Source organism: Streptomyces kaniharaensis (assembly GCF_009569385.1).
GTDB classification, from domain to species: Bacteria; Actinomycetota; Actinomycetes; order Streptomycetales; family Streptomycetaceae; genus Kitasatospora; species Kitasatospora kaniharaensis.
In genome coordinates this window covers 3226933-3340321 of the sequence record NZ_WBOF01000001.1, presented here as the reverse complement: position 1 = coordinate 3340321, position 113389 = coordinate 3226933, and the positions used below count along the sequence as shown (strand labels likewise).

105 protein-coding genes and 1 tRNA gene (2 of these 106 running past the window's edge) are annotated in these 113389 nt (G+C 72.7%); 42 read left to right on the top strand and 64 right to left on the bottom strand.

Features of this window, described 5'->3' with window-relative positions; genetic code table 11:
* Together F7Q99_RS15325 and F7Q99_RS15320 are read left to right on the top strand one after the other, a co-directional pair.
* A protein-coding gene (locus F7Q99_RS15325; protein WP_195911074.1) for a helix-turn-helix domain-containing protein crosses the window boundary here: on the top strand, positions 1 to 509 show its 3' portion. Its footprint begins 361 nt before the window's first position; the window shows 509 of its 870 coding nt (coding positions 362-870); the start codon falls outside the window, past its left edge; the stop codon is at positions 507 to 509.
* A gap of 2 nt (positions 510 to 511) precedes the next feature.
* Positions 512 to 706 (top strand): DUF397 domain-containing protein, encoded by a 195-nt coding sequence (locus F7Q99_RS15320; RefSeq protein WP_153461954.1) that lies wholly within the window; start codon positions 512 to 514, stop codon positions 704 to 706.
* A 258-nt stretch (positions 707 to 964) separates the two neighbouring features.
* Here F7Q99_RS15320 and F7Q99_RS15315 read toward each other — a convergent pair whose 3' ends face one another.
* From F7Q99_RS15315 to F7Q99_RS15290, 6 genes are all read right to left on the bottom strand, one after another.
* The gene (locus F7Q99_RS15315; protein ID WP_326846692.1) at positions 965 to 1333 is read right to left on the bottom strand and encodes a VOC family protein; all 369 of its coding nucleotides are present in this window, start codon (positions 1331 to 1333) and stop codon (positions 965 to 967) included.
* Between the two features lie 59 nt (positions 1334 to 1392).
* A complete protein-coding gene (locus F7Q99_RS15310; RefSeq protein WP_153461952.1) occupies positions 1393 to 1740 on the bottom strand; it encodes a DoxX family protein in 348 nt (115 codons plus the stop codon).
* Between the two features lie 96 nt (positions 1741 to 1836).
* The gene (locus tag F7Q99_RS40415) at positions 1837 to 2298 is read right to left on the bottom strand and encodes a hypothetical protein (protein WP_195911073.1); all 462 of its coding nucleotides are present in this window, start codon (positions 2296 to 2298) and stop codon (positions 1837 to 1839) included.
* A gap of 312 nt (positions 2299 to 2610) precedes the next feature.
* Positions 2611 to 3084 (bottom strand): diadenosine tetraphosphate hydrolase, encoded by a 474-nt coding sequence (locus tag F7Q99_RS15300; protein ID WP_326846691.1) that lies wholly within the window; start codon positions 3082 to 3084, stop codon positions 2611 to 2613.
* A gap of 2 nt (positions 3085 to 3086) precedes the next feature.
* Positions 3087 to 3983 (bottom strand): menaquinone biosynthesis prenyltransferase MqnP, encoded by an 897-nt coding sequence (mqnP, locus tag F7Q99_RS15295; RefSeq protein WP_407697785.1) that lies wholly within the window; start codon positions 3981 to 3983, stop codon positions 3087 to 3089.
* The gene (locus F7Q99_RS15290) at positions 3980 to 5431 is read right to left on the bottom strand and encodes a menaquinone biosynthesis decarboxylase (protein ID WP_153461950.1); all 1452 of its coding nucleotides are present in this window, start codon (positions 5429 to 5431) and stop codon (positions 3980 to 3982) included. The genes mqnP and F7Q99_RS15290 overlap by 4 nt, the downstream gene beginning before the upstream one ends.
* Positions 5432 to 5540: 109 nt before the next feature.
* On the opposite strand from F7Q99_RS15290, the gene F7Q99_RS15285 reads away from it, so the two are divergent.
* The 4 genes from F7Q99_RS15285 (at position 5541) to F7Q99_RS15270 (ending at position 9195) form a co-directional block, all read left to right on the top strand.
* Positions 5541 to 5957, top strand: a complete 417-nt coding sequence (locus tag F7Q99_RS15285) for a PLD nuclease N-terminal domain-containing protein (RefSeq protein ID WP_326846690.1) — start codon at positions 5541 to 5543, stop codon at positions 5955 to 5957.
* A 451-nt stretch (positions 5958 to 6408) separates the two neighbouring features.
* Positions 6409 to 8010: an acyl-CoA carboxylase subunit beta gene (locus tag F7Q99_RS15280; RefSeq protein WP_153461946.1), complete on the top strand. Its 1602-nt coding sequence runs from the start codon at positions 6409 to 6411 to the stop codon at positions 8008 to 8010.
* Between the two features lie 105 nt (positions 8011 to 8115).
* Entirely contained in the window at positions 8116 to 8325 is a 210-nt protein-coding gene (locus F7Q99_RS15275) for an acyl-CoA carboxylase subunit epsilon (RefSeq protein WP_153461944.1), read from the top strand.
* Between the two features lie 243 nt (positions 8326 to 8568).
* Positions 8569 to 9195 carry a ScbR family autoregulator-binding transcription factor gene (locus F7Q99_RS15270; protein WP_195911072.1) on the top strand — a complete coding sequence of 209 codons (627 nt, stop codon included), beginning with the start codon at positions 8569 to 8571 and terminating at the stop codon, positions 9193 to 9195.
* A 50-nt stretch (positions 9196 to 9245) separates the two neighbouring features.
* Here F7Q99_RS15270 and F7Q99_RS15265 read toward each other — a convergent pair whose 3' ends face one another.
* Positions 9246 to 9875, bottom strand: coding sequence for a ScbR family autoregulator-binding transcription factor (locus tag F7Q99_RS15265; protein ID WP_326846689.1), 630 nt, complete (start codon positions 9873 to 9875; stop codon positions 9246 to 9248).
* A gap of 354 nt (positions 9876 to 10229) precedes the next feature.
* Between F7Q99_RS15265 and F7Q99_RS15260 the strand changes: the two genes are divergently transcribed.
* Positions 10230 to 11312 carry a ScbA/BarX family gamma-butyrolactone biosynthesis protein gene (locus F7Q99_RS15260; protein ID WP_153461938.1) on the top strand — a complete coding sequence of 361 codons (1083 nt, stop codon included), beginning with the start codon at positions 10230 to 10232 and terminating at the stop codon, positions 11310 to 11312.
* A gap of 23 nt (positions 11313 to 11335) precedes the next feature.
* On the opposite strand, the gene F7Q99_RS15255 is transcribed toward F7Q99_RS15260, so the two are convergent.
* The 7 genes from F7Q99_RS15255 to hemL form a co-directional block, all read right to left on the bottom strand.
* On the bottom strand, positions 11336 to 11740 hold the full coding sequence (locus F7Q99_RS15255; protein ID WP_153461936.1) for a hypothetical protein: 405 nt from the start codon (positions 11738 to 11740) through the stop codon (positions 11336 to 11338).
* Between the two features lie 125 nt (positions 11741 to 11865).
* Entirely contained in the window at positions 11866 to 13056 is a 1191-nt protein-coding gene (gene ccsB / locus F7Q99_RS15250) for a c-type cytochrome biogenesis protein CcsB (protein WP_326846688.1), read from the bottom strand.
* 3 nt (positions 13057 to 13059) lie between these two features.
* Complete coding sequence (gene resB, locus F7Q99_RS15245) at positions 13060 to 14829, bottom strand: cytochrome c biogenesis protein ResB (protein ID WP_326846687.1); 1770 nt, start codon at positions 14827 to 14829, stop codon at positions 13060 to 13062.
* A gap of 2 nt (positions 14830 to 14831) precedes the next feature.
* Positions 14832 to 15605: a cytochrome c biogenesis CcdA family protein gene (locus F7Q99_RS15240; RefSeq protein WP_326846686.1), complete on the bottom strand. Its 774-nt coding sequence runs from the start codon at positions 15603 to 15605 to the stop codon at positions 14832 to 14834.
* Positions 15602 to 16216, bottom strand: a complete 615-nt coding sequence (locus F7Q99_RS15235; protein WP_230210227.1) for a TlpA family protein disulfide reductase — start codon at positions 16214 to 16216, stop codon at positions 15602 to 15604. The genes F7Q99_RS15240 and F7Q99_RS15235 overlap by 4 nt, the downstream gene beginning before the upstream one ends.
* 142 nt (positions 16217 to 16358) lie before the next feature.
* Positions 16359 to 17006, bottom strand: a complete 648-nt coding sequence (locus tag F7Q99_RS15230; RefSeq protein ID WP_153466212.1) for a histidine phosphatase family protein — start codon at positions 17004 to 17006, stop codon at positions 16359 to 16361.
* Positions 17007 to 17072: 66 nt separating this feature from the next.
* Positions 17073 to 18401 (bottom strand): glutamate-1-semialdehyde 2,1-aminomutase, encoded by a 1329-nt coding sequence (gene hemL / locus F7Q99_RS15225; RefSeq protein WP_153461934.1) that lies wholly within the window; start codon positions 18399 to 18401, stop codon positions 17073 to 17075.
* Between the two features lie 450 nt (positions 18402 to 18851).
* On the opposite strand from hemL, the gene F7Q99_RS15220 reads away from it, so the two are divergent.
* Positions 18852 to 19340: a hypothetical protein gene (locus tag F7Q99_RS15220; RefSeq protein WP_063348869.1), complete on the top strand. Its 489-nt coding sequence runs from the start codon at positions 18852 to 18854 to the stop codon at positions 19338 to 19340.
* A gap of 25 nt (positions 19341 to 19365) precedes the next feature.
* Here F7Q99_RS15220 and F7Q99_RS15215 read toward each other — a convergent pair whose 3' ends face one another.
* The 4 genes from F7Q99_RS15215 to F7Q99_RS43150 form a co-directional block, all read right to left on the bottom strand.
* The gene (locus tag F7Q99_RS15215) at positions 19366 to 19854 is read right to left on the bottom strand and encodes a MarR family winged helix-turn-helix transcriptional regulator (RefSeq protein ID WP_153461932.1); all 489 of its coding nucleotides are present in this window, start codon (positions 19852 to 19854) and stop codon (positions 19366 to 19368) included.
* Between the two features lie 71 nt (positions 19855 to 19925).
* A complete protein-coding gene (locus tag F7Q99_RS15210; RefSeq protein ID WP_153461930.1) occupies positions 19926 to 21218 on the bottom strand; it encodes a glycosyltransferase family protein in 1293 nt (430 codons plus the stop codon).
* A 185-nt stretch (positions 21219 to 21403) separates the two neighbouring features.
* A complete protein-coding gene (locus tag F7Q99_RS15205; RefSeq protein WP_326846685.1) occupies positions 21404 to 23080 on the bottom strand; it encodes an RICIN domain-containing protein in 1677 nt (558 codons plus the stop codon).
* Between the two features lie 282 nt (positions 23081 to 23362).
* Complete coding sequence (locus F7Q99_RS43150; protein ID WP_153461927.1) at positions 23363 to 23584, bottom strand: chaplin family protein; 222 nt, start codon at positions 23582 to 23584, stop codon at positions 23363 to 23365.
* A 236-nt stretch (positions 23585 to 23820) separates the two neighbouring features.
* On the opposite strand from F7Q99_RS43150, the gene F7Q99_RS15195 reads away from it, so the two are divergent.
* The 3 genes from F7Q99_RS15195 (at position 23821) to F7Q99_RS15185 (ending at position 26429) form a co-directional block, all read left to right on the top strand.
* Positions 23821 to 24057: a chaplin gene (locus F7Q99_RS15195; RefSeq protein WP_153461925.1), complete on the top strand. Its 237-nt coding sequence runs from the start codon at positions 23821 to 23823 to the stop codon at positions 24055 to 24057.
* A 373-nt stretch (positions 24058 to 24430) separates the two neighbouring features.
* Complete coding sequence (locus tag F7Q99_RS43145; protein ID WP_153461922.1) at positions 24431 to 24859, top strand: chaplin family protein; 429 nt, start codon at positions 24431 to 24433, stop codon at positions 24857 to 24859.
* Positions 24860 to 25166: 307 nt separating this feature from the next.
* Positions 25167 to 26429 carry a S53 family peptidase gene (locus tag F7Q99_RS15185; RefSeq protein ID WP_230210226.1) on the top strand — a complete coding sequence of 421 codons (1263 nt, stop codon included), beginning with the start codon at positions 25167 to 25169 and terminating at the stop codon, positions 26427 to 26429.
* An 85-nt stretch (positions 26430 to 26514) separates the two neighbouring features.
* On the opposite strand, the gene hemB is transcribed toward F7Q99_RS15185, so the two are convergent.
* From hemB to F7Q99_RS15150, 7 genes are all read right to left on the bottom strand, one after another.
* On the bottom strand, positions 26515 to 27495 hold the full coding sequence (gene hemB, locus F7Q99_RS15180; protein WP_326846684.1) for a porphobilinogen synthase: 981 nt from the start codon (positions 27493 to 27495) through the stop codon (positions 26515 to 26517).
* Positions 27496 to 27565: 70 nt separating this feature from the next.
* A complete protein-coding gene (locus tag F7Q99_RS15175) occupies positions 27566 to 29233 on the bottom strand; it encodes a bifunctional uroporphyrinogen-III C-methyltransferase/uroporphyrinogen-III synthase (protein WP_230210225.1) in 1668 nt (555 codons plus the stop codon).
* On the bottom strand, positions 29230 to 30240 hold the full coding sequence (gene hemC, locus F7Q99_RS15170; protein WP_153461920.1) for a hydroxymethylbilane synthase: 1011 nt from the start codon (positions 30238 to 30240) through the stop codon (positions 29230 to 29232). Before hemC ends, F7Q99_RS15175 begins: the two co-directional genes overlap by 4 nt.
* Before the next feature lie 41 nt (positions 30241 to 30281).
* Positions 30282 to 31646 (bottom strand): glutamyl-tRNA reductase, encoded by a 1365-nt coding sequence (locus F7Q99_RS15165; protein ID WP_326846683.1) that lies wholly within the window; start codon positions 31644 to 31646, stop codon positions 30282 to 30284.
* A 31-nt stretch (positions 31647 to 31677) separates the two neighbouring features.
* Positions 31678 to 32574: a redox-sensing transcriptional repressor Rex gene (locus F7Q99_RS15160; protein ID WP_326846682.1), complete on the bottom strand. Its 897-nt coding sequence runs from the start codon at positions 32572 to 32574 to the stop codon at positions 31678 to 31680.
* 101 nt (positions 32575 to 32675) lie between these two features.
* Positions 32676 to 33422 carry a 3'-5' exonuclease gene (locus tag F7Q99_RS15155; RefSeq protein ID WP_153461916.1) on the bottom strand — a complete coding sequence of 249 codons (747 nt, stop codon included), beginning with the start codon at positions 33420 to 33422 and terminating at the stop codon, positions 32676 to 32678.
* Positions 33423 to 33571: 149 nt separating this feature from the next.
* Complete coding sequence (locus F7Q99_RS15150) at positions 33572 to 33856, bottom strand: glutaredoxin family protein (protein ID WP_326846681.1); 285 nt, start codon at positions 33854 to 33856, stop codon at positions 33572 to 33574.
* Positions 33857 to 33976: 120 nt separating this feature from the next.
* On the opposite strand from F7Q99_RS15150, the gene F7Q99_RS15145 reads away from it, so the two are divergent.
* The 3 genes from F7Q99_RS15145 (at position 33977) to F7Q99_RS15135 (ending at position 37931) form a co-directional block, all read left to right on the top strand.
* Positions 33977 to 34963 (top strand): HAD family hydrolase, encoded by a 987-nt coding sequence (locus F7Q99_RS15145; RefSeq protein ID WP_153461914.1) that lies wholly within the window; start codon positions 33977 to 33979, stop codon positions 34961 to 34963.
* Between the two features lie 595 nt (positions 34964 to 35558).
* Entirely contained in the window at positions 35559 to 36344 is a 786-nt protein-coding gene (locus tag F7Q99_RS15140) for an ECF subfamily RNA polymerase sigma factor, BldN family (protein ID WP_407697855.1), read from the top strand.
* 291 nt (positions 36345 to 36635) lie between these two features.
* Positions 36636 to 37931, top strand: coding sequence for a DUF5667 domain-containing protein (locus F7Q99_RS15135; protein ID WP_153461912.1), 1296 nt, complete (start codon positions 36636 to 36638; stop codon positions 37929 to 37931).
* Between the two features lie 87 nt (positions 37932 to 38018).
* Here F7Q99_RS15135 and F7Q99_RS15130 read toward each other — a convergent pair whose 3' ends face one another.
* From F7Q99_RS15130 to proC, 8 genes are all read right to left on the bottom strand, one after another.
* Positions 38019 to 39029 (bottom strand): lysophospholipid acyltransferase family protein, encoded by a 1011-nt coding sequence (locus F7Q99_RS15130; RefSeq protein WP_230210224.1) that lies wholly within the window; start codon positions 39027 to 39029, stop codon positions 38019 to 38021.
* A gap of 9 nt (positions 39030 to 39038) precedes the next feature.
* Positions 39039 to 40148 (bottom strand): NAD-dependent epimerase/dehydratase family protein, encoded by a 1110-nt coding sequence (locus F7Q99_RS15125; protein WP_153461909.1) that lies wholly within the window; start codon positions 40146 to 40148, stop codon positions 39039 to 39041.
* 157 nt (positions 40149 to 40305) lie between these two features.
* Positions 40306 to 40404: a 30S ribosomal protein bS22 gene (locus F7Q99_RS15120; RefSeq protein ID WP_003948845.1), complete on the bottom strand. Its 99-nt coding sequence runs from the start codon at positions 40402 to 40404 to the stop codon at positions 40306 to 40308.
* Positions 40405 to 40593: 189 nt separating this feature from the next.
* On the bottom strand, positions 40594 to 40803 hold the full coding sequence (locus tag F7Q99_RS15115; RefSeq protein WP_045937940.1) for a helix-turn-helix domain-containing protein: 210 nt from the start codon (positions 40801 to 40803) through the stop codon (positions 40594 to 40596).
* A 227-nt stretch (positions 40804 to 41030) separates the two neighbouring features.
* Positions 41031 to 42227: an acetoin utilization protein AcuC gene (locus F7Q99_RS15110; RefSeq protein ID WP_153461907.1), complete on the bottom strand. Its 1197-nt coding sequence runs from the start codon at positions 42225 to 42227 to the stop codon at positions 41031 to 41033.
* Positions 42228 to 42485: 258 nt separating this feature from the next.
* Complete coding sequence (locus F7Q99_RS15105; RefSeq protein ID WP_230210223.1) at positions 42486 to 43685, bottom strand: MFS transporter; 1200 nt, start codon at positions 43683 to 43685, stop codon at positions 42486 to 42488.
* A gap of 137 nt (positions 43686 to 43822) precedes the next feature.
* Positions 43823 to 44473 carry an HAD family hydrolase gene (locus F7Q99_RS15100; protein WP_153461905.1) on the bottom strand — a complete coding sequence of 217 codons (651 nt, stop codon included), beginning with the start codon at positions 44471 to 44473 and terminating at the stop codon, positions 43823 to 43825.
* 22 nt (positions 44474 to 44495) lie between these two features.
* Complete coding sequence (gene proC / locus F7Q99_RS15095; RefSeq protein ID WP_153461903.1) at positions 44496 to 45323, bottom strand: pyrroline-5-carboxylate reductase; 828 nt, start codon at positions 45321 to 45323, stop codon at positions 44496 to 44498.
* Positions 45324 to 45610: 287 nt separating this feature from the next.
* On the opposite strand from proC, the gene F7Q99_RS15090 reads away from it, so the two are divergent.
* The gene (locus tag F7Q99_RS15090) at positions 45611 to 46060 is read left to right on the top strand and encodes a hypothetical protein (protein ID WP_153461901.1); all 450 of its coding nucleotides are present in this window, start codon (positions 45611 to 45613) and stop codon (positions 46058 to 46060) included.
* Between the two features lie 183 nt (positions 46061 to 46243).
* A complete protein-coding gene (locus F7Q99_RS15085) occupies positions 46244 to 47596 on the top strand; it encodes an SCO2583/SCO2584 N-terminal domain-containing protein (RefSeq protein ID WP_153461899.1) in 1353 nt (450 codons plus the stop codon).
* Between the two features lies 1 nt (position 47597).
* On the opposite strand, the gene F7Q99_RS15080 is transcribed toward F7Q99_RS15085, so the two are convergent.
* The 6 genes from F7Q99_RS15080 to F7Q99_RS15055 all read right to left on the bottom strand — a co-directional run bounded on the left by F7Q99_RS15080 (position 47598) and on the right by F7Q99_RS15055 (position 54182).
* Complete coding sequence (locus tag F7Q99_RS15080) at positions 47598 to 48104, bottom strand: hypothetical protein (protein WP_195911070.1); 507 nt, start codon at positions 48102 to 48104, stop codon at positions 47598 to 47600.
* A 76-nt stretch (positions 48105 to 48180) separates the two neighbouring features.
* On the bottom strand, positions 48181 to 50025 hold the full coding sequence (gene ilvD / locus F7Q99_RS15075; protein ID WP_326846680.1) for a dihydroxy-acid dehydratase: 1845 nt from the start codon (positions 50023 to 50025) through the stop codon (positions 48181 to 48183).
* Positions 50026 to 50173: 148 nt separating this feature from the next.
* Entirely contained in the window at positions 50174 to 50944 is a 771-nt protein-coding gene (locus F7Q99_RS15070; RefSeq protein ID WP_153461895.1) for a class I SAM-dependent methyltransferase, read from the bottom strand.
* Between the two features lie 46 nt (positions 50945 to 50990).
* The gene (locus F7Q99_RS15065) at positions 50991 to 51794 is read right to left on the bottom strand and encodes a sugar phosphate isomerase/epimerase family protein (protein WP_195911225.1); all 804 of its coding nucleotides are present in this window, start codon (positions 51792 to 51794) and stop codon (positions 50991 to 50993) included.
* Positions 51795 to 52265: 471 nt separating this feature from the next.
* Positions 52266 to 53228, bottom strand: a complete 963-nt coding sequence (locus F7Q99_RS15060) for a Ppx/GppA phosphatase family protein (RefSeq protein ID WP_153461893.1) — start codon at positions 53226 to 53228, stop codon at positions 52266 to 52268.
* A gap of 96 nt (positions 53229 to 53324) precedes the next feature.
* Positions 53325 to 54182, bottom strand: a complete 858-nt coding sequence (locus tag F7Q99_RS15055; RefSeq protein ID WP_153461891.1) for a glycerophosphodiester phosphodiesterase — start codon at positions 54180 to 54182, stop codon at positions 53325 to 53327.
* Positions 54183 to 54319: 137 nt separating this feature from the next.
* On the opposite strand from F7Q99_RS15055, the gene F7Q99_RS15050 reads away from it, so the two are divergent.
* Positions 54320 to 55201, top strand: coding sequence for a hypothetical protein (locus F7Q99_RS15050; RefSeq protein WP_407697784.1), 882 nt, complete (start codon positions 54320 to 54322; stop codon positions 55199 to 55201).
* Between the two features lie 46 nt (positions 55202 to 55247).
* Here the strand turns inward: F7Q99_RS15050 and F7Q99_RS15045 are convergent, their stop codons facing one another.
* Both F7Q99_RS15045 and F7Q99_RS15040 read right to left on the bottom strand, forming a co-directional pair.
* Positions 55248 to 56417, bottom strand: coding sequence for an NADH-quinone oxidoreductase subunit D (locus tag F7Q99_RS15045; protein WP_153461889.1), 1170 nt, complete (start codon positions 56415 to 56417; stop codon positions 55248 to 55250).
* On the bottom strand, positions 56414 to 57430 hold the full coding sequence (locus F7Q99_RS15040) for an SAM-dependent methyltransferase (protein WP_153461887.1): 1017 nt from the start codon (positions 57428 to 57430) through the stop codon (positions 56414 to 56416). The genes F7Q99_RS15045 and F7Q99_RS15040 overlap by 4 nt, the downstream gene beginning before the upstream one ends.
* Positions 57431 to 57559: 129 nt before the next feature.
* Between F7Q99_RS15040 and F7Q99_RS15035 the strand changes: the two genes are divergently transcribed.
* The 16 genes from F7Q99_RS15035 to F7Q99_RS14960 all read left to right on the top strand — a co-directional run bounded on the left by F7Q99_RS15035 (position 57560) and on the right by F7Q99_RS14960 (position 76344).
* Positions 57560 to 58789, top strand: a complete 1230-nt coding sequence (locus F7Q99_RS15035) for a sensor histidine kinase (protein WP_326846679.1) — start codon at positions 57560 to 57562, stop codon at positions 58787 to 58789.
* 32 nt (positions 58790 to 58821) lie between these two features.
* On the top strand, positions 58822 to 59511 hold the full coding sequence (locus F7Q99_RS15030; RefSeq protein ID WP_153461885.1) for a response regulator: 690 nt from the start codon (positions 58822 to 58824) through the stop codon (positions 59509 to 59511).
* 199 nt (positions 59512 to 59710) lie between these two features.
* Positions 59711 to 60562 (top strand): Rossmann-like and DUF2520 domain-containing protein, encoded by an 852-nt coding sequence (locus tag F7Q99_RS15025; protein WP_326847205.1) that lies wholly within the window; start codon positions 59711 to 59713, stop codon positions 60560 to 60562.
* On the top strand, positions 60562 to 61467 hold the full coding sequence (panC, locus tag F7Q99_RS15020) for a pantoate--beta-alanine ligase (protein ID WP_153461883.1): 906 nt from the start codon (positions 60562 to 60564) through the stop codon (positions 61465 to 61467). Before F7Q99_RS15025 ends, panC begins: the two co-directional genes overlap by 1 nt.
* 57 nt (positions 61468 to 61524) lie before the next feature.
* Positions 61525 to 62004 carry an aspartate 1-decarboxylase gene (gene panD, locus F7Q99_RS15015; protein ID WP_153461881.1) on the top strand — a complete coding sequence of 160 codons (480 nt, stop codon included), beginning with the start codon at positions 61525 to 61527 and terminating at the stop codon, positions 62002 to 62004.
* Between the two features lie 16 nt (positions 62005 to 62020).
* Positions 62021 to 63694 (top strand): L-aspartate oxidase, encoded by a 1674-nt coding sequence (locus F7Q99_RS15010; RefSeq protein ID WP_153461879.1) that lies wholly within the window; start codon positions 62021 to 62023, stop codon positions 63692 to 63694.
* 4 nt (positions 63695 to 63698) lie between these two features.
* Positions 63699 to 64661, top strand: a complete 963-nt coding sequence (nadC, locus tag F7Q99_RS15005; protein WP_153461877.1) for a carboxylating nicotinate-nucleotide diphosphorylase — start codon at positions 63699 to 63701, stop codon at positions 64659 to 64661.
* Between the two features lie 29 nt (positions 64662 to 64690).
* Positions 64691 to 65476, top strand: a complete 786-nt coding sequence (locus tag F7Q99_RS15000) for a type III pantothenate kinase (RefSeq protein ID WP_153461875.1) — start codon at positions 64691 to 64693, stop codon at positions 65474 to 65476.
* A gap of 79 nt (positions 65477 to 65555) precedes the next feature.
* A complete protein-coding gene (locus F7Q99_RS14995; RefSeq protein ID WP_230210222.1) occupies positions 65556 to 66299 on the top strand; it encodes a hypothetical protein in 744 nt (247 codons plus the stop codon).
* 62 nt (positions 66300 to 66361) lie between these two features.
* Positions 66362 to 67135, top strand: a complete 774-nt coding sequence (locus F7Q99_RS14990; protein WP_153461873.1) for a hypothetical protein — start codon at positions 66362 to 66364, stop codon at positions 67133 to 67135.
* A 99-nt stretch (positions 67136 to 67234) separates the two neighbouring features.
* Positions 67235 to 68794 carry a bifunctional lysylphosphatidylglycerol synthetase/lysine--tRNA ligase LysX gene (gene lysX, locus F7Q99_RS14985; protein WP_326846678.1) on the top strand — a complete coding sequence of 520 codons (1560 nt, stop codon included), beginning with the start codon at positions 67235 to 67237 and terminating at the stop codon, positions 68792 to 68794.
* 252 nt (positions 68795 to 69046) lie between these two features.
* Positions 69047 to 69499: a BlaI/MecI/CopY family transcriptional regulator gene (locus tag F7Q99_RS14980; protein WP_153461871.1), complete on the top strand. Its 453-nt coding sequence runs from the start codon at positions 69047 to 69049 to the stop codon at positions 69497 to 69499.
* 9 nt (positions 69500 to 69508) lie between these two features.
* Entirely contained in the window at positions 69509 to 70045 is a 537-nt protein-coding gene (locus tag F7Q99_RS14975) for an amino-acid N-acetyltransferase (RefSeq protein WP_153461869.1), read from the top strand.
* A 91-nt stretch (positions 70046 to 70136) separates the two neighbouring features.
* Positions 70137 to 70487, top strand: coding sequence for a histone-like nucleoid-structuring protein Lsr2 (locus F7Q99_RS14970; protein ID WP_326846677.1), 351 nt, complete (start codon positions 70137 to 70139; stop codon positions 70485 to 70487).
* Between the two features lie 632 nt (positions 70488 to 71119).
* The gene (locus F7Q99_RS14965) at positions 71120 to 73639 is read left to right on the top strand and encodes an ATP-dependent Clp protease ATP-binding subunit (protein ID WP_153461867.1); all 2520 of its coding nucleotides are present in this window, start codon (positions 71120 to 71122) and stop codon (positions 73637 to 73639) included.
* A gap of 350 nt (positions 73640 to 73989) precedes the next feature.
* The gene (locus tag F7Q99_RS14960) at positions 73990 to 76344 is read left to right on the top strand and encodes an immune inhibitor A domain-containing protein (RefSeq protein ID WP_230210221.1); all 2355 of its coding nucleotides are present in this window, start codon (positions 73990 to 73992) and stop codon (positions 76342 to 76344) included.
* Between the two features lie 98 nt (positions 76345 to 76442).
* On the opposite strand, the gene F7Q99_RS14955 is transcribed toward F7Q99_RS14960, so the two are convergent.
* Positions 76443 to 77612, bottom strand: a complete 1170-nt coding sequence (locus F7Q99_RS14955) for a threonine aldolase family protein (RefSeq protein WP_153461863.1) — start codon at positions 77610 to 77612, stop codon at positions 76443 to 76445.
* Positions 77613 to 77848: 236 nt separating this feature from the next.
* On the opposite strand from F7Q99_RS14955, the gene F7Q99_RS41165 reads away from it, so the two are divergent.
* Positions 77849 to 78757, top strand: a complete 909-nt coding sequence (locus F7Q99_RS41165; RefSeq protein ID WP_153461861.1) for a M23 family metallopeptidase — start codon at positions 77849 to 77851, stop codon at positions 78755 to 78757.
* A gap of 79 nt (positions 78758 to 78836) precedes the next feature.
* Here F7Q99_RS41165 and F7Q99_RS14945 read toward each other — a convergent pair whose 3' ends face one another.
* Complete coding sequence (locus tag F7Q99_RS14945) at positions 78837 to 79472, bottom strand: TetR/AcrR family transcriptional regulator (RefSeq protein WP_195911069.1); 636 nt, start codon at positions 79470 to 79472, stop codon at positions 78837 to 78839.
* 218 nt (positions 79473 to 79690) lie between these two features.
* Between F7Q99_RS14945 and F7Q99_RS14940 the strand changes: the two genes are divergently transcribed.
* Entirely contained in the window at positions 79691 to 81289 is a 1599-nt protein-coding gene (locus tag F7Q99_RS14940) for an MDR family MFS transporter (protein WP_153461857.1), read from the top strand.
* 103 nt (positions 81290 to 81392) lie between these two features.
* On the opposite strand, the gene F7Q99_RS14935 is transcribed toward F7Q99_RS14940, so the two are convergent.
* Positions 81393 to 82298, bottom strand: a complete 906-nt coding sequence (locus tag F7Q99_RS14935) for an HhH-GPD family protein (protein ID WP_153461855.1) — start codon at positions 82296 to 82298, stop codon at positions 81393 to 81395.
* A 191-nt stretch (positions 82299 to 82489) separates the two neighbouring features.
* Here F7Q99_RS14935 and F7Q99_RS14930 point away from each other — a divergent pair, with 191 nt between their 5' ends.
* A complete protein-coding gene (locus tag F7Q99_RS14930) occupies positions 82490 to 83371 on the top strand; it encodes a hypothetical protein (protein WP_153461853.1) in 882 nt (293 codons plus the stop codon).
* Between the two features lie 82 nt (positions 83372 to 83453).
* Here F7Q99_RS14930 and disA read toward each other — a convergent pair whose 3' ends face one another.
* Together disA and radA are read right to left on the bottom strand one after the other, a co-directional pair.
* Entirely contained in the window at positions 83454 to 84563 is a 1110-nt protein-coding gene (disA, locus tag F7Q99_RS14925; protein WP_326846676.1) for a DNA integrity scanning diadenylate cyclase DisA, read from the bottom strand.
* A 150-nt stretch (positions 84564 to 84713) separates the two neighbouring features.
* Positions 84714 to 86213, bottom strand: a complete 1500-nt coding sequence (gene radA, locus F7Q99_RS14920) for a DNA repair protein RadA (RefSeq protein ID WP_153461851.1) — start codon at positions 86211 to 86213, stop codon at positions 84714 to 84716.
* Positions 86214 to 86362: 149 nt separating this feature from the next.
* On the opposite strand from radA, the gene F7Q99_RS43140 reads away from it, so the two are divergent.
* Complete coding sequence (locus tag F7Q99_RS43140) at positions 86363 to 88216, top strand: BACON domain-containing protein (protein ID WP_153461849.1); 1854 nt, start codon at positions 86363 to 86365, stop codon at positions 88214 to 88216.
* A gap of 2 nt (positions 88217 to 88218) precedes the next feature.
* On the opposite strand, the gene F7Q99_RS14910 is transcribed toward F7Q99_RS43140, so the two are convergent.
* Both F7Q99_RS14910 and F7Q99_RS14905 read right to left on the bottom strand, forming a co-directional pair.
* A complete protein-coding gene (locus F7Q99_RS14910; protein ID WP_153461847.1) occupies positions 88219 to 89553 on the bottom strand; it encodes a DUF1254 domain-containing protein in 1335 nt (444 codons plus the stop codon).
* A 68-nt stretch (positions 89554 to 89621) separates the two neighbouring features.
* Positions 89622 to 91016, bottom strand: a complete 1395-nt coding sequence (locus F7Q99_RS14905) for a DUF1254 domain-containing protein (protein WP_153461845.1) — start codon at positions 91014 to 91016, stop codon at positions 89622 to 89624.
* 133 nt (positions 91017 to 91149) lie between these two features.
* On the opposite strand from F7Q99_RS14905, the gene F7Q99_RS14900 reads away from it, so the two are divergent.
* Positions 91150 to 92190, top strand: coding sequence for an NAD-dependent epimerase/dehydratase family protein (locus F7Q99_RS14900; protein ID WP_195911068.1), 1041 nt, complete (start codon positions 91150 to 91152; stop codon positions 92188 to 92190).
* Positions 92191 to 92349: 159 nt separating this feature from the next.
* On the opposite strand, the gene F7Q99_RS14895 is transcribed toward F7Q99_RS14900, so the two are convergent.
* The 9 genes from F7Q99_RS14895 to F7Q99_RS14855 form a co-directional block, all read right to left on the bottom strand.
* Positions 92350 to 93399 (bottom strand): family 2 encapsulin nanocompartment cargo protein polyprenyl transferase, encoded by a 1050-nt coding sequence (locus tag F7Q99_RS14895; protein WP_153461841.1) that lies wholly within the window; start codon positions 93397 to 93399, stop codon positions 92350 to 92352.
* A 145-nt stretch (positions 93400 to 93544) separates the two neighbouring features.
* Entirely contained in the window at positions 93545 to 94972 is a 1428-nt protein-coding gene (locus F7Q99_RS14890; RefSeq protein ID WP_153461839.1) for a family 2B encapsulin nanocompartment shell protein, read from the bottom strand.
* A 254-nt stretch (positions 94973 to 95226) separates the two neighbouring features.
* Positions 95227 to 95772, bottom strand: coding sequence for a methylated-DNA--[protein]-cysteine S-methyltransferase (locus F7Q99_RS14885; protein ID WP_326846675.1), 546 nt, complete (start codon positions 95770 to 95772; stop codon positions 95227 to 95229).
* Positions 95773 to 95891: 119 nt separating this feature from the next.
* Positions 95892 to 96125 (bottom strand): hypothetical protein, encoded by a 234-nt coding sequence (locus tag F7Q99_RS14880; protein WP_153461837.1) that lies wholly within the window; start codon positions 96123 to 96125, stop codon positions 95892 to 95894.
* Positions 96126 to 96212: 87 nt separating this feature from the next.
* Entirely contained in the window at positions 96213 to 97034 is an 822-nt protein-coding gene (locus tag F7Q99_RS14875; RefSeq protein WP_326846674.1) for a serine/threonine-protein kinase, read from the bottom strand.
* Between the two features lie 76 nt (positions 97035 to 97110).
* On the bottom strand, positions 97111 to 98943 hold the full coding sequence (locus F7Q99_RS14870) for an ABC transporter ATP-binding protein (protein ID WP_326846673.1): 1833 nt from the start codon (positions 98941 to 98943) through the stop codon (positions 97111 to 97113).
* A gap of 392 nt (positions 98944 to 99335) precedes the next feature.
* Positions 99336 to 100925, bottom strand: a complete 1590-nt coding sequence (locus F7Q99_RS14865; RefSeq protein ID WP_153461833.1) for a serine/threonine-protein kinase — start codon at positions 100923 to 100925, stop codon at positions 99336 to 99338.
* Positions 100922 to 101338, bottom strand: a complete 417-nt coding sequence (locus tag F7Q99_RS14860) for a hypothetical protein (protein ID WP_153461830.1) — start codon at positions 101336 to 101338, stop codon at positions 100922 to 100924. Before F7Q99_RS14860 ends, F7Q99_RS14865 begins: the two co-directional genes overlap by 4 nt.
* 151 nt (positions 101339 to 101489) lie before the next feature.
* Positions 101490 to 103511, bottom strand: a complete 2022-nt coding sequence (locus F7Q99_RS14855; protein WP_326846672.1) for an N-6 DNA methylase — start codon at positions 103509 to 103511, stop codon at positions 101490 to 101492.
* 148 nt (positions 103512 to 103659) lie between these two features.
* Between F7Q99_RS14855 and F7Q99_RS14850 the strand changes: the two genes are divergently transcribed.
* Positions 103660 to 104349, top strand: a complete 690-nt coding sequence (locus F7Q99_RS14850; protein WP_153461828.1) for a hypothetical protein — start codon at positions 103660 to 103662, stop codon at positions 104347 to 104349.
* A 258-nt stretch (positions 104350 to 104607) separates the two neighbouring features.
* Here the strand turns inward: F7Q99_RS14850 and F7Q99_RS14845 are convergent.
* Positions 104608 to 104681 (bottom strand) — tRNA-Thr (locus F7Q99_RS14845).
* 282 nt (positions 104682 to 104963) lie between these two features.
* On the opposite strand from F7Q99_RS14845, the gene F7Q99_RS14840 reads away from it, so the two are divergent.
* From F7Q99_RS14840 to F7Q99_RS14830, 3 genes are all read left to right on the top strand, one after another.
* Positions 104964 to 106055 carry an ABC transporter ATP-binding protein gene (locus F7Q99_RS14840; protein ID WP_153461826.1) on the top strand — a complete coding sequence of 364 codons (1092 nt, stop codon included), beginning with the start codon at positions 104964 to 104966 and terminating at the stop codon, positions 106053 to 106055.
* 181 nt (positions 106056 to 106236) lie between these two features.
* Entirely contained in the window at positions 106237 to 106683 is a 447-nt protein-coding gene (locus F7Q99_RS14835) for a hypothetical protein (RefSeq protein WP_326846671.1), read from the top strand.
* Positions 106684 to 106803: 120 nt separating this feature from the next.
* Positions 106804 to 107598, top strand: coding sequence for a nucleotidyltransferase family protein (locus tag F7Q99_RS14830; RefSeq protein ID WP_153461822.1), 795 nt, complete (start codon positions 106804 to 106806; stop codon positions 107596 to 107598).
* Between the two features lie 99 nt (positions 107599 to 107697).
* Here F7Q99_RS14830 and F7Q99_RS14825 read toward each other — a convergent pair whose 3' ends face one another.
* From F7Q99_RS14825 to ispD, 6 genes are all read right to left on the bottom strand, one after another.
* Positions 107698 to 109356 (bottom strand): DoxX family protein, encoded by a 1659-nt coding sequence (locus F7Q99_RS14825; RefSeq protein WP_326846670.1) that lies wholly within the window; start codon positions 109354 to 109356, stop codon positions 107698 to 107700.
* A gap of 201 nt (positions 109357 to 109557) precedes the next feature.
* Positions 109558 to 110547 carry a 23S rRNA (guanosine(2251)-2'-O)-methyltransferase RlmB gene (gene rlmB, locus F7Q99_RS14820; protein ID WP_153461820.1) on the bottom strand — a complete coding sequence of 330 codons (990 nt, stop codon included), beginning with the start codon at positions 110545 to 110547 and terminating at the stop codon, positions 109558 to 109560.
* Between the two features lie 135 nt (positions 110548 to 110682).
* Positions 110683 to 112077: a cysteine--tRNA ligase gene (gene cysS, locus F7Q99_RS14815; protein ID WP_326846669.1), complete on the bottom strand. Its 1395-nt coding sequence runs from the start codon at positions 112075 to 112077 to the stop codon at positions 110683 to 110685.
* A gap of 92 nt (positions 112078 to 112169) precedes the next feature.
* Positions 112170 to 112565: a PPOX class F420-dependent oxidoreductase gene (locus tag F7Q99_RS14810; protein WP_153466191.1), complete on the bottom strand. Its 396-nt coding sequence runs from the start codon at positions 112563 to 112565 to the stop codon at positions 112170 to 112172.
* 148 nt (positions 112566 to 112713) lie between these two features.
* On the bottom strand, positions 112714 to 113214 hold the full coding sequence (ispF, locus tag F7Q99_RS14805) for a 2-C-methyl-D-erythritol 2,4-cyclodiphosphate synthase (protein WP_153461818.1): 501 nt from the start codon (positions 113212 to 113214) through the stop codon (positions 112714 to 112716).
* A protein-coding gene (ispD, locus tag F7Q99_RS14800) for a 2-C-methyl-D-erythritol 4-phosphate cytidylyltransferase (protein WP_153461816.1) crosses the window boundary here: on the bottom strand, positions 113204 to 113389 show its final stretch. 570 nt of this gene lie beyond the right edge of the window; only the last 186 of its 756 coding nucleotides appear in the window; its start codon lies beyond the right edge, outside the window; the stop codon is at positions 113204 to 113206. Before ispD ends, ispF begins: the two co-directional genes overlap by 11 nt.

Here is a 113389-nt window from a genome sequence, read left to right as displayed (position 1 = left end):
CGGGCCTGCTCCAGACCAAGGCCTACAGCGAGGTCATCCTCGAATACGCCGAGAAGAAGGTCGAGTTCCGCCGCAAGCGCCAGCAGGTCCTGGACCTTGAGAACGGGCCACCGCTCCGGGTCGTGATCCACGAAGCAGCGCTGCGAACGAACTACGGCGGGCCGAGAGTGATGAGGAACCAGCTGAACCACCTCGTCGAGGTCGGACACCTGCCCCACGTGACGCTCCAGGTCCTTCCATTCGACTGCACCGTGTATGCGGACACCGATACGCCGTTCATGCTGGTCGCAGGCCAACATCCCCGACTGGACACCGTCCTGCTGGAACACCCGCACGGTTCGTTCTTCATGGGCGATCCTGAAGGAGTGGCTGTGTTCCGGCGGAAGTTCGAGCAGCTCAGAAGCCTGGCGCTACCTCCGCTGGACGCCGCCAACCCCGCGCCGTCGCCGGCCTTTCGCGACTCGTCGGGTTTGATCCAGCACATCCGATACACGATCCAAGGTAGGTAGCCATGAGCCAGTACTCCTGGCAGAAATCGAGCTTCAGCGGCACCAACGCCAACTGCGTCGAGATCGCGATAGACGGCGACCACATCTACATCCGCGAATCCGACGACCCCACCACCATCGTCACCACCACCCGCGCCAAGCTCCACGCGTGGCTGCGCGGTGCCAAGGCCGGCGAGTTCGACCACCTCACCGCCTGACCCTCACCAGATAAGGACCTCGGGCCAGGCGGCGTTGAGGCCCTCGCCGCCGTCGCGCGACGGAATCGTGCGCCAGGTGACATTGCCAAGCCGGGCCTGCGCGGAGAGCGCAGGCCCGGCTTCCCCCAGAACACTCCGCACCATTCGGCCCTCCAACCCCTGCGCAGGAAGTCGACATCGCCGACTTCCTGCGCAGGGGGTAGGGAAACAATCGTTGCCGCTTCGGGCGGAGCCGAAGCGGCAACGGGGTGCGAGATATCAGGCGCGGATCAGGCAGAACGGGTGACCGGCCGGGTCGGCGAAGATCCGCCAGCGGCCGGCGTCGCGCAGCCGGACGGCGCCGAGTGCGAGCACCTCGCGTTCGACGTCGTCCAGGTTCTCGACGTCGACGTCCAGGTGCGCCTGCTGGGGGTGCTCCGCATCCGGCCAGCGTGGTGGTCGGTGGTCGGCGACGCCCTGGAAGCAGAGCACCATGCCGCCGTCGAGGTGCAGGGTGGACCACGCATCTCCGAGCGACCAGCGCGGGTCCGGCCGGTCGATCTCGCCGCCCAGCAGCCCCGCGTAGAAGCGGGCCAGCGCGGCCGGTTCCGGGCAGTCGAGCACGAGGCACTGCAGTCTGCCGATCACGGTCTTCTCCTTCGGCGAGTCCTTCTGCTGAGCCCGATTCTCGCCGGTGGTACGGAGGTTCAGGCGGCCAGCCCGAGCACGAGGGAGGCGGCAGCCGGGACGGCATAGATGATCGGGAACGGGACGTGCGCGTACGCGCGGGCCCGCAGCACGGTGATGACGGCGCCGGTGAAGTACAGCACCAGCCCGATCGCTGCCAGTTCGCCGATCACCGGAACGACGAACCCGACCAGCAGGCCGATCGCACCGGCTGCCTTCGCCACGCCCAGCCAGGTCCACCAGGCGCGCGGCACGCCGTACTCGGCCAGCGGGCCGACGACGAACTCGGCCTTGAAGAAGACGGCACCGGCGGAGAAGCCCGCCATGAGGGCGCCGAGGACGGTGACGATGGTGTGGGCGACGGACATGTGAGGCTCCCTCATGCGCGGCGTTGCTCGGTCACTTCACTGACCCGGCCCACCGCCTACGTGTGACAGCTCCCGCGAAAAATCTTTCGGGCTGCGTTAGGGCAGGACGACCGCGCCGACGGATGCCTCCCCGAACCGCTCGGTGGACTCGTCCGGCGCCGAAGGAGGCACGCAGCCGTCGCGTGGCTCCCGGCGGGCCGCCACCGGGGTGAAGTAGGCCCAGCCGTCCACCTCCACTGCCGCCGGGCCAGCGGCATCCCAACCGCGGGCGACCGCCTCGTCGAGCAGGGCCCGGGCGGTGCCGGGCTCGTTCAGGTTCAGCCAGTGGCCGCCCGTGCCGACGACCCCGGACGGGCCGTAGCCGTCCGGCACCAGCCGGCCTTCGCCGCCCAGGAAGACGAGCAGGAGCCGCCCGTGTGCGCCGTGGCGGCGGAGTGTGAGGATCTCGCGGCAGTCCCGGTAGTGGTACCCGTCCTCGACGTCATGGGCGTGCCGAACGGTCCAGAGGTACGTCTCGTCGCCGACGACGAGACGCCGGGCCTTCCTGCTCCTGCGCACAACTCCCCCTCGTTCCTGCTCGGCCCCCACGCTCTCACAGATCGACGACGGGGGAACCGAGATCCCCGCCGAGTGGAGTCAGTGAACTTCTGTGAAGGGAACGGCAGTTCGACGCACCGGGCACGATGAATCCGCGAGGACGACAGCTTTCGACGGCTCCGGGGGCACACTGATCGAACGAGTCCCGGCCAGGGCCCACCAACGGGCGAACTACCTCGCCAAGTGCCGCGGCAAGCCACCGAGGGCGCCGCGCTCTACCGGTCCGCCTTCTCGGCGGTGAACGGGTGAGCCGGAGCTGAGAAGCGAACCCGCTCAGCTCAGCGCGTCGAGCTCGCTCGTGATCGCCGCGCGAAGCCGGTCGTGCGACGGGGTGAGGGCGTGCCGGGGGTCGTACCAGCGGTCCGGGGGGTAGAGCCAGACGGGCTTCTGCATGAGGTGCTCGGGCTCCCAGTCGTAGCGGGGCCAGATGTGGGCGTGCAGGAACGGGTCCTTGTTGCCGAGGATCTCCAGGTTGACCCGGCGGAAGTCCGGGTCGGCGGCGCGGCAAGCGCGTTCGACCGCCTCGCCGAGCCGGTCGAGGTCGGCGAGGTACGCGAGGCGGCGCGGGCGGGGCAGGTCGGAGAGGCGCTCGACGCCCGGCTCGTCGGTCAGCAGGACCGAGTAGCCGGGCAGGAACTGGATGTCCCCGATGACGGCGAACCCGGCGTCCAGCCGCCGCAGGACGGTCGGGTTCGCACCGCGCAGCGCACTGCCGACGCGGTCGGCCTTCCAGTCCGTCGTCGTCACCGTCAGATTCCGAGCCCGCGGATGATCAGGTCCACGAGCGCGAAGAAGAACAGCGAGATCCCCACGAAACCGTTCGTCTGGAAGAACGCCCGGTTCAGCTTCGACAGATCGTTCGGCTTCACGATCGTGTGCTCGTAGACGAACGCGCCCGCGACGACGACCAGCCCCACCCAGAACGCCGCACCGGCGCCCGTGAGGACCGCGTACCACCCGAGCAGCAGCGTCGTCACGACGTGGCAGACCCGCGAGCCCCGGATGGCGGCCGGAACGCCGAACCGCGCCGGCACCGACCGCACGCCGCCGTGCCGGTCGGACTCCACGTCCTGGCAGGCGTAGATGAGGTCGAAGCCGCCGATCCAGATGCCCACCGCGGCGCCGAGCACGACGGCCTCCCACGACCAGCTCCCGGTCACCGCGAGCCAGGCGCCCACCGGGCCCATGGCCTGAGCCAGCCCGAGGATCGCCTGCGGGAAGTCCGTGAACCGCTTGCCGTAGGGGTAGACCACCATCGGCACCACGGCCACCGGCGCGAGCACCAGGCACAGCGGGTTCAGCAGCGCGGCCGCGCCGAGGAACACCACCAGCGCGACCGCGGAGCCGACGTACGCGGTCTTCAACGAGACTGCCCCGGTGACGAGTTCACGCCCCGCCGTACGCGGGTTCCGGGCGTCGATCTCGCGGTCGATGATCCGGTTGGCGGCCATCGCGAAGGTGCGGAGCCCGACCATGCACACGGTGACGATGAAGAGCTGGCCCCAGTGCACCCGCCGGTCGGCGAGGAACATGGCCGTCAGCGCGGCGATGTACGCAAAGGGCAGGGCGAAGATCGAGTGCTCGATCATCACCAGGCGCAGGAAGGCCTTCGTACGGCCCGGGGTCTCGACGGCAGCCGTGCTCACAGCCCGTATTCCTTCCAGCGACGCGACACCAGTGCGGCGGTGGCAGGGTCCGAGGACACCATCTCCGGCCAGCCGCCGTCCCGGGTGTACCCCTCCTCCGGGAGCTTGCGCGTCGCGTCGATGCCCGCCTTGCCGCCCCAGAACTGCTGGTACGAGGCGTGGTCGAGGTGGTCCACCGGGCCCTCCACGACCGTCAGGTCGCGGCTGTAGTCGACGTTCCCGAAGGCCCGCCACGCCACTTCCCGGTAGTCGTGCACGTCGCAGTCCGCGTCCACCACGATGATCAGCTTGGTCAGCGACATCATGTGCGCGCCCCAGATCGCGTGCATCGTCTTCTGGGCGTGCTTGGGGTACTTCTTGTCGATCGAGACGATGACGCAGTTGTGGAAGCCGCCGGCCTCGGGCAGGTCGTAGTCGACGATGTCCGGGATGATGATCTTCAGGAGCGGCAGGAAGAACCGCTCGGTGAACTTGCCCAGCGGGCCGTCCTCGGTCGGCGGGCGGCCGACCACGATGGACTGCAGGATCGGGCGGCGGCGCATCGTGACGCAGTCGATCTTCAGGGCCGGGAACGGCTCCTGCGGGGTGTAGAAGCCGGTGTGGTCGCCGAACGGGCCCTCGGGGAGCATCTCGCCGGGCTCCAGCCAGCCTTCGAGCACCACCTCGGCGTCGGCCGGCACCTGGAGCGGCACCGTCTTGCAGTCGACCATCCGCACCCGCTCCCCGGCGACGAAGCCGGCGAACAGGTACTCGTCGATGTCCCCGGGCAGCGGTGCGGTGGCCGCGTACGTGACGGCCGGCGGGCAGCCGAAGGCGATCGCGACGGGCAGCCGCTCGCCCCGGCGGGCGGCCACCGCGTAGTGGTTGCGGCTGTCCTTGTGGATCTGCCAGTGCATGCCGATGGTCCGGCGGTCGTGCCGCTGGAGCCGGTAGAGGCCGAGGTTGCGGATGCCGGTGTCCGGGTCCTTGGTGTGGGTGAGGCCCAGGTTGAAGAAGGAGCCGCCGTCGAGCGGCCAGGTGAAGAGGGCGGGCAGCTCGTCCAGGTTGACGTCGTCGCCGGTGAGCACGACCTCCTGGACCGGAGCGTCCTTCACGTGCCGCGGCGGGACGTGCGCCATCGAGGCGAGCTTGCCGAAGGCGTCGCGGAACCCGGTGAAGCCGTGCGGCAGTTCGGGCTTGAGCAGGCCGGCGATCTTCTCCGAGATGTCGTCGGGGCCCTTGAGTCCGAGCGCCTTGGCGAGGCGCCGCTCGGTGCCGAAGACGTTCATCGCGAGCGGCATCGACGAGCCCTTGACGTTCTCGAAGAGCAGCGCGGGGCCCTTGGCCTTCTGCACGCGGTCGACGATCTCGCCGATCTCCAGGTGCGGGTCCACCTCCGCCTTGATGCGCTTGAGGTCGCCCTCGCGGTCGAGGGCCCGGAGAAACGAGCGGAGATCGTCGTATGCCATGCCTGTCAGTATCCGCCACCCGATAGCCTGGCTCCGTCAAGGGCCCGGGGAAAGCAGCCCGGGGAACGTAGCCCGTCCCAACCGCCGTCGCCCGGGGGAGACCGCCGCCGTGCTGAGGATTCTGACCTTCGTCATCCCGCTCGCCCTGTGGGTGTGGGCCTTCATCGACTGCCTGACCACGCCCGAGGACGAGGTGAAGCACCTGCCCAAGGTGGTGTGGGTGATCATCGTGCTGCTGTTCCCGCTGGTGGGCTCGATCGCCTGGCTGGTGGCCGGCAAGCAGCGCGGCGTGCCGCGGGCCGCGTCGACGGGGGCCCGGACGCCCGGCCGTCCGGAGCACGAGCGCCCGCGCGGCGGCCGCCCGCTCGCACCGGACGACGACCCGGAGTTCCTCGCCTCGTTGAACTCGTTGAAGAAGAACAACAAGGACCACGAGGACATGCTCAAGCAGTGGGAGGCGGATCTGCGCCGCCGCGAGCAGGAGCTGCGCGGCAAGGACGAGCCGGAGGACGGCCGCAAGAGCTGACCCGCGCCGTTCCACGGCTCCCCCGGACAGCCCACCCGGCAGGCCCCGGGTGGGCCTCGGTGTTTTTGGCGCTTCCCTACGACTGCGAGGTCTTAGGCCTGACTCTCCATCGCTACTGTGCGGGGCTTGAACGGAACTTAAGCACGGCCCTAGCGGCCGGGCGTACCGTCGTGTTCGACGGCCCTGACCTGCGTTTTTCTTAACGCTCAGATCATCGGACCATCATCTGCCCGACAACCCCCGGTATTCGAACGGACACCGAGCGCAGCGGATTCGACCCCGTCGCTTCTGTGCAGGCCTGACAGCTAAACGAAGCCGACCTTGTACGGAATCGACGCCGAAACCAGCGCACGGCCCCTCGTACAGTCATAAGTGAAGAAAGTGATTCGCAGCCGGGGGCACAGCAGACGTTGGCTGTCGGACAGTTCCCTCACGCTTGGAGTGGTTCGAGATGACGGTTGTGCATGAGGCGCCGGTCGGCGGCGAGGTCCCCGAGATCCCGGCCGATGCCCGCGGGCGGGTCGCCGAGCTGCACGAACTGCGCGAGAAGGTTCGGCGCGGCCCCAGCGAGAAGGCCACCGAGGCGCAGCACGCGAAGGGCAAGCTGACCGCCCGCGAGCGCATCGAGCTGCTGCTGGACGAGGGCTCCTTCCGCGAGGTCGAGCCGCTGCGCCGGCACCGCGCCACCGGCTTCGGCCTGGAGGCCAAGAAGCCGCACACCGACGGTGTCATCGTCGGCTGGGGCACCGTGCACGGCCGGACCGTCTTCACCTACGCGCACGACTTCCGGATCTTCGGCGGCGCCCTGGGCGAGGCCCACGCGCAGAAGATCCACAAGATCATGGACATGGCCATCGCGGCCGGTGCGCCCCTGGTCTCCCTGAACGACGGCGCCGGCGCCCGCATCCAGGAGGGCGTCACCGCCCTCGCCGGCTACGGGGGCATCTTCCAGCGCAACACCAAGGCCTCGGGCGTCATCCCGCAGATCTCCGTCATGCTCGGCCCCTGCGCCGGCGGCGCCGCCTACTCCCCCGCGCTGACGGACTTCGTCTTCATGGTCCGCGAGACCTCGCAGATGTTCATCACCGGCCCCGACGTGGTCCAGGCCGTGACCGGCGAGAAGATCAGCCAGAACGGCCTCGGCGGCGCGGACGTCCACGCGGGCGTCTCCGGCGTCTCGCACTTCGTCTACGACGACGAGCAGTCCTGCATCGAGGAGGTCCGCTACCTCCTGTCGCTCCTGCCGCAGAACAACCGCGAGATGCCGCCGACCGTCCTCAGCGACGACCCGGTCCAGCGCCGCAACGACAGCCTGCTCGACCTCGTGCCCGTGGACGGCAACCGGCCGTACGACATGCGCAAGGTGATCGAGGAGATCGTCGACCACGGCGAGTACCTGGAGGTCCACGAGCGCTGGGCGACCAACGTGCTGTGCGTGCTGGCCCGGATCGACGGCCACGTCGTCGGCATCATCGCCAACCAGCCGCAGTCGCTGGCCGGCGTCCTCGACATCAACGCCAGCGAGAAGGCCGCGCGCTTCGTCCAGATGTGCGACGCGTTCAACATCCCGCTGGTCACCCTGCTGGACGTGCCCGGCTTCCTGCCCGGCGTCGACCAGGAGCACGGCGGCATCATCCGCCACGGCGCCAAGCTGCTGTACGCGTACTGCAACGCCACCGTCCCGCGGATCTCGCTGATCCTGCGCAAGGCCTACGGCGGCGCCTACATCGTCATGGACTCCCAGTCCATCGGCGCCGACCTCACCTACGCCTGGCCGACCAACGAGATCGCCGTCATGGGCGCCGAGGGCGCCGCCAACGTGATCTTCCGCCGCGACATCAACGGCGCCGAGGACCCGGACGCCATGCGCGCCCAGAAGATCAAGGAATACAAGAACGAGCTGATGCACCCGTACTACGCGGCCGAGCGCGGCCTCGTGGACGACGTCATCGACCCCGCCGAGACCCGCGAGGTGCTCGCCTCGGCACTCGCCATGCTCCGCACCAAGCACGCCGACCTGCCGAGCCGCAAGCACGGCAACCCGCCGATGTAACGACCCGCGGCAGCCGGCGTCGCCGCAGCAGCCGGTACCGCGCGAACCCACAGCGCGCGGTACCCCGCGAGACCACACACCACAGCCCGGGGGAGAAACCAGACAATGACCGCTTCCGCCGAACCCCTCGTCCGCATCGTCCGCGGCTCCCTCACCGACGAGGAGCTGGCCGCCCTCACCGCCGTGCTGATGGCGCGCGCCGCCGCCGCTCAGCAGGCCGCCGCCGTCGCGCCGGTCGAGCCGATCGCCAACTGGCACCGCCTGGAGCGCCGCCCGGCCTACTTCTCGCCGGTCAGCTGGCAGCAGGCCGCCTGACGGCCCGAGCGTCCTTCGACGGCCGGTCACCCCACCCGGGTGGCCGGCCGTCCGGTTTGCGCCGACCTCGCGGCTCCCGACCCGTGGTGCGGGCCCGCCCTGCCGTACGGGCCCGGCTTCGGCCCGGACCCGGCCCAGGGCGGCTCGGTAGAATACCTACTGGACGGTATGCGGCCCGCCCGCCCGTCGGCCCCCATAGGATCGGCCGCTGCCGAGGGACCAGAACTATCCAGGGAGGCTGCGATGGCCAGGCAGGCACGTGCACTGGCGACCCGCCAGGCGGTACTCCTCGCGGCGGCCGAGGTGTTCGACGAGCGCGGCTACGCGGCCGCCACGATGGCCGAGATCCTGGACCGGGCCGGCGTCACCAAGGGCGCGCTGTACTTCCACTTCCGCTCCAAGGAGGAGCTGGCGCTCGCCGTCATCAACGAGGGGCAGGGCGCCTGGCTGGCCACCTGGGAGCCGTCCTCCGAGAGCGCGATGCAGACCATGATCGACCTCGGCTACGCCTTCGCCCACGCCCTCCTGGACGACCCGCTGGTCCGCGGCAGCATCCGGCTGACCATCGAGCACGGCAGCTTCACCCAGCCCCAGATCTCGGCCTACCAGGGCTGGGCGGACGTGGTGCGCGAGCTTCTGGAGCGCGCCGAGGGGGCCGGCGAGCTGCACCCCGGGATCGATCTGACGGCGGCGGCCGAGGTGATCACGGGGGCCGTCACCGGCATCCAGCTCAGCTCCCAGGTGCTGACGGCCCGCCAGGACCTGGTCCAGCGGATGGCCCACCTGTGGACGCTGCTGCTGCCCGGCCTGGTCCGGCCGCACGCGCTGACCCGGCTGAGCGTCGCCGAGCACGTCCCCGCCGGCCTCTGAGCACGATTCGGCCGAGCACGATTCGGCGCGGCCGTCAGGCCTGACGGCGGTCAGATCCGGTAGGCGGCGCAGCGCCCGTCCGGCACGAGGGCCGGCAGCACGGCCGTCCAGATCCCGCGGACGGCCTCCGGCCGGAGCCGGCCGACGTCCTCGGCGGCGAGCAGCACCTGGCCGGCCGCGACCGTGGTGAGCAGTTCGGCGGCGGCCCGCCGGTCGGTGCCGGGCCGCAGCTCGCCCGCCTCGGCGGCCCGGCCGAGCAGGCGGCGGACGACGGCGGTGAGGCTGCGCCAGGTGGCGTCGGCGTCCGGGAGGTCCGCCGGGCCGGTGCGGCGCGGGCCGTGCCCGAGGCGGCCGAGCTGGACGCCGGCCCGGACCACGACGTCCTCGCGCAGCAGGCGGGCGAGTTCGTGCGTGAAGTCGATCAGGTCCTGGAGGGCGGGGCCGCCGGCGCGCAGGGCGCGCAGCGCGGCCGAGCCGATCTCGCGTCCGGCGGCCGCGCGGACGCCGTCGGCGAGGGCCTGCTTGGAGACGAAGTGGAAGTAGAGCGCGCCCTTGCTGACGCCGGCCCGGCGGCTGATGTCCACCAGGCTGGCCGACTCGAAACCCGTGTCCGCGAACGTGCCCGCCGCGGCGAGCAGCACGGCCCGCCTGGTCCGCTCCGCGCGTTCCTGCTTGACCACTGGGCCCCTCCGGACTCGGCCGGCCGCGGCCCCCGCCGCCCCGGCTGCTGTCAGGGCGCCGCCGACGTGGGGTGCGACGCCTCGCATGCGTACGGCACCGGCCGAAACCGCATGGTTGGTATCTAATCTACCGCCTGCGCCAACCCCGCCGTCCAGCGGGGACCCACCCCCGCCCAAGGTCAGGACTACCCACCCAACGGCATTCCCGCAGCCCAGAGGCCAGGTAGCGTGGTCCTGCCCGGCCGCTTCGCGGGGACCACCCCGAGCACGCGACACAAACCGGGTGGTCTGTATGTTTTCCATACAGGCGTCCGCACCGGCCGCTCGACCGACACCCTGGAGTGGGGGCCCGTCATGCCACTGATCGTAGAGCCGGATGCCCTCGACCCCTACGCCCACCCCGGGACCGGTTACGACTTTCACGAACGGACGGTCTCCCGCCACCTCGTGCACCGCACCTCGGTGTCCGAGGTGTTCCTCACCGGCTGGCAGGCCACCGGCCCGTACGAGTTCCGGCTCGGTGCCCAGTGGCCCCGGATGCACGGCTTCTACCGGCTGCCCGGGGACCGGCACCACGACCCGGTGCTGATGGCCGAGACCCTCCGGCAGGCCGGCCTGCTCGTCGGCCACGCCGGGTTCGGGGTGCCCAACGGCCACCACTTCGCGCTGGACGACCTCGGCTACACGCTCGGCCCGGCCGGGCTGGCCGGCCTCGCCGTCACCGCCGAACCGGCCTCCCTGATGCTCGACGTCGTCTGCGAGGACGTCCGGATGCGCGGCGGCCGGCTGGCCTCGCTGCGGCTGCACGCCGAGGTCTCCCGGGACGGCCGCCCGGTCGGCCGCGGCTCCGGGCAGCTGCGGGTCATCTCCCCCGCCTCGTACGCCCGGCTGCGCGGGCCCGGGCGGCGCACCGCCGTCCCGGTCCGGCCCGGTCCTGCCGCCGCACCCGAACTGGTCGGCCGGGCGCACCCGGCCGACGTGGTGCTCAGCCCGACCCTGCTGCCCGACAGCTGGGTGCTGCGGACGGACGCCCGGCACCCGGTGCTGTTCGACCAGAAGCTCGACCACGTGCCCGGAATGCTCGTCCTGGAAGCCGCCCGGCAGGCCGCCCAGCGGCTGCGGCACCCAGAACCGGTGGCACCGGTCGAACTCGTCTCCTCCTTCGACCGCTACATCGAGCTGGACCGACCCTGCCTGGTCCGGGCCGTCCGCGAGGAGGCGCCGGACGGCCGCAGAGTGCCGGTCCGGGTGCTGCTGATCCAGGACGGGCGCACGGCGGCCGACTGCCGGCTGCTGACCGAGCCGCTCGGCGGACCGATGGGCGGCCCGCTGAGCGGCCCGGCCGGCGGCCCGTCCGTCCCGGCGCCCCGGGACGCCTTCGACGGCCGCCCCGCAGCGCCGGGCCTCGGCGGCACCGGGCTGCCGCTGGCCTCCTGACGCCCCTCGCGTCAGGCCACGGCCTACGCCGCGACCAGCGCGGACGGCCGCCCGGCGTGCATCACGCTGAGGTTGGCGGCCAGCCGGACCGGGTCCTGGGCCAGCCAGAGCCGCAGCGCGGCGCCCAGCATGGCGCTGGCCGACCCGATCCGGACCTCGGTCACCTGGGCGATCCGGGCCGCGCCGGGCACCAGCAGGTCGGCCAGCGGGGTCGGCAGCCACACGGTCAGCGCGCACGGCGCGGGCGCCGTGAGGGCGCCCAGCACGCGGTAGGCGTCCGCCCGCGAGCTGAGCGTGGGGATGATGTCCAGCAGCCCGTCGGCCACCACCTCGGACACGTCACTGCGGTGTCCCTGGGCGAGCCGGCGGAGCAACGTGCGCTCGGCGGCGGTGATTCGGACGGTCAGCATGACCTCGTCGCACTCCATTGCGCGATTTCCTCCTCAGTTCCTCCCCGTGCCGGCATCGGCGGCCGGCACGGACTACCCCTGTCGCACCTCGGCCCGGCTGCCTTCTGGTGGAGTGCCGGGCCGGTGGGTGTGGTCCGCCCCGGTCAGATACCCGCGTACGAGTGCTTGCCGGTGACGAAGATGTTCACGCCGTAGTAGTTGAAGAGCCAGCAGGCGAAGGCCGCCAGCGCCAGGTAGGCCGCCTTGCGGCCCTTCCAGCCGGCCGTCGCGCGGGCGTGCAGGTAGCAGGCGTAGGCGACCCAGGTGATGAACGACCAGGTCTCCTTCGGGTCCCACTCCCAGTACTTGCCCCAGGCCGCCTCGGCCCAGATCGCGCCCGCGATGATGGTGAAGGTCCAGAGCGGGAAGACCAGGGCGTTGATCCGGTACGACAGCTTGTCGAGCGTCGACGCGGCGGGCAGGCGGTTGCTGACGGACACCCGGACGCGGGCCAGGCCGGTCCGGAAGCCGCCGTGCCGCTGCCCGGCCCCGCGGGCGGCACCCGGCTTCAGGTACTCGTACGCGCCGGCCTCGACCCGCTTGTGGTACGAGTCCTGGAACAGGTACAGCAGCGTGGCGATGAACGCCGCGTAGAAGGCGCCGCCGCAGAAGATCGCGGTGGAGACGTGGATCGCCAGCCAGTACGAGTGCAGCGCGGGGACGAGCTGCTCGGAGTCGGTGTAGAGCACCGTGGTGGCGATGCCGAGGGTCAGCAGCACCGCGACGGTGACCGGCAGGCCGAGCCAGCGGACGTTCTTCCTCGCGGCCAGCAGCACCAGGTACGCCGCCGTCATGGCCAGCGCGAAGGCGCAGGAGAACTCGTACATGTTGCCCCACGGCCAGCGGGAGACCGAGAGGCCGCGGGTGATCACCCCGCCGACGTGCAGCAGGGCCGCCAGCACGGTGAGCGAGACCGCGATCCGGCCGGCCAGGTCGGCCTTCTCGCTGCTGCCGGCCGCGCCCGGGCCGTCCACCTCGTCCTCGCCGCGGCCGCTGGTGACCACCGTCGCGCCCTCGCCCGCCAGGGCGGTACGGGTGAGCGTCGTGGTGCCGCCGCCCGCGCCCGCCACGGTGACGGTGACCTTCTTGGCCACGGCCTTCGTCCCGGCCGCGGCGACGGTCTCGGCCAGGCTGCCCGACTGCTCCTTCGAGCGGACGGCGACGGCGCCCTTGCTGCCGAACGTCCACTCGAACATGTGGGCGAACATGGCGATCGTGTAGACCGCCATCGCCGAATAGATCAGCTTGTTGGAGAGGTCGGCCAGCTGTGGGTCGACCCCCGAGGCGAGATGCACCGTCTACTCCTTGGAGTTCTGGTCGGCAGGGACTGTGGGGTCTGAAGGCGCTTCCGGGGCCTCGGCGGCCGCGGGTTCGAGGTCCTCGGTGTCGGGGGCCTCGGCGTCGGGGGCCTCGGCGTCGGGCTCGTCCTCCGTCGCCGGGGCGTCGTCCTGGAGGTCCACGGCGAGTTCGGCCAGCTCCTCGGCGATCTTCGCCGACTCGCTGCGGGCCAGCCCGGCCAGCTCGACCAGGGTGCCGCCCTCCGGCAGGGCGACCGCCCGCACCCAGATCCGGCGGCGCTGCACGAACAGCGAGCCGATCAGACCGACGATCGCCAGCACGGCGCCGGTCAGGGCGATCTCGTTGCCCGGGCGGTGCGAGACGTTGAAGCTCGCCCACTGCTTGTAGCCCTCGAACGTGACGCTGCCGTACCCGTCCGGCAGGGTCCAGCCCTGACCGGGCTTGAGCCGGGCCTTGGCCGGCTGGTCGTCCTGGGTCAGCTGGTGCATGTTCTTCGTGTTGAGCTGGTAGACGTTCTGCGGCAGGCCGGAGTCGGTGCCCAGGTCGCCCTCGAAGGCGTTCAGCACCAGCTCCGGGGCGGCGTCGCCCGGGAACAGCGAGATCGGGCCGGTGCCCTCGAAGCTCACCGGGGCGGTCGGCAGGAAGAAGCCCGAGAAGCCCAGCTGGGTCTTGGTGCCCTTGGGCCCCGTGCCGTAGTCGGAGACCTTCACGACGCCCGTGGAGGTCAGGTTGCCGTCCTGCGGCAGGAACGCCGTCGCGCCCGTGTAGACGACGTCGCCGTTGGCGTTGCGGACAGTGATGACCGGGGCGTAGCCGTGGCCGATCAGGTAGACCTTGCTGTCGCCGATCTCCAGCGGGTGGTTGACCTCGATCGTGCCCTGCTTCAGCTTCGAGGCGTCGTTCCCGGCGTAGTACTCGACGTTCGCGGTGAACTGCCGGGCGGCGCCGATCTGGTCGCCCCGGTCCTGGAACTTGGCGGTGAAGCCCTTCAGCTTGAGGAAGAAGGGGTCCAGGTCGTCGCTGGTGTAGAAGGACGAGCCGGTGAAGTCGTCGAGCTGCGTGATGGTGTTGGAGTAGCCCTCGCCCGCCACCATCAGCTTGCCGCCCGTGCCGCTGGCCAGGCTCGCCCACCCGAAGCCACCGAGCAGCGCGAACAGCGACAGGTGGAACAGCAGGTTGCCGACCTCGCGCAGGTAGCCCTTCTCGGCGGCCACCGCGCCGTCGGCCAGGTTGACGCGGAAGCGGCGCCTGCCGAGCAGCCGGTGGGCGGCGGCGTTCACCGCGGCCGCGTCGGCCTCGGTGCGCCAGGCCGCGTAGACCGGCATCCGGACCAGGTTGCGCGGAGCCGCCGGCGGCTGGGCCCGCAGCACGCCGACGAACTGCCAGGTGCGCGGGATGATGCAGCCGGCCAGCGAGACGAACAGCAGGATGTAGATCGCGGAGAACCAGATCGAGCTGTAGACGTCGAACAGCTGGAGCTTCTCGTAGATCGGCGCGACCGTGGTGTGCTGCGTCTTCCACGTCTCGACCTTGAACTGGTTCTGGCCGTTCTGCGGGATCAGCGAGCCCGGGATGGCGGCCACCGAGAGCAGGAAGAGCAGGATCAGCGCGACCCGCATCGAGGTCAGCTGGCGCCACGTCCAGCGCAGCCAGCCGAGCACCCCCATCGCGGCGGGCCCGTCGGACTCCACCGGCGCGGTGCTGAGCCGCTCGGCCTCCGCGTCGGACGGCACCGGGGGCGCCTCGGTCTCGGTCGTGGTGTTGCTCACGGTCAGATTCCGATCCGGAAGTCGGCGGTCCAGAACTGCAGCTGGCTCATCATCGAGTCCCAGACTCCGGTGACGAGCAGCAGACCGACCGCGACGAGCATGCCGCCGCCGATCCGCATGACGAGCGGGTAGTGCCGCTTGACCCACCCGAAGGCGCCGAGCGCGCGGCGGAAGGCGACGGCGGCCAGGATGAACGGTACGCCGAGGCCCAGGCAGTAGAAGGTGGTCAGCAGCGCGCCACGCTGGGCGTCGGCCTGGTTGAGGGCGAGGTTCTGCACGGCGGTCAGGGTCGGGCCCATGCAGGGCGTCCAGCCGACGCCGAACACGACGCCCAGCACCGGCGCGCCCAGCAGGCCGACGGCCGGGCGGCGGTGGGAGCGGACCTCGCGCATGCTCAGCCCCGGGACGAGGCCCATGAAGGCCAGGCCCATGACGATGGTGAGCCCGCCCAGCACGATGTCGATGGTCCGCTTGTAGCCCTGCAACTCCTGGCCGAAGTAGCCGAACAGCGCGCCGGTGGAGACGAAGACCGCGGTGAAGCCGAGGACGAACAGCAGCACCCCGAGCAGCATCCGGCCGCGCCGCGAGCCGCGGGCGTCGGCGAGGTCGGCGGCGGAGAAGCCCGTCACGTAGGACAGGTAACCCGGCACCAGCGGCAGCACGCACGGCGAGAAGAACGACGCGAGCCCGGCCGCGAGCGCGACCGGCGCGGCGACCAGCAGCGCGCCGCTCTGCACGGTCGAGGTGGTGTCGGCGAGTTGCAGGGGCAGACTCACTGCTTCGGCTCCGCGACCACCGGCTGGAGGATCGACTCCAGGGCGTCCTCGACCGTGCCGCCGACGGCGCGGGCGGCGATCTTCCCGTCCCGGTCGATGATCAGGGTGGTCGGGATCGACTGCGGGTTCAGGCTGCCCTTGGGGAACTTGAGCAGCTGGGTCCCGGCCGGGTCGAAGATGCTCGGGAAGGTGACGCCCTTCTCCTGCTCGAAGCGGACGGCGTTGGCCTTCTCGGTGTCCCTGGTGTTGACGCCGAGGAACTGGACCCCCTGGTCCCTGTACTTCTCCGAGACGGCCTGCAGGTCCTTCGCCTCGCCCCGGCACGGCCCGCACCAGGAGCCCCAGACGTTCAGCACGACGACCTTGCCCCGGTAGTCCGAGAGCTTCACCTGGCTGCCCTCCAGGGTCTCCCCGGAGATGTCCGGGGCGTCCTGGCGCTTGCCGAGCTCCGCCGTCGACATGTTGGTGTTCTTGACGGCGACGAATCCGAGCTGGCCGTCACCGCTGCCCGACGAGCCCGACGACGAACAGCCGGTGAGGACGATCGCAGCGGCGGCGGCGGTGGCGGCGGCTGCGGCGACACGGGGACGGGGGCGCGCCATGGCAGACATGTGAAAAGTTTCGCATGGAGTTCCGGGCAGGTTCGGGGGGGTCCGGCATTGCGCGTCGCACCCCCTCTGACCTGCGACGGGGCCGGACGGCCCGGCGTTCACCGGGCCGTCCGGCCCCATACTTACGCACCGCTTAGCGGCGTTACGCGCCGAAGCTCTTCCCCACCGGCTTGTCCTTGCCGCCCTTGCCGACGAGGTGCGCGGGCAGCAGGTCGCGGGCCGGCTCGCGGTAGCCGACCGAGACGATCTTGTCTCCCTCGAAGGTGAAGCTGGTCAGCGAGGCCAGCGAGCACTGCCGGCGGCGCGGGTCGTGCCAGAGCCGGCGGCGCTCGACGAACGAGCGGACGATCCAGATCGGCAGCTGGTGGCTGACGCAGACCGCCTCGTGCCCGCGCGCGGCGTCGCGGGCGGCGCCGAGCGCGCCCATCATCCGCACCACCTGGTCGAGGTAGGGCTCGCCCCAGGACGGCTTGAACGGGTTGGTGAGGTACTTCCAGTAGCCCGGGTTCTTCAGCGAGCCGTCGCCGACGCCGAAGGTCTTGCCCTGGAAGATGTTGTCCGCCTCGATCAGCCGCCCGTCCACCGCGACGTCCAGGCCGTGCGCCTCGGCGATCGGCTCGGCGGTCTCCTGGGCCCGCTCCAGCGGGGACGCCACCACGTGGGTGATGTCCCGGCCGGCCAGGTCCTCGGCGACCCGCTCGGCCATCTGCCGGCCGAGCTCGGACAGGCGGTAGCCCGGCAGGCGGCCGTACAGGACGCCGTCCGGGTTGTGCACCTCACCGTGCCGCATCAGGTGGACGACGGTGATCTCCTTGGTGCTCACTTCTCGGTTACTCCTGGGGCTGGGATGGGTGGACTAGGCCGTGGCCGCGGCGGCCGCTCGCGCGGCGCCCGGCAGGGCGGCCGCAATCCGCTCGATCGCCCGCTCGTCGTGGGCCGCCGAGACGAACCAGGACTCGAAGGCGGACGGCGGCAGGTAGACGCCCTCGGCCAGCATCGCGTGGAAGAAGGCGGTGAAACGGTACGCCTCCTGGGTCCTCGCCTCGTCGTAGTTGGTGACCGCGGCCTCGGTGAAGAACACCGAGAACATGTTCCCGGCGGTCTGCAGCCGGTGCGCCACGCCCTCCTTGGTGAGCGCCTGCGACACCAGGCCGGAGACCTCCGCGGCGACCCGGTCCACCGTCGCGTACGCCTCGTCGGTGCAGCCGCGCAGCTGGGCCAGGCCCGCCGCGGTGGCGATCGGGTTCCCGGACAGGGTGCCCGCCTGGTACACCGGGCCGGCCGGGGCCAGGTGCGCCATCACGTCGGCGCGGCCGCCGAAGGCCGCGGCCGGGAAGCCGCCGCCCATGACCTTGCCGAAGGTCAGCAGGTCCGGCGCCCAGCCCTCGTGGGCCGCCTCCAGGCCGTACCAGCCGGCCTTGGAGACGCGGAAGCCGGTCATCACCTCGTCCGAGATGAACAGCGCGCCGTTCTCGCGGCAGAGCCGGGCCAGGCCGCCGTTGAAGCCGGGCAGCGGCGGGACGACGCCCATGTTGCCGGGCGAGGCCTCGGTGATCACGCAGGCGATCTCGCCCGGGTGCGCGGCGAAGGCCTGCTCGACCGCGGCGAGGTCGTTGTACGGCAGCACGATGGTGTCGCCGGCCTGGGCGCCGGTGACGCCCGGGGTGTCCGGCAGACCGAAGGTCGCCACACCGGAACCGGCGGCGGCCAGCAGAGCGTCCACATGACCGTGGTAGCAGCCGGCGAACTTCACGACCTTCGCCCGGCCGGTGAAGCCGCGGGCCAGCCGGATCGCCGACATGGTGGCCTCGGTGCCGGAGGAGACCAGGCGGACCTGCTCGACCGGGGCGACCCGGCCGACGATCTCCTCGGCCAGCTCGACCTCACCCTGGCCGGGCGTGCCGAAGGACGTGCCGCGGGCGACCGCCTGCTGCACGGCGTCGATCACCGCGGGGTGCGCGTGGCCGAGGATCATCGGACCCCACGAGCACACCAGGTCGACGTACTCGCGGCCGTCGGCGTCGGTGAGGTAGGGACCGGCGCCGGACACCATGAAGCGCGGCGTGCCGCCGACCGCGCGGAAGGCGCGCACCGGGGAGTTCACGCCGCCGGGCGTCACGACCGAGGCGCGGTCGAACAGCGACTGGGACTGGGGGGCTTCGTAGGGATAGCTCACGGGAGACATGGTCTCAAATCGTGTCCTTGACCTCTGCATGTCGGACCCGATCATCTGGAACGATGATCCGGGTGCCGTTGTCTGTACGGTTGTCCGTGCAGAAGGGGCCGCTGACTGCTCCCGAGCACGGACCAGTCAGACTGTGCACCCAGAGTGCGCAGGCGCTCCGGATGTGTGCAGGGGTGTGGAGAGGACTGCTGTCTTCCGCGAGTGGGTAGGGCCCGCGAGTGGGTAGGGCGGCGCATGACGGGTAAGGAGCACGTCCGGACGGACGCCGGGCGTGCGGGGGTCTGTCGATTCCGGCGAATTCCGGTGAGGATGGTCCGAGTGTCCGAGGCGCAGGACGGCTACGACGAGGCCGCGGGGGGCTCCCGCAGGCCCGCCGAGGCCGCACGCGGGGGTACGGGAGCGGGGACGGGTCGTGGTCGCCGCGGCGGCGAGAGGCGGGGTGAGGGACACGTGGGGGTGACGTACAAGTACTTCGGTGCACCGGACCGCGCGACCGCCGCCAGAGTCCCCACCGCCCTCGGACCCGGCGGACTCGGCCTGGACGCCGGCGAGCTCGGCTCGCTGGGGCGCCTCGGCGACCTGATGGAGACCAGCGGCTCCCCCAACGGCCACCTCTCCACCAAGATCAAGCCGGAGACCATGAGCGCCATGGTCCTCACCGGCATCCAGGGCGTCCCGCTGCACCAGGTCCCGCCGCTGGAACTCGTCGTGCTGCACCCCGACTACGCCGTCGTCCAGCTCCCGCAGAACGTGGTCGAACCGCTGCGCAAGGCCGACGAGACCGAGCTCGGCGCGGCCGCCTTCATCTGGTCCACCGTCCCCGACCGCCGTGGTCCGCGCGACGCCTTCGTGATCTACAGCATGCTCCACGAGTGGCAGGACTTCGCCAACCGGCTGCACGAGGCGGGGCACCAGCTGTACTGCCTGGTCTGGCCGTAGCGGGGAGAGCCGCCGGTTCGGGGGTTCATCCGCGGGCGCGGCGCGCGCGCCGGACCGTCCGCTCGCTCTCGACCGGCTCCGCCAGATGACCCTCCACCAGCCGCGCCAGCGCGGACAGGAACACCGCGCGCTCCGGCTCCGGCAGCGCCTCCAGCACCTCGCGGTGCACCCGGTCGGCGATCTCGGTGCCCTGCTCGACGACGCGTCCGCCGGCCTCGGTGACCGAGATGATCCGGGCCCGGCGGTCGGTGGCGGACGGGCGGCGCTCGGCCAGGCCTGCCTTCTCCAGCTCGTCGACGGTGACCACCATGGTCGTCTTGTCCAGGTCGGCCAGCTCGGCCAGCTGGATCTGGGTGCGTTCGGCCTCCTGCGCGTGGTACAGCACGCAGTACGCGCGGGGCGTGATCGCGAGCTCGGCGAAGGCCGCCGCCATCCGGGTCGCCAGCACGTGGCTCGCGTGGTCCAGCAGGCCGGAGATGTCGCGGATCTGGCGCACGGGCCGGGTCGTCGTCATACGTCCGAGGTTAGCAACGGCCCGTCTCGTGCGGGATGATCCCGTTGCCAACCAACACCGGGTCTCCGGGTCTACGGGATACCCAGCTCGAACAGCGCGTACCCGGCGTACCAGCCCGCCGCGACGGCCGGCATCGCGAACAGCCCGACCAGCGAGGAGAACCGCACCCGGCGCAGCACGACCGCCAGGCCGATGCAGAGCGGGAAGGCCGGCAGCAGGTAGCGCGAGATGTTGTCGAAGATCTGGTTGCTGCTCAGCGCGGTGAAGATGGTCAGCAGCGTGTAGATCACCAGGACCAGCGGCGGCCGCAGCCGCAGCAGCAGCACCAGCAGGCCGGGCAGGGCGATCAGCAGCGCGATCGCGATCAGGTCGGGGGCCGGGTTGGACTGCCAGAAGTTCCAGTGGCCGGTGACCACGTCCAGGATCGTGCGGAAGGTCGAGGCGCCCCCGTCGAAGTAGCGGTTCCAGGCGCCGCGCTGGAGCTTGAAGTAGCCGCCCCAGTCCCCCATCCGGTAGCCGACCCAGGCGACGTACCAGATCAGGCCCCACGGCGTGATCAGCATCGCGGTCAGCGGGCGGACGACGCCGTCGGTGCGCCGGATGAGCGCCACCAGCGCCGCGAGCGAGACGGCGGCGATCAGGGCGGCGGCGGTCGGGCGGTTGAGCCCGGCAGCCAGGGTCAGCAGCCCCGCCACCACCCAACGGCGGGTCATCACGCAGTAGCAGGCCCACGCGGACAGCGCGACGAACAGGGAGTCCGAGTAGACCGCCCACTCGACGCCGGAGCCCGGGAACAGGCCCCAGATCACCGCGGCGACCACGCCCGCCCGCCAGCCGCCGAGCCGCTCGGCGACCGCGAAGATGCCGGCCGCCGCGACGAACGAGGCGAGCACCGACACCACGATGCCGGAGCCGTACGGTCCGAGTCCGGTGACCGTGCCGACCAGTCGCATCAGCCAGGGGTAGAGCGGGAAGAAGGCGGCCGAGTTCTCGTAGTAGCTGGCCAGCGGGAAGCCGTGAAGCGGGATCAGCTGCGGGTCGTAGCCGTTCTCGGCGATCCGCTGGTACCAGATGCCGTCCCAGGTGCCGAGCACGTCCCACGGCTGGGCGCCGCCGCCGCGGCCCGGGTCCTTCCTCAGGTAGTCCCCGGTGTGCGTCAGCAGCATCATGAAGACGGTCAGACCGGTGGCCTTGACCACCGCGTACGCTCCGAGCGCGGGCGCGAAGCGGTCCACCAGGGCGCCGAACCGGCCCGGGGCCGTGGTCCGCTCCGCCCCGGCGCGCTCCCCCGCGGGTCGGCGGCCGGCCGGCGCCGGAGCGCCGGGTTCGGCGTTGGACGACTCGGTACTCGATGCCGTGCTCATCTGCTCTGGCTCTCCCCGCCCGCCTCGTGGTCCGCGCGCCGGCGAACGCGGCGGCATCGTGTGAGCCTACGACACCGACCCACGCGAGCCCGGGCGGCGGGGTCGCAACCCTCGGGCGCGCACCACGACGGCAGGGTCCGCCGCCGGCCGCGCGGGGCGACGGCGGACCGGCCGCACGGACGGGCTCAGCCGTGGAGGTAGACGATGCCGAGCTTGGTCAGCTGCCAGAGCTGGTTGGCGGCGCCGGAGTCGGTGGCGAGCACGACGAGCGGGTTGCCCTGCGCGTCGAGGCTGCCGCCGGCGGTGAGCACCTTGCTCGGGTCCTGCGAGTCGGCCACCGTGTAGCGGCCGCCGCCGGCCGGCTTGAACACCCAGTGCTGGTTGCCGCCGCCGTTGCAGCCCCACTGCTGGATCCGGGTGCCGGAGGCGGTGGAGGCGGCGTTGGCGTCCAGGCACATGTTCCGGTTGCCGCTGAAGTCGAGCTCGTAGCTGCCGCCCGCCTTGGCCTCCAGGACGAACGACTGGTTGAGCCCGCCGGTGGCCGGATAGCCGACGGCGGCCCGTCCGTTGGTGGAGTCGCCGTAGGTGCCGCCGCCGGCGAGGTCGAGCGCGTTGCCGGTGGCCGCGTTGGTGAGCTGGTACCAGGCGCCGTCCTCCGGAAGGTCGTTGAACGGCTGCCCGGGGGTGAGCGGCTGGATAGACGTGGTGTTCTGCTGGTTGAGGGTGCAGTAGGCCTGCTGCTGGTCGGGCCGGGCGAAGAACTGGCCGAGGCAGACGCCCTCACCGCGGTAGCCGGCCACCCGCAGGTGGTACGACTGGCGGACCATGTTCATGCACAGGCCGGGGATGCCGATCTGCGAGTCGCAGCCGTTGCGCACCCACTCGGAGAGGTTGATGACGTCTCCGTTGCTGTACTCGTACGGGGAGCTGGTCCACTCGGCGCAGACCTCGTGCCCGAAGGAGACCCGCCGCTGGTCCAGGTACCGGACGCCCGGCACCTTCTCGGCCGCGGCACGCAGCGCGTCACTGAACGTCGGCACCACCCAGTTGTGGCCCCAGGCGAGGTCCTCGGGGAAGGCCGGGCAGCCGTCGGCGATCTTGCCGAAGTAGTCGTTGCGCCGGATGTCCGGGGTGATCGGGTTGAAGTACGACTGGTAGACCAGCTGGTACGAGGAGTCCGCGTACCCGGCTTTGCGCATGGTCTGCCGGACGTTCTGCAGCGCGGCGACGACCTTGGGCTGGACGCGCTTGGCGCGCTGGGCGATGTCGGCGCTGCCGATGGTGTCCCGGCAGCCCTGGCTCTTCGGGATCGGGAAGTACTGCCCGAGGCAGTGCATCATGATCCCGCTGAAGTCGAAGTCGTCGTTGGCGCCGATCGTGACGACGACCAGCTTGACGTCGTACCTGCTCGCCACGTCGGCGAGTTTGACGTCCTGCTTGGGCTCGCCGTAGTCGCCGCTGCCGGAGCCGGTGATCCTGGCGAGCTCCGGGTCGCTGACCAGGTCGCCGGTCTGGGCGCCGGAGCAGGCGAGGTCGATCGGGGTGACCCCGGGGATGTCGGTGACGAAGATCTCCGACTTCGGGTGCCGGTGGCAGTAGTTGGTGGGGCTGTCGGTCTCCGGGAAGTAGCCGTCGCCGGTGTCGGTGCCGGCGCCCTCGCCGGAGATGGCGCTGTCGCCGAGGGCGACGATCGCGGCCGGGCGGGCGCCGCCGGCTGCGGGGCCGGTGTCGGCGAGGGCTGCGGGGGCACCGGCCAGGCCGAGGGTGGCGACGAGGGCGCCGGTGGCGAGCAGCGCGCCGAGCGGAGAGCGGCGCGCCACCGTCCGGGATCGCCGCACCGCTGACAGTCGTGACCTGATCACACGCGACTCCTTGCGGGGGGTGGGGGCCGCCCGGCCGGGAGCGCCGAGCGGCGCGGAGCAAGAAAGGTGAGCAGGTCTCACATTCTAGGTACTGACAAGTAGTGCAACAAGGCCCGTGACAACACCGGAAGTTGACGTCCGGCAGCACGCTGGACAGCAGCGCCCGACACACGACAGCCGCCGCCCCGCGCTCCAGGAGGGAAGCGCGGGGCGGCGGCTCGCACCGGCCGAACCGGGCGCGGGCTCAGCCCGCGTCGAGACAGTGGCTGCCGAACGCCTAATTCAGCAGAGCGACGCCGGGGTCAGCATGCCGATGACGTTCACGGTGTTGCCGCAGACGAGGGCCGGCGCGTCCACCGGAATCTGGACCTGGTTGCCGGCGACGGCGCCCGACGCGGCCCCGTTGACGGCCTCGGCACCAGCGGTGGCCATCGCGGTACCGGTAGCGGCGGCCACCATGCCCACCACGGCGACACCGACGGCGGCCGACTTCTTGATGCTCATTTCCTGGAGCCTCCTGCACTATTCGACTGACTATTCGACAGAGCTGCACGGGGAGTGCGACATCTCCAACGAAGCCCTTCCGGCGAGGTTGCGACGGCACTCCCGCTGTCACCCGACTGGCGCAATGGTTCGGTGACAGGCATTCGAGTGATCACCGAAGCCGACCGTTTCCCCCGGGGCCCTGCCTCGTTCTCTCTGACGGAACACGATCCAACCTCACGAATCGAGTACCGCACATGCGCAAGCTCGCCCACGGCGTCCTCGGCACCGCGGCCACCGCCGCTCTGCTGGCCGCCGGCGCCGGCGTCGCGTCCGCCAACCACCTGCACAGCACGTCCGCCGACGGCCTCGGCGTCGACTCGTCCGGAGTCGGCTCGGGCGCGTCGGCGCAGGTCCCGGGGCACGCGCCGACCGTCGTCTGCGACAGCACCGTGAACGCCGTCGGCCTGCTGAACCCGGCCTCGATCTGCTGAACCCCGGCGTTCGGTCACCACCGTCCGAACGCCGGACCTGTCCACAACGGCCGCGCGGCCCAGCGCCGACGGCCCGACGAACTTCCGGGAGATCCGCGATTCCGGGTGCCGCCCGCGTTCCGTCAGCGAGCGCAGGAGCTCCGGAATTCCTCCCGGTCACGCCTTCGACCGAACCCTTTCCGACCGTGCGGGAATTGTTCGCGAGGCGCTGGAAACGCGGCGGCCGCGGAAACGCCCGAGCCATGGGCGTGACACGTCGGTGTGCTCCGCCGGAGTGACAATCACGGCATCCCCAGAAGCCCCCGGGTGAGAATTCGTCCTCGCCCGGCTCCCCGACAATTCCCTTCCGTCGGGCAGAAAACAGAGGAAAGACATGCGCAACTTCAAGAAGGCCGCCGCCCTGTCCGTGGTCGCCGCCGGCCTGGTCGTCGGCGCGGCCGGCTCCGCCACCGCCGCCTCGGGTGCCAACGCCCTCTCCAGCGGCGCCAGCGGTGCGCTCGCCGGCAACCAGGTCCAGGCGCCGCTCAACGTCCCGGTCCTGCTGTGCGGCAACTTCGTCAACGTGATCGGCGCCCTGACCCCGGCCGGCAACGCCTGCCCGAGCTCGGCGAACTCCACCGTCGCGAACACCTCGGGTGCCGACGCCATCACCACCAACTCCACCGGCGCGCTCGCCGGCAACCAGGTCCAGGCGCCGCTCAACGTCCCGGTCACCCTGTGCGGCAACTCCGTCAACGCCATCGGCGCCCTGAACCCGATGTTCGGCTGCGCCACCATGGACGCCCCCTCGGCGAACTGCTGATCCCCGATCCGCAACGCGTTCCGGTCGAACTGCCCCCGTCCAGTCGGTCGGGGGCAGTTCGGCGTGCCGTCACGCAACTGACGCGCGCCTCCTGACGCACGGTCGACGCACGTGATGCCCCGCGGGCGCGACTCGCTACGTTCGGTTGATGAGTCATTACTAAGAGTGCTGATAATCTGAGGCTTCGCCGCGCCTCCGTCCGCACGCGCGCGTTCCCCTCCAACTCCGCGGGCCGGTACGTCAACGGGCAGCCCGTGCAGGCCTGCCCGCGTGCCAGGACCCCGACCCTCGCCTGGGAGGCCGTCAGTTGCATACCCCCATCCGCTCCGCACTGCGGCGTCGCAGACTCCGCTCCACGACCGCGGCGTTCGCGGTCGGCGCCGTGGTGGCCGCCGGCCTCGCCACCGCGGCACCGGCCCACGCCAGCGCCACGACCACCAGGGACGGCGCGGCCGTCAAGCAGGTCTGCACGAAGCCGACCACCCGTCACCAGCTGGCCTGCTACGCCCTGATGCGCACCGACGTGACCCAGCCGTCCGTGTTCTCCCTCAACCCGGTCTCACCGAACGCGAACCCCTCCGGCTACGGGCCGAACGACCTCCGCAGCGCCTACAACCTGCCGGCGGGCGGCGGCGCCGGGCAGACCATCGCCGTCATCGACGCCTTCGACGACCCCAATGCCGAGGCCGACCTGGCCGTCTACCGGGCGCAGTTCGGCCTGCCCGCGTGCACCACCGCCAACGGCTGCTTCCGGAAGATCGACCAGAACGGCGGCACCAGCTACCCGACCCCCGACGCCGGCTGGGCGGGCGAGATCTCCCTCGACGTCGACATGGTCTCCGCCATCGCCCCGAACGCCCACATCCTGCTGGTCGAGGCCAACTCGGCGACCATGGAGGACCTGGGCGCCGCGGTCAACCAGGCCGTCGCCCAGGGCGCGAAGTACATCTCCAACAGCTACGGCGGCCCCGAGGACCCCTCCGACTCCACCTCGGACAACCTCTACTTCAACCACCCCGGCGTGGCGATCACCGCCTCCTCGGGAGACTCCGGCTACGGCGCCCAGTACCCGGCGGGCTCCCAGTACATCACCTCCGTCGGCGGCACCACGCTGACCCGCAACTCCAGCGCCCGCGGCTGGGGCGAGACCGTCTGGGGATCCTTCATCGGCGTCTCCGGCACCGGCTCCGGCTGCTCCGCCTACGACGCCAAGCCCAGCTGGCAGACCGACACCGGCTGCTCCAAGCGCACCATCGCCGACGTCGCGGCGGTCGCCGACCCGAACACCGGTGTCGCCGTCTACCAGACCTACGGCGGCAACGGCTGGGTCGTCTACGGCGGCACCAGCGTCTCGTCGCCGATCATCGCCTCCGTCTACGCCGTCGCCGGCACCCCGGGCGCGGGCGACTACCCGGCGAAGTACCCGTACCAGCACACCGGTGCCCTGTACGACGTCACCAGCGGAGCCGACGGCCTCTGCTGGCCGTTCTACCTGTGCATGGCCCGCTCCGGCTACGACGGACCGACCGGCCTGGGCACCCCCAACGGACTGACCGCCTTCAGGTCGTGAGCGGCCGGACCGGCGCCGGCTGACGCCGGCCGAACACGTGAGGCCGGGTTCCCGCGCGGGAACCCGGCCTCACGTACGCGTGCCGCTACTTGAGCAGCGCGGCGGCCTCGGCCGCCCAGTAGGTGAGGATCTGCTCGGCCCCGGCCCGGCGGATCGAGGTGAGCGTCTCCATGATCATCCGCTCCCGGTCGATCCAGCCGTTCGCCGCCGCGGCCTCGACCATCGCGTACTCCCCGGACACCTGGTACGCGGCGACCGGCACCGGCGAGGCGTCGGCGACCTGGCGCAGGACGTCCAGGTACGCCATGGCCGGCTTCACCATCACCAGGTCCGCGCCCTCGGCCACGTCCTGCTGGAGCTCGCGCAGCGACTCGCGGGCGTTCGCCGGGTCCTGCTGGTAGGTCTTGCGGTCGCCCTTCAGCGAGGAGCCGACCGCCTCGCGGAACGGGCCGTAGAACGCCGAGGCGTACTTGGCGGTGTAGGCGAGGATGCCCACGTCCTGGTGCCCGGCCTCGTCCAGCGCCCGGCGGATCACCGCGATCTGGCCGTCCATCATCCCGGACGGGCCGACCAGGTGGACGCCGGCGTCCGCCTGCACCCGGGCCATCTCGGCGTACCGCTCCAGGGTGGCGTCGTTGTCCACGCTGCCGTCCGCGGCCAGCACGCCGCAGTGGCCGTGGTCGGTGTACTCGTCCAGGCAGAGGTCCGACATGACCACCAGCGCGTCGCCGACCTCGGCGACGACGTCCCGGATCGCCTGCTGGAGGATGCCGTCCGGGTTGGTGCCCTCGCTGCCGACGGCGTCCTGCTTCGCCGGCACGCCGAACAGCATGACCCCGCCCAGGCCCGCCTCGGCCGCCTCCACCACGGCCTTACGGAGGGTGTCCCGGGTGTGCTGGACCACGCCCGGCATCGAGGTCACCGGAACCGGCTCGCTGACGCCCTCGCGGACGAACAGCGGCAGGATCAGCTCCGCCGGGTGCAGCCGGGTCTCGGCGACCAGGCGGCGCATCGCCGGACTCTGGCGCAGCCGGCGGGGGCGGACGTACGGGAATTCAGCGGACACGGCTTCTCTCTCCGAACGGTTGTCCAGCGCCGGGGGCGACTGATCGCCGCCCCCGGTTCTCGGGTGGGCCTCAGCGGGCCTTGCGGCGCGAGCCCGGACGGCGCTCGCTGGGCCGGTAGACCGGCTCACCGGCGGCCGTCGCGGCGTCACGGCGCTTGGCCCCGAAGTCTGCCAGCGCCTGGGCCAGCGCCGCCGCCGACGGGGCCGGGGCCATCACGTCGACCCGCAGGCCGTGCTCCTCGGCGGTCTTGGCGGTGGCCGGGCCGATGCAGGCGATGACCGTGACGTTGTGCGGCTTGCCGGCGATGCCGACCAGGTTGCGCACGGTCGAGGACGAGGTGAAGAGCACCGCGTCGAAGCCGCCGCCCTTGATCGCCTCGCGGGTCTCGGCCGGCGGCGGCGAGGCGCGCACCGTCCGGTACGCCGTCACGTCGTCGACCTCCCAGCCCAGCTCGACCAGGCCGGCCACCAGGGTCTCGGTGGCGATGTCGGCGCGCGGCAGCAGCACCCGGTCGATCGGGTCGAACACCGGGTCGTACGGCGGCCAGTCCTCCAGCAGCCCGGCCGCGGACTGCTCGCCGGAGGGCACCAGGTCCGGCTTCACGCCGAAGTCCACCAGGGCCTGCGCGGTGGTCTCGCCGACCGCCGCGACCTTGATCCCGGCGAACGCGCGGGCGTCCAGGCCGTACTCCTCGAACTTCTCCCGGACGGCGCGGACGGCGTTCACCGAGGTGAAGGCGATCCACTCGTAGCGGCCGGTGACCAGGCCCTTGATGGCGCGTTCCATCTGCTGCGGGGTGCGCGGCGGCTCGACCGCGATGGTCGGCACCTCCTGCGGCACCGCGCCGTACGAGCGCAGCTGCTCGGACAGGCCGGTGGCCTGCTCCTTGGTCCGCGGGACCAGCACGTTCCAGCCGAACAGCGGCTTGGTCTCGAACCACGAGTGCGAGGAGCGGTGGACGACCTGCTCGCCCACCACGGCTATCACCGAGGTGGCCGGGTCCACCGGGGCGGAGACCGGCGAGGGCAGCACCCGGGCCGCCTTCAGGTCGGCCGCGATGGTGGCCAGGGTGGCGGTGAAGGTGCGCTGGCGGGTGGTGGTGCCGGAGAGCGTCGCGCTCAGCGCCGACTCCGGCTTGCGGCCGCCCGACACCAGCGCGTTGGCGGTGGCCGGCAGCTGGCCCAGGGTCGTGCGGACCACCAGGGTGGTCTCCGGCGCGCCCAGGTCGACCGGGCTGCCGGCCAGCAGCGCGGCGCCGTCGACGAAGCGCACGTCGGTACCGGCCGCGCCGCGCAGCGGGACGCCCGCGTACGCCGGCACGCCGACCGACTGCGCGACGCCCGGGATCACCTCGAAGGGGATCCCGCCGCCCGCGCAGCGGAGCATCTCCTCGGCGGCGCAGCCGTCCAGGCCCGGGTCGCCGTCGACGGTCCGGACCACGTGCTTGCCGGCCCGCACCGCCTCGGCGACCAGCTTGGCCAGGTCGAAGTCGGTGCCCTCGGCGGCCGGGGAGTGCACCTGCACGCCGGCCGGACAGTGGCTGCGCACGGCGGCGGCGGTCAGCGGGTCGGCGACCAGGACGTCGGCCGAGGACAGCACCTCGACCGCGCGCAGGGTCAGCAGCCCCGGGTCCCCGGGGCCCGCGCCCAGGAAGGTGCACCGGCCGGCGGCGGCCGGCCCGCCCGGGAAGGGGCTGTCGCCCGGGAACGGGGTGTCGGTGGCGGCGGTGGGGCTCATCGGGCTCGCTCCCCCATCAGGGCGGCCGCGCCCGCGTCGAGCAGCCGGGCGGCCAGCGCGCGGCCGAGGGCCGTCGCCTGCTGCTCGGCGGTCTCGTCGAGGACGATCGGACCGTTGGCGGACATCTTCAGCAGGGTGGCGCCGTCGGGGGTACCGACCACGCCCTCCAGCCGCAGTTGGGACGGGTCGCCCCAGGTGGCCAGGCCGGCCACCGGCGCCGAGCAGCCGGCCTCCAGGGCGGCCAGCAGCGCGCGCTCCGCGGCCACGGCGACCCTTGTGGGGGCGTGGTCGAGGGCGGCGAGTGCGGCGGTGAGCTCCGTGTTGCCGGCGGTGCACTCGATCGCGAGTGCGCCCTGGCCGGGGGCCGGGATCATCAGCTCGGGGTCGAGGTGCTGGGAGATCTCGGTGCTGCGGCCGAGCCGGTTCAGGCCGGCCGTGGCCAGCACGACGGCGTCCAGCTCGCCGCCGGTCACGTAGCCGATCCGGGTGTCCACGTTGCCGCGGATCGCGACGGTCTCCAGGGCGGCGCCGCGGGCGAGGGCCCAGGCGTTCAGCTGGGCCATCCGGCGCGGCGAGCCGGTGCCGACGCGGGCGGTGCGCCCGGCGCCGGCCAGCTTCTCCACCAGCTCGTCCAGGTTCAGGCCCTCGCGGGCGACCAGGGCGTCCCGGACGTCCTCGCGCTGGGGGATGGCGGCCAGCACCAGGCCCTCGGGGGCGGCGGTCGGCAGGTCCTTCAGCGAGTGCACGGCGAAGTCGATCCGGCCCTCCAGCAGCGCGTCCCGCAACGCGGAGACGAACACGCCGGTGCCGCCGATCTGGGCCAGCGCCTCGCGGGAGGTGTCGCCGTAGGTGGTGATCTCGACCAGCTCGACGGCGCGCCCGGTGAGCCTGGTCACCTCTCGGGCGACCATGCCCGACTGGGCCATGGCGAGCGCGCTGCGCCGGGTGCCGAGCCGCAGGGCGGGGGCGGCGGCCGGAGCCTGCTCCGTGATCGGTTGACCATTCATGGGGTGATCGTCCCGGTGGTACTCGTGGGATGGCTGACGGTTCATCTGGTGCCCCCGCCCGAGGGCTGGGGCGGGCCGCCGACGGGCGTGCCCGACACGGCGTGCACGGCCGCCGGGTCGAGGTCGAACAGCTCGCGCAGCGCGTCCGCGTAGGAGGCGCCGCCGGGCTCGGCGGCGAGCTGCTTCACCCGCACGGTCGGCGCGTGCAGCAGCTTGTCGACGACGCGGCGGACGGTCTGGGTGATCTCGGCGCGGGAGCGCTCGTCGAGGTCGGGCAGCCGGGAGTCCAGCCGGCCGAGTTCGGCGGCGACCACGTCGGAGGCCATCGCCCGCAGCGCGACGACGGTCGGCGCGATCCGGGCGGCCCGCTGGGCGGCGCCGAAGGCGCTGACCTCGTCGGCGACGATCCGGGTGACCGCGTCCACGTCCCCGGCCCCGGGGGTGGCGGCGTGCGCGTGGGAGAGGCTCTCCAGGTCGACCAGCAGGGCGCCGGGCAGCTCGTGCACGGTGTGGTCGACGTCGCGCGGCATGGCGAGGTCGAGCAGCGCGAGCGGCTGGGGAGCCCCGCGGCGGAGCCGCTGAGCCTCGCTGCGGGAGGCGACGGCGGCGGCCACGTCCTCGGCCCGGATCACCACGCCGGCCGCGCCGGTGCAGGAGATCACCAGGTCGACGTCGGCCAGCGCCTCCGGCACCTTGGCCAGGTCGAGGGTGCGGGCCACGTCGGGTCCGAGGATCTCGACCAGACGCTCGGCGCGCGCGGGAGTCCGATTGGCGACCATCAGGTCGGTGACGCCGGAGCGGATCAGGGTGGCGGCGGCCAGCGAGCTCATCGAGCCGGCGCCGACCACCAGGGCCCGCTTGCCCGCGATGTCGCCGGCCCCGGCCGCGACCTGCTCCAGGCCGAAGGTCACCAGCGACTGGCCGGCCTTGTCGATGCCGGTCTCGCTGTGCGCCCGCTTGCCGACCCGCAGCGCCTGCTGGAACAGCTCGTTCAGGCCGCGCCCGGCGGTGTGCTCCTCCTGGGCCTTGGCCAGCGCGTCGCGCAGCTGGCCGAGGATCTGGCCCTCGCCGACCACCATCGAGTCCAGGCCGCAGGCCACCGAGAAGAGGTGGTGGACGGCGCGGTCCTCGTAGTGGACGTACAGGTGGGAGGTCAGCTCCTCCAGGTCCACCCCGCTGTGGTGGGCCAGCAGCAGCGACAGCTCGGCGACGCCGGCGTGGAACTTGTCGACGTCCGCGTACAGCTCGATCCGGTTGCAGGTGTTGAGCAGCGCGGCCTCGGCGACGGTCGCGGCGGCCGCCGCGTCGTGCAGCAGCCGGGTCGGGACGTCACCGGTCAGCGCGGCGCGCTCCAGCACGCCGACCGGGGCCGTGCGATGGCTCAGTCCTACGACGAGAAGACTCACGCCCGCCCCCAAGTGCCACGATTCTCGGTCTTCATGCGGGCATCACCGCGGAGAGATCGCCCTCGCCGCCCTTGGCGGTCTTGCCCTTGGCCTGCTCGGCCTGGTCCTTGGCCGCGGCCTCGGCGGCGCGGGCCTTGCCGCTGCCGCCGGCCGCGCGGCGCAGCTTGGCGGCTGCCGCCCGGACCGGGCCCGGGGCGCGGTCGAGCACCGACTCGGTGTGGTCGGGCTCCTCGCCGGCCTTGCGCTGCTCGTGGAAGGCGAGGATCTGCAGCTCGATGGAGAGGTCCACCTTGCGCACGTCCACGCCGTCCGGGACGGTCAGGACGGTCGGGGCGAAGTTGAGGATGCTGGTGACGCCGGCCTCGACCAGCCGGTCGCAGACCTGCTGGGCGGCGCCGGGCGGGGTGGTGATGACGCCGATCGACACGTGCTGGCTCTCGACGATCGACTCCAGCTCGTCCATGTGACGCACGGGCAGGCCGGCCGCGCTGGTGCCGACGACGTTCGGGTCGGCGTCCAGCAGGGCGGCCACCCGGAAGCCGCGGGAGGCGAAGCCGCCGTAGTTGGCGAGGGCGTGGCCGAGGTTGCCGATGCCGACGATGACGACCGGCCAGTCCTGGGTCAGGCCGAGTTCGCGGGAGATCTGGTAGACGAGGTACTCGACGTCGTAGCCGACACCGCGGGTGCCGTAGGAGCCGAGGTAGGAGAAGTCCTTGCGCAGCTTGGCCGAGTTCACGCCGGCCGCGGCGGCCAGTTCCTCGGAGGAGACGGTCGGCACCGAGCGCTCGGAGAGCGCGGTGAGGGCCCGCAGGTAGAGGGGCAGGCGCGCGACGGTCGCCTCCGGGATGCCCCGGGCACGCGAGGGTCGGCGCGCGGCGCCCTGGTCGGGCGTCTGCGAACTGCTCTGTGGTGATCGGCCGATTGCCACGGTGCTCCTGTGGGTGAAGCTGGGCTTTGGCAGCCAGGCTATGCGTTTGTGAACGTGTGCACAAAGATGGTGTCCGATTTGTCCCCGCACAGTGATACGCATCACGCCGTCGACCCCATAGCACCGCGCTCCGTCAGCACAAAGGCCGGGGCGGGAACCCCCGGCAGCCAGGGGCCGTGCGGCGTCTCCCGGCGCAGCAGCGGGACGGGCGCCCCGGACGGCCGGGAGCGGGCCCGGCCCAGCCGCGGCCACGGCACCCGGGCCGCGTCGCGCAGCAGGACCGCCCAGTCGTCCGGCGGGCAGGACGGGGCGCTCAGACAGTGGCGCAGCAGCTCGGCGGTCACCCGGGCGTCGCCCAGCGCGGTGTGCGCCGGGTACCAGCCGAGCCCGGCCGCCTCCACGCAGGCCGCCAGGCCGTGGCTGCGGGCCTGCGGCAGGTGCTCGCGGGCCAGCCGCATCGTGCACAGCACCGGGACGGGCGGCAGCGGCACCCCGATCCGGGCGAACTCGCGCTCCAGGAACGCGTGGTCGCAGCTGACGTGGTGCCCCACCAGCACCCGGCCGGTCAGCAGCTCCAGCAGCCGCGGCGCGATCTCCCGGAAGCGCGGGGCGCCCTCGACGTCCGCCTGGCTTATCCGGTGGACGTGCGTCGGCCCGACCGGGCCCAGCGGGTCGAGCAGGGTCGCGAACTCCGCCTCCGGGCGCAGTTCCTCGTCCAGCTGCACCACGGCGATCTCGACCACCCGGTGCCGCCAGGGGCTGCGGCCGGTCGCCTCCACGTCCACCACGGCGAAGCCCCGGGACCCCTCGGGGGCTGGGGGCGTCCCAGGGGTGGGGCCGGGAAGCATGCGGCACTCCTCGCGTGCTCAGCCCCCCATGGGCGCAAACGGGTTCGATGGTAAGCCGCCGGACACGCCCGTTCCCACGCCGAACCGGAGTGTCTTTCGCAACGATTCGGCGTACCGCCCCCGCCGGTCGGCGGGGGTCGACCGGGGGCTCAGGCGCCCAGCGCGGCGCGCAGGCGACCCTCGTCGACCCGCCAGAAGTCGTGCTGGCGGCCGTCGATCAGGGTCACCGGGATCTGCTCCCAGTAGCGGCGGTACAGCTCCTCGTCCCGGGTGATGTCCTTCTCCTCGAAGGTCGCGCCCAGCTCGCCGGTCACCCGGACGATCACCTCGCGGGCGTCGTCGCACAGGTGGCAGCCCGGCTTGCCGACCAGGGTCACGGTGCGGTCCGCCGGCGCGGGCTTCGGGCTCTTGTCACGTCGCAGCAGTGGGCTCACCCGGCCATTGTGCGCCCCTTTCACACCCGTCCCGCCGCAGCCCCGGATCCGTCCGGTGTTCACCGCGCGGGCACGCCGTCGTCACGGGCGCTCCGCGCCCGGCTGGATATGCTCGGTGGCATGGCCGTGCTCCGAAGGCTCACCCAGGCAAGGCGACCCACCACCGAGCGGACCGCCCTGGCCGGCGAGGCCGCGGCCGAGGCGGCGGAGGCCGCGCTGCGCGCCGAGCCCGGCCCGGACACCGCCCCCGCGGAGGCCCCGGCACCCCCGCCCGGCAAACCCGGCAAGGCTCCCAAGGCGCCCGCCGGGAACCACACCCCCGAACCGGGCGACCAGCACGCCGCCGCCTTCTTCGACTGCGACAACACCATCCTGCGAGGCGCCGCGATCTTCTACCTCGGCGTCGGCCTCTACCGGCACGGCTTCCTCACCCGCCGCGACATCGCCCGCTTCGCCTGGCAGCAGACGTGGTTCCGGCTGCACGGCGCCGAGGACCCGGACCACATCTCGGACGCCCAGCACACCGCGCTCGGCCTGGTCGCCGGCAAGCGGACCGCCGACCTGGAGGCGCTCTGCGAGGAGGTCTTCGAGGACGTCGTCGCCGACAAGATCTGGCCCGGCACCCGCGCCCTCGTCCAGATGCACCTGGACGCCGGCCAGCGGGTCTGGCTGGTCACCGCCGCCCCGCTGGAGGTGGCCCGGGTGATCGCCCGGGCGCTCGGCATGACCGGCGCGCTCGGCACCGTCGCCGAGGCACAGGACGGGCACTACACCGGACGGCTCGTCGGCGAGCTGCTGCACGGCCCCGCCAAGGCGGCGGCGGTGCGGGCGCTGGCCCGGCGGGAACGGCTGGACCTCGACCGCTGCGCCGCCTACAGCGACTCGGCCAACGACATCCCGATGCTCTCGCTGGTCGGCCACCCGTACGTGGTGAACCCGGACGGCGCGCTGCGCCGGCACGCCCGCGCGCAGGGCTGGCGGGTGCGGGACTTCCGGACCGGTCGGAAGGCGGCCCGGGTCGGGCTGCCGGCCGCGGCGGCGCTCGGTGTGCTCGCCGGCGCGACGGCGGCCGGCGTCGCCCTGAACCGGCGCCGCCGCTGCGCCTGACGCCGCGGCTCTCGCGCGCCGAACCCCCGCGCGCGGCACTCCCCTTCACGAGTGACCAGCCGTCAACACGGCCTCTGACCTGGCCGCTCGTACGGGCGAACTGCCTCTCGCCGTACGGCCGTCCGGCCCCGCTGCACGAAACTGCCACCCGGTGACCGGTTCCGATCGTTCGCCAGGCCGGGAAAGTCGGCGATTACCGAGCACCATGACTGGGAAACCGCCCGCCGGACCGCCGAATTGGTCACCCTGCGCGCCTGTTCGATCACGTTGGGCCGGATGAACGATGACACGATCAGTCAGTCTCGGCCGAATATGCGCGCGAAATGGATCCCAACCGACCACTTCGACCACACGGTGTAGCTGTCATTGCACAAAGCGTTATTCTCTCCTGGATGCACGTCGCCCGCACGCCTTTCTCGAACGGGCAGCGGAGGCGTGCTCTCCGCGCAGGCGGAGGTGATCCGTCCACAGTTCTGCCTCTGGGAGTCCCGTGTACCCACCCGTCCGGAACGACGTGCCTGCACCCTCCCGCCCGTCGTCCGCGCCCCTGCGCTCCCGCACCGGCCTGCGCGGTCGGCCGGTCACCGCCCGGCAGATCTCCACCGGCCTGGACCTGTTGCGCAGCCTGCTCCGCAGCCAGCTCGCCGCCTCGCCCCAACTCGTCCCGGCCGGCGCGTCGTTCGGGCACGTACCGGCCCCCGGACTCGCGCTGCGCACCACCGCGGCCGGCTCGGCCGGCACCGGCACGAGCACGGGCTCCCGCAGCCGCACCGGTACCACCGGCGTCGGACGCAGCCGGGCCCGCACCGCGCCCAGCCCCGGCTACGAGACCGAGCACAACCCGATCATGGAGCTGGTCGAGCAGGCCCAGGCCGGCGAGAGCGAGGCCTTCGGCCGGCTCTACGACCACTACGCGGACACCGTCTACCGGTACATCTACTACCGGGTCGGCAGCCGGGCCACCGCCGAGGACCTCACCAGCGAGACGTTCCTGCGCGCACTGCGCCGGATCGGCACCTTCACCTGGCAGGGCCGGGACTTCGGCGCCTGGCTGGTGACCATCGCCCGCAACCTGGTCGCCGACCACTTCAAGTCCAGCCGCTTCCGGCTGGAGGTCACCACCGGCGAGATGCTCGACTCCAACGAGTGCGAGCGCAGCCCGGAGGAGTCGGTGCTGGAGTCGCTCTCCAACGCGGCTCTGCTGGACGCGGTGCAACGGCTCAACCCGCAGCAGCAGGAGTGCGTCACCCTCCGCTTCCTGCAGGGGCTCTCGGTGGCCGAGACCGCGCGGATCATGGGCAAGAACGAGGGCGCCATCAAGACGCTGCAGTACCGCGCGGTCCGCACCCTGGCCCGGCTGCTGCCGCCCGACGCGCGATGAGGGCGGCGTGAGCGAGGGCTCCCGGGGCTCCGACCCGGAGATACCCGGCCGGGCCGGAGCCGACCGCCCGTCACCGTCGGCGGCGGGCCGACACGTCCGGGTGAACGGCCGGTCCGGTGATCGGCCGTGCGTAACCGACCGCCCGCACCGCTCGTTGGCCAGCGTGCAAGCCGCCATCAGGCGTACGGTCAAGCCGAATTGCGACCTGTCACCCGATGGAGTGGCTTTGGCCCGCCGAGGCAACCGTCCGGCAGGCCGGGGTGTCGACAACGACGAAGGGAGGTGTGGCCCGTGACGGCAAACGTGCTGGAGCACCGGCGGGCGAAGGCCTTCGCCGAGGTGCTGGAGGCCCACCGGACAGAGCAAGGCGGCACGGCCAACACCGCTGCCACTGGCCAGGGTTCGGCCGCGATGGCCGAACTGGTCGGCCTGGCGGGCGCGCTGGGCGCACTGCCCGGCCCGGCGCTGGACCGGGAGGTCCGGACCGTCCAACGCGCCCAGCTGATGGCCGCGTTCGAGCAGGCCTTCGCCGGCGGACCGGGTGCCACGGTGCCCCGCCAGCGCCGGCACCGGGCGATCCGGACCGCGCCGCGCGGCCGCTGGAGCCGCCGCTTCGCGATCGGCGGACTGGTCGCCGGGCTCGCCGTCGGCAGTCTCGCGGGCGCCGCGACCGCCAGCACCCACGCCCTTCCCGGGGACACGCTGTACGGCATGAAGCGCGGCCTCGAAGGGCTCCGGATCGACCTCGCGGGCTCGGACTCCGAGCGCGGTGAGCTGCTGCTCGACAACGCCTCCACCCGGCTCGGCGAGGCGAGGACCCTGGTCGGCCGCACCGACGGTGGCGGCGCGCTCAGCCCGGGAACCGTCGAGCAGGTCCGTCGCGCGCTGGACGACATGCACGCCGATGCCATCAAGGGCCGCGAGCTGCTGCGCTCGGTCTACCGCAGCAACGGCTCGCTCGACCCGATGCGCACCCTGGCCGGCTTCGCGCAGGACCAGGACGGCCGCTGGACCGAGCTGCAGGACAGGCTGCCGGTCCAGCTCACCCAGCAGGCCCACCTGGTGAACCAGCTCTTCGACGACATAAGCGAGGACGTCGCGCCCCTGCGCCTGGTCCAGGCCCCCGCTGTCAGCGGTGGACCGGCCGGCACCGGGACGAACGGCGACACGCCCGGCCGGGCTGGCGGCGGCACCCCCGCCGACAGCCCGGCGGGGAGCGCCGCGCCGGGCACCCTACCGGCGCAGGGCGGCGGCACGGGCGCCACGGGCGGCAGCCGCCCCGGCGGCACCGAGCGCGTACCGGCCGGCTCCGGGGCGATCACGCCGGGCGGCAGCGGCGCCAACACCGGCGGCCTGCCGAGCACCCTGCCCGGGAACGCCCCCGGCGCGGTCAACGGGCTGGTGGGCAACCTCACCAACGGGCTCCCGGGCGCCAAGCAGCCCTCGCCGAGCGCCGACCCGGCGCCCGGGCAGGCGCCGCAGCCGTCCGTCTCGCCCAGCCCCGCCTCCGGCGGCCAGCAGCCGGGCGTGGACGTGGCCCCGCTGGTCCCGGGCCTGCTGCCCGGGCTGCGGGTCCTAGGCGGCTGACGGAGGCACGGACGGGGACACGAGCGAGGGCCCGGCGGATCTCCCCGCCGGGCCCTCGCTCGGGCCGCACGGATGACCGGACAGATGTCAGAAGAACACCGAACGCCGCTGCACCAGCAGCTTGTAGAGCGTGTGCTGGATGGTCTCCCGCACCTCGTCCGCCAGGTCGAAGACCAGCATCGGATCGTCCGCCGCCTCCGCCGGGTACCCGTCGGTGGCGATCGGCTCGCCGAACTGGATCGTCCACTTGGTCGGCAGCGGCACCGCGCCGAGCGGGCCCAGCCACGGGAAGGTCGGCGTGATCGGCACGTACGGCAGGCCCAGCAGCCGGGCCAGCGTCTTGAAGTTGCCGATCATCGGATAGGTCTCCTCGGCCCCGACGATCGAGCACGGCACGATCGGCACCCCCGCCCGCAGCGCCGAGGCGACGAACCCGCCGCGCCCGAACCGCTGGAGCTTGTACCGCTCCGCGAACGGCTTGCCGATGCCCTTGAAGCCCTCCGGCCAGACCCCGACCACCTCGCCGCGCTCCAGCAGCGCCTGGGCGTCCTCGTTGCAGGCCAGCGTGTGGCCGGCCTTGCGGGCCAGCTCGTTGATCCCCGGGAGGACGAACACCAGGTCCGCGGCGAGCATCCGCAGGTGCCGGTTCCGCGGGTGGTGGTCGTGGATGGCCACCTGGGTCATCAGGGCGTCCAGCGGGATCGTCCCGGAGTGGTTGGCGACGATCAGCGCGCCGCCCTCGGCCGGGATGTGCTCGACGCCGCGCACCTCGATCCGGAAGTACTTCTCGGCCAGCGGGCGCAGCAGCGAGAGCAGCACCTCCTCGGTGAGCTCCTGGTCGAAGCCGAACTCGTCCACCTCGTATTCGCCGGTGATCCGGCGGCGCAGGAACGCCAGGCCCTCGGTGGCCCGGCCCTCCCAGCCCTTGCCGAACAGCCGGGTCGCGGCCGGGCCGAGCTGCCCGGACAGTGCCCCGCCGACGGCCTGCGCGAGCCGGTCGGCCAGCCCGGGGCGGTCCGGCGAGGTCCAGCTGGGGGCGGACTCGATCGGGATGACCTTGGCCTCGCCCGGCGGCGCGTTCTCGGCAGCGGCACTCATCGCGGGTTGTCAGCTCCTCGGTCGGCTGGGGCGTTCGGTACGGGGGTGGCCGCCGCGCGGCAGGGCGCCCTCCGGGCCGAGCAGGCCGGCCAGCCGGTCGGTCACGGCGGCGAGGCGCTCGGGCGGCAGCAGGCCGGGGCCCAGGGCGGCGGCGAAGTCGGCGAAGGCCTCCGGGGTGGTGTACGCCGGGCGGTAGCCGAAGGTCTCCCGCAGCCGGGTGGTGTCCACGACCCGGCCGTGGGTGAGCAGCCGCAGCTGCTCGGACGAGAAGTCCACCAGCCGGGTCTGCCGGGCCAGTCCGGCCATCCAGCTGATCGCGGGCAGCAGCAGCGGCACGGTGGGCCGTCCGAGCCGGCGGGCGCACTGGGAGAGCAGCAGGACGCCCTCTCCGGCCACGTTGAAGGTCCCGGTGTTGACGGTGCCCGGCTCGGGCTCGTCGGCGGCCCGGGCGAGCACGGCGACGGCGTCGTCCTCGTGCACGAACTGCAGCCGCGGGTCGTACCCGAGGACGGTCGGCAGCACCGGCAGCGCGAAGTACTCGCTGAGCGGGGTGTCCGCGCCGGGGCCGACGATGTTGGCGAAGCGCAGGACCGTCACCGCGACGTCCGGGCGGCGACGGGCGAAGCCGCGGACGTAGCCCTCGACCTCCGCCGCGTCCTTGGCGAAGCCGCCGCCGGGCGGGTTCTTGGGCTGGATCCGTTCGGTGAAAACGGCCGGATCGCGCGGCGCCGAGCCGTAGACGCCGGTGGTCGACTTCACCACCAGGCGCCGCACCCCGGGCGCCTTCTGGCAGGCGCCGAGCAGCTGCATGGTGCCGATGACGTTGGACTCCTTCACCGACGAGCGGTTGGTGGAGCCCAGCCCGGTGGCGCTGACGCTGAGGTGCACGACGGTGTCCACCCGGTGCTCGGCGATCACCCGGGAGACGGCCGGGCGGCGCAGGTCGAGCTGGTGGAAGCGGTACGGGGCGGCCGGGCCGTCGGGCTCCTCGACCGGGTGCCGGGGCGGCTGCACGTCCACGCCCACGACCAGGTCCACGCCCGGCCGGCGGCGGATCTCGGCGACGAAGCGGGCACCGAGATGCCGTGCCACGCCGGTGACGAGCACCACGACGCCCAAAGCGCACTCCGTTCCGCAGTGTTTCCCTGGCCGGCCATCCCCGCCTGCACCGTACCGCGCCGCCCCGCCGGGCCGTGAAACGACACCGCCCGCCCGGGCTACGAGGGCCCGGGCGGGCGGTGGAAGCGCGCGGCGCGCTGGGCGCGGCCGGGGGCGCTTACTTCTTGTTGCGACGCTGGACGCGCGTGCGCTTCAGAAGCTTGCGGTGCTTCTTCTTGGCCATACGCTTGCGACGCTTCTTGATGACAGAGCCCACGGAACAACCCTCGCTCACTGAGACTCTCGCCCGTGAGAGACGGAGTCCATACGACTGACGGAGGGCCTAGCCTACCGTCCACGACGCCGGGGCCGTAATCGTGCTCCCCGGGACCGGGAAACTCGCGGGAAATCTGCGGCAAACGGGTGCCGGGTCCACAGCCGCGGACCCGGCACCCGCCGCCCGGTGCTACGCGCTCTCGAGCCGCACGTAGGACTCCTTGAGGTACTCGTGCACCGCCTGCTGCGGCACCCGGAAGGACCGTCCGACCCGGATGGCCGGCAGCTCTCCGCTGTGCACCAGGCGGTACACCGTCATCTTCGACACCCGCATGACCGCGGCGACCTCCGCCACGGTCAGGAAGACGACGTCCTGCAGGGGGCGTTCGCCGGAACTCATGACCATCACCCGACCCTTAACCCGTGTGCAAGGCACCGGCTTCCCCTCCGGTGACTCCACCGGCACACGTGTATCCCCAGAGTAGTTATGGGTGGTACCAGTGGGAAGAGGGGGAAGCGCAGTCCTCGTACGGTGGGAGATAGGACTGTTGCAGTACGTAGTCACTCGGCGGTTCGTAGTAAGCGGCGTGCGCACGGCCGCCCAGGTCAGCGCCGCGGGGGTCGGTTTCAGGCCAGCAGGCCGTGGTGGGGGAAGACCTCGCGGCGGCTGGCGAGGATGGCCTGATCCAGCCGGTCGGCGGGATCGTAGCCCGCCTCGAAGTCGCGCCATGACGGCCGCGCGCCGTCGGTCATCCGCAGCGGGGCGGGGCGGCGGGTGCGGCGGAAGACCTCCGCGCGCCAGGACTCGGGGGTCTCAGTGGCCGGATCGACGGGCCGTCCGGCGGCGGTGGCGACCAGATGGGTCCAGGTGCGCGGGACGACGTCCACGACGGCGTAGCCGCCCCCGCCGGTGGCGACCCAGCGGCCGCCCGCGTGCCGGTGGGCCAGCTCGTGCAGTTCCTCGGCGATCAGCCGCTGGGCGTCCACGGTGACGGCGAGGTGGGCGAGCGGGTCCTCCAGGTGGGTGTCCGCGCCGTGCTGGGTGACCAGGACCTGCGGGCGGAAGGCGGCGAGGAGTTGGGGCACCAGGGCGTGGAAGGCGCGCAGCCAGCCCGCGTCACCGGTGCCGGCCGGGAGCGGCAGGTTGGCGGCGCTGCCGGGGGCGTCCGGGCCGCCGGTCTCGGTGGACCAGCCGGTCTGCGGGAAGAGCGTCGCGGGGTGCTCGTGGAGGGAGATCGTGAGGACCCGGGGGTCGTTCCAGAAGGCCTGCTGGACGCCGTCGCCGTGGTGGACGTCCACGTCGACGTAGGCGACCCGCTCGGCGCCGAGTTCGAGCAGGCGGGCGATGGCGAGCGCGGGGTCGTTATAGATGCAGAAGCCGGAGGCCTTGCCGGGCATGGCGTGGTGCAGCCCGCCGGCGAAGTTGACGGCGTGCGGGGTCTCGCCGCGCCAGACGGCCTCGGCGGCGGCCACGGACTGACCGGCGATCAGCGCGGAGGCCGAATGGACGGCCGGGAAGGCCCAGTTGTCGTCGGTGCCGAGCCCGTGCCGGGGGTCGTGCTGCTCGGGGTGGGCGGCGGCGTGCTTGACCGCCTCGACGTACTCGCGGGTGTGCACCAGGTGCAGGGTGGACTCGCCGGCGGGCGGTGCGGCCTTGACGGTCACGCCCGGTCCGGTGGTCAGCCCGAGGTCCTCGACGAGGCGCATGGTGAGGGCCAGCCGGGTCGGGTCCATCGGGTGGCCGGGGCCGAAGTCGTAGGCGGTGACGGCCTCGTCCCAGTAGAGGTGCAGGCCGCAGGGGAGGTCGCGCTCGGCTTCGGGCATGGCCTCCACCGTAGTGGGTGGCGGTGCGCGGGCCGCTCCCGGGCCGGGGCGAGTCTCAGGCCTCGGCGGGCGCCTCGGTCCGGTCGGACGAGGGGGCGTGACCGGTGGCGGCGGCGCGAGCGGTGGCGGCGGCGCGAGCGGGGCGCCGGCCGGCGAGCCGGCAGCCGAGGCAGTCGGGGTGCCCGCGAGATCCGCACGGACGAGGCGTAGCCCGGCGTCGCCCCGCAGACGGGAGTTTGAAGACGGGCCCTGCTGCGGCTAGGCCTCGGCGGGGGCGGCGAGTGCGGGAGCGGGGGCGAAGCGGTCGGCCAGGGGCAGGACGGCGAGCACCAGCAGCATCGGGGCGAGCAGCGCCCAGCGGTACGAGCTGCCGTCCGCGATCGCCCCGACCAGCGGCGAACCGACCAGGAAACCCACGTAGTTGAAGAGGTTGAGCCGGGCCACGGCGGCGTCCGAGTCGGCCGGGAAGAGCCGCCCGCCGGCCGCGAACACCTGCGGGATGATCGCACAGATGCCGAAGCCGAGCAGGGTGAACCCGGCGATGCCCGCCCAGGCGGCGGGTGCGGCGGCGGCCACCGCGAAGCCGAGCGCGGCCAGCCCGGCACCGCCGCGGGCCACCGGGACGGCGCCGAAGCGCTGCACCGCGCGGTCGCCGAGGGCGCGGCCGAACAGCATCGCCACCATGTAGCCGAGGTAGGAGAGCTTGGCGACGTCCTCGGGGCTTCCCAGGCCGTCCGTCAGGTACTTGACGCTGTAGTTGGAGACCGAGGCGTCCGCGATGTACGCGAAGGCCATCGCCAGGCAGAGCGGCAGCAGCGGCCTCCACGGGACGGACCTGGCGGCGGCCTCGGCGGCCTCCCGTACGGCGTCGCCGAGTTCGGCCGGCCCGGCGAAGAGGGTGCCGGTCAGCACGGCGAGCGGGGCGATCACCGCGGCCGCCGTTCCGAACAGCACCGGCAGGCCGACGCCGTCGTGCGAGCCGAGGCCCGCGACGGCCGCGCCGAGGATGCCGCCCAGACTGAACGCGGCATGGAAGCCGATCATGATCGAACGGCCGTAGCGGTGCTGGAGGCCCACCCCGAGCATGTTCATACTGGCGTCCAGCGCACCCACCAGCAGCCCGAACGCCCCGAGGGCCAGGGCGAGTTGCCAGAGGGTGTCACCGAGGCCGACGCCCGCGAGGCTGAGGCAGACGGCCGGCTGGACGACCCGGAGGACGGCCCGCGCGCTGGTCCGTCTCACCAGTTGCTCGGAGGTGATCGAGCCGACGCCGGCGAGGACCGGCACGGCGGCCAGGAAGACCGGCAGCAGCCCGTCGCCGAGCCCGTACCGGTGCTGGATCTCGGGGATGCAGGTGACCAGCAGCGCGAAGGTGGTGCCCTGAAGCATGAAGGCGACGGCGAGCGCGGTCCGGCCCGCGCGCAGTCCGGGCGGGATCACGGGAGTCGCGGCGCTCATACGGACCTCCATGCAGACCTCAATGCGGACCTCCGGAGACGTCTCGCTACCGGCTGGTAGGACGATGTCGGCGAGAGCGTAGGCGGTGCGCCGCGATTGCGGGAGGGGTCGCGCAAGGACTCCTGGCGTCCGGAGCATCAGAGCAGCGCCGGCACCTCGGCGAGATCGGCTATCAGCCCGATGGCCCCGGCGGCGGTCAGCTTCGCGGGGGCGGTGAGCGCGGTGTAGCCGTAGACGTCCATGCCGGCGGCGCGGGCGGCCAGCACGCCGTTGGGGCTGTCCTCCAGCACCAGGCAGCGGGACGGCTCGACGCCGAGGGTGCGGGCGGCGTGCAGGAAGAGGTCGGGCGCGGGCTTGCCGACGCCGACGTCCTGGGCGCTGAATATTCGCTCCTCGGCGAAGTTCCCGCGCAGGCCGGCGACGTCGAGCGCGGTGCGGATCCACGCGTGGTGCGCCGAGGAGGCCAGGCAGTAGGGCACGGAGCGCTGCCGGAGTTCCTTCAGCAGCTGCTCCGCGCCCCGGACGGCGGTGAGTTCGGCGCCGAACGCGTCGAAGACCCGTCCGTGGAACAGCCCGTCGAAGCCCTCGGGCAGCTTCGCGCCGTCGTACCGCTCGGCGATCACGTCGTGGATCCGGTGGGCGGCGCTGCCCATGAAGTCGCGGTAGGAGTCCTCGATCGTCGTCGGGTAGCCGAGCTCCGTCAGGTACTCGGCCAGCACGCGGTTGGAGAGCGGCTCGCTGTCCACGAGGACGCCGTCGTTGTCGAAGATCACCAGGTCGTAGGGCATGCCGCCGAGCGTACCCAGGCGGCTACTTCCCCCCGGAGGCCAGCTCCCGCGAGCGGTCCCGGGCCGCCTCCAGGGCGCCCAGCAGCGCGGCCCGCACGCCGTGGTTCTCCAGCTCGCGGATGGCCGCGATGGTGGTGCCGGCCGGGGACGTGACGGCCTCGCGCAGCTTCACCGGGTGCTCGCCGGAGTCGCGCAGCATCACCGAGGCGCCGATCGCCGACTGGACGATCAGGTCGTGTGCCACCTGTCGGGGCAGGCCGAGCAGGATGCCGGCGTCCGTCATCGCCTCGACCAGGAAGTAGAAGTAGGCCGGGCCCGAGCCGGAGAGCGCGGTGGCCGCGTCCTGCTGGGCCTCGGGCAGCCGCAGCGCCTTGCCGACCGAGCTGAAGATCTCCTCGGCCCGCGCCAGGTGCTCCTCGGTGGCGTGCGAGCCGCCGGAGATGACGCTCATCCCCTCGTCCACCAGGACGGGCGTGTTGGGCATCACCCGGACCACCGGGGTGCCGGCCGCCAGCCGCTGCTCGAACCACGCGGTGGGGATGCCGGCCGCGGCGGAGATCACCAGCCGGCCGGGGCTGACGTGCGGCGCCAGCTCCTCCAGCAGGGCGCCCATGTCCTGCGGCTTGACCGCGAGGATCAGGGTGTCGGCGAGCTTCGCGGCCTCGGCGTTGGAGACGGCCACGACGCCGTAGCGGGCGGCGAGTTCGACGGCGCGCTCGGGGCGGCGGGCTGTCACCAGGACGTCCGCCGGGTCCTTGCCGGCCCGCAGCAGGCCGGAGAGCAGGGCCTCGCCGATCTTGCCGGTGCCCAGGAAGGCGATCTTCTGTCCGTGTGCTGCGCTGCCGCCCATGGCCGCTCCTAACCTCGGTACTGCGGCCATCCTCGCACCGTGCGGCCGCGCCGGGCGGGACCGTCCAGCCCGTGGTCGAGGCCCTAAGGGGAGAACTCGGGGTTCTCCCCTATGGCCTCCAACGTGGGTGCAGGAGCACCGTGGAGCTGTGACTCCTCCTCTCCGCCGACGGAGAGGCTTCTCACTTGGCCCGATTGGAGGCTCATGACGGCCAAGCCGTGACCGCTGCCCGATGACAGGTCACTGATCTACGCCGCTCCGCAGCGTCGATCACGAAAGGAAGAGAGATGACACACGACGAGATGTCCCGACGTGAGAACCGGCAGCTCGCCGCCGCCTCGGCGACGGTCGGCCCGTGGCGGACGGCCGCGGGAGTGGGTGCGGTGGTGGGGGCGACGGCCCTGGGGATCAACGCGATCTCCGGGAACTGGTCGCTGAGCATGCTGGCCGGACCGGCCGGCTGGGGGCTGTTCTTCTTCTTCCTCGTCGGCACGGTGGGCGGGCAGCTGCGCCGCGACACCGGCGACCGGCGGCTGCGGCGCTGGGCCGACGAGCACCCGTGGAAGGCGGCGCTCCCGGCGGCCGGCGGGCTGCTGGTGCTGAACATGCTGGCGCAGATGGTCCTCGGTGACGCGGGCCTGTTCGGCGCGTTCTTCGAGTCGCTCATCCCGGCCGGCGTCCTGCTGGCGATCGCCGGGGTGGTGGGGTCGGTGAAGCAGGCCCGCGGCAAGGGCTGAGCCCCGCTCCGCCCGGTGCGCGAGACGGGCATGCGCGAGCGGGACATGAGCGAGCGGGACATGAGCGAGCGGGACATGAGCGAGCGGGACACATAGGGCGAAAATGCCTACGCCGCGCACGAGTTCGCCACAGGGTGTGGACCCGACGGAGAAACCGTCACACCCCGTCGGCATACTGGCGCGATGCCGATAGCCGAAGATCCAGAACCGCGCCCTGCCGAGGGCCGTGAGCCGGGCGGGTCCGACCCGTCCGAGGCGGGCGGGAAGGACCCGTTCGCAGGCCTCGTCCTGGACGAGGAGTTCGTCAGGAGTGCCGCCGTCAAGGAGCAGTCCGGCCGTACCCGGGTGCTCGCCGCCCGGTGGAAGCACACCCCGCCGGTCGACCCGGGCGGCCGCCGCTCGGTAAACGAGGGCCCCGCGGCGACGAAGCGCCGGTTCGGCCGCAGGCCCAAGCTCCAGGTGGTCGATCCCTGGGGCAACCCGCGCCCGCCCAAGCGCCGCCGACTGGAGTGGCGCACGCCGCTGTTCATCGTCCTGACCATCGCGGTGCTGCTCGCGGCGCTCAACGTCGACGGGCTGCGCAACTGGTACGCGGATCACTACGGCGAGAGCTCCGGCACCGCGCCCTCGGCGGCCACCACCCCGGCACCCACCGTCGCCCCGGAGACGGCCAAGCCGACGGCCGCCCCGCCGTCCGTCGACCCGAAGCAGCCCACGGTCACGCGCCCCTGGGCGGGCTCCCCCGCCGAGACCTGGCCGACCGGCGCCGCGGGCATCGAGATTCCCGCCGCCCAGGCCGTCGGGGTCTTCGACGAGGACCAGGTCACCGCCCAGTTGAAGCTGGTGAAGGACTTCCTGGTGGCCGCGAACCTCGACCCCCAGGTGATCGCCGGCGGCAAGCCCGACGGCGCCCTGGCCATGATGGACCGCGCGGCCCAGGAGAAGCCCTCCCGCGCCCTCGCCAGCCCGGACGCCGAGCACGACCCGACCTCCTGGTTCCCCCGCTTCGACCCCCGGGAGGCGATCCCGGTCGGCGACACGGTGAAGGTCCAGGGCTGGATGAAGTTCGAGAGCGACGGCGACCGCGGGCTGCTGGTGCACACCGACTACACCTTCGTCTACGCGGTCCGCCCCGGCCCGGAGGCCGAGCAGCGCGCGGCGGCCTCACCGACCGCACGGCCGTCTGCTCCGGACGCCCCTTCCGACGGCACGGCGAAGCCGGTGAGCTGGACGCTCAGTCCGGCCGACGACGTCGCGGGCGACACCTGGACGGCCCGCACCATCGTGCGGCGGGCGACCGACTTCCGGTTCTACGACCCCGGCAAGTACCGCGCCAACCCGCAGAAGATCAACATCAGCATGACCAAGAGCAACTTCGGGAACAGCTCCTGCGACACCACGGACGGCTACTTCCACCCGCAGTTCCGGCAGTTCGCCCGTCCGCACCCGGAGGTGACCGGGCCGAAGGTCGACCCGTACGACCACAGCCAGGAGCTGGAGACCGGCCACGGGTGCCACCAGACCAGCAGGTCCTGAGTCAGCGCCCGCGCTTCGCGCCGGGTCGGCGCCCGCGGCCGGCCCGGCGCTGCTCGTACCGGGCGACGGCCCGCTCGTGGGCGGCCCGCCGGACGGCCTCGCCCGGGGCTTCGGTGAGGCTGCGGACGAAGTAGGCGAGCAGCGCGCCGACCCCGCCGATCATCCAGACCGCGCCGAGCGACCTGTCCTCGGCCATCCAGCCGGTCAGCCGGTCCCTGCCCTCGGCGAACAGCTTCCACGTGCGCAGCGCGGCCATCAGCGAGCAGATCGCGACGGCGCCGACCAGCAGCCCGTCGAGGAAGCCGCCCTCGGCGGAGAGCGCGACGCCCTCGACCCCGAGGCGCAGGACGAACGCGGCGGCCGCCGCGGTGAGCAGGGCCCCGGCCGGCACGGCGACCCGGCGCAGCCAGTAGCCGCGGTCGCGGTGCAGCCAGGTGGTGCCGAACCAGCGGATCGGCTCGGGCTCGGGGGCGCCGACGGGCTCGGGGGTGCGGGGCTGCTCGCTCACGGGACCGATTATCACCCGGCCCCACCGACGACGGAGGAGCCGCCCCGCAAGCCGGGACGGCTCCTCCACACGCGACTCAGCCGAGCTTGGTGACGTCGCGGACGGCGCCCTTGTCGGCGGAGGTGGCCATCGCGGCGTAGGCGCGCAGCGCCTGGCTGACCTGGCGGTCGCGGTTCTTCGGCCGGTAGCCGCCCGCGGCCTCCAGCGCGCGGCGGCGCTCGTCCAGCACCTCGGCGGGGACCTCCAGGGAGATCCTCCGGCCGGGGATGTCGATGGCGATGGTGTCGCCGTCCTCGACCAGGGCGATGGTGCCGCCGGAGGCGGCCTCCGGGGAGGCGTGGCCGATGGACAGGCCCGAGGTGCCGCCGGAGAAGCGGCCGTCGGTGACCAGGGCGCAGGCCTTGCCGAGGCCGCGGCCCTTGAGGAAGGAGGTCGGGTAGAGCATCTCCTGCATGCCGGGGCCGCCCTTGGGGCCCTCGTAGCGGATGACGACGACGTCGCCCTCCTTGACCCGCTTGGCGAGGATCGCCTCGACGGCGTCCTCCTGGGACTCGACGACGACGGCCGGGCCGCTGAACGTCCAGATCGACTCGTCGACGCCGGCGGTCTTCACGATGCAGCCGTCCTCGGCGAGGTTGCCGTACAGCACGGCGAGGCCGCCCTCGACGGAGTAGGCGTGCTCGACGCTGCGGATGCAGCCCTTGGCGGCGTCGGTGTCCAGCGACTCCCAGCGCTCGGACTGCGAGAAGGCCTCCGCGGAGCGGACGCAGCCGGGGGCGGCGTGCCACAGGTCGACGGCCTCGGCGGAGGGCGAACCGCCGCGCACGTCCCAGGTCTTGAGCCACTCGGCGAGCGAGTCGGCGTGGACGGTGTGGACGTCCTCGTTGAGCAGGCCGGCCCGGTACAGCTCGCCGAGGATGGCGGGGATGCCGCCGGCCCGGTGCACGTCCTCCATGTAGTACGAGCCGTTGGGCGCGACCTTGGAGAGGCAGGGCACCTTGCGGGAGACGGCGTCGATGGCCCGCATGTCGAAGTCCAGCTCGGCCTCCTGGGCGGCGGCGAGCAGGTGCAGGATGGTGTTGGTCGAGCCGCCCATGGCGATGTCGAGGGCCATGGCGTTCTCGAACGCGGCGCGGGTGGCGATCGAGCGGGGCAGCACGGAGGCGTCGTCCCCGCCGTAGTAGCGGCCCGTGATCTCGACGACGGTCCGCCCGGCCTTCTCGTACAGGGCCCTGCGGGCGGTGTGCGTGGCGAGCACCGAACCGTTGCCGGGCAGCGAGAGGCCGATCGCCTCGGAGAGGCAGTTCATCGAGTTGGCGGTGAACATGCCGGAGCACGAGCCGCAGGTGGGGCAGGCGTTCTCCTCGATGATCGCGATGTCCTCGTCGGAGACGTTCTCGTTGACCGCCTGGGAGATCGCGTCGACCAGGTCGAGCTTGCGCACGGTGCCGTCGACCAGGGTGGCCTTGCCGGCCTCCATCGGGCCGCCGGAGACGAAGACGGTCGGGATGTTGAGGCGCAGCGCGGCCATCAGCATGCCCGGGGTGATCTTGTCGCAGTTGGAGATGCAGATCAGCGCGTCGGCGCAGTGCGCGTTGACCATGTACTCGACCGAGTCGGCGATCAGGTCGCGCGAGGGCAGCGAGTAGAGCATGCCGCCGTGGCCCATCGCGATGCCGTCGTCGACGGCGATGGTGTTGAACTCGCGCGGGATGCCGCCGGCCTGCTTGATCGCCTCGGAGACGATCCGGCCCACCGGCTGGAGGTGGGTGTGGCCGGGGACGAACTCGGTGAAGGAGTTGGCGACCGCGATGATCGGCTTTCCGAAGTCCTCGCGGGCTACGCCGGCGGCCCGGAGAAGCGCCCGGGCGCCTGCCATGTTGCGACCGTGGGTGACCGTACGGGACCTCAGCTCGGGCACTGTGCTCCACTCCTTCGGGGCTGGCGCGCGGTCCCGCGGGTGGGAGGGTGCGGGCGCCGCTGTGGCTACCGAGCCTACGCCCGCCGTCCGGGCCGCGGACGGTCCGTCCGCGATGCGGTCAGGCGGGCGGGGCGGCGCTCGGCGGGCGTCAGGCGGGCGTGATCGCGACCGCGAGCTCCAGCACGTACGGCTCGACCACCCAGCCGTCGGGGAACTCGGCGGCCATCGCCGCACGCTCGGCGGCCAGGACCGGCGCGCGCTCCGCCGGGTCCATGGAGGCCAGGTAGGAGCGGGAGGTGAGGTCGGTGATCACATGGTCGACGGTGATCCGCCGCTCCCAGCGCAGCACCGCGCGCTCGACGGCCAGGCCGGCCGGGGCGAAGTGACCGATGAACTCGCTGATCCGGCCGTAGCCGTGGTACCGGCCGGGCAGCGCGGCGGCCATCCGCTCGTCCCGGGCCCGGACCCACGGCACGGTCTCGTCGTGCACGTTCCACCAGGTCGCGAGGGCGCCGCCGGGCCGGAGCACCCGGATCGCCTCGGGGATGGCCCGTTCGGGGTGGATCCAGTGGAACGCCTGGGCGTAGGTGATCAGGTCGGCGGAGTCGTCGTGGAAGGGCAGGTCGTCGCCGGTGGCCTTGACCAGCGGCAGGCCGGGCGAGGAGGCGAGGAACTGGGCGGCCATGCCCGCGTTGGGCTCGACCGCGACGACGTCGGCGCCGCGGGCGGCGAGCAGCCGGGTGGCGATGCCGGTGCCGGCGCCGACGTCCAGGACCCGGGCGCCCTTGAGGCTCCGGCCGGACAGCCGCTCCAGCGCGTCGAACAGCTCGTCCGGGTAGCTCGGGCGGCCCCGGTCGTACTCCGCGGCCACCGTGCCGAAGCTCTCGGCGACCTCGCGGAAGTCCCGTTCCTCCGTCATGTATCCCCCTCCGTACGGCCGTTGGCGCCCGGGCGGGCGCGGCGGTTCAGCGTACGCGCGAGGGGGTGGCCAGGTGCAAGCGCGTGAAGGCGAGCGCCTCGGCGAGATCGGCCTCGCGTTCGGCGGGGGACGCGGAGCGACGGGTGTTGACCTCCAGCACCACGTGGCCGTCGAAGCCGGTGCGGGCCAGGTGCTCCAGCAGTTCGGCGCACGGCTGCTTGCCCCGGCCGGGGATCAGGTGCTCGTCCTTGCCGGAGCCGCTGCCGTCGGCGAGGTGGATGTGGGCGAGCCGGTCGCCCATCCGCTCGACCATCTCCAGCGCGTCGATCCGGGAGGTCGCGGCGTGCGAGAGGTCGATGGTGAAGTGCCGGTACTCCTCCTCGGTGACGTCCCAGCCGGGGGCGTAGGCGAGCATCTCGCGGTCCCGGTAGCGCCACGGGTACATGTTCTCGACCGCGAACCGGACGTCGGTCTCGCCCGCCATCCGGTTGATGCCCTCGACGAACTCGCGGGCGTACTGGCGCTGCCAGCGGAACGGCGGGTGCACGACGACGGCGCTCGCGCCGAGCTTCTCGGCCGCCGCCCGGGCCCGGACCAGCTTGGTCCACGGGTCGGTGGTCCAGACCCGCTGGGTGATCAGCAGGCAGGGGGCGTGCACGGCCAGGATCGGCAGCCGGTGGTGGTCGGAGAGGCGGCGCAGGGCGTCGATGTCCTGGCTGACCGGGTCGTTCCAGACCATCACCTCGACCCCGTCGTAGCCGAGCTTGGCGGCCAGTTCGAAGGCGACGGCGGTGCTCGCCGGGTACACCGAGGCGGTGGAGAGGGCGACCTTGGTGTCGGGGATGTGCAGGGCCGGGTGCGGCGGCAGCACCAGCCGGTCGGTGGTGCGCAGCAGCGGCGGGCGGCCGGCTTCGCGCCGGGCAGCCTTCACCGACTTCACGGACTGGACGGCGGCCTTGGCGGCGCCGGCGGCCCGGGCGGTGCGGGTCTGCCGTGGGGACTCGGCGGTGGCCTTCGGGGTGGCCTTCTTCGCGGCGGCCTTCTTGGCGGTCCTGCTCGCGGCCTTCTTCGCGGTGGCCTTCTGCGCGGTCCGATGGGCCGCCTTGACGGCCTTGACGGCCTTGGCGGCCTTGGCGGCCTTGGCGGCCTGCGACGCGGTGGCGCCCTTGACCGCCTTCCCGAGCGCCCGGCGCGGGTCGTCCGGCCGCGGCTGCCCCTCGCCGGGGGCGCGGCCCTCCTGCGTCCCGTCCTCACCCGCTGGTTGCACCACGGGAGCAAGCGTAAGCGGACCGCGCTCCGAACGGGACCGGACGCCGGGCCATCAGGAGGTGAGCACCGGGCCGAGGCGGTCGGCGGGGGTGTCCATGTGGTCCAGGCGACGCAGGATGATGCCCTCGCGCAGCGCCCACGGGCAGATGTCCAGTTCCTCCAGCCCGAAGAGGTCCATCGCGGCGTCGGCGACCAGGGCGCCGGCCAGCAGCTGCTTGGCCCGGCCCTCGGAGACGCCGGGGATCTGCGCCCGCTCGGCGACCGTCATGGCGGACAGCCGGGGCAGCCACGCGGACAGGCCGCTGCGGGTGAGCCGGCGGTCGGCGTACGGGCCGGCGTCGGCGGGGGCGGCGCCGGTCATCCGGGCCAGTTGCTTGAAGGTCTTGGAGGTGGCGACCGCGTGCTGCGGGGCTCCGAGCCGGGAGATCTCGCCGACCACGGTGGCCATCTCGGCCCGGACGTGGCGTCTCAGCTCGCGCAGCCCGTCCGGGTCGGCGACGTCGCCGGGCAGCCAGCGGGCGGTCAGCCGGCCGGCGCCGAGCGGCAGCGAGCAGGCGACGTCCGGCTGCTCGTCCGGGCCGCAGGCGATCTCCAGCGAGCCGCCGCCGATGTCCAGGTTGAGCAGCCGGCCGGAGGACCAGCCGAACCAGCGGCGCACCGCGAGGAAGGTGAGCCGGGCCTCGTCCTGCCCGGACAGCACCCGCAGCTCGACGCCGGTCTCGGCGGCGACCCGGCGCAGCACCTCCTCGCCGTTGGCGGCCTCCCGGACGGCGGAGGTGGCGAACGGCAGGATGTCGACGACGCCCTTGTCCTCGGCGACCCGCAGCGAGGAGGCCACGTGGCCGACCAGCCGCTCGATCCCGGCCTCGCTTATCGCCCCCTCGTCGTCGAGCAGCTCGGCGAGCCGCAGTTCGGCCTTGTGCGAGTACGCGGGCAGCGGGGCGGCACCCGGATGGGCGTCCACCACGAGGAAGTGGACCGTGTTGGAACCTACGTCGAGCACACCGAGTCGCATAACTCTCCACGCTACGCGATCCGGCCGCGCCGACGATCGGCTGCGGCGGTGATCCTGCCGGTCCCGGCGGGTCGGTACGGACCGGCGGGTGGTCCGTCAGTTCCCGCGCGGGCCCACCGGGCGGGCGGTGCGGCAGTTGGCGTCCACCCAGCGGCGGGCCGGGCCCGGGGTGTCGGTGATCAGGCCGTCGGCGTCGCGGGCGGTCATCCGCTGCCAGGACTCCTCGTCGTCGAGGGTCCACACGTACACCTCGCGCCCGGCCTTGCGCTCCGCGGCGATCCGGGAGGCGCTGGCCAGGGAGGCCTCCAGGGCGATGCCGTGCAGCGGCAGGTCGCCGGGGTTCTCGGCCAGCCCCGAGCCCTGGATGAGGACGACGGGCAGCGCGGGCGCGGCCGCGTGGGCCAGGCGCAGGTGGTCGGCGGAGAACGAGTAGAGGACGATCCGGGCACCGCTGGCGGCCGCGAGCCTGGCGATCCGGGTGACGTCCTCGGGCCGGCGCTGCCACTTGATCTCCATCAGCAGGGTGGCGTTGCTGCCGGCCACCCGCTTGAGCAGCTGCGCCAGGGTGGGCACGGGCTCGGCGGGGCCCGGGCCGATCGTCACCCGGAGGGCGGCGATCTGAGCAGCGGTCAGGTCACCGATCGCGCCCTTGCCGTTGGTGGTGCGGTCCACGGTGGCGTCGTGCATCAGCACCGGGACGCCGTCGCGGGTGGTCTGCACGTCGGTCTCCAGCCAGTCCGCGCCCTGCCGGAGCGCGGTCTCGAAGGAGGCCATGGTGTTCTCGGGGGCGTTCTGCGGGGAGCCCCGGTGGCCGATCACCATCGGCGACCCGCACAGCGGCGGCGCGGTCTCCGCCCGGGCCCGCAGGCCGGGCTCGGCGGCGGCACATCCGGCGGCCAGGACCGCGAGGGCGGCGAGGACGGCGGTCCGGGCGGCGCGGGGCGAGGCGGTCACGGCTCGGGGCTCCAGCTCTGGTCGGGCGCCGCGGAGTGCGCGCGCTCGGGAATCCAATACGGGTCGGTAGGAAACATCAAACTGGTCTGACTGCGCGACACCTCCGTCGGTTCCCTCGAAGGCTCTACCCTTGCCGGGTGGCAGCAGCAGAAACGTCCAAGAAGAAGTCCAAGGCGAAGGCCCCGGCCGCGTCGGCCCCGGTCGATCTGGCCATGCCGACCCTGCGCGCCGAGGTCCCGCTGGACTTCCCGCGCGCCTGGGTCGAGTTCAACGACCCCGACGACGAGGAGCAGGTGTTCCGCTGCGACCTCACCTGGCTGACGTCCCGCTGGTCGTGCATCTTCGGCCGGGGCTGCCACGGCATCCGCGAGGGCCGGGGCCAGTCGGACGGCTGCTGCACGCTGGGCGCGCACTACTCGGACGAGGACGACGAGAAGCGCGTCGTCGGGCACGCGGCCCGGCTGACGCCCGAGCTCTGGGAGAACTTCGCCCACGGCACCGACGCCAAGGGCCGGATCAGGACCGACGGCGGCATCACCATGCTCGACGAGGACGGCGACCGCCAGACCCGGCGGGTCGGCGGCGCCTGCATCTTCGTGAACAGCCCCGGCTTCGCGGGCGGCGCCGGCTGCGCGCTGCACGCGCTGGCACTCAAGGAGGGCCGGGAGCCGCTGGAGACCAAGCCGGACGTCTGCTGGCAGCTGCCGATCCGCCGTACCTACGACTGGATCGACCGGCCGGACGACACCCGCTACCTCCAGGTCACCATCGGCGAGTACGACCGTCGCGGCTGGGGCCCGGGCGGGCACGACCTGCACTGGTGGTGCACCGGCAGCCCGGAGGCGCACGACGGCCCGGACCCGGTGTACGTCAGCTACCGCCCCGAGCTCACCGAGCTGATGGGCAAGGCCGCGTACGACGTGCTGGCCGGCCTGTGCGAGGAGCGGATCGCGACCAAGGGCGACCGCAAGGTGGCCCCGCACCCGGCCGACCCGGTCCACAAGCCCAAGAAGGGCTGAACCGGGGCGCTCGTCGCCGCCCGTCGTTACCTGCCGTTACTTGTCGCTACTTGTCGATGTCGCCGACGACGAAGAACATCGACCCCAGGATCGCCACCATGTCGGCGACCAGCGTGCCCGGCAGCAGCTCGGTCAGCGCCTGGATGTTGTTGAAGGACGCCGAGCGCAGCTTGAGCCGCCACGGCGTCTTGTCGCCGCGCGAGACCAGGTAGTAGCCGTTGATCCCGAGCGGGTTCTCCGTCCAGGCGTAGGTGCTGCCCTCGGGGGCCTTGAGCACCTTGGGCAGCCGCAGGTTGACCGGGCCGGGCGCGAGCGTGGCGAGCTTGTCCAGGCAGGCGTCGGCCAGGTCCAGCGAGTTGGTCGTCTGCTCCAGCAGGCACTCGAAGCGGGCCAGGCAGTCGCCCTCCTCGCGGGTGACCACGGTGAGCACCTGCCGCAGCTCCTCGGAGCCGTACGCGAGGTAGGGCTCGTCGCGGCGCAGGTCGAAGTCGAGCCCGCTGGCGCGGGCGATCGGGCCGCTGACGCCGTACGCCTCGGCCTGCGCCCTGGTGAGGACGCCGACACCGGCCGTGCGGGCGCGGAAGATCTCGTTGCCGAGGACGAGCTCCTCGAAGACCGGCAGCTGGGAGCGGACGGTGGCGACGGCGGTGCGGACCCGGCCGAGCCAGCCGGCCGGCAGGTCCTCCTTGAGGCCGCCGACCCGGTTGAACATGTAGTGCATCCGGCCGCCGGAGGCCTCCTCCAGGACGTGCTGGAGGTCCTCGCGGCCGGTGAACGCGTGGAAGATCGGGGTGATGCCGCCGAGCTCCAGCGGGTAGGAGCCGAGGAACATCAGGTGGTTGAGCACCCGGTTGAGCTCGGCGAGCAGGGTGCGGATCCACACCGCCCGCTCGGGGACCTCCATGCCGAGCATCCGCTCGACGCCGAGCACCACGCCGAGCTCGTTGGCGAAGGCGGAGAGCCAGTCGTGCCGGTTGGCCAGCATGATGATCTGCCGGTAGTCGCGGGCCTCGAACAGCTTCTCCGCGCCCCGGTGCATGTACCCGATGACCGGCTCGGCGGTGACGATCCGCTCGCCGTCGAGCACCAGCTTCAGGCGCAGCACGCCGTGCGTCGCGGGGTGCTGCGGGCCGATGTTGAGCACCATGTCGGTGGTGCCCCCCTCGCCCGTGAAGTTCTCGGCTCCCGCCCCGATGCCGACCGTGGTCTCCCTCATGGACCCAGAGTCTGCCATCCCACCAGGGATTCCAAGCTTCCCGGTACCGGCATGCGGACGGCCTGGACGAGCCAGCCGAAGGCGCCGAGCCCGGCCGGGTCGGTGAGCTCGGCGCCCTCGCCGGCGCCGCCGAGCGCCCGCAGGTAGGCCGTCGGGTCGGTGGAGGCGAGGGAGAGCGGCGGGCGGGCGCCGCTCACGCCGAGGGCGTGCAGGGCTGCCCGCTGCGTCGTCCACAGGCTGTGGAGACCGGGGACGGCGACGGAGTCCAGCGCCACGTGCGCGGTGACGTCGCAGGAGCCGTCCGGCACCGGGTTCACCTCGCGGCCGTCCCGGAAGCCGGTGAAGGTGCCGAGCGGCGGGCGCCGGTCGGCGGTGTGCCCGTAGTCGACGGCGACGGCCAGACCGCGCTCCAGCCCGGCGACGGCGTGCGCCCAGGCGGCGTCCCGCGTGCCGCCGAACTCCACCAGGTCCCCGGGGCGCCCGGCCGGCCACCAGCGGGCGGCCCAGGCGGCGTCGGCCTCGGAGACCGGCTCGCCGAGCCGCTGGCAGCCGGTGGCGGTGTCCACCTCGACATAGCGCAGCACGCCGTTCTCGTCCGCCTCGCCGGCGTCCAGCGGCACGTTGTCCAGCCACTCGTTGGCGAACAGCAGCCCGGTGACGCCCCGCGGCACCTCGTCCGTCCACAGGGCTGTGGACGGCAGGCCGGCCGGGCGGTCCGCGATCTCCACGCCGTACGGGCGCAGCCGTGCGCGCACGTCCTCGGGCACGGCGGCGAGCACCCCGGTGAGCAGTTCGCCGCGGCCGGCCCCGACGTCGACGAAGGCCAGCTCCTCCGGACGGCCGAGGGCGGCGTCAACCTCGAGCAGCAGGCGGGCCACCGCGCGGGCGAATCTCGGAGAGGCGTGCACCGAGGTGCGAAAGTGCCCCGCCGGGCCCTCCGGCCTGCGGTAGAACCCGCCGTCCGGGTCGTACAGGGCCTGGTTCATGGCGGCCGCCCACCGCATCCAACTCATGTCGCGCGACGCTACCCGCCCCCGGGCGCGACGTCCCAGTCGGTGCCGGGGGTTCTCCGACCTACGGAGTAGGACGGATCGCCCTACCGGCGGACCTGGACACGTCGTACGACTGCCTACGCTTGAGACGTGCATCGACTCAACGCCTGGCTCCGCCGTCACCCCATGGTGGTCGACGCCGCCTGGGCGGCGATCGTGCTGTTCTTCGGGCTGGTGGGGAGCGACAACTTCGTCTCGGGCTGGAAGCTCGAGGCGCAGATCTCGATCGCGGTGCTGCTGCCCGCGCTGATGGTCTTCCGCCGGCGCTTCCCCGACGTCACCGTGACCGCGGCCGTGGCGATCGGCCTCGGCCAGGTCGCCGCCGACGTCGACCCGGCGTCCTCCTCCATCGCCTACCTGGTGTTCGCCTACACCGGCGCCGCGTTCGGCCGGACCTGGACGTCCCGGCTCGCGCTGGCGGCCGGCCTGGTCGCCGGACCGCTGGCCTTCTGGCGGATACACCCCGTCAAGACGCACATCGCGGACGACGGCGTCACCGCCGTCTCGAACCCGTACACCGCGGGCGAGGCGGCGCTCATCATGCTGCTGATGAGCACGCCGTTCATCCTCTGCTGGGCCTGGGGCCGGCTGACCAGGGTGCGCCGCGCCTACCTGACCGAGCTGGAGGACCGCGCCGCCCGGCTGGAGCGCGAGCGCGACGCCCAGGCCAAGGTGGCGGTCGCCGCCGAGCGCGCCCGGATCGCCCGCGAGCTGCACGACGTGGTCGCCCACAACGTCTCGGTCATGATCGTCCAGGCCGACGGCGCCGCGTACGTCCTCGACAACTCGCCCCAGCAGGCGAAGGAGGCGCTCGGCACGATCGCCTCCACGGGCCGGCAGGCCCTGGTCGAGATGCGCCGGCTGCTGGGCGTGCTGCGCACCTCCGACACCGCCGAGGAGTACGTGCCGCAGCCGGGCGTCGAGGAGCTGCCCGAACTGCTGGAGCAGGTCCGCACCGCCGGCCTCAAGGTGGACTACGCGACCTCCGGGCACCCGCGCGAGCTGCCGCGCGGCGTCGAGCTGACGGTCTACCGGATCGTCCAGGAGGCGCTCACCAACGTCCGCAAGCACGGCGGCCCCGACGTGCACGCCCGGGTCGCGGTCGACTTCGGCGAGCGCGAACTCGCCGTCCTGGTCGAGGACGACGGCCGCGGCAGCACCGACGAACAGCTCGCCGGCGGCGGCGCGGACGGCCTCGGCCACGGCCTGATCGGCATGCGCGAGCGGGTCGGCATGGTCAGCGGCAGCCTCGACGTCGGCCCCCGCCCCGGCGGCGGCTTCCGGATCCGCGCCGTCCTCCCGCTCAAGGCGGCCCACTAGCCTTCTCCGCCGTTCACCCCGAAGGAGCCCCCTTGACCATCCGCGTGATGCTCGTCGACGACCAGGAACTGCTGCGCACCGGCTTCCGGATGATCCTGCAGTCGCAGGGCGACATCGAGATCGCCGCCGAGGCCGGCGACGGCGCCCAGGCCCTGGAGCTGCTGCGGCACACCCCGGTCGACGTGATCCTCATGGACGTCCGGATGCCGCGGCTGGACGGGGTGGAGACCACCCGCCGGATCTGCCTCGCCGCGGACGGCAGCCCGCTGCCGAGCGCCCCGCACGTGCTCATCCTCACCACCTTCGACCTCGACGAGTACGCCTTCGCCGCGCTCAAGGCCGGCGCCAGCGGCTTCCTGCTCAAGGACGTGCCGCCGACCGAGCTGGTGGCCGCGATCCGCGCGGTGCACGGCGGGGACGCGGTGGTCGCGCCGACCACCACCCGCCGCATGATCGACCGCTTCGCCGAGGTGCTGCCCACCCCGCAGAGCGCCCCCGGCCCGGACGTCCTCGGCCCGCTCACCGACCGCGAGCGGGAGGTGTTCCTGCTCGTCGCCCAGGGGCTGTCGAACGGTGAGATCGCCGCCCGGCTGGTGCTCTCCGAGGCCACCGTGAAGACGCACGTCGGCCGGATCCTGGCCAAGCTCGGCCTGCGCGACCGGGTCCAGGCCGTGGTGCTCGCCTACGAGGGCGGCCTGATCCGGGCCGGGGCGGCGGACTGACAGCCCCGTAGACTGGGCCGGTACGTCCGGTACCCGAGGTGGACCGGAACGAGGAGTCGAGGACGAAGGCCGGTCCGTGAACACGTCCGACAGCGCCGACTTCGCCGGTTACGGCGAGTACGGCGAGTTCGCCCCGCTCGCCGACGGCTTCGGCGACCCGACCGACCCCGGCAACCGCCCGGCCCGGCTCGCCGTCGGCGTGGTCGGCACCGGCCGGGTGGGCCCCGCACTCGGCGCCGCCCTGCAGCTCGCCGGCCACACCGTGGTCGCCGCCTCCGGGGTCTCCGCCACCTCCCGCCGCCGCGCCGAGTCCCTGCTGCCGGGCGTACGGATCGTCACCCCGCCGCAGGTGCTGGCCGCCGCCGACCTCGTGCTGCTCACCGTGCCCGACGACGCCCTGGCCGACCTGGTGGCCGGCCTCGCCGCGACCGGCGCCGTCCGCCCCGGCCAGCTGGTCGTGCACACCTCCGGCGCGCACGGCGTCGGCATCCTGGAGCCCGCCACCCGGGCCGGGGCACTGCCGCTGGCCCTGCACCCCGCGATGACCTTCACCGGCACCTCCGTCGACCTGGACCGGCTGGCCGGCTGCCCGTTCGGCGTGACCGCGCCCGAGGAGCTGCGGCCGGTCGCCGAGGCGCTGGTGGTGGAGATGGGCGGCGAGCCCGAGTGGGTGCCCGAGGACGTCCGCCCGCTCTACCACACCGCCCTCGCGCACGGCGCGAACCACCTGGTCACGCTGGTCGCGCAGGCGATGGACCTGCTGCGCACGGCCGGCGTCGCCGAACCCGGCCGGATGCTCGGCCCGCTGCTCGGCGCCGCCCTGGACAACAGCCTGCGCTCCGGCGACGCGGCCCTCACCGGCCCGGTCGCCCGGGGCGACGCGGGCACCGTACGACGCCACCTGGCGCAGCTCAGTACGGTGTCCCCGGACATCCCGGCGGCCTACCGGGCGATGGCCCGCGCCACCGCGCAGCGGGCGCTCGCCAACGGGACGATCGACGAAGCGTCGGCGACGGCGCTGCTGGACGTACTGAACGAGGAGACTCACTGATGGCACGCGGCAAGCAGCCCGGCAAGCCCCAGCGGACACCGAAGGTCCACCGGGCCGTCGTCACCCGCACCGTGGACGACTTCGAGGCCGCGTTCTGGCCCGACGAGCGGCCGGTCGACAACGCCGTCGTGATGACCATGGGCGCCCTGCACGAGGGCCACGCCGCGCTGATCCGGGCCGCCCGCCGGCAGGTCGGGCAGGAGGGCCGGGTCGCGGTGACGGTCTTCGTCAACCCGCTGCAGTTCGGCCCGAGCGAGGACCTGGAGCGCTACCCGCGCGCCCTCGACGCGGACGTCCGGCTGGCCGAGGAGAACGGCGCCGACGTGGTGTTCGCGCCGTCCGTCGACGAGGTCTACCCGAACGGCGAGCCCCAGGTGCGCCTGGCGGCCGGCCCGATGGGCGAGCGCTTCGAGGGCGCCAGCCGGCCCGGCCACTTCGACGGCGTGCTCACCGTGGTCGCCAAGCTGCTGCACATCACCGACCCGGACTTCGCCTTCTTCGGCGAGAAGGACGCCCAGCAGCTGGCGATCATCCGCCGGATGGCCGCCGACCTGGACTTCGACGTCGAGATCATCGGCGTGCCGACCGTCCGCGAGGAGGACGGCCTGGCGCTGTCCTCGCGCAACCGGTACCTCTCCGAGGAGGACCGCTCGCGGGCCCTCGCCCTGTCCAGGGCCCTGTTCGCGGGCCGGGACGTCGCCGCGCAGGGCCCGAAGGCCGTGCGCGAGGCAGCCGCGGCCGTCCTGGACGGCGCCGAAGGTGTCACCCTTGACTACCTCGCCCTGATCGACCCGCACGACTTCAGCGAGGCGGCGGACGACTTCCAGGGCGAGGCGGTGCTGGCCGTGGCCGCGAAGGTGGGCACCACCCGCCTGATCGACAACGTCCGCATCATCGTTCGATAAGCAACACCCGTTCGGCAGGCAACCCCTCAGGCATGCACTCACTGGAGGCGTGACCCCATGCTCCGCACCATGCTCAAGTCCAAGATCCACCGGGCCACCGTGACCCAGGCCGACCTGCACTACGTCGGTTCCGTCACGGTGGACGAGGACCTGCTCGACGCCGCCGACCTGCTCCCCGGCGAGCTGGTCCACATCGTCGACATCAACAACGGCGCCCGGCTGGAGACCTACACCATCGCCGGCCCGCGCGGCTCCGGCGTGATCGGCATCAACGGCGCCGCCGCCCGTCTGGTCCACCCCGGCGACCTGGTCATACTCATCGCCTACGGGCAGATGGACACGGCCGAGGCCAAGGGCTGCGAGCCGAAGATCGTCTTCGTCGACGAGCGGAACCGGATCACCGGCCTGGGCGGCGACCCCGCGGAGGCCCAGGAGGGCACCGGACTGCTCCGCGGCGACCTGGGGGCACCTCCCAGCCGCCAGGCTGGGGGCGCGTACGGTGGCGACAACGGCGCGGCCACCGCCGCCTCGCGCTGAAGGAGTCTTTGACGCCATGTCCGCCACGCATCGCCTCACCGCCCCCGCACCCGGCTGGACGACCACCACCGACGTGGTCGTCGTCGGCTCCGGAGTGGCCGGTCTCACCGTCGCCCTCAACGTCCGCAAGGCCGGCCTGCGGGCTGTGGTGGTCACCAAGGCGATGCTGGACGACGGCTCGACCCGCTGGGCCCAGGGCGGCATCGCCGCCGCCCTGGGCGAGGGCGACACCCCCGAGCAGCACCTCGACGACACCCTCGTGGCCGGCGCCGGACTCTGCGACGAGGAGGCCGTCAGCACCCTGGTCACCGAGGGTCCGGACGCCGTCCGGCGGCTGATCGCCACCGGCGCCGCGTTCGACCGCGGCGACGACGGCGAGATCCTGCTCACCCGCGAGGGCGGCCACCACCGCCGCCGCATCGTGCACGCCGGCGGGGACGCCACCGGCGCCGAGATATCGCGCGCCCTGGTCGCCGCCGTCCGCTCCGACCCGGACCTCGAACTGATCGAGCACGCGCTCGTCCTCGACCTGCTCACCGACGCCGACGGACACGCCGCCGGCCTCACCCTGCACGTCATGGGCGAGGGCCAGCGCGACGGCGTCGGCGCCATCCGGGCCCGCGCCGTGGTGCTCGCCACCGGCGGCATGGGCCAGGTCTTCTCCGCCACCACCAACCCGGCCGTCTCCACCGGCGACGGCGTGGCGCTCGCGCTGCGGGCCGGCGCCGCCGTCACCGACCTGGAGTTCGTCCAGTTCCACCCCACCGTGCTCTGGCTCGGCCCCGAGGCCGAGGGGCAGCAGCCGCTGGTCTCCGAGGCGGTCCGCGGCGAGGGCGCCCACCTGGTGGACGCGGACGGCGTCCGGTTCATGCTCGGGCAGCACGAACTGGCCGAACTGGCCCCGCGCGACATCGTCGCCAAGGCCATCACCCGGCGGATGCAGGCCCAGGGCGCCGAGCACATGTACCTGGACGGCCGGCACTTCGGCGCCGAGATGTGGGAGCACCGTTTCCCGACCATCCTCGCCTCCTGCCGCGCCAACGGCATCGACCCGGTCACCGAGCCGATCCCGGTCGCCCCGGCCGCGCACTACGCCTCCGGCGGCATCCGCACCGACCGGCACGGCCGCACCACCGTCCCCGGCCTCTACGCGTGCGGCGAGGTCGCCTGCACCGGGGTGCACGGCGCCAACCGGCTCGCGTCCAACTCGCTGCTGGAAGGCCTGGTCTTCGCCGAGCAGATCGCCGCCGACCTGACCGACCGCCACCGGGCCGGCGAACTGCCCGAGCGCTCCGTGGACGTCGCCGCCGCCCGCGCCGCCCAGCCGGTGCCGCTGCCCCCGTCCGAGGCGCGGGCCGAGATCCAGCGGCTGATGTCGCGCGGCGCGGGCGTGCTGCGCTCGGCCGCGTCGATGGCCGACACCGCGGCCGGGCTCACGCTCATCGCCGAGCAGGCCTACGCGCACGTCGCCGAGGAGAAGCCGGCCGACCCGCGGGTGGAGACCTGGGAGGCGGCCAACCTCCTGCTGGTCGCCACCGCCCTGGTCGCCGCCGCCGCGCAGCGCGAGGAGACCCGCGGCTGCCACTGGCGCGAGGACTTCCCCGAGCGTGACGACGCCCGCTGGCGGCGCCACCTGATCACCACCCTCACCGCCTCCGGCGACCCTGTCAGCACCCCTGAGGAGCAGTAGAACGATGACCCACTCCCACGAGGAACTCCCGATGGCCGGCGGCTGCGGCGACGGCTGCGCCTGCGGGGACGGCGAGGGCTACGAGACCGGCCTCGACCCGCAGCTGGCCGAGCTGCTGGAGGAGGCCGGGCTGGACCCGATCGAGGTCGAGGACGTCGCCACCCTGGCGCTGGCCGAGGACCTGGCCGGCGGCGAGGACGTCACCTCGGTCGCCACCGTGCCCGCCGACGCCGTCGCCACCGCGGACTTCATCGCCCGCGAGGCCGGCGTGGTGGCCGGCCTGCGGATCGCCGAGGCGGTCGTCTCGCTGGTCTGCGAGGAGGAGTTCGAGGTCGAGCGGCACGTCCAGGACGGCGACCGGGTCGAGGCCGGCCAGGTGCTGCTCTCCGTCCGCTCCCGCACCCGCGACCTGCTGACCGCCGAGCGCAGCGCGCTCAACCTGCTCTGCCACCTGTCCGGCATCGCCACCGCCACCCGCGCCTGGGCGGACGCCCTGGAGGGCACCGGCGCCGTCGTCCGGGACACCCGCAAGACCACCCCGGGCCTGCGCGCGATGGAGAAGTTCGCGGTGCGCTGCGGCGGCGGCGCCAACCACCGGATGGCGCTGTCCGACGCCGCCCTGGTCAAGGACAACCACGTGGTCGCCGCCGGCGGCGTGGCCGAGGCCTTCCGGGCCGTCCGGGCCGCCTACCCCGACCTGCCGGTCGAGGTCGAGGTGGACGCCCTGGAGCAGATCCCGCCGGTGCTGGAGGCCGGGGCGGACCTGATCCTGCTGGACAACTTCACCGTCGAGCAGCTGAAGGAGGCCGTCGCGCTGGTGGCCGGCCGGGCCCGTCTGGAGGCCTCCGGCGGTCTGACCCTGGCCAGCGCGCGCGAGGTCGCCCAGACTGGTGTCGACTTCCTGGCCGTGGGGGCGCTGACGCACTCCTCGCCGATCCTGGACATCGGCCTGGACCTCCGCGCCTGACCCTCGCCCCGACCCGCAGAAAGCGCCCCATGCTCCTCACCATCGACGTCGGCAACACCCAGACCACGCTCGGCCTGTTCGACGGCGAGGACGTGGTGGAACACTGGCGGATCTCCACCGATCCGCGCCGCACGGCCGATGAACTGGCGGTGCTGCTGCAGGGGTTGATGGGCAACCACACCGCGGTGAGCGAGTCCGCGGTGGAGGGCCTGGCGATCTGCTCGTCCGTTCCCGCCGTGCTCCACGAGCTCCGCGAGGTGACCCGCCGTTACTACGGCGACGTCCCCGCGGTGATCGTGGAGCCCGGCGTGAAGACCGGGGTGCACGTCCTGATGGACAACCCCAAGGAGGTCGGCGCCGACCGGATCGTCAACGCGCTGGCCGCCAACCACCTCTACGGCGGTCCGTGCATCGTGGTCGACTTCGGCACCGCCACCACGTTCGACGCCGTCAACGCCCGCGGCGACTACGTCGGCGGCGCGATCGCCCCCGGCATCGAGATCTCGGTCGAGGCGCTCGGCGTCCGCGGCGCCCAGCTGCGCAAGATCGAGCTGGCCCGCCCGCGCAACGTGATCGGCAAGAACACCGTCGAGGGCATGCAGTCGGGCATCCTGTACGGCTTCGCCGGCCAGGTCGACGGCCTGGTCGACCGGATGGCCCGCGAACTCGCCAAGGACCCCGACGACGTCCAGGTGATCGCCACCGGCGGCCTCGCCTCCCTCGTCCTCGGCGAGGCCACCACCATCGACGTCCACGAGCCCTGGCTCACCCTCATCGGGCTGCGCCTCGTCTACGAACGCAACCGCCCGAGCTGACCGCCCATCGGGCCGAACGCGGGGCACTGTCGGCGCGACGTTACCGACAAATCGGATATTCCTCACGTAGTGTCAGCCCATGCCTACGCCACACGGATCGCGCGGCGGCATGGCCTTCAGCGCCGACGAAGTCCGCGTGCTGCGCCGCGCCCTCGCCCAAGCCCTGCACCCCGCCGTCCCCGTCCATCTCCACGGGCCCGACCGGCCGGCCATCGCCGGTCCGGCGGCCGAGCTGTGGGCGGAGGACGTCCAGGAGGCACTGCGCCTGACCGAGGCGATCGACGAGGCCGTCCGGGAGGGCGGCCGGCTGCGCGCCTTCCTGCTCGCCGACCTCGGACGGTACCGGGACGCACTGCCCGGCAGCGCCGGCGGCTACCTGGAGCGCCTGGAGGAGGCCGTGACCGACGGCTACCTGCCCGGGCCCGAGGACCTCACCGCGCTGCGCGCGCTCACCCGGCAGCCCTGCGGGCAGCAGGAGCGCTCCCGCCGCTCCCGGCTGGCCGGCCGCTGCCACGCGCTCGCCGAGGCCGCCGTCCGCGAGCGGCTGGCCCTCACCACCGGGCAGCCGCGCCACCTGGTGGCCGTCCCGAGCCCCGCCGCACCCCCGCGCAGTCTCCCCACCCCACTTGGAGGACGGATCCCGATGAGCAGCACCGACTCCCCCGACGAGCAGCCCGCCGCCGCCCCCCGGACCCCGCCCCGCCCGCACCGGATGCCGACCCCGGCCGAACTCTTCGGCCGCCGCCCCAAGCCCCCCGCCCGTCCCGCGGCGCCGGACGACCCGGCGCCCGAGGAGATCGAGCTCGCCACCGGCACCGGCTGAGCCGGACACCCCCGGACCCGCTCAGGCAGGGAGGCCGCCCGCAACGGGCGGCCTCCCTGTCCATGTGTCGACACACCTGGGCGCCGGACGCCTCGGGCTCGACGGGCGACCTCGCCGTCGGGATGAAGAACGACGGTCCGGCCTCGATCATGGACCGCAGCGGCGGCGAGGGCGCGCCCCACATCACCGTGCAGTTCCCCGAGGGCGTCACCGTCACCGGCCTGCCCTCCACCTGCCGCGCGGACGACTACGTCCATGGCCGCAAGTCCGACAAGCCGCTGAACAAGTTCGCCTGCAACGGGCTGAGCGACTTCTTCATGGCCGACGGCGCCACCACGTCGCACAAGTTCGGCCTGAAGCTCCCCGAGGGCACCGGCGAACTGGCGGCGACGGTCTCGCTGCAGAACTCCGGGAGCGAGTTCGGGGACGGCCACCCCACCGCCGTCATGGAGTGGGACCGCAACCCGGCCAACGACCTGGTGAAGGTCGCGCTGCGGCCTGGCACACCGAGCACCGGCGGCGGCACGAACACGCCCGCGCCGACCGGCACGGCGACGGCCGCCGCGACGGCCACCGCGACGCCCACGACGGCCCCCACCGCCACTCCGTCCGCCACCGTCGCCCCGGCCGGCCTCCCCGGCGCCGGCTCCCCGAGCCCCGCCGTGAACGCCCGGACGAGCGGCGACACCACCGTCAGCGCGGCGGCCGGCGGAAGCCTGGCCGGCACCGGCAGCTCCGCCGTCCTGCCGATGACCGGGGCGGGCGCCGCAGCTCTGGTGCTCGGCGCCGCCAGCCTGCTCACCGCGCGCCGGCTCCGGGCCCGCCGCAACGGCTGACCGCGCTTGAGCGTGGGAGGGCGGCGCGGCCCGCCCTCCCGCGCGTGGCGACGGATATCCCGTGGCGGAGCACGGTGTGTGGCTGGCTACCCTTATGGGGTGAGCGATCAGAGCCTCTTTCCCGCGACCGACGACCTTCCCGAGCAGATGCGCGTCCGGCGCGAGAAGCTGGACCGGCTCCGGGCGGCCGGTGTCGACCCGTACCCGGTCGGCTTCCCCCGCACCACCACCATCGCGGACCTCCGCGCCAAGCACCCGGACCTCGAACCCGACACCGCGACCGGTGAGCGGGCCGGAATCACCGGCCGGGTGATCCTCTCCCGCACCGGCGGCAAGCTCTGCTTCGCCACCCTGCGCGACGGCACCGGCGACCTCCAGGTGATGTTCTCCCTGGACAAGCTGGGCGCCGAGCGGCTGGCGGCCTGGAAGTCGGACATCGACCTCGGCGACCAGGTCGGCGTCGAGGGCGAGGTGATCACCTCCAAGCGCGGCGAGCTGTCGGTGATGGTGGACCGCTGGGAGCTCACCGCCAAGTGCCTGCGGCCGCTGCCGGACAAGCACAAGGGCCTGACCGACCCGGAGGCCCGGGTCCGCCAGCGCTACGTCGACCTGATCGTCAACCCCGAGGCCCGCGAGATCCTGCACCTGCGCAGCAAGGTCGTCCGCTCGATCCGCCGCACCTACGAGGACCGCGGCTTCATCGAGGTCGAGACCCCGATGCTGCAGCCGGTGCACGGCGGCGCCAACGCCCGTCCGTTCAAGACGCACATCAACGCGTACGACATCGACCTCTACATGCGGATCGCCCCCGAGCTGTACCTCAAGCGGCTGGTGGTCGGCGGCGCGGAGAAGGTCTTCGAGATCAACCGCAACTTCCGCAACGAGGGCGCGGACGCCACCCACAACCCCGAGTTCACCTCGCTGGAGTCGTACGAGGCCTACGGCGACTACAACACCCAGGCCGAGCTGATCCGCGAGACGATCATCAACGCCGCCCGGGACGCCCTGGGCACCACGGTGATCAAGGGCGTGGACGCCCACGGCGTGGAGCACGAGATCGACCTGGCCGAGCCGTGGGAGGAGGTCAGCGTCTACCCGGGCATCTCCGCCCGCCTGGGCGTCGAGGTCACCCCCGAGACCGGCGTCGAGGAGCTGCGCAAGCTGGCCACCGACCACGACATCCCGTTCGAGAAGAACTGGGGCCACGGCCAGATCGTGCTGGAGATGGTCGAGCGGCTGCTGGAGGAGAACGCCGTCCGGCCGACCTTCATCAAGGACTACCCGACCGAGGTCTCCCCGCTGACCCGCCAGCACCGCTCGGTGCCGGGCGTGGCCGAGAAGTGGGACCTGGTGATCTTCGGCACCGAGATCGGCACCGCCTACTCCGAGCTGATCGACCCGGTCGAGCAGCGCGCCCGCTTCACCGCGCAGTCGCTCCTCGCGGCCGGCGGCGACGTCGAGGCGATGCAGCTCGACGAGGACTTCCTGCGGGCCCTGGAGTACGCGATGCCGCCGACCGGTGGCCTCGGCCTCGGCGTGGACCGCCTGATCATGCTGCTGACCGGCAAGAACATCCGGGAGACCGTGCTCTTCCCGCTGGTGAAGCCGGAGCCGAAGGCCTCCGCGACCGCGGCGGCGGAGAAGACCGAGGAGGAGTGACCTGATGGACTACGTCAGCGCGATCGTCCCGCCGCTGGTCATGGCGATCGGTTTCGGTTTCCTGGTGCGGGCCATCGTCCGCAGCCAGGGCGGGGCCCAGAAGGCCAAGGAAGACCTGGACTGACCCGCGACCGACGCCGTCAGCCGCTCGAAGCACCGGCGCGCCGCCATTCCCGATTCCGGGGGTGGCGGCGCGCCGGTTTGGCGCACTTCACAAGATTTGCCCCATTCACTCCCTATCCTGGCCGCACTATGGTCCGGCAACTCGGCGAACTTGAGAACGCCATCATGACCCGGGTGTGGCGGTGGAACCGACCGGTGACGGTTCGCGAGGTTCTCCAGGATCTGCAGTCGGAACGCGATATCGCGTACACCACGGTGATGACCGTCCTGGACAAGCTCCACAGAAAGGGCTGGCTGCGGCGGGAGCGCGCCGGCCGCGCCTATCGATATGAACCGGTCTCGTCCCGCGAGGCGTACACCGCGGCTCTGATGAACGACGCGTGGGCCACCAGCGACAATCCCGCCGCGGCACTGGTGCACTTCTTCGGCCTGATGTCACCCGAGCAACGCGACGCCCTCCGGGACGCCCTGCGGGTGGCCGCTCTGTTCCCGCCCGATCCGGCCGAACCGGATTCCGCGGAGGGCGCGGCGGATACCGCGCGGGCGGATACCGGGGAGACCCCGCCGGGCGAGGCACGATAACGTCCCGCCATGGAGGTCACCATCCGCCGCGCACGGACCACGGACGTGCGGGCAGTACGCAGGCTCATCGACACCTACTCGCGCGACGGCATTCTGCTCGACAAGCCCACCGTCACGCTGTTCGAATCCGTGCAGGAGTTCTGGGTCGCGGAACGCGACGACAACGGCGCGGTGGTGGCCTGCGGCGCACTGCACGTGATGTGGGAGGACCTCGCCGAGGTCCGCACACTCGCGGTGGATCCGTCCTGCCGCGGCTTCGGGGTCGGACATCTGCTGCTGGAGAAGCTGCTGCAGACGGCCCGCTGGCTCGGTGTCCGTCGGATTTTCTGCTTGACGTTCGAGGTGCCGTTCTTCGCGAAACACGGTTTCGTCGAGATCGGCGAGCTCCAGGAAACCGATGATGGTACGACAGACCCGGCGGCGATCGCTACGGATGTCTATGAAGAACTTCTCCGCTCGTACGATGAAGGTGTCGCGGAGTTCCTGGACCTGGAGCGGGTGAAGCCCAACACACTGGGCAACTCGCGCATGCTGCTGCACCTCTGAGCGGCTCCGCGTCGGTCAGGGGTTTGTGTTTTCCGGAGAAAGGCGCTTTCCTTTCCTTAGGCAATGGGTCGTTTAGCGGAAAGGGAAGCCCGTGGCACAGAGGGTGCAGGTCATTCTTGAAGACGATCTCGACGGCGGTTCGGCGGACGAGACGGTGACGTTCGCGCTCGACGGCGTTGCCTACGAGATCGACCTGAAGAGCGCCAACGCGGACAAGCTGCGCGGTCTGCTGGCGCCGTACGTGGAGAAGGGCCGCAAGCAGAGCGGCCGGCTCGCCGGCGCCCGGCGCCCGGGCCGCGGCGCTGCGCCGCGCCCGTCCGGCAGCGCCCCGGACACCGCCAAGATCCGCGCGTGGGCCAAGGAGCAGGGCCTGGAGGTCAACGACCGCGGCCGGGTGCCCAGCACCGTCCGCGAGGCCTACGACAAGGCCAACGCGTCCTGACCCCCGGCATCGACGCCACACGCGCGGGGCGCGGAGGAGGCTCCTCCGCGCCCCGCGGCGCGCACCCGGCCGGGCAAGGGAACGCCCGCACGGGGCGCCCGGGCCGGGACGGGTCCGCCGACCGGGGCTCGGCCTCGGGCGGCGGAACAATCACAAGCTGTGCAACGCTGTAGGGGCGAAGCGGTAACGCGGACACCACCGGGACGGCGTATCGGCCGCGGTGGCCGCGGCGGCGACCGCTGAACCACCGTCACCGCAGCCCGACTTCTCGCCAGGCGAACACCGTCACCGCGGAAACTGCGCGAGAACCGTCCCGATACCGGGTATGAATGCAGGTGGACGGGTTCTCGACCCGTCCAGGGGCAGTATGTGTGACCGGCCGGAGACGGTCCGGCTCCGCCGCGGCGGCTCTTGTTCGCCGATGGCGTAGCGGTATCCGGTGCATCCGGCCCGCCTGTGGGAACACCGATTCCCAGCACCAGGTTGGGAATGGTGTCGGCTGGTCGCGCAGCATCTCGCTCCCGTACCGGGGAGTGAATCCGTAGGCCGCGCCGCTGAGCGGGACTAGCATGCGGAAGGACAGGGCGGGGACCGACCCCGAACTGCCCGACCGCTCTGAGGAGCGATAAACGATGTTCGAGAGGTTCACCGACCGCGCGCGGCGGGTTGTCGTCCTGGCTCAGGAAGAAGCCCGGATGCTCAACCACAACTACATCGGCACCGAGCACATCCTCCTGGGTCTGATCCACGAGGGCGAGGGCGTCGCCGCTAAGGCCCTGGAGAGCCTCGGGATTTCTCTTGAGGCCGTACGCCAGCAGGTCGAGGAGATCATCGGCCAGGGCCAGCAGGCCCCGTCCGGTCACATTCCCTTCACCCCCCGGGCGAAGAAGGTCCTGGAGCTGTCGCTCCGGGAGGCCCTGCAGCTCGGCCACAACTACATCGGCACCGAGCACATCCTGCTCGGCCTGATCCGCGAGGGCGAGGGCGTCGCCGCCCAGGTCCTGGTGAAGCTGGGTGCCGACCTGAACCGGGTGCGCCAGCAGGTCATCCAGCTCCTGTCCGGCTACCAGACCGGTGGCGGCAAGGAGTCGGCCACGGCCGGCGGGCCCGCCGAGGGCACCCCGTCGACCTCGCTGGTCCTCGACCAGTTCGGGCGCAACCTCACCCAGGCCGCCCGCGAGGCCAAGCTCGACCCGGTCATCGGGCGCGAGAAGGAGATCGAGCGGGTCATGCAGGTGCTGTCCCGCCGCACCAAGAACAACCCGGTCCTGATCGGTGAGCCCGGCGTCGGCAAGACCGCCGTGGTCGAGGGCCTGGCGCAGGCGATCGTCAAGGGCGAGGTCCCGGAGACGCTCAAGGACAAGCAGCTCTACACGCTGGACCTGGGCGCCCTGGTGGCCGGCTCGCGCTACCGCGGTGACTTCGAGGAGCGCCTGAAGAAGGTGCTCAAGGAGATCCGCACCCGCGGCGACATCATCCTGTTCATCGACGAGCTGCACACCCTGGTCGGCGCGGGCGCCGCCGAGGGCGCCATCGACGCCGCCAGCATCCTCAAGCCGATGCTGGCCCGCGGCGAGCTGCAGACCATCGGTGCCACCACCCTGGACGAGTACCGCAAGCACCTGGAGAAGGACGCCGCGCTGGAGCGCCGCTTCCAGCCGATCCAGGTCGCCGAGCCGTCGCTGCCGCACACCATCGAGATCCTCAAGGGTCTGCGCGACCGCTACGAGGCCCACCACCGGGTCTCCATCACGGACGCCGCGCTGGTGGCCGCCGCCACCCTGGCCGACCGCTACATCTCCGACCGCTTCCTGCCGGACAAGGCGATCGACCTGATCGACGAGGCCGGCTCCCGGATGCGCATCCGCCGGATGACCGCGCCGCCGGACCTGCGCGAGTTCGACGAGAAGATCGCCGACGTGCGCCGCGAGAAGGAGAGCGCGATCGACGCGCAGGACTTCGAGAAGGCCGCGTCCCTGCGCGACGACGAGAAGCAGCTCCTGCAGGCCAAGGCCAAGCGCGAGAAGGAGTGGAAGGCCGGCGACATGGACCTCGTCGCCGAGGTGGACGAGGAGCTCATCGCCGAGGTCCTGGCGACCGCCACCGGCATCCCGGTCTTCAAGCTGACCGAGGAGGAGTCCTCCCGCCTGCTGCGCATGGAGGACGAGCTGCACAAGCGCGTCATCGGCCAGAAGGACGCCATCAAGGCGCTCTCCCAGGCCATCCGGCGCACCCGTGCGGGCCTCAAGGACCCGAAGCGCCCCGGCGGCTCGTTCATCTTCGCCGGTCCGTCCGGCGTCGGTAAGACGGAGCTGTCCAAGACGCTCGCCGAGTTCCTCTTCGGCGACGAGGACGCGCTGATCTCGCTCGACATGTCCGAGTTCTCGGAGAAGCACACCGTCTCCCGGCTGTTCGGCTCCCCGCCCGGATACGTGGGCTACGAGGAGGGCGGTCAGCTCACCGAGAAGGTGCGCCGCAAGCCGTTCTCGGTCGTCCTCTTCGACGAGGTCGAGAAGGCCCACCCGGACATCTTCAACTCGCTGCTGCAGATCCTGGAGGACGGTCGCCTGACCGACTCCCAGGGCCGCGTGGTCGACTTCAAGAACACCGTCATCATCATGACGACCAACCTCGGCACCCGGGACATCTCCAAGGGCTTCAACCTGGGCTTCGCGGCCACGGGTGACACCCAGACCGGGTACGAGCGGATGAAGGCGAAGGTCGGCGAGGAGCTCAAGCAGCACTTCCGCCCCGAGTTCCTGAACCGTGTCGACGACATCGTGGTGTTCCACCAGCTGTCCGAGGACGACATCATCCAGATCGTCGACCTGATGATCGACAAGGTGGACGCCCGCCTCAAGGACCGCGACATGGGCCTGGAGCTCAGCGTCGAGGCCAAGAAGCTGCTGGCCAAGCGCGGCTACGACCCGATCCTGGGTGCCCGTCCGCTGCGCCGCACCATCCAGCGCGAGATCGAGGACCACCTCTCCGAGAAGATCCTCTTCGGCGAGCTGCGGGCCGGTCACATCGTGGTCGTGGGTGTCGAGGGTGAGGGCAAGGACGCCAAGTTCACCTTCCGGGGCGAGGAGAAGTCCGCCGTTGCGGACACTCCGGCCGCCGTTGCCTCGTCGGGTCCGGACCTGACGAAGTAGCAACATTTAACAGATAACAGCAATCGGGCTGAGCCCCCGGCGTTTACGCCGGGGGCTCAGCCCTTTCCGCATGCCCGCGCGAGGCGGACCGGAGGTCGGCGATCCGTCAGCCGGAGCGGCCCGGGCAGCGGTCGGTGCGGGTACGTTCGATTTCTCAGTAAGCTTTAACGTCCATACGGTTGACAGATGGTCAGCTGATGGGGAGTCGCGGAGCATAGCGCCGTGACCATGTCACGGTCAAGGTCTATCTTTTCCGTCCACACTTGGATCAAATGACGTCCACCTGTCTTTCATTTTGGTTTGCCGGGCCTTGGCCAAGAGCTGGCCCGGTCGGGGAGGACGTCACACCGTTGAAGACGACCAAGAGAACCGCTGCGGCTGCCACGGCCGCGGCGGTCATTGTCACGCTCGGCGCGGGATTGTTCCCGAGCACCGCCGTTGCCGACCCGGCGCCCACGCCGAAGGACCCGGCCGACGCCGTTCAGTCCGTCAATCTTGAGCACAACCTGCCGGGCCCGCTGACCGAGAAGGTGGAGGCGGAGCAGAAGGCCGCCACCGAGCAGCTGCTCGCCGGTACCGCTCAGGTCGAGGAGCACAACGGCAGCACCAGCATCAAGCTGGGCAAGGACAAGTACGTGGAGCTCGCCCGCGAGCGCACGGACAAGATCTTCACCATCCTGGTCGACTTCGGCGACCAGGTGGACAACACCACCAAGACGCCCGACGGCAAGGTCAAGTACGGCGGTGAGGCCGGCCCGAAGCACAACGAGATCGAGAAGCCGGACCGCGCCACCAACAACTCGACCGCCTGGCAGGCCGACTACAACCAGCAGCACTACCAGGACCTGTACTTCAGCAAGGACAAGCCCTCGCTGAAGACCTATTACGAGAAGCAGTCCTCGGGCCGCTACTCGGTCGACGGCGTCGTCTCCGACTGGGTGCGGGTGCCGTGGAACGAGGCCCGGTACGGCTCCGACTACTGCGGCTCCAACGTCTGCTCCAGCGCCCAGGACCTGATCCGCGACGCCGTGGACATCTGGTACAAGGACCAGCTGGCCAAGGGTCAGACCACGGAGCAGATCAAGGCCACGCTGGCCCAGTACGACAAGTGGGACCGCTACGGTTCGCACCACGACGGGAACTTCAACCAGCCCGACGGGTACATCGACCACTTCCAGATCGTGCACGCCGGTGAGGACAAGTCGGCCGGTGGCGGCAAGCAGGGCAACAAGGCTCTGTGGGCCCACCGTTCGTACGTCTACGGCAACCTGAACGGCCAGGCCGGCCCGGACGGCAACAAGCTCGGCGGCGTCCAGGTCGGCAACACCGGCTTCTGGATCGGCGACTACACCATGCAGCCGGAGAACGGCGGCCTCGGCGTCTTCGCCCACGAGTACGGCCACGACCTCGGTCTGCCGGACCTCTACGACACCGCCGGCAAGGGCATCGACAACTCCGTCGGCTTCTGGTCGATCATGTCCTCCGGCTCCTGGCTCGGCGAGGGCAAGGACAGCATCGGCGACATGCCGGACGACTTCGACGCCTGGAGCAAGCTCAAGCTCGGCTGGCTGAAGTTCGACAAGGCCAAGGCCGGCACCGAGTCGACCCACCACATCGGCCCGGCGGAGTACAACAGCAAGCTCCCGCAGGCCCTGGTCGTCGACCTGCCGAAGAAGACCATCACCACCGAGATCAACAAGCCCGCCTCGGGCAAGTACGAGTGGTGGAGCGGCAGCGGCGACAACCTGAACGTCACGCTCACCCGTGACCTCGACCTGACCGGCAAGAAGGCCGCCAGCCTCAAGGCCAAGGCCTGGTACGAGCTGGAGCAGGACTTCGACTACGCCTGGGCCGAGGTCTCCACCGACGGCGGCAAGAACTGGACCGTCCTGGACGGCACCTGGAACGGCAAGCCGATCGCCAAGGACGCCAGCGGCCGCGCCGCCCTGACCGGCCTCACCGCCACCTGGGGCGACCTGGAGTACCCGCTCGACGCCTACGCCGGCAAGGCCGTCAAGGTCCGCTTCCACAACACCACGGACCCGGGCCTGCACTACCGCGGCCTCGCGCTCGACGACATCTCGGTGACCGCCGACGGCAGCACCGTCTTCAGCGACGACGTCGAGAACGGCGACAACGGCTGGGTGGCCAGCGGCTTCACCCGCTTCACCGGCACGTACTCCAAGGACTACGCGCAGTACTACATCGCGGAGAACCGCCAGTACGTCTCGTTCGACCAGACCCTGCAGTCCGGCCCGTACAACTTCGGCTGGGGCAACTCCAAGGCCAACTGGGTCGAGCACTACGCGTACCAGCCCGGTCTGCTGCTCTGGTACTGGGACGAGTCGCAGACCGACAACAACGTGAGCGCCCACCCGGGTTCGGGCCTGATCCTGCCGATCGACTCGCACCCGAGCCCGCTCAAGTGGTCGGACGGCACGCTGATGCGTCCGCGCATGCAGGGCTACGACTCGCCCTTCGGCTCGCGCCGGGTCGGCCCGCTCACGCTGCACAAGAACGGCGTCGAGACGGTCATCCCGAAGTCCAAGGGTGTCGACGAGTTCTCCGACCTGAAGGAGTACTGGACCAAGGACAACCCGTACAGCAGCGTCATCGTCCCGAAGACGGGCACCAGCATCGAGGTCGAGAACGAGTCCTCGAACTACCTGGAGACCTGGATCCGGGTCCGCCCGGTCGACAACTGATCGCACCTCGGGTAGCGATCGGCCTGTGACCAGGCAGCTCTGACACGCAATCCGTCCGGCCCGTCCCCGCAACGCGCGGGGGCGGGCCGGACGTTTCGTCAGGCCCGCTGCCGCGGCAGGCGGTCGAGGAAGGCGGCGACCGACTCCCCGATCTCCGCCGGGGTCCAGTCCAGCGCCTCGGCCGCCACCGTGACCTCCGTCATCGCCAGGCCCGGCAGGCCGTGCTCGCGCCAGCTGCCGAACAGGCCCACCTTGGTGTCCTCGGCCAGGCCCAGCCCGGCCTCCTCCAGCTCCGCGGGCGCGTACGGCAGCCAGAGCTGGAACTGGTGGGTGTGCGGCGGGGCGGGGTGGACCCGGGCGCCGGGCACCCCGGAGACGGCCGCGGCCAGGGCCTCCGAGACCGTCCGGGCATGCTTCACGTACCGCTCCAGGTAAGGGAGTTCACGGTCCAGCCCGGTCAGCGCGGCCAGCGCGAACGGCCACTGCTGGAACAACTGGCCGCCGTACCGGTGCCGCCAGGCCTTGGCGGTCCGGACGAAGGCCGCCGGGCCTGCCAGCGCCGCGCCGCTGATCCCGCCGAGGGTCTTGTAGAAGGAGACGTACACCGAGTCGGCCAGCGCGGCGACCTCCGGCAGCGAGCGGCCGAGGTGGAACACCGACTCCCAGAGCCGGGCGCCGTCCAGGTGCAGCGCGGCGCCGTGCTCCTCCCGGACCACCGCGGCGACGGCCGCCAGGTCCGCCCACTCGGGCAGCACGAACCCGGCCTCGCGCAGCGGCAGTTCCAGGATCATCGCGGCGTACGGCTCGTCGAAGGAGCGCAGCTCGTCGACGGTGGGCAGGCGCGGGGCGATGGTCGGCCAGACGCTGCGCAGGCCGGTCAGCGCGCCGAGCGCGTGCCGCTCGTGCTGGTCGGTGTGGCCGAGCGGGTGGGTGGCGACGGTGCGCAGGCCGGCTGCCTCGGCGTGGATCCGCAGCGCGACCTGCTGGGCCATCGTGCCGGTGGGGAAGAAGGCGGCGTCCTCGGTACCGAGCAGGTCGGCGACCCGGCGCTCCAGGGTGCGGACCACGCCGTCGCCGTACTGGTCCGGGCGGCGGTCCAGGTCGTAGACGTGCTCGCCGGCCAGGGCCAGGGTGGCGAGGCGTTCGCGCAGGCTCTGCGGCCGGTTGCCGGAGAGCAGTCGCTCGCAGCCGCGCTGGGCGGCGAAGCGGCGGTCCGGGAGGCTCGGGCGGTCGGTGCCGGCCGGGTCTTCGCTGCTGTTGGCATACATGCCTCGATGGTCCCGCAGGCGGCCACCCGGGTGGCGCAGACCTTGGGAGGACGATCGGATCACATGATTGTTACTCCGTCAGCTTGAATCTCCGGCGCAACGCTGACTACACGCCGTAGTACGTCACACCGTTTGGGACCCGGCTCGGTGACGGTTACACCTGAGTGGTCCCCCACTCAGCACGCGCCCGAACGGGCCCCTTCGTGCTGCCCCGTACGACCGTGATTGGGCTAGCGATGTCCTCTGTCCCGCCCGTGGGGCCGGCCCTGCGCCGGCTCGCCGCCCGTACGGCGGCCCAGGCGGCGGCCTGGCAGCCCCGGCTCGGCCAGGCTGTCCGCACCCGCGTCGAGCCGCCGCGCACGCTTGCTGAACCCCGGCACGCCTTGCAGGGCGCCGCCGCCTGGGCCGACCGCGAACGTGCCGTCGTCGCCGCCGGGGGCACCGTGGTGCTCCTGGCCGGCGCGCTGCTGGTGGCCGCGCCCGGCAGCGCCTCGGCGCAGACGATCGTCCCCACCACCCCCGGCAGCTCGGCCTTCACCGCCCGGCAGGCCGCCGTACCCGTCCCCGGCCTGATCCAGGTGGCCCGGCCGAGCCCGTACCGGCTGCCGGACGGCGACGAGCCGGCACAGGCGTACGTGGCGATGGCGACCAACCTGCTGCCCGTCGAGCCGCCGGCCGTCCCGGCCCCGCCACCGGCACCGGAGCCCGCCCCCGAGCCCGAGCCCGCCCCGCCGCCGGAGTGGTCCGCCCCGGTGCCGGGCGCGCCGACCAGCAACCCGTACGGGGTGGCCAACTCCGAGTACGCGGCGGGCTACCACACCGGGGTGGACTTCGCGATCGATCCGGGCACGGCGGTGCTCGCGGTCGGGAACGCGACGGTGGTGTCGGCCGGCTGGGACGGCGCGTACGGCAGGGAGATCGTGCTGCGGCTGGCGGACGGGCGCTTCGCGCAGTACGCGCACCTGTCCTCGGTGTCGGTGCGGCGGGGTGCGCAGGTCTCGGCCGCCGAGGAGATCGGACGGTCCGGGAGCACCGGCCACTCGACCGGGCCGCACCTGCACTTCGAGATCCGCACCAGCAACCGCTACGGCGCGGTGATCAACCCGATCGCGTACCTGTCGGCGCACGGCGTCACCGGCCTCTGAGCGCGGAAGGCCGAGGGACGGTCCGGTCGGGTCGCCCGTTGCGGGTGTTCAGGATTCCCGGCGTTCGGATTCCCGGCGTTCAGGCCCGGGCGGTCGGGACCGGGTGGCTGATCAGGGCGCCGATCTCCAGCGCGACCTCCTGGGCCGCCGCCATGGCCTCCTCCACGGTGGCCGCCCGCGGGGACTCGCACCACACGTGGTCGACGTGCTCGCCGCCGGACTCGTCCTGCTTGAGCAGGAACAGCGCCGAGTTGATGGTGAACAGCGACATCGCGGCGCGCAGCCGGTCCTGGAAGCTCGCGTCCGGCCCGTGCACCAGCCGGACCATCGCGATCATGCGCTCCTTGAACTCCAGCCCGGCCGGGGACTCGCGCAGCGCGGGCTGGTTCTCGTGGAAGAAGCGCAGCAGCGGCGCCCGCTCGGACATCCCGGCCGCGAACCGGCGGATCAGCTCGTCGCGCAGCTCCGGGGACCAGGTCTGCTGCCGGCCCCACTCGATGGTGTCGTCGATCGGCGCGGCCATGGTCTCGACGATGCCGTGGACGATGTCGTCCTTGGTCTTGAAGTGGTAGTAGAGCGCGGCCTTGGTGACGCCCAGGCGGTCGGCGATCTCGCGCAGCGAGGTCTGCTCGTAACCCTGCTCGGAGAAGAGCTCCAGGGAGACCTCGATGATGCGAGCCCGGGTGCCGCTGCGGGAGGTGTGCGTCGTACCCATGGCCTGCCTCATGACTGCGTCGGTGACTGCTGCGGACCCCGGCGGTGTCCGCCCCGGGCTCATTCTCCCTGCCCGGGCGGCCGGTCGGGAAACTGGCTTGACGACCGGCTAGGAGACAACTTACCGTGCCGACGGTTTCATAAACTAGCCGGGCGACAAGTAAGTAGTCGCTCAAGGCCGACGATCGTCCGAAATCCAGTCCCGGGAGACACCACCCCATGTCACAGTCCAAGACCGCCGGCCCGGTACCGGAGGACACGAAGGCCGAGAAGGAGCAGGAGCAGCGGTCACCCCGCGAGATCCGCCTCGTGATGATCGGCCTGGTCGTCACCATGCTGCTCGCCATGCTCGACAACCTGATCGTCGGCACCGCGATGCCGACCATCGTCGGCGACCTCGGCGGGGCCGAGCACCTGTCCTGGGTGGTCACGGCGTACACCCTCGCCACCGCCGCCTCCACCCCGATCTGGGGCAAGCTCGGCGACCTCTACGGCCGCAAGGGCACCTTCCTCACCTCGATCGTGATCTTCCTGGTGGGCTCGGCGCTGTCCGGCCTCTCGCAGAACATGAACGAGCTGATCGGCTTCCGCGCCCTCCAGGGCCTGGGCGCCGGCGGTCTGATGGTCGGCGTCATGTCGATCATGGGCGCGCTGGTCCCGCCCCGGGACCGCGGCAAGTACCAGGGCATGTTCGCCGCGGTGATGGCGCTCGCCACCATCGGCGGCCCGCTGGTCGGCGGCTTCATCACCGACCACCTGAGCTGGCACTGGACCTTCTACATCAACCTGCCGCTCGGCGTGGTCGCGCTCGCCGTGGTCGTCGTCACCCTGAAGCTGCCGAAGGTCCGCAACAACGCCCGGATCGACTACCTGGGCGCGGTCCTGCTCACCGCCGGCATCACCTCGCTGGTCCTGATCACCACCTGGGGCGGCCAGCAGTACGCCTGGGGCTCCAAGCAGATCCTCGGCCTGGCCGCGCTCGCCGCCGCCTCGCTGATCGCCTTCTGCTACGTCGAGCAGCGGGTCGAGGAGCCGATGCTGCCGCTCAGCCTGTTCAGGAACCTGAACTTCACCCTGGTCTCGGTCATCGGCTTCATCGTCGGCTTCGTGATGTTCGGCTCGACCGTCTTCCTGCCGCTGTACCAGCAGATCGTGCAGGGCGCCTCGGCCACCAACTCCGGCCTGCTGCTGATGCCGATGATGTTCGGCATGCTGGTCGTCTCGCTGGTGGTCGGCCAGGTGGTCACCAAGACCGGCAAGTACCGGATCTTCCCGATCATCGGCACCGTCGTGATGGGCGCCGGCATGCTGCTGCTCTCCACCATGGACACCGAGACCTCCAGCCTGACCTCCGCCTGCTGGATGATCGTGCTGGGCGCCGGCATGGGCTTCCTGATGCAGATCACCATGCTGGTCGCGCAGAACAGCGTCGAGCTCAAGGACATGGGCGTGGCCAGCTCCACCGCGACCCTGTTCCGCACCATCGGCGGTTCCTTCGGTGTGGCGCTGTTCGGCGCGCTGTTCAACAACCGGGTCACCGAGACCATGAAGGAGCGGGCGGGCGACCACCCGGCGGCGGGCGGCGCCATGAAGGACCCGGGGCAGATGAGCCCGGCGGCGCTGAAGCAGCTGCCCGCCCCCGTCCAGGACGCCTACCACCACGCGGTGGCCAACGGCATGCACACCGTCTTCCTGTGGGGCGCGGCGGTGGCCGTGATCGCCATCGCCGCGGCGGTGTTCATGCGCGAGGTACCGCTGCGTGGCACCGGCAAGCAGGACACGCCGGCCGAGGGCTCCCTGGAGGCGGCGGCCATCTGACGGCCCACGGCATTCGACGCCCCCGGAAGGCTTCTTCCGGGGGCGTCGTCGTCCCTGCGGCAGTCGTCGTCACCGCGGCATTCCGGTACTGCGGCAGTCGCTGCTACTGCGGCAAGCGGTAGACGCCCTGTTCGACGGGCTCGACCAGGCCGTCCGCCACCAGGCCGTCCAGGGCCCTGGCCCGCTGCACCGCGTCCGGCCAGACCGCGTCCAGCCGGGCCTGCTCCACCGAGCCGTGCGCCTCGCGCAGCACCGCGAGCAGCTTGCCGCGCACCTGCCGGTCCGTCCCCTCGTAGGACTGGCCGCGCCGGGCCGGGCCCTCGTACGGCGGGCGGCCGGCCCGCTGCCAGGCGCAGTGCGCGAACAGCGGGCAGTCACCGCACTCCGGGCCGCGGGCGGTGCACACCAGCGCGCCCAGCTCCATCACGCCGACCGCCCAGGTGGCCGCCGTCCCGGCGTCGTCGGGCAGCAGCGCCGTGGCCGTCCGGCGCTCGGCGGCCGTGGTCGCCTGGGCCGGGTACTCGACGCCGGACACCGCGCGGGCGAACACCCTGCGGACGTTGGTGTCCAGCACCACGTGCCGCTGGCGGAAGGCGAAGGAGGCGACGGCGGCGGCCGTGTACTCCCCCACCCCGGGCAGCGACAGCAGTGTGGCGTGGTCGTCCGGCACCTCGCCGCCGTGCTCCTCGGTGATCGCCACCGCCGCCGCGTGCAGCCGCAGCGCGCGCCTCGGGTAGCCGAGCCGGCCCCACATCCGGACCGCCTCGCCGGGGGCCTCGGCAGCGAGGCCGGCCGGGGTGGGCCAGCGCTCCAGCCAGGCCTCCCAGGCGGGCAGCACGCGCTTCACCGGGGTCTGCTGGAGCATGAACTCGCTCACCATGACCGCCCACGGCGACGCGTCGGGCGTCCGCCAGGGGAGGTCGCGCTTGCTGGCCTCGTACCAGTCGAGGACGGTCGCGTGGAACAGCGGCAGGGGCAGCGGCAGCCGGGGGGCGGTGATGTCAGTCATGGCCCTTCGATCCTCGCACGCTCGCGCACCCGGCCGAAGTGGAGGACGACTTTCCGGACATCCGGAAACTGCCCGGAAAACCCGGCAGCACGGCTCCCTCGAACGGCTCAAATGGCGGATCATGTGAAGGAAGGGGCGACTGTGCGGTGTTGGTGCGTCAAGCGACACACACTGTCTCGTAGAGTTTGGGCGTGCCCTCTCTCCGTCAACCCGTGGGACCGCTGCCGGCCTCGATCTACTGGCGTCGGCGCGTCGTCGTGCTCGCCGCCATCGCCGCGGTCATCGCCCTGATCGCCTGGCTGATGTCCGATCAGGGCGGCGGCGGTGACGACGGATCACAGAGCAAGGCCGCGCAGGCCGCGCCGTCCCAGTCCCAGACCCCCGCACAGGCCATCACGCCGGGCACCTCGCCGAGCGGCCCCGCGGCGCGCCCCGGCGGCGGCTCCGGTGGCACCGCGAGCGGTGCCACGACCGGCGGCCCGGTCTCCGGCGGCGGCGGCGAGGTCAGCCTCAGCACCGGCGGCAGCGGCGGTGCGCCCAACCCGGCCCCCGCCACCGGCGGTACGGCCGCGGGTGCGACGGCCGGCGGCGGCACCGGTGGCTCCGGTGGTTCGGGCGGCACCGGCGGGACCCCCGTGGTGAACACGCCCGAGGTGATGGCGCTGCCGGTCTGCGCCGCCTCTCAGGTGGCCCTGGAGCTGGCCAGCGCGCAGAACTCGTACCAGCCCAAGGACAAGCCGCGGCTCGCCCTGACGGTGAAGAACTCCTCGGGCGCCAACTGCCGGGTGGACCTGGGCCGGACGGCCTCCGCCATCACCGTGAACGCCAGCAACGGCGAGCGCGTCTGGTCCTCCGGCGACTGCCCGGCCGACAAGGGCGGCACCTGGGTGCAGATCCCGGCGAACGGCAGCCAGATCGAGACCTTCACCTGGGACCGCAGCCGCAGCAAGCCGCAGTGCGCCACCGCCGACCCGACGCCCCCGGCGCCCGGCACCTACGTGGTGCTGGCCGAACTCACCGGCCTGTCCGGCGACAAGGTCTCGGCACGCACCTCGATCCGCCTGGACAGCTGACCGCGCGTCACCCCGTACACGACACCGAGGCCCCGACCGCATCGCTGCGGTCGGGGCCTCGGTGTCGTGGCGCCGTACGGCGTCAGACGTAGCGCTCCAGGATGGACGATTCGGCAAGGCGGGACAGGCCCTCGCGGACCGAGCGGGCCCGGGTCTCCCCGACGCCCTCGACCGTCTGCAGGTCGTCGATGCTCGCCGCGAGCAACTTCTGCAGGCCGCCGAAGTGCTCGACCAGGCGCTCTATCACCGTGTTGGGCAGCCGCGGGATCTTCGCCAGCAGCCGGTAGCCGCGCGGCGAGACCGCGGAGTCCAGGGACTCCGGCGAGCCCGAGTAGCCGAGCGCCTTGGCGACCGTCTGCAGGTCCAGCAGCTCGGCGTGGGTGAGCGCCTCCAGGTCGGCCAGCACCTCGGTGACCGTCCGGCCCTTCTTGGCGGCCCGCTCCGGGAAGTAGTCCCGGGCGACCAGCTCGCGCTCCGGCTCCACGCCCGCGATCAGCTCGTCCAGCTGGAGCGAGAGCAGGCGGCCGTCGATGCCGAGCTCCAGCACGTAGCCGGCGATCTCGGTGGCGATCAGCCGGACCATCTCCAGCCGCTGGGCGACGGCGGTGACGTCCCGGACCGTCACCAGGTCCTCGATCTCCAGCGCGGACAGCGTGCCGGCCACCTCGTCCAGGCGGAGCTTGTAGCGCTCCAGGGTCGCCAGCGCCTGGTTGGCGCGGGAGAGGACGGTGGTGGAGTCCTCCAGCACCCGGCGGGTGCCGTTGACGTACATCGCGATCAGCCGCATCGAGTGCGAGACCGCGACCACCGGGTAGCCGGTCTGCCGGTTGACCCGCTCCGCGGTGCGGTGGCGGGTGCCGGTCTCGTCGGTGGGGATGGTGGAGTCCGGCATCAGGTGCACGCCGGCCCGGACGATCTTGGTGATGTCCTTGTCCAGCACCACAGCGCCGTCCAGCTTGCACAGCTCGCGCAGCCGGGTCGCGGTGAACTCGACGTCCAGGACGAAGCCGCCGGTGCAGATCGACTCGACGGTCTTGTCGAAGCCGAGCACGATCAGACCGCCGGTGTTGGCCCGCAGGACCCGCTCCAGGCCGTCACGCAGCCCCGTGCCGGGCGCGATGGCGCTGAGGGAGGCCCGCAGCAGGGCCTCCTCACGGGAGGACTTGTCCGCCCCCCGGTCGCTGGCTGCCACGTGACTCCTCCGGTCGACCCCGTACCGCGCGCCTCGCGCCGTGCGCCGGCCTACGGTCTGTTGCTCTGTCGCTCAGTACCGCTCGGTACTCGCCTTATCGCCAATGAGACAGGGGAAGTCTAACTGCGTGCGGCGCAGACAGGGCTTGGGTCAGCGCAGTTCGTCGGAGTCGAGCGGCTCCCAGCCGTCCATCAGCTCCTCCGGGTAGGCGGGGACCCGGGCCTCGCGCGGGGCCGGGGGCGCCGACGGTGCCTCACCACGCGGCTTGGCGGCGGCCCGGCGGCGGCCCGGGATGGCCCGCAGCGCCTCGCCGATGTCGGCCACCTCGACCACCTTCATGCCCGGCGGCACCTTGCCCGGGTCCGGCGGGACGAGGGCGTGCGTGAAGCCCAGCCGGTGCGCCTCGGCGAGCCGCCGCTGCACACCCGTCACCCGCCGCACCTCACCGGCCAGGCCGACCTCGCCGATCGCCACCAGGTTGCTCGGCAGCGGGGTGTCGGAGGAGGAACTGGCAACCGCGAGCGCGACCGCGAGGTCCGCGGACGGCTCACTGAGCTTCACCCCGCCGACCGTCGCGGTGTAGATGTCCTGTTTGCCCAGCTTCACCCCGCCGTGCCGCTCGACGACGGCCAGGATCATCGCGATCCGCGGCGACTCCAGGCCCGAGGTCGTGCGGCGCGGCGACGGGATCTGCGAATCCACCATCAGCGCCTGCACCTCGGCCACCAGCGGCCGCTTGCCCTCCAGGGTGACGGTGAGGCAGGTGCCCGGGACGGGCTTGTCACGCCTGGTCAGGAAGAGGCCGGACGGATCGGCCAGGCCCGCGATGCCCTCGTCGTGCAGCTCGAAGCAGCCCACCTCGTCGGTGGCGCCGTAGCGGTTCTTGACCCCGCGGATGAGCCGCAGCCGGGCGTGCCGGTCGCCCTCGAAGCTCAGCACCACGTCCACCAGGTGCTCCAGCAGGCGCGGGCCGGCGATCTGCCCGTCCTTGGTGACGTGGCCGACCAGCAGGGTGGCCATGCCGCGCTCCTTGGACGCCCGGATCAGGGCGTTCGCCACCTCGCGGACCTGGGCCGGGCCGCCGGGGGCGCCGTCCAGCTCGGCGGAGGCGATGGTCTGCACCGAGTCGAGGATCAGCAGGCCGGGGTTGACCGCCTCGATGTGCCCGAGCACGGCGCCGAGGTCGGACTCGGCGGCGAGGTAGAGGTGCTCGGAGAGGGCGTTGATCCGGTCGGCACGCAGCCGGACCTGGCCGGCCGACTCCTCCCCGGTGACGTAGAGCGTGCGGTGCCGCTCGGTGGCCGCCTTGGCGGCGACGTCCAGCAGCAGGGTGGACTTGCCCACGCCGGGCTCGCCGGCCAGCAGGACCACGGCGCCGGGGACCAGGCCGCCGCCGAGCACCCGGTCCAGCTCCGGGACGCCCGTCGAGCGGGCCGTCGCGACCTGGCCGTCCACCTGGGCGATCGGGCGGGCGGGCGCGCTGACCGGGCCGGCCGCGGTGGTCCGGATCGGCACCGCGCCGTACTCCTCGACCGTGCCCCAGGCGTTGCACTCCGGGCAGCGGCCGACCCACTTGGGCAGCTGGTTGCCGCACTCGGTGCAGCGGTACGCCGGGCGCGGCTTGGCGGTGGTCTTGCTACGGGCGGCCATGCGGCCCACCGTAGCGCCTGGGTCCGACAACGGCGGACGCCCTCGGTGTGCCGCCACATCCACACATACGGGCGATGTCGTTACCCGAAAGAAGTACATACGCCGCGAAACGCCGGGGCACGCCGCTCGCCGTCTCTACCGTCGGACGGGTGACAACGCGTACTGATGGGCCGCCGCGCGCCGAAGGGCCGCGTACCGCCGTGCTCACGGCGTACGGCCGGCAGGTGGACGGCCTGTTCACCTACTGTCTCTCGGTGCTGTGCGAGCACGACGCCGCCGCCGACGCCCTGGACGAGGTCCGCGAGCTGGCGCAGCGGCACGGCGCGCGGCTGGCCGAGCCCGGGCTGGTCCGGGCCTGGCTGTTCTCGCTGGCCCGGTACTGCTGCCTGCGGCGGCTCGCGGACGGGACGGGGCGGGAGGCCGACGCGGAGCTTCCGGAGGCCGAGGCGGCCCGGCGGCGGCGGGAGCTGGCCTCGCTCGCCTGGCCGGAGGCAGCCGGCACCGACCCGGAGCAGCGGGAGGCGCTGGAGCTCTCCGTCCGGCACCGGCTGACCCCGCTCGAAGTGGCGGCGGTGCTGGGGCTGCCGTTCGAGGCCACCCGGGCGCTGCTCGGCGCGGCGGAGGCGGAGGTGGCGCGGACCCGGTCGGCGCTGCTGGTGCTCGGGACCGGCAGCTGCCCGGAGCTGGACCGGCTCGGCGGGGTCGGGGCGGAGAGCCGGCGGGACTGGGTGCTCGGCCCGGCGCTGCGGCGCGAGCTGGTGCAGCACGTGGTGGACTGCCCGACCTGCCGCGGGACGGCGGAACGGGTGGCGGGCGAGGCGGCGGACGGCGCGGCGGGGCTCTCGGGTCTGCCGCTGCTGATCGCGCCCGCGGCGGCGGTGGACGGGCCGGGGCGCGTCGGGGCGGTGACGCGCCTGCCGCACGCTTCCGGTTCGGCGCGGCGGGCCACGGAAGCGGGTGCGGGGCCGGCCGGCGAGCCGGGGCTGCGGTTCGACCCGAGCGGGTTTCCGCGTCACCGGGCTCCGGACGCGGGCCGGGGTCTGGCGGTCCGTCGACGGGTGGTGACCACCGGGGTGCTCGCGGCCGTGCTGGCGGCGCCGGTGGTCGCGCTGTGGGCCGGGCACCGGGGCGGCGGCGGGCCGGGGGCCTCGGCCGCGGTCTCCTCGGTGCGGGTGGACGGGACCGGGCAGCGGGCGCCGGAGCCCGGGCCCGGCGGTCCGGCGGCGCCGGGGGTGCCCGGGATGGAGCTGGCGGGGGCCGGAGCGACGACTGCAGAAACGTTGTTCCCGGGGTTCCACGGGCTGGCGCTTCAGGGTCCCGCCGTCCCGGTGCCCGGCCTCGGCGCGACCCCGCTGGGCAGCCCGACACTGGTCGCCGCGCCCGCTCCCGCGGTCGCCCCGATGGCCGCCGGTTCCGGCGGGGCGGCGGAGCGGACCGCGCCGGCCGGGCTGCTCACCGTCGAGGCGGGCGAGTACGGCAGCCGGACGATCATCACGCTCACCAACTCCGGCGCCACCGACGTCCGTTGGCACGCCGTCGTGGACGCGGCCTGGCTTCGGCTGAGCCGGGACTCCGGGACGCTCGAACCGGGCCGGCGCATCACGGTGATCGTCACCATGGACGACGACCTCGCCCCCGCCGCGCCCTGGACCGCCCGGATCGCGCTGCCGCCCTCGGAGGCCGTGGTCACTCTGGAGGGCGGCCCGCACAACCGGGGCGGCTCGGCCTCCGCGCCGGCCGAACCGGGCGCCACAGCCTCGCCGACCGGATCTCCGACGGCCGCGCCGACGACAGCACCGACGACGCCGACGACGACCCCGACAGCAACCGCGACGGCGACCGCGACGCCGTCCTCGCCCGCGCCGTCGTCCCCGTCCTCGCCGACGGCTTCGCCGACCCACACGCCGACCGCCGCGCCGACGGCCACGCCGACCGCCACGGAGTCCCCCGGCAGGACGGCCTCGCCCCACCCGACGGCCACGCCGTCGGCCTCACCGCACTGAGGTCAGCGCCGGTGGATCGGCGGCACCTGGTACGTGCCGTCCAGGACCGACGGCTTCGGCTGGTAGAGCCGGATGATCGGCCGGAACTCGCCCTCCGGGGTGGGCAGCCAGTTCGCGGCCTCCGCCGACTCCGTGGGCTCCTCGTGCTGGAGCGTCAGGGTGAGCGAGCCGTCCGCGCCGTACACCAGGCCGGGGGTGCGGTCGCCGATCGAGTACCGCTCGATCGGGTTCGCCACCAGGTGGTAGTCCGGGACCGAGTACATCGTGACCGACCAGAAGGCCTCGGCCGGCGGCGGCTGGTCGAACCGGAGCGTGTAGCGGTGCGCACCGCTGAGCGGGCGGCCGTCGGAGTCGTCGTACGTCATCGCGTACGAAGCCTCGTAGGCGTGGTTGCCCCAGAGGCCGGCCCGGGCGGCGGCGGCCCGGCTGAGGTAGCCGGCGCGCCGGTCGGGGATGCGCCACTCGGGGTCGTCGAGGGTGCCGGGGCCGAGGTGGTCGACGTTGTAGTCGAACAGGTGCAGCGCCGAGCGCCACTCCCCGGCCGGGTGGTCCTCGGGTGGGCGGGTGGCGTCCTCGACCCGTTCGCGCCCGGCGGCCAGGCCCTTGAGCAGGGTGAGCGTCCAGTCCGGCACCGCGGCGCGGTACGGCGAGATGTCCTCGTCCAGCAGGCCGAGCGGGGCGAAGCGCTGCTCGTACTCCACGTCGGGCCCGGCGGGCGGGAAGGCCTGCATCCAGACCCGCAGGCGCTCGAAGAAGGCGAGCCGCTCGGGCACGTCCGGGTCCGGTTCGGGCAGCCCGGCGACCAGGCCGCCGGGCTCCAGCGCGGTGACGGTGAGCCCGTCCTGGAGCGCCCTGACCCGGGGGAGGTCGTCCGGACCGGCGCAGGCGAAGCGCCCGACGACGGTGGCCACCCTGGTCGGCGCCTCGATCACCCTCGCCGGGTCGGACGGGGTGCCGTGCCAGTCGGGCGGGACGATCAGCCAGGTCTGCGCGCCGGTGCCGGTGGCGCGGCTGCCGAGGTAGGCGAAGTTGTCGGTCCAGGCCCCGACGAACTGCAGCACGTAGTACGCGCCGGCGGTGTCCGGGACGTGCAGCACCTGCGGGCCCTCGGAGAGGTCGAGCTGGGCGATCGAGTAGACGGTGTCGTTGTTGACCGAGACGAAGTCGTCCCCGGGCGCGGCCAGCCGGGTGGCGTGGCTGAAGTGGTTGAACGGCGCCGCCGGGAGGGTGCCCATGCCGCCCCGGGTGAAGCGCTCGACCATGGTGAGGCCGGCGACGAGCGGGTAGCCGTAGACGTAGGCGTCGGCGGCCAGGGCCTCCAGCTCGGCGTGGTTCATCGGGTGTCCTTCGTCGGGCGGGCGCGGAACGGTCGGGCGGGCGCCGAGCGGGGGATGGCGCCGGCGGCTCAGCGCGGGGTGAGCGGCGGGAGCTGCCAGCGGCCGTCGAGCACCGCCCGGTCCGGCCCGTAGAGCCGCAGGACGACCGAGAACGGGCCGTCCGGCGCGGGCAGCCAGTTGGCGGAGTGCTGGGCGTCGGCGGGGCGCTTGTGCTGCACGTAGAGGGTGAGGCCGCCGTCCGGGTCGCGGACCAGGCCGGGGGTGCGGTCGACGATCGAGTAGCGGTCGAGGATGTTGTCGACCAGCAGGCGGTCCGGGAGCGCGTACAGGGTGGCCGACCAGAAGAAGCGGGCGGGCGGCAGTCCGTCGGGGCCGAAGCGGATGGTGTAGTCGCGGTCGCTGGCGCTCGGCGGCCGGTGGCCCGCACTGTCGGCGGTCCAGGCACCGCGCCAGACCTCCTCGGCGGGCAGCCCGTACAGCCCGAGGTTCGCGCCGACCGCCTGGCCGAGGTGGTCGGCGCCGATCTGCTCGCGGGTGCCGAACGCTCCGGCGGAGGTGGCGAGTTCGGCGGCTTCGGCGGCTTCGGCGGTGGCGCGCTCCAGCCGGGCCCGACCGTCGGCGATGCCGCGCTCGATCTCGGCGCGCACCTCCAGCGGCAGGGCGGCGGGCTCGAACTCGCCGCGGCCGTCGATGCCGAGGTCGGTGAGGCGGCCGCGCAGGTCCGTTTCGGAGGGCGGGAGCGGGACGGCGGCAAGCAGGGGCGACGCCGGGACTGCGGGGTGGGGCGGGAGCGGGAAGAAGCCGAGCAGGAAGTCGAGGAAGGCGAAGAACTCGATGGTGTCCATGACCTCGTCACGCCACACCGGCCAGACCGGGTCCGGGGCGGGGGTGGGCGCCGGGGTGCCCGCGTACTCGTGCAGCGGGCGCAGCCGGTACCGATCCTGGACCGCCCTCAGGTCGGCGACGTCGGCGGGCGCGTTTCCGACGAGGTGGGTATGGCCGACGACGCCGATCAGTTGAGTGGCGGTGCGGATCACGCTGGTGATGCCGGGCGGGACGTCGCCCTGCCAGGCGGGGCCGACCACCAGGTGGTCGCCGGCCTGCCGGCCGGTGGCGCGGGAGCCGACGAACCCGGCGTGGACGGTGTCGAGTTCATGCAGCGCGAGAACGTAGTAGCGGTCCTCGGCGGGGACGGAGATCACCCACGGCTCGGTGCGCAGGTCGAGCCAGGCCCAGGAGGGGCGGGTGTCGTTGTCGGGGGCGGCGATGTCGGTGTCCGCGGGGGTGAGCGGCTGCGGGTGGTGGCGGAAGACACCGAAGCCGCCGACGTACCTCGGGTCCGCGTCGTCCAGCGCCTGCGCGTACAGCGTGCGGTAGTTCCGCAGGATCGGATAGCCGCGGACCCACGCCTCGGCGGCGGTCGCGCGGATGGTGGCCGGGTCGACGAGTGCCGGGTTGACCATGCTGTCGCTCTCCCCAACCGAGATTCGGGCATTTGCCTACATTTCGGATGCTATGTGGGCTGGGGCGGGTCAGCACCTCCGCTCAGCGCGAACCCACGCGTACGAGGGAGCCGGTACGGAGAGGGTGTCCGGTATGAAGATCCTCCTGCTCGGGGGCTCGTCCTTCCTCGGACGGGCCTTCGCCTCGCAAGCCCTCGACCGCGGCCACGAGGTGACCACCTTCAACCGCGGCGTCTCCGCCGCCGACCCGGAGGGCGTCGAGGCCGTCCGGGGCGACCGCGACCGCGCCGACGACCTGGCGCGACTGGCCGACGGCCGCAGCTGGGACGCCGTCGTCGACACCTCCGCCCAGCAGCCCGCCCAGGTCGCGCTCTCCGCCCGGCTGCTGCGCGAGCGGGCCGGCCACTACACCTTCGTCTCGTCGGTGCACGCCTTCGCCGACTGGCCCGCCCAGGTGGTCACCGAGGACTCGCCGACGCACCCCTGCCCCGCCGACACCCCGCCCGACCAGCCGTTCAGCGCCGCGCTCAAGGCCGGCTGCGAGCGGGCCGTGCTGGAGACGTTCGGCGCGGGGCGCACGATGATCCTCAACAGCGGGCTGCTGATCGGACCGTACGAGAACGGCGGCCGGCTGCCGTGGTGGCTGGAACGGATGGCGCGCGGCGGGCGGGTGCTGGCCCCGGGCGATCCGAAGCGGACGATGCAGGTGATCGACGTCCGGGACTTCGCCGCGTTCGGGCTCGACCTGCTGACGGCCGGGGCTGCGGGCCGGTACGTCACCACGGCGCCGCCCGGCCGGCTGACCTTCGGGGAGTGGCTGGAGACCTGCCGACAGGTCGCGGGCGCCCCGGACACCGAGCTGGTCCAGGTCGACGACGCGTCGCTGCTCGCGGAGGGGCCGGACAAGGTCGAGCCGTGGAGCGAACTCCCGCTCTGGGCCCCGGATCTGCCCGAGATGGCGGGCGTCTGGCTCGCCGACACCACGCGGGCGGAGGCCGCCGGGCTGCGCTGCCGTCCGTTCCCCGAGACCGCGCGGGACACCTGGGACTGGCTGCGGACCCGCGGGCCGGCCGAGGACACCGACGCCGAGGGGCGCAAGGGGCGGCCGGGCGCCCGGGTGCTGCAGGGCATCGAACCGGCCAAGGAACAGCGGCTGTTGGCCACACACGGGTGACTGGCGGGAGTGGGAAGTCGGCCCGGCCGACTTCCCACTCCGTGTGCGCCCTCATCTCCTTGTGGGCACTCAGCCCCTTGTGGGTGCTCAGTCCCTTGTGGGCACTCAGCCCCTTGTGGGTGCTCAGTCCCTTGTGGGCACTCAGCCCCTTGTGGGTGCTCAGTGCGTCCGGCGGGTCACCAGCTCGGCCAGGGCCAGCAGCTCGTCCGCCGCCGCCGGCTCGGGGACGGCCACCGCCAGCTGGGCCATCGCCGCGGCCATCCGCTCGCATGACTCGCCCTGCGCCCAGCCGCGCCCGCCCGCGCCCTCGACGGCCGCCGCGCAGAGCGTCAGCTCCTGCGGGCTCAGCGGGCGTTCCAGCGCGTACAGTTCGGCGAGCCGGGCGCCCTCGGCGGTGCCCGAACCCAGCGCCGCGACCACCGGCAGCGACTTCTTCCGCGCCACCAGGTCGGCGCCGACCGGCTTGCCGGTGACCGCCGGATCCCCCCAGATGCCGATCAGGTCGTCGATCAGCTGGAACGCCAGGCCGATCTGCCGGCCGAAGCCGTCCATCGCCTGCGCGGCCTCCTCGGACCCGCCCCCGTACTGCGCGCCCATCGCGCACGCGGCGCCGAGCAGGGCGCCCGTCTTCGCCTCCGCCATCGCCAGGCACTCGGCGAGCGAGACGTCGCTGCGCTTCTCGAAGGCGCAGTCGATCTGCTGGCCCTCGCAGAGCTCGACCACGCACTCGGTGAGCCGGCGGACGGCGGGCCGGGCGGCTGCGTGGTCGTCCTCGGCCAGCAGGCGCAGCGCCAGCGAGTGCATGGCGTCCCCGGCCAGGATCGCCTCGGTGGTGCCGAACACCCGCCATGCGGTGGGACGGTGACGGCGCGTCTCGTCCCGGTCGATGACGTCGTCGTGCAGCAGCGTGAAGTTGTGCACCAGCTCGACGGCCGCCGCGGCGGCGGTGGCCGTGGCCGGGCTGCCGCCGAGGGCCTGGGTGGCGGCGAGGACCATGGCCGGCCGGATCGCCTTGCCGGAGGGCGCGGCGGCGGGCGAGCCGTCCGCCTCCCACCAGCCGAAGTGGTAGCCGGCGACCTTGCGCATCGCGCCCGGCAGCGAGTCGACGGCGGCCCGCAGGACCGGGTCGACCAGGCCGCGGGCCCGGGCGAGGACGTCCGCCGCCTCGTGCCCCTCCCTGTGATCCCGTTCCAGCGTGGGGCTCGTCATGGGTTCCTCCCCCTGATGACCTGTGGTGAATGGCCGGCTGCCGCCTGTCGCCGGGGGCCCGACCAGTGGCGCGCTGGACGCGCGCGGGAGCGCCGCCCGACCGGGTGGCCCAGGCCGGGCGGCGCGCTGCAAGGGGCGGCCCCGATCAGTCGTGGCGCTGTGCGACGTCCACGTTCTCCAGGACGCCGATCGCGTCCGGCACCAGGATCGCGGCCGAATAGTAGGCGCTCACCAGGTAGGAGATGATGGCCTTCTCGTCGATTCCCATGAACCGCACCGAAAGGCTCGGCTGGTATTCGTCCGGAATTCCGGTCTGGTGCAGCCCGATGACGCCCTGGTTGTCCTCGCCGACACGCATCGCGATGATCGAGCTGGTGTGGCCGTCGACGATCGGGATCTTGTTGCACGGGAAGATCGGCACGCCGCGCCAGGACGTGATGTGTTTGCCCTCGACCTCGACGGTGCCCGGGTAGAGGCCGCGGCGGTTGCACTCGCGGCCGAAGGCGGCGATCGCCCTGGGGTGGGCGAGGAACATCCTGGTGCTGCGGCGGCGGCTGAGCAGGTCGTCCATGTCGTCCGGCGTGGGCGGGCCGGAGTGGGTCTGGATCCGCTGGTCATAGTCGGCGTTCTGCAGCAGGCCGAACTCGGGGTTGTTGACGAGCTCGTGCTCCTGGCGCTCGCGCAGCGCCTCGATGGTCAGCCGCAGCTGGTGCTCGGTCTGGTTCATCGGCTGGTTGTAGAGGTCGGCGACCCTGCTGTGCACCTTGAGGATGGTCTGGGCGACGCTCAGCTCGTACTCGCGGGGCTTCAGCTCGTAGTCGACGAAGGCGCCGGGCAGTTCGAACTCACCCTCGTGGCCGGCCGAGAGGCCGATCGCGGCCTCGCCGTGCTTGTTCTGCGCCTGCTGGAAGCCGTTCAGGTACTCCATGATCTGCAGCTGGAGCGCCTCGGAGCGGTCATGGAGCTCCTGGAAGGCGGACCAGGCGAGCACCATCACGGTGCCGGCGGTGGCCGCCTTCACCGTGTACGGCCAGGTGTTGTCCTCCGCCTGGAGCGCCTCGTCACCGAGGTGGTCGCCGTCGGCGAGGGTGCCGACCACCGTCTGCTCGCCGTACTTGCCGGTGCCGATCCGGTCGAGCTTGCCGTGCGCGATGACGAAGACCTCGTCGATCGCCGTCCCGGCCGAGACCAGCACGTCACCGGCGGAGAACTCACGCTGCACGAAGCGCCCGGCCAGCTCCTCCAGGACGGCCTCGTCCTCGAAGCCGCGCAGCACCGGCACCTCGGCGAGGCTCGGCGGGACGATCCGCACCTCGGCACCGGTCTTGACGAAACTCACCCGGCCGCGACCGACCGAGTAGCGCAGGCGACGGTTCACCCGGTAGGTACCGGCGGACACCTGGACCCACGGCAGCATCCTGAGCAGCCAGCGCGGGCTGATGCCCTGCATCTGCGGCGCGGACTTGGTGGTCGTGGCGAGGTTCCGCGCCCCCGCCGTGCTCAGACTCTGCTGCTGCCGGATGTCCGGCTGCCCGGCGGGCGCGGGAATACCGGCATTGGTTTCGGTCGACATAGGGAGCCCTTCGCATACCCGATGAAGTGTCGCCTTGCATATTCATGGTGCGACTTCATGGTGGGCCCATTCGGAGGTAGCCCGCAATCACTCTTTCGAGTGGATCGGAATAACCGAACAAATAGTACGACTGGATCGCCTGATCGATATGCGTTCGATAGGCAATTCGAACTCATCGGAATACGGACCCGCCATCTTGCCGCACCCGGGCGGCTCGCGTGCGCGAAACGGCAACCGGCGGAGCGGCAAGCCGGCTACAGCGGCCCGTTCCAGTCGAGCGTCGGCTCCAGGACCCCCTCCAGGGTGAGCAGCCAGCGCTTCACCTCGATCCCGACCCGTCCGCCGCCGAAGCCGCCGATCCCGTCCGCCGCCACCACCCGGTGGCACGGCACCAGCAGCGCGACGGGGTTGGCGGCCATCATCTGCCCGACCGTGCGGGCCGCCAGGCCGGGCTCGGCCACGTCCTCGAACACCCCACTGCGGGCGGCCAGTTCGCCATAGGTGATGGTTCGGCCGTACGGCACCTCGCGCAACAGCGCCTGCAGGACGGCGCGGTGCGGGCCGCTGCTCAGGCTCCAGTCGATCGGCAGGCCCAACTTCCGGCTGCGGCCCGACAGATAGGCGCCGATCCGGTCGGTGACGGCGGCAACCTTCGCGCCGTCCGTGCACGGCGGCGTCTCGTCGCCCCGCCCGCCGTAGCCGGCCGCCGCCACGCCCAGCGGCGTCACCGCGATGTGCATCGGACCGCTCGGCAGCGGCGTCGGCACGGTCAGCCAGGACATCGACCAGGACTGCGGCACGCTCGGGCCCCCACCCTCCACCGGGCCGGCCACCGGCCATCCCGGCAGCCCTGAGGCGCGCGGCACCCGCGTCCCGCCCCGCGCGCCATCGTACGGCGGGCTCCCGGCGCCGGTCGCCGCTAGAGCCGCCCCTTCAGCTCGGCCACGAGCGCCCGCGACCAGCGCGACAGCTCGGCGCGGTCCGGCTTCCGCCCCTCGCACAGCACGGTGAGCTGCGCGTCGTTGATCCGGTTCGGTCCCGGGATCTCCAGCAGATAGGCCAGTTCTTCGAGCACGGTGGCGAGCCGCGCGGCGTCCGTGTGGTCGAGGGTCACCGCCGCCTCGTGGTGGCTGATGGTGAGCGAACCAGGCATGACCAACCTCCTCCGTCCCCCGCACCCTCCACGGTACGACCGCCCCGCCCGAGGCGCCTCACCGCCGTGAGGCGGCGAGGCCCGAGGTCACTTCTCGGGCGGCGGGACGGCGCGGCGGCCCTGGGGGAGCAACGCGTCCAGCCGTTCGGCCAGTTCGGGCACGCTGGGGCGGGTGTCCGGGGCGGTGCGCAGGCAGGCGTCGATCGCGGCGGCGAGGGGCTGCGGGAGGCGGCGGCGCCGGGTGACCGGGGGTGCCGGGCCGTCGGGGGACGGGCCGTCGTAGGGGACGTCGCCGGTGGCCGCCTCGTACAGGGTGATGCCGATGCCCCACACATCGGCGGCCTCGGTGAGCGGGCCGCCGTGGGCCTGTTCCGGGGCGAGGTAGCCGTCCGTGCCGATGCCCGGCTTCGCCGGCCCGGGCGGCCGGGCGATGCTGAGGTCGAGCACCTTGGCGCGGCGGCAGTCGATCACGACGTTGGACGGCTTCATGTCGAGGTGCAGCAGACCGCGCCCGTGCAGGTAGTGCACGGCCGAGCACAGGTGGAGTCCGAGCAGGGCCACGTCGGTGGCGGCCGGGCGGCGGGCGCGGCGGTCGATGAGGTGGGCGAGGGTCTCGCCGGTGAGGGTCTCCAGGACGGCGTACGGCTGCGGGCGCTCGCCCGTCCCGTAGCCGCGGACCAGGTGCGGGTGGGTGAACTCGGTCAACCAGCGACCTTCCCGGAGGAGGCGTTCGCGCAGCCGCCGGTCGCGGAGCCGGTCGGGCCGGATCACCTTCACGACGCAGCGGCAGTCCCGTTCCTCGCTCCAGGCGTCGTAGAGGTCGAGCCAGCCGGTGCGGCACAGGTGCGCCAGGACCTGGTAGCCGGGGGCGACGAACGTCCCGGCGGCGATGGGCTGTTGGGCGTTCACGGCGACACCATCCCGGTTCCCCGTCATCACGGCACTCCGCTCATCACGGTTCCCCGTCATCACGACACCCCGCTCGTCACGGCACGCCTTGCAGCGGGCGCCGGTGCAGCCGGTCGAGGTGCGCGTAACCGTCGTTGCGGGCCAGCAGTTCCTCGTGCCTGCCGGTGTCCGCGACGCAGCCGCTGCGGAGCAGCACGATCCGGTCCGCGCCCCGGACGGTCAGCAGATCGTGCGAGATGATGATCGTCGTCCGGCCCCGCATGAGCCGTCCGAGCGGCTGCAGGATCCGCCGCGCGGACTCGGCGTCCAGCCCGGTCGTCGGCTCGTCGAGGATCAGCACGGGAGCGTCCCGGATCATCGCGCGGGCGATCGCCAGCCGCCGGCACTGCCCGCCGGACAGCAGCCGGCCGTGCTGGCCGACCAGCGTGTCGTAGCCGTCCGGCAGCCGGCTGACGAACTCGTGCAGGTCGGCGGCCCGGGCGGCCGCGACGATCTCCGCGTCCGTCGCACCCGGCCGCCCGTAGGCGATGTTCTGGCGCACGGTGCCGTGGATCACCAGGGTCTCCTGGAGGAGGACGGCGATGTGTTCCCGCAGGTCGGCCAGCGCCAGTTCGCGCAGGTCGATGCCGTCCAGCCGGACGGCGCCGCGCTCCGGGTCGTAGAAGCGCAGCAGAAGCTTGGCGACGGTCGACTTGCCCGCGCCGCTCGGCCCGACGAGCGCCACCGTCTCCCCCGGATCGGCATGGAACGACACGTCGAACAGCGCCACCCGGGTGGTGCCCGGGTAGCGGAACCACACCCCGTCGAAGGTCACCTCGCCGCGCACCCGGGCGGGCCGCAGCGGCGCCGGCGGATCGCTCACCTGCGGTTTCTGGTCGAGGAGTTCGATGATCCGCTCGGCGGCGGCCGAGGCCGAGTAGAAGCCGTTGCTCAGCCGCGAGATCCCCCGGATCGGGCCGTACAGCCGGCTCAGCAGCGTGACGAACACCAGCAGTTCGCCCAGCGTCAGCCGCCCGCGCGCGAGCTCCCAGGCGCCCAGCCCCAGGACGATCAGCGCACCGGCCAGCTCCAGGACGTCCACGATCGGCGCGAACAGCGCCCGCAGCCGGGTGGCCTCCATGGTCGCCCGGAACCGTGCCAGGCTCTCCCGCAGGAACCGCTCCTGCTCCCAGTCCTGCCGGTTGCAGGCCTGCACCAGCGCAATGTTGCCGAGCGTCTCCTCACTGAGCGCGCTCACCGAGCCGCTGCGCCGCCGCCGCTCCCGCGACGCGGCCTTCACCAGCGCCGAGAACCGCCGCGCCGTGTACCAGAACAGCGGCGCCACGACGAGCGCGACGAGCGCCAGATCCCAGCGCAGGTAGAACAGCACGGCGAGGAACACGGCGAGTTCGGCGGCGTACGCGACGGCGTCGACGATGCCCGAGAGCAGGAAGGTCTCGACCGCCTCGACGTCGCCGGTCAGCCGCGCCAGCACGTCGCCGAGCCGCCGGCGTTCGAAGAAACCGAGCGACAGGCCCTGCAGGTGTTTGAACAGATCCGTTCGCAGAGCCAGCAGAAAGCGCTCGCTCACCCACGTCGAGGTCATCTGGTCGGCGAAGCGCAGACCCCCCGCCACGACCGTCAGCCCGGCGTAGGCGAGCATGATCGGCAGGAACAGCCCGAGTCTGTGCGGCACCAGCACGTCGTCGACGACGACCTTGAACAGCCAGATCGCGGCGGCGTCGACGAGCGGGCCGGCCAGGACGAAGACCAGCAGCACGGCCAGCCAGCTCCGCCCGCCGCGGGTGTAGGGCCACAACCGCCCGAACGTCCGCCGCAACGGCACAGCCGGGGCCATCTCGACGACCGGTTCCACCTGGTCGTCGCCGTCATCCACGTCGACGGTCATCAGCCGCCGCAGCGACCACACGGTACGAGTCCAGCCCTGGAAACGTGGCCGGGCCGATGGCCCGGCCCTGACAGGACGGCTAAGCCGTCAGTGCCGCGAGTGGCTGGTCCGCCGGCGGCGACGACCGTGCTGCGTCTTCGAGGTCCTGGTCGGCTTGGAGGTCGTTGTCCGCTTGCGCGGATGCCTCATGGCCGGCACCAGGTTGGCCAGCATGCTCATTGCTGCCACCTTTCTCTTCCATCCCCCCTACCAGGAAATACGCACCCCCGCCCGTTCCGGTTCACCCCCGCCGCCGGTTTCCTGCCGCCCGGTCCGGGCTCTCGGGCCTCACGTCCCCGAAACGCCCGGACGCCCCCGAAAACGCCGAGGGGCCCCGGACCACACCGGTCCGGAGCCTCTCGCCACGTCGGTGGCTACGGACGGCGGCCCCTCTCGTCGTCCCGCAGGTCCCATTCGTCGAGGGTGCGCCGGGTTTCGGCGGCGAGCGGGTGGTGCGGGCCGTAGAGCCGCTCGGTGTCGAGGAGCAGTCGGAGCTGGGCCGTACGGGCACCGGTGCGGTCACCGGTCGCGAAGAGCAGGTGTGCCGTGCGGCTGCGGACCTCCAGCGCGAACGCCGGATCGTGGTCGGCGAGCCGGTCCAGCTGGGGAAGCAGGGACCGGTACTCGGCGAGTGCCGAGACGTGGTCGCCGAGGTGTTCCAGGCACTGCGCCGCCTCGACGCGGAAGCGGAGGGCCTGCGGGTCGGTCGGGCCGGCCTCGGCGGAACGCTGCTCGATCAGCAGCCGGAACTCCGGCAGCGCGGCGTGGAACTGACCGTCCTCCAGCAGAGTCGCGGCGTACTGCTTCCGCAGCATGTGGACGACGGGAGAGTTCCGGCCGTGGGCCTCCGCGGCGGCGGACAGCGCTCCGCCGAGCACGCTCACGGCCTGGGTGATCCGACCCGCGTCCAGCAATCCCTTGGCCTCCTCGACGGCGGCGGCGATGTCGGCCTTCCCGCCGACGGATGCGGGAGGGCCCGGGTGCGGATCCGCGGCGGGCACGGTCGGCACGGTCGGCGAGTGCGGTGACCGGCGCGGCAGCTGCCCGCTGTGCCAGGGCGCGCAGGGCTGCCGGAACGGCCGGGTCGGGTCCATCGGTACCCCGGGACCGTCGGGGCGATTCGAGGCGGGCCCGGGCAGCAGGGGCGCCAGCGCGCCGTAGACCTCCGCCGCATCGGCCGGACGGTCCCGCGGGTCCTTGGCGAGCAGCCACAGGACCAGGCTCTCCAGTGGTTCCGGCACCTCCGGCCGGAGCCGGCGCAGTGGCAGCGGCGGCTCGTGGAGGTGCCGGTGCAGCACGCCCAGCGCGGAGGAACCGGCGAAGGGGACCGTGCCGCTGAGCAGTTCGTGCAGGATCACGCCGAGCGAGTAGAGGTCGGCGCTCGGGCCGACCTCTCCTCCCATGGCCTGCTCGGGCGCCATGTACGCGGGGCTGCCGATGGGAGAGCCGGTGAGGGTGAGCCGCGTGGTGTCGGAGTCGAGGACGGCGGCGACACCGAGGTCGAGCACGACGACGGTGCCGTCGGGACGGACCATGACGTTGCGCGGCTTGAGGTCGCGGTGCACGGCCCGCACCGCGTGCACGGCGCCCAGCACCGGGCAGAGCTGCGCTGCCACGGCGACCGCCCACGGCCAGGGGTAGGGATCGTGCTCGGCCAAGTGGTCGGCCAGGTCCGCGCCCTGGACGTACTGCATGGCCAGGTAGAGGTCGTCGCCGTCGTCGGCGGCGTCGTGCACGGTGACCAGTCCGGGGTGATCGACCTGGGCGGTGACCCGGCACTCCCGGGCGAAGCGCCGCCGGACTCCGTCGAGCTCCTCCGCTTCGGGCGTCCGGTCGGGCCGGAGCAGCTTGATCGCCACCCACCGGTCCAGGGTGTGGTCGTGCGCCGTCCACACCTGGCCCATTCCGCCCTGTCCGATGAGCGTCGCCAGCTCGTACCGTCCGGCGACGAGCCGACCCTTCATGCGCGCTCCTGCTGGTCGAGGTAGGCGCTCAGTTCGTCGAGCCCGGCCCTGACCTGCCCGATGCGGTCCTGGCGCGGCAGACCCGGGGGTGGATAGCCCGGCTGCACCGGCGGCAGTGGCACGAGGGTTCCCGGGCCGGGAACCACCCCGTCCGAAGGCTGCGGCCGCAGGTCGACGGCGAGGAAGTACGCCGGGGCGAAGACCATGGTCCCGAGCAGCAGCACCACCCCGGTGGTGGCCTGCCAGCTCTTCTGCTCGGACGGCCCGATCAGCACCAACCCGCCGACGGACGCCGCCGCCACCGAAACCAGCACCAGCCAGTCGCGCCTGCGGCGGTGCACGAGCGCGAGGTACAGCATCGACATCCAGCCCAGCATGCCGATGGTCAGCACCGGAACGGCGGTGAGAACCACCCGGAGAACCACCCTCCACACACGCGCGCCACGTCGGGGCGGCGGCGCTGTGGGGACGGGGCCGTACATGGGCCAGCTCCTGCTCGGCGGAGGTTGATCGGTGATTGCCGGGGTCAGCCTACCGACCCCTCCGCCGCGCGGCCGTCGCCCGTCAGGACGGGCTGATGCTCCCGTCCGTCAGCCCGTCGTACAGGCCCTGGACGAGCAGTTCGCCCAGCCTGGCGGCCAGGCGTGTCGCCTCCTCGAAGGCGGCCACCGCGCGGAACCGCTCCCCGTACCGCCGCTGGTCGGCCAGCGGCAGCCGCGGCACCTGGAGCCGGCGCACGTCGAGCCGGGTCGCGGACGTGGTGAAGCTGCTGGCCTGCCGGTTGTTCGCACTGCTGCGCAGGAAGCCGGCGAGGAACCACGGGTCCAGGGTGGCCGGGTCGGGTCGCAGCAGGTGGACGTTGCGGCCCAAAGCGGCACCGGCGACGGCTTCGTCGATCACGCGGGTCGTGGTGCCCCGGCCGAGCACGGGGATCACCACGTCCCCGACCCGGGTGAGCACCGGCTCCTCGTCCTCGCCCTCGGGCAGCACGCCGGAGGGGGCGCCGCCCGACACGATGTCGTGCTCGGTCAGGACCGGCGGGCCGCCGGTGCCGGCTCCGGCACCGCCCGTCCGCATCAACAGGGCTCCCGTCCTTGCGAGTTCTCCGATGCTGGTCATCGGCCAGTGCGCGGGCGCGCCCTGGACGCCCACCACCGGTGTCAGTTCCACGGTGCGCTGCAGGGCACCGGTCAGGCGGTCGCGGGCCTCGCTCAGCCCCGCCTCTCCGGCGCCCGCCGCCCGGATCGGCAGGTGCCGGGCCGGGGTCACGTCCACGTCGTCGTCCAGCAGGTCGACCAACGGGACGACGCGGCTGACGCCGGACCGCTCCGGTGCCGCACCGTCGCGGTCGAAGGCGTACCAGTCCTCCAGCACCGTGCTGCGCAGCTCCTGCCAGGGCAGCTTCTCCCCGCCGTCCGGCCGCTCGGCGGCGTTCACCAGCAGCAGTCGCTGCGGTTGCGGCGCGTCCGCCGCGGGGCGGCGCAGCACCCACAGGTGCAGGGGGATCCCGTACGGCGGGGCCACGCCCGCGGGCAGCGCGACGACCGCCCGGAGCGCGCCGCGCCGCAGCAGGTCCGCCCGGATCCGCCGACCCGACCGGCGGGACGCCGCGGCGGGAGGCATCAGCAGCACGGCGCAGCCGTTCTCGCGCACATGGGCGAGGGCGTGCTGCACCCAGGCCAGCTCGGACTCGGTCCGCGGCGGCAGCCCGTACTCCCAGCGGGTGTCGTAGGCGAGCTCCTCGTGCCCCCACGAGCGTTCGTTGAACGGCGGATGGCACAGCACGGCGTCCGCGCGCACGGCGGTGTGAGCGTCGGCGCGCAGGCTGTCGCCCACCCGGATTCGCACCCCCCGGTCCGTGTGCAGGGCGAGGCGCAGCGCGGTCAGCGCGGCGAGGTCCGGATCGACTTCCTGACCGGTCACCGTGGTCGTGGGACCGGCAGCGCAGAGCAGGCCGCCGAAGCCGCAGGCGGGGTCCAGCACCAGCTCGGCCGGGCCGGCGAGTTCGGCCATCAGCTCCGACAGCGGTGCGGGGGTGAGCGTGTACTGGCGGGGCCCGGCCTCCAGGTGGCGTCCCATCAGGAACTCGTACGCCTGGCGGGCACCGAGTTCGTTCGCGAGCTCCGCGCCACCGCGCAGCAGCACCAGACGCTCGGTCAGCTCGGGCCCGCTCGGCACGGGTACCGGGTGGTCCTCGCCCAGGCGGGCGCGGAGTGCCCCGGCGAGCGCTTCGGGCAGCTCGCGGGTCAGACGGCGATCGTCGGCGGCGACCAGCTCCTGCCATCGGGTGGGCTGGTCGCGCAGCAGGAACACGGCACCGACCAGTCGCAGCGCGGTCGCCGCCCCGTCAGGATCCCGTTCGATCTGCTGCCAGACCCGTTCCCGCAGGGGCACCTGGACGAGCTTGCCCTGGTCGCGCAGCCACCGCTCGACGTCGGCCAGGTCGAAGACCGGGCTGGTGTCGGTGCCGCCGACGGGCTGGGGGAAGTCCGCGTGCCTGCGCCGCCAGTTGCTGACCGCGGCGCGGCCGACACCGGCCAACCGCGCGATCCCGGCGGCAGTGACGTCTGTCCTGTTCTCCGGCACCGAGTGGACCCCTCCCCGAGACGCTACGACTGAGCACGATCCTACAACCTGCCTCACGGGGAGTTCACATGTTGACGCGGTTCACAGGCGATGATCTGATTGTCCCGCCGCTCACACAGATCCCCACCCGAAAGGTGGACACCCCTCCATGTCTCAGCAACTCCGCCGGGCCACCCTGATCGCCTGCAGCGCCACCGCGGTTCTCGGCCTCGCCGCCTGCGGCCCGGACGCGATCCCCGGCCCCGCCGCGGGCACCGACGGCCTCCCCAACGGGACCAAGCTGAACGCCATGCTCCTGCCGGCCACCGCGCTCCCGCCGAAGCTCAAGCTCGACCCCAGCGGCACCAAGAGCACCGGTGACGGCTTCAACCCGCCGATTTCGCCGTCCGCCGTCCCCGCCTCCAAGGCGTGCGACATGCTCAACGGGACGGGATGGATCAACGCGGCGGGGATCAACGCGGCGTCCTTCGCCCAGAACGACTACATGGACGACTCGCAGGACATGTTCGCCCAGGAGCTGGACGGCTACCGGGGCAACGACGCGCAAACGGTCATGGCCAACCTGAAGGCGGCTCTCACCGCGTGCCACACCTACACCGTCACCCAGAACGGCCAGAACTACACCGCGACCGTCACCATGCAGAGCCTGCCCGGCGTCGGGGACGACGCGCTCCAGGCGGTCATCACCTCACCGGACTGGACCGGGGGCAGCACGCTGGTCGCCGCCCGAGTCGGCAGCATCGTGGTGACGACCTACGACAACGACCAGCGCAACACCGGAACCGCCGGCGTGGACCTGACCAAGACCCTGGCCAAGAACGCGGCTTCCGCGCGCTGAACCGGGCCCGATCAGGCACCGCATGCCCGCCCCCCGCCGCTCACAGCGGCGGCGACACGGCGGCAGGCCCGGCGCTACGAGGGGAGCGCCGGGCAAGCCGCCGTCTACGGCCGACCGCGCAAGGACGCCCAGTCCACCGCAGCCACCCGGCCGACCAGGCCCAGCCGCTCACGCAAACGGCCTCGGACGAGTCGTCCGAGGCCGGCGATGAAGCTCCCGGAAGGCCAGAACTGCAGCTCATCCAGGGTGGAAAACGAGAGCCCCCTGTCGGGTTCGAACCGACGACCCCCGCTTTACAAGAGCGGTGCTCTGGCCAGCTGAGCTAAGGAGGCACGGTGGCCGTCCGCGAGGGATCACGGCGGCACCGGGGGCAGTCTACCGGGCCGGGGTGGCGGGGTGGGGGGATATCCGGCGGTTGGTGGCCGGGACGGGCGAGATGGAACCGATGCGGAAATCGGACGGGAGGGGGCTGACAAGCGGCGGAAGCGCAGGTAGCGTCGCCGGGAGTCGGTTTCGCGCAGTGGTTCAGACCACTGGGCGGGCCGGCGGAGACACACGAACCCCTTTACTCGGATCGTCCGGCACGTTCCTGCCGGTGAAGGAGAGCAACAACCATGGCTTCTGTCACGTACGACCAGGCGACCCGCGTCTACCCCGGGGCGGACAAGCCCTCGGTGGACGCGCTGGACCTGGAGATCGCGGACGGCGAGTTCCTCGTGCTGGTCGGCCCCTCGGGCTGCGGCAAGTCGACCAGCCTGCGCATGCTGGCCGGCCTGGAGGACGTCAACAGCGGCGCGATCCGGATCGGCGACCGGGACGTCACGCACCTGCCGCCGAAGGACCGGGACATCGCGATGGTGTTCCAGAACTACGCGCTGTACCCGCACATGACCGTCGCCGAGAACATGGGCTTCGCGCTCAAGATCGCCGGCGTGAACAAGGCGGAGATCCGGACGAAGGTCGAGGAGGCCGCGAAGATCCTCGACCTGACGGAGTACCTGGACCGCAAGCCGAAGGCGCTCTCCGGCGGTCAGCGCCAGCGGGTCGCGATGGGCCGCGCGATCGTGCGCCAGCCGCAGGTCTTCCTGATGGACGAGCCGCTGTCGAACCTGGACGCCAAGCTCCGCGTCTCGACCCGGACCCAGATCGCCGGTCTGCAGCGCCGCCTGGGCATCACGACGGTGTACGTGACCCACGACCAGACCGAGGCGCTCACCATGGGCGACCGGGTGGCGGTGCTGAAGGGCGGCGTGCTCCAGCAGGTCGACACCCCGCGCAACATGTACGACAGGCCCGCGAACCTGTTCGTGGCCGGCTTCATCGGCTCGCCGGCGATGAACCTGGTCGAGGTGCCGCTGGTGGACGGCGGCGTGAAGTTCGGCGGCTCGGTCGTCAACATCTCCCGCGAGGACCTGGCCGGCGCCGGCAGCGACAAGTCGGTGACGGTCGGCATCCGCCCTGAGCACTTCGAGGTCGTCCCGGCGGGCGGCATCGAGGGCGTCGCGGTGACCGTCAACGTGGTCGAGGAGCTCGGCTCGGACGGCTTCGTCTACGGCACCACCAAGATCGGCGGCGAGGACAAGGACCTGGTGGTCCGCGTGCACGGCCGCCAGATCCCGGCCCGCGGCGAGACGATCCACGTCGTGCCGATCGCGAACGAGAGCCACGTGTTCTCCACCAGCACCGGCGCCCGCCTCGGCAACTGACCGGCAGCCGATCGGCGGCCGAGCAGGCCGCCACACGGAGCCCGTCGGACCTTCCCCGGTCCGGCGGGCTCCGTCCGTACACCCCCGCGTCAACACGGTGCAGGGACGAACCCGGACACGGCGTCACTCGATGGTGTAACGGAGGGCGATCCGGCCCGCACCCACCGCTACGCTCCTGAGCGTGAAGCAGCTAGTTCGCCGTATCGGCCAGACCGTCGCCCTCACCCTGCCCGTCGTCCTGGTGACCACCGGCACCCTCGCCGTGACCCGGGTGCCCTGGGCCCCGCCGACCGGACTCGACCAGCAGGTCGTGGCGGCCTCCAGCGGCGACGGCGCGGGCATCGGCCGGACCGCCACCGCCGCCGGCAAGGCAGCGGACGGCCTGGCGCCGCAGGAGGCGCTGCGGGTCGCGCTGCTGGACGAGTTGCGCGCACACAGCCCGGCCGCGGCGCTGGACCTGCTGGAGCGCTCGATGCGCGAGCAGCCGTCGCTGACGCCGTACTGCACCTCACTCGCCACCGAGCTGGGCAAGGCGACGGTGAAGAAGTACCAGGGCGACGTGCAGCGGGCCCGCTCGTTCGCCCGCCCGGTCTGCGACGGCTCGTTCGCGGCAGGCGTCGCCGGCTGACGCCTCCGGTCGCAGGCCGAGGGCCCGGTCGCCGGCTTGACGGCCCGGCCGGAGGTCCGGCGCCCGCGCAGCCCCGGCCACGTCCTCCGCAGCACCCCGCCACGCGCCTATTGTTCAGCCATGACCGCTGATCCCGGCCCCAGCGCCGACCTCACGTCCCCGCAGCAGCCCCGCCCGCCCCGGCCGACCACGACGCCCGTCACACAGGCCGTCATCCTGGCCGGCGGCCAGGGCTCCCGGCTGCGGCCCTACACGGACGACCGCCCCAAGCCGCTGGTCGAGATCCCGGGGACGGGCGTGCCGATCCTCGGCCACCAGCTGGCCTGGCTCGCCTCCGAGGGCGTCACCGACGTGGTGGTCTCCTGCGGGCACCTCGCCGACGTGCTGCAGGAGTGGCTGGACAAGGCGGACCTGCCGGTGCGCGTCCGCACGGTGGTCGAGGACGAGCCGCTCGGGCGCGGCGGCGGGCTCAAGCACGCGGCCAAGGCGCTGCCCCGCCCGAACGAGCCCTGGTACGCCACCAACGGCGACATCTGGACCCGTTTCAGCCTGCGCGACATGGCCGCCTTCCACCACGAGCGGGACGCCGTCGCGACGCTCGCGCTGGCCCGGCCGCGGATCCCGTGGGGCGCGGTGGAGACCGACCAGTTCGGCAACGTGCTGGACTTCATCGAGGCGCCGCCGTCGCCGTTCCTCATCAACGCGGGGCTGTACGTGTTCAGCCCGCAGTTCACCGAGCTGCTGCCCGACGTGGGCGACCACGAGCGCACCACCTTCCCCCAACTCGCCCGCAGCAAGCGGCTCGCGGGATACCAGCTGCCGCAGGGCGTGTACTGGCGAGCGATCGACACCGCGAAGGACCTCACGGAGGCGGCCAAGGAGCTCGCCGCCGGGGCCGGCCGCACCCCCCAGTAGCGGCACAGCCAGTAGCGACACAGCAGTTCGGCCGGGTGCTCCCCCTGGAGCACCCGGCCGATGCGTTCCCCGCCGGCGAAGACCCGACGGAAGACCCCGTCAGGTCGCCGTCGGGGTCCCCGGACGGCTGGACCAGTCACCGCCGGACAGATCGGCCAGCGGCCCGCTGCCGAGCACTCCGCCCAGCAGGCCGGGGCCCGAACTCGGGCTCGGCCGGGCCCCGGTCCCCGAGCCGCCGGGGACCGGGGTGGAGCGCTGGACGGGTGCGGAGCCGGCCGGCGTGGCGGCCGAGGAGGCCTGGGCCGCACCCGCGCCGTTGTCCGCCCTGCCGGAGTGCTTGCCGCTCGGCGTCGGCGAGGCGGGGCGGGAGGACGGGGCGGAGGACTGCGGCGCGGTCGGGCTCGGCGTCGGCGTGGCCGGACGGGAGGCGGCGGGCGAGGGCGTGGTGGACGTGCCCTGGCCTCCCGCGGCGCCGGACGGGGAACCGCTCGGCCAGACCGGCGTGCCGTAGTCGGTGGCCGGCCGGGCCGGGCCCTGGTGCGGGCGGGCCGTGGTGCGCACCGCCGCGCCGAGCATCGAGCCGAGCAGGAGCGTCAGGCCGACGACGACCGTGGCGAGCAGGGTGCCCCGGCGCAGCACCCGGCTGCGCAGGGCCGCGGGCGCGCCCGCGGGGTAGCGGCGCCAGGCCTCCAGGTTGAGCCGCCCGTCCAGCGAGGCGAACGGCGCCCCGGCGATCAGCAGCGGGCTCCACGCGGCCAGGAAGATCAGGTCGGGGGTGTCGTAGGCCGGCACGGCCCGCCAGCTGACGGTGAACAGCAGGACGGCGGAGAGCAGCATCGCCGCGCCGGCCGCGAGCCGCTGCCAGAGGCCGAGGACGGTCAGCACGCCGACCACGATCTCGGTGAACGACACCATCAACCCGGCGCCGACCGGGTGCGCCATGGCGAAGGCCAGCAGCGGCTCGGCGACCTTCCAGGGGTGCAGCGAGGCCAGCCAGCGCATCATCGAGCCGCGCTCGCCGCCGTCGAAGTAGACCGGGTCGCAGAGCTTGCTGAACCCGGCGTAGACGGTCAGCGAGCCGAGGAGGGCGCGCAGCGGCAGCAGCACCAGACCGAGGTCGACCCGGCGGCCGGGGTACCAGGGCTGCTTGCCCTCGGCGTCGGCGGCGCAGACCTCGGGCAGTTCTCCGCTCGGCGCCCAGCCCTGCGGCGCGCCGACCGGGCCGACGCCCGCGTCGCTCGCGGTGCCGGCGCCCTCGCGCGGCTGGCGCGGGACGGTCCGGGCGCCCGCGAGGGACGGGATCACCTGGGTGTCCGCCTCGGCCAGGCCCACGCCGCCGCCCCCCGAAGGGGAACCGCTGAGCCGGACGGCCTCCAGGAGCCGGGTGGCAGCGAGGTCCCCGGGGGGCGCCTGGCCGGTCCAGGTGACGGCGGTGACCCGGCCCTTGCGGCGCGGCGCACCGGCCCCGGCCAGCACCGGGACGGCGGCGGGCATCACCATCTGCGGGGCGACCAGCGGACGGCGGATCAGGCCCTGGCCCGCGTACGGGTCGCCGAACGCGGCACCGGTGGACAGCAGTCCGGCCGGCGCCTCGATCAGCGGCGCCACCGGGGCGCCGAGCCGGAGCCGGAAGCTCGCCTGGGTGCTGCTGAGACGCGCGGGGTCCGACGGCACCTTGACGGTGTCGAGGCCGGGGCCCGCGTCTATCCCGGTGCTGCCGCCGCCGAACAGGGGGCGCCGAGGTGTTCTGGTGTCCACGCCCGTCTAACCGGGTGACGGCCGCTTAGGACACTCTCCCGGGTGGATATCCGGCGACCGCTTGAAGTGATCATGAGAAAAGCGATCGGGCCCGGTCGGACCCGATCGCTTTCCACCCGGACTACGGGGAGTTCAGAAGATCTCCTGCACGACGACCCCGGGATGTGCTGGGCAGTCCCGCGACGTGCTCAGCGGACGTGCTCAGCGCTTGGCGCGCAGCCGGGCGGCCTCGTACAGCACGATGCCCGCCGCGACACCGGCGTTCAGCGACTCGGTCAGACCCGACATCGGGATCCGCACCCGGATGTCGCAGGTCTCCGAGACCAGCCGGGACAGGCCCTTGCCCTCGCTGCCCGCGACGACCACCACCGGGCCGGTCAGCACGTCCAGGTCGCCCAGCTCGGCCTCGCCGTCGGCGGCCAGGCCGACGACCATCAGGCCGGCCTTCTGGTAGGCCTCCAGGGTGCGGGTCAGGTTGGTGGCGCGGGCGACGGGCAGCCGGGCCGCGGCACCGGAGGAGGTCTTCCAGGCACCGGCGGTCATGCCGGCCGCGCGGCGCTCGGGGATGACCACGCCGTGCGCGCCGAAGGCGGCGGCGGAGCGGACCACGGCGCCGAGGTTGCGCGAGTCGGTGACGCCGTCCAGCGCGATGATCAGCGCGTCCTGGCCGGCGTCGGCGGCCTCCTCCAGGAGGTCCTCGGGGTGCGCGTACTCGTACGGCGGCACCTGGAGCACCAGGCCCTGGTGGTTGAGCCCGCCGGTCATCTGGTCCAGCTGCGGGCGCGGGGCCTCCATCAGCGGGATGCCGCGGTCGTTGGCGGCCTGGAAGGCCTCGCGGACCCGGTCGTCGGTGTCGATGAACTGCTGGACGTATAGCGCGTTGGCCGGCACGTCGCCCTGCAGGGCCTCGACCACCGAGTTGCGGCCGAAGACCAGCTCGGCGCTGCCCGCGCCGCCGCGGCCGCCCCGGCCGGCCCCGGCGCGGCGCATGCCGGCGCGGGCCTTGGCGTCCCGCTCGCGCTTGAGCGCGGCGTTGGCGGCGCGCTGCTTGGGGTGGCCCTTGCGCGCCTCACCGGGCGGGGTCGGGCCCTTGCCCTGGAGCGCCTTCCGGCTGTGCCCGCCGGTACCGACAGACGCGCCCTTCTTCGATCCGGGGTTGCGGCGGTTCCTGCGCTGGCTGTTGCCGGCCATGGCTGTACTTCCTGTCTGTCCGGCATGCCCGACCGTCCCGCTCGGTGCGGCGGCGGCCGACGGCATGCGCTACGTCATGCGGGAGGGCCGCACCGGTCCGGTGCGGCCCACCCTCACCCCGATCGTCAGATGGGGTTACTGGCTGTTGATCGTCCAGCGCGGGCCGGACGGGGTGTCCTCGATCGCCAGCCCGGCCAGGCCGAGCTGGTCGCGGATGGCATCCGCGGTGGCGAAGTCCTTGCGCTCGCGAGCGGCCTGCCGCTGGTCCAGGACCAGGCGGACCAGCGAGTCGACCACGCCGTGCAGGTCGTCGCCGCGCTCGGCCCCGGCCCAGTGCGGGTCGAGCGGGTCGAGACCCAGCACTCCGAGCATCGCACGGACCTCGGCCAGCCGCGCCACCACGTTCTCCTTGTCGTCCGCGGTCAGGGCGCTGTTGCCCTGGCGGACGGCGGTGTGCAGCACGGCCAGGGCCTGCGGCACGCCCAGGTCGTCGTCCATCGCCTCGGCGAAGGCCGGCGGCACCTCGGGCGCCGCGTCGACCTGGCCGCAGCGCTCGACGGCGCGCTGGATGAAGCCCTCGATCCGGCCGAACCCGGCCTCGGCCTCGCGCAGCGACTCCTCGCTGTACTCGATCATCGAGCGGTAGTGCGGGGCGGCCAGGTAGTAGCGCAGCACGATCGGCCGCCAGCGCCGGACCATCTCGGAGACCAGCACCGAGTTGCCGAGCGACTTGCTCATCTTCTCGCCGGCCATGGTGACCCAGGCGTTGTGCACCCAGAAGTTGGCGAAGTCGTCACCGAAGGCCTTGGACTGGGCGATCTCGTTCTCGTGGTGCGGGAAGATCAGGTCGAGCCCGCCGCCGTGGATGTCGAAGGCCGAGCCCAGGTACTTGTGGGCCATCGCCGAGCACTCCAGGTGCCAGCCCGGGCGGCCGCGGCCCCACGGGGTGTCCCAGCTCGGCTCGCCCGGCTTGGCGGCCTTCCACATCGCGAAGTCGCGCGGGTCCCGCTTGCCGGTCTCGCCCTCGCCCTCGGGCTGGCGCAGGTCGGCCAGCTTCTGGTTGGAGAGCGCGAGGTAGTCGGGGTACGACTTCACGTCGAAGTAGACGTTGCCGTCGGCGGCGTAGGCGTGGCCCCGGGCGATGAGCCCCTGCATCATCTCGATCATCTCGGGGATGTGCCCGGTGGCCCGCGGCTCGACGGTCGGCGGCAGGCAGCCGAGGACGGTGTAGCCGTCGTCGAAGGCGCGCTCGTTCGCGTAGGCGATCTGCCACCACGGCGTGCCGAGCTCGCGCTCCTTGGCGATCACCTTGTCGTCGATGTCGGTGACGTTCCGGGCGAAGGTCACCCGGTAGCCGCGGTAGGCGAACCACCGCTGCATGATGTCGAAGTTGAGGCCGGACCGGATGTGCCCGATGTGTGGCGCCGACTGGACGGTAGCGCCGCACAGGTAGATCGAGACACAACCCGGTACAAGCGGGACGAAGTCGCGTACCTGGCGGGTGCTGGTGTCGTACAGGCGAATGCTCACAGCGTCAAGCGTAGTGGGCACCGAGGGGTGCCCCGCCACATTCCCGGGGGAACGGCAGCCCGGAGGCAGTCGGCCGGCGGTCAGGGTGGCAGTCAGATGTTGCCGACCACCTTGCGCGGGGTGAGCCGCACCACCACCCGGACGTCGTCCGGCCCGTCGAAGCGGTAGACGTCCTCGCCACGGTACTTGGCGGCCAGCCGGTCGATCAGCTCCCGGCCGCCCTCGGTGGTCAGGGTGACCGAACCGCGCACCTCGAAGTACTCGTACGGGCTCTCCGGCGGGTTGACCACCAGCGAGATGCGCGGGTCCTTGACCAGGTTGAGGTGCTTGCGGCGGCCCTCGACGGTGGAGAACACGATGTCCTCGCCGTCCCGGGCGACCCAGACCACGGAGGACTGGGGGCTGCCGTCGGGCTGGACGGTGGAGACCACCGCGAAGCTCTTGCCGTCGATCAGGGCCTTGGCACGGTCGGAGAGTTGGGCGCTCATCGGGAACCTCTTCTCGTCGTCGGCGGTACGGACCCGGTGGAACGGTCTGCGCGGGCCCGCGTCGCACACTATCGACTCGGGCCCCCGCAACGGTCGTTGAACACTCGTCAGCCGCGAAGCATTCCCGGCTCGTAGGATCCGTCCGGCGTCAACGCCGTTCGTACACCAGGGCGGTGGCGATCGCGGCCAGCCCTTCGGCCCGGCCCGTGAGGCCCAGCCCGTCGGTGGTGGTGCCGGAGACCGACACCGGCGCGCCGGCCGCCTCGGACAGCGCGGCCTGCGCCTCGGCCCGGCGCTTGCCGATCTTCGGGCGCACGCCGATCACCTGGACCGCGATGTTGCCGATCTCGAAGCCGGCCTCGCGCACCAGCCGGGCGGCCTCGCCGAGCAGCTTCACCCCGGACGCGCCGGCCCACTCCGGGCGGTCGGTGCCGAAGTGCGCGCCCAGGTCGCCGATTCCGGCGGCCGAGAACAGCGCGTCGCAGGCGGCGTGCGCGGCGACGTCCGCGTCCGAGTGCCCGGAGAGCCCGAACTCGGCGTCCGGCCACTCCAGTCCGGCCACCCAGAGCGGGCGCCCTGCCTCGAAGGCGTGCACGTCGGTGCCCACCCCGACGCGGGGGATCAGGGGAACCTGCGGATCAGTAGGCATCGGCGGCCCTCCTGCGGGCGAGTACGGCCTCGGCGAGCACGAGGTCCAGCGGACGGGTGACCTTGAACGCCTCCTCGTGGCCGGGCACCACGACGACCTGGCCGCCGAAGCGCTCCACCAGGCCGGCGTCGTCGGTGACCGGCGGCGCGCCGGTGCCGCCCGCGGACTCCTCGGC

What these genes read in the sequence shown, in the direction of transcription:
- F7Q99_RS15320 (WP_153461954.1), top strand. Translation starts at nt 512, where the DNA reads ATGAGCCAGTACTCCTGGCAGAAATCGAGCTTCAGCGGCACCAACGCC.
- F7Q99_RS15310 (WP_153461952.1), bottom strand. Translation starts at nt 1,740, where the DNA reads ATGTCCGTCGCCCACACCATCGTCACCGTCCTCGGCGCCCTCATGGCG.
- F7Q99_RS15290 (WP_153461950.1), bottom strand. Translation starts at nt 5,431, where the DNA reads ATGGCATACGACGATCTCCGCTCGTTTCTCCGGGCCCTCGACCGCGAG.
- F7Q99_RS15280 (WP_153461946.1), top strand. Translation starts at nt 6,409, where the DNA reads ATGACGGTTGTGCATGAGGCGCCGGTCGGCGGCGAGGTCCCCGAGATC.
- F7Q99_RS15275 (WP_153461944.1), top strand. Translation starts at nt 8,116, where the DNA reads ATGACCGCTTCCGCCGAACCCCTCGTCCGCATCGTCCGCGGCTCCCTC.
- F7Q99_RS15270 (WP_195911072.1), top strand. Translation starts at nt 8,569, where the DNA reads ATGGCCAGGCAGGCACGTGCACTGGCGACCCGCCAGGCGGTACTCCTC.
- F7Q99_RS15260 (WP_153461938.1), top strand. Translation starts at nt 10,230, where the DNA reads ATGCCACTGATCGTAGAGCCGGATGCCCTCGACCCCTACGCCCACCCC.
- F7Q99_RS15255 (WP_153461936.1), bottom strand. Translation starts at nt 11,740, where the DNA reads ATGGAGTGCGACGAGGTCATGCTGACCGTCCGAATCACCGCCGCCGAG.
- F7Q99_RS15235 (WP_230210227.1), bottom strand. Translation starts at nt 16,216, where the DNA reads ATGTCTGCCATGGCGCGCCCCCGTCCCCGTGTCGCCGCAGCCGCCGCC.
- F7Q99_RS15230 (WP_153466212.1), bottom strand. Translation starts at nt 17,006, where the DNA reads ATGCGGCACGGTGAGGTGCACAACCCGGACGGCGTCCTGTACGGCCGC.
- hemL (WP_153461934.1), bottom strand. Translation starts at nt 18,401, where the DNA reads ATGTCTCCCGTGAGCTATCCCTACGAAGCCCCCCAGTCCCAGTCGCTG.
- F7Q99_RS15215 (WP_153461932.1), bottom strand. Translation starts at nt 19,854, where the DNA reads ATGACGACGACCCGGCCCGTGCGCCAGATCCGCGACATCTCCGGCCTG.
- F7Q99_RS15210 (WP_153461930.1), bottom strand. Translation starts at nt 21,218, where the DNA reads ATGAGCACGGCATCGAGTACCGAGTCGTCCAACGCCGAACCCGGCGCT.
- F7Q99_RS43150 (WP_153461927.1), bottom strand. Translation starts at nt 23,584, where the DNA reads ATGAGCATCAAGAAGTCGGCCGCCGTCGGTGTCGCCGTGGTGGGCATG.
- F7Q99_RS15195 (WP_153461925.1), top strand. Translation starts at nt 23,821, where the DNA reads ATGCGCAAGCTCGCCCACGGCGTCCTCGGCACCGCGGCCACCGCCGCT.
- F7Q99_RS43145 (WP_153461922.1), top strand. Translation starts at nt 24,431, where the DNA reads ATGCGCAACTTCAAGAAGGCCGCCGCCCTGTCCGTGGTCGCCGCCGGC.
- F7Q99_RS15175 (WP_230210225.1), bottom strand. Translation starts at nt 29,233, where the DNA reads ATGAGCCCCACCGCCGCCACCGACACCCCGTTCCCGGGCGACAGCCCC.
- hemC (WP_153461920.1), bottom strand. Translation starts at nt 30,240, where the DNA reads ATGAATGGTCAACCGATCACGGAGCAGGCTCCGGCCGCCGCCCCCGCC.
- F7Q99_RS15155 (WP_153461916.1), bottom strand. Translation starts at nt 33,422, where the DNA reads ATGCTTCCCGGCCCCACCCCTGGGACGCCCCCAGCCCCCGAGGGGTCC.
- F7Q99_RS15145 (WP_153461914.1), top strand. Translation starts at nt 33,977, where the DNA reads ATGGCCGTGCTCCGAAGGCTCACCCAGGCAAGGCGACCCACCACCGAG.
- F7Q99_RS15130 (WP_230210224.1), bottom strand. Translation starts at nt 39,029, where the DNA reads ATGAGTGCCGCTGCCGAGAACGCGCCGCCGGGCGAGGCCAAGGTCATC.
- F7Q99_RS15115 (WP_045937940.1), bottom strand. Translation starts at nt 40,803, where the DNA reads ATGAGTTCCGGCGAACGCCCCCTGCAGGACGTCGTCTTCCTGACCGTG.
- F7Q99_RS15110 (WP_153461907.1), bottom strand. Translation starts at nt 42,227, where the DNA reads ATGCCCGAAGCCGAGCGCGACCTCCCCTGCGGCCTGCACCTCTACTGG.
- F7Q99_RS15105 (WP_230210223.1), bottom strand. Translation starts at nt 43,685, where the DNA reads ATGAGCGCCGCGACTCCCGTGATCCCGCCCGGACTGCGCGCGGGCCGG.
- F7Q99_RS15100 (WP_153461905.1), bottom strand. Translation starts at nt 44,473, where the DNA reads ATGCCCTACGACCTGGTGATCTTCGACAACGACGGCGTCCTCGTGGAC.
- proC (WP_153461903.1), bottom strand. Translation starts at nt 45,323, where the DNA reads ATGGGCGGCAGCGCAGCACACGGACAGAAGATCGCCTTCCTGGGCACC.
- F7Q99_RS15090 (WP_153461901.1), top strand. Translation starts at nt 45,611, where the DNA reads ATGACACACGACGAGATGTCCCGACGTGAGAACCGGCAGCTCGCCGCC.
- F7Q99_RS15085 (WP_153461899.1), top strand. Translation starts at nt 46,244, where the DNA reads ATGCCGATAGCCGAAGATCCAGAACCGCGCCCTGCCGAGGGCCGTGAG.
- F7Q99_RS15070 (WP_153461895.1), bottom strand. Translation starts at nt 50,944, where the DNA reads ATGACGGAGGAACGGGACTTCCGCGAGGTCGCCGAGAGCTTCGGCACG.
- F7Q99_RS15060 (WP_153461893.1), bottom strand. Translation starts at nt 53,228, where the DNA reads ATGCGACTCGGTGTGCTCGACGTAGGTTCCAACACGGTCCACTTCCTC.
- F7Q99_RS15045 (WP_153461889.1), bottom strand. Translation starts at nt 56,417, where the DNA reads ATGAGGGAGACCACGGTCGGCATCGGGGCGGGAGCCGAGAACTTCACG.
- F7Q99_RS15040 (WP_153461887.1), bottom strand. Translation starts at nt 57,430, where the DNA reads ATGAGTTGGATGCGGTGGGCGGCCGCCATGAACCAGGCCCTGTACGAC.
- panC (WP_153461883.1), top strand. Translation starts at nt 60,562, where the DNA reads ATGGCACGCGGCAAGCAGCCCGGCAAGCCCCAGCGGACACCGAAGGTC.
- panD (WP_153461881.1), top strand. Translation starts at nt 61,525, where the DNA reads ATGCTCCGCACCATGCTCAAGTCCAAGATCCACCGGGCCACCGTGACC.
- F7Q99_RS15010 (WP_153461879.1), top strand. Translation starts at nt 62,021, where the DNA reads ATGTCCGCCACGCATCGCCTCACCGCCCCCGCACCCGGCTGGACGACC.
- nadC (WP_153461877.1), top strand. Translation starts at nt 63,699, where the DNA reads ATGACCCACTCCCACGAGGAACTCCCGATGGCCGGCGGCTGCGGCGAC.
- F7Q99_RS15000 (WP_153461875.1), top strand. Translation starts at nt 64,691, where the DNA reads ATGCTCCTCACCATCGACGTCGGCAACACCCAGACCACGCTCGGCCTG.
- F7Q99_RS14995 (WP_230210222.1), top strand. Translation starts at nt 65,556, where the DNA reads ATGCCTACGCCACACGGATCGCGCGGCGGCATGGCCTTCAGCGCCGAC.
- F7Q99_RS14990 (WP_153461873.1), top strand. Translation starts at nt 66,362, where the DNA reads ATGTGTCGACACACCTGGGCGCCGGACGCCTCGGGCTCGACGGGCGAC.
- F7Q99_RS14980 (WP_153461871.1), top strand. Translation starts at nt 69,047, where the DNA reads ATGGTCCGGCAACTCGGCGAACTTGAGAACGCCATCATGACCCGGGTG.
- F7Q99_RS14975 (WP_153461869.1), top strand. Translation starts at nt 69,509, where the DNA reads ATGGAGGTCACCATCCGCCGCGCACGGACCACGGACGTGCGGGCAGTA.
- F7Q99_RS14965 (WP_153461867.1), top strand. Translation starts at nt 71,120, where the DNA reads ATGTTCGAGAGGTTCACCGACCGCGCGCGGCGGGTTGTCGTCCTGGCT.
- F7Q99_RS14955 (WP_153461863.1), bottom strand. Translation starts at nt 77,612, where the DNA reads ATGTATGCCAACAGCAGCGAAGACCCGGCCGGCACCGACCGCCCGAGC.
- F7Q99_RS41165 (WP_153461861.1), top strand. Translation starts at nt 77,849, where the DNA reads ATGTCCTCTGTCCCGCCCGTGGGGCCGGCCCTGCGCCGGCTCGCCGCC.
- F7Q99_RS14945 (WP_195911069.1), bottom strand. Translation starts at nt 79,472, where the DNA reads ATGGGTACGACGCACACCTCCCGCAGCGGCACCCGGGCTCGCATCATC.
- F7Q99_RS14940 (WP_153461857.1), top strand. Translation starts at nt 79,691, where the DNA reads ATGTCACAGTCCAAGACCGCCGGCCCGGTACCGGAGGACACGAAGGCC.
- F7Q99_RS14935 (WP_153461855.1), bottom strand. Translation starts at nt 82,298, where the DNA reads ATGACTGACATCACCGCCCCCCGGCTGCCGCTGCCCCTGCCGCTGTTC.
- radA (WP_153461851.1), bottom strand. Translation starts at nt 86,213, where the DNA reads ATGGCCGCCCGTAGCAAGACCACCGCCAAGCCGCGCCCGGCGTACCGC.
- F7Q99_RS14910 (WP_153461847.1), bottom strand. Translation starts at nt 89,553, where the DNA reads ATGAACCACGCCGAGCTGGAGGCCCTGGCCGCCGACGCCTACGTCTAC.
- F7Q99_RS14905 (WP_153461845.1), bottom strand. Translation starts at nt 91,016, where the DNA reads ATGGTCAACCCGGCACTCGTCGACCCGGCCACCATCCGCGCGACCGCC.
- F7Q99_RS14900 (WP_195911068.1), top strand. Translation starts at nt 91,150, where the DNA reads ATGAAGATCCTCCTGCTCGGGGGCTCGTCCTTCCTCGGACGGGCCTTC.
- F7Q99_RS14895 (WP_153461841.1), bottom strand. Translation starts at nt 93,399, where the DNA reads ATGACGAGCCCCACGCTGGAACGGGATCACAGGGAGGGGCACGAGGCG.
- F7Q99_RS14890 (WP_153461839.1), bottom strand. Translation starts at nt 94,972, where the DNA reads ATGTCGACCGAAACCAATGCCGGTATTCCCGCGCCCGCCGGGCAGCCG.
- F7Q99_RS14880 (WP_153461837.1), bottom strand. Translation starts at nt 96,125, where the DNA reads ATGCCTGGTTCGCTCACCATCAGCCACCACGAGGCGGCGGTGACCCTC.
- F7Q99_RS14865 (WP_153461833.1), bottom strand. Translation starts at nt 100,925, where the DNA reads ATGAAGGGTCGGCTCGTCGCCGGACGGTACGAGCTGGCGACGCTCATC.
- F7Q99_RS14850 (WP_153461828.1), top strand. Translation starts at nt 103,660, where the DNA reads ATGTCTCAGCAACTCCGCCGGGCCACCCTGATCGCCTGCAGCGCCACC.
- F7Q99_RS14840 (WP_153461826.1), top strand. Translation starts at nt 104,964, where the DNA reads ATGGCTTCTGTCACGTACGACCAGGCGACCCGCGTCTACCCCGGGGCG.
- F7Q99_RS14830 (WP_153461822.1), top strand. Translation starts at nt 106,804, where the DNA reads ATGACCGCTGATCCCGGCCCCAGCGCCGACCTCACGTCCCCGCAGCAG.
- rlmB (WP_153461820.1), bottom strand. Translation starts at nt 110,547, where the DNA reads ATGGCCGGCAACAGCCAGCGCAGGAACCGCCGCAACCCCGGATCGAAG.
- F7Q99_RS14810 (WP_153466191.1), bottom strand. Translation starts at nt 112,565, where the DNA reads ATGAGCGCCCAACTCTCCGACCGTGCCAAGGCCCTGATCGACGGCAAG.
- ispF (WP_153461818.1), bottom strand. Translation starts at nt 113,214, where the DNA reads ATGCCTACTGATCCGCAGGTTCCCCTGATCCCCCGCGTCGGGGTGGGC.